Below are 115343 nucleotides of genomic sequence, written 5' to 3' on the forward strand. Positions count from 1 at the left end.
TATTCAATCCTGCTCGGCTCCACATCACTCTCCGCCGAAGACTGGCCCGCCTTTCGTGGCCCCCGCGGAAATGGGATCTCTCTGGAGACCGAGGTCCCCCTCAAATGGAGTCAAACAGAGAACATCGTCTGGAAAGTCCGGCTGCCTACCTCCGGAAACAGCAGTCCGATTGTTTCCAACGGACGCGTGTTTGTGACCTGTGCCGAAAACGAAGGACGCCAGCGCAGCCTTTACTGTTTTGACAGAAAGAACGGTCAGAAACTCTGGGTCCGTACCGTAAACTTCGACAGAGTCATGCCCACACATAAAACCAACAACTACTGCGGTTCCACTCCCGTTGCTGACGGAGAGCGCATCGTTGTCTGGCATTCATCGGCTGGTTTATTCTGCTATGACTTCGCCGGTAAAGAACTCTGGAACCGAAATCTGGGAGAGTTTGAACACATCTGGGGTTATGGTGTCTCACCCATCCTGCACGACGGCAAAATCATTTTGCACAGTGGCCCGGGAAAACGGGTCTTCATGACGGCGATTGACCTCGCGAACGGGAAAACGATCTGGGAAACTGATGAACCGGTTGAAACAGACGGCCAATACAACAACGACCGAAAGTACATGGGCTCCTGGAGCACGCCCGTTCTCGCAAAGATGAGCGGACGGGAACTGATCGTCTGCAGTATGCCACTCCGTGTGAATGCCTATGATCCCGAAACGGGGCAGATCGTCTGGAGCTGCGACGGTCTGCGAGGTAAAAAAGGAGACCTCGTCTATACGTCCCCGGTCCTGGCGAATGACATCTGCGTGGCGTTGGGCGGCTACAACGGACCCGCGATTGGCTTACGGATGCAGGGAACGGGAGACATCACAGCCACAGAACGATTATGGCGCGAGGAACCGAACCCCCAACGTATTTCGACCGGGGTTTTCACGAAGGACCATCTTTTCATGGCGAACGCCGGTCCCAACATTTTTCAGTGTTTAAATCCCAGTACAGGAAAAATCGTCTGGCAGGAACGCTCAGGAGGCGCCGCCTGCTGGGGCTCATTGATTCTGGCAAATGACCACCTTTACGTCACCGATCAGAACGGCACGACCCACGTGTTTAAACCGAACGCAACACGCTTCGAGAAGGTCGCGCAGAATGAACTGAAAGAACGGAGCAACTCGACGCCCGCTTTTTCCGACGAGCAGATTTTTCTGCGCACCTTCCAGCACGTTTACTGTATCGGAGACTGACAGGGTACTCTGCTTACCAGAGCTCAATTTCCAACTCAAGGTCGACGCCGAATTTTTCCGAAACCGAATTCTGCGCCAGATTGATCAGATCCAGCACATTTTCCGTCGTTGCATTTTCATCGTTGACAATGAAGTTCGCGTGCCGGTCGCTGATTTCAGCACCACCAATGCGTGTCCCTTTGAGTCCGGCCTGTTCGATTAAAGCCCCCGCGTGCATGCCACGTGGATTTTTAAAGATGCAACCGGCTGACTGGTGAGTCAAAGGCTGATTGGCCTTCTTCATGATCCAGTTCTTTTTCATCCGGTTGGTTACCTCTTCTGAATCATCCTGCTTTAACTCAAAAGTCGCTTCCAGAATTGCCAGCTCGTTGATACTGCTTTCCCGGTAACTGAAGCTCAGTTCGTCCGCCGTCCGTACGAATCTTTCTCCACGGGACGTCAATACAGTGACCGAAGTCGCGTATTGGCCGATATCGCCATTATGGCCCCCCGTGTTTCCATGCAGTGCACCGCCAACAGTTCCGGGGATCCCAACCAGACCTTCCAGCCCGGCCAGACCCGCTTTCACTGACTGGGAAACGAGATTCGACAGCAACGCCCCCGCTCCCGCGGTTACCGTGGTACCGTCGATTTGAATCGTTCCAAATTCTTCGTCGTGAATCCGGATCACAGCACCCTGAACGCCGGAATCTTTAATCAGAATATTTGAAGCCCCGCCGAACACGCGCACGGGGATTTCATTTTCAATACAACACTGAACGACTGCCTGCAGTTCGTCCGCATTGCGTGGTTCCAGAAAGAACTGAGCCGGTCCCCCTATTTTGAAATAGGAATACTTGGCCAATGGTTCAGACTGCTTGAGTATCTCTTTGAAGTCTTCGATTGAGCTCATGATGGATCCGATTTATCTCGCCCGCTCCCATAGTAATGATGATATCACCAGATTGAGCCTCAGTCTCTAAAGTTGAGAGCATCTGGTCAAGGGAACTGCTGAATCTAGCCGAATCATTATGACGAAGAATTCGATTTACAAGCTCTTTTGACGTATCAACGGGCTCTTCTCCCAGTTTTTCCCGGGCTGCATAGACGGGTGCTATCAGAATCTTGTCTGCCAAAGTGAAACTGCGGGCATAATAATCCATCAATGCCTGCGTCCGCGAAACCTGATGCGGTTCATATAAACACCACACCCGTCGATCCGGATATTCCTGTCTCAGCATTTTGAGCGTTGACTGAATGGCCGTCGGGTGATGGGCGTAATCGTCGAATAAAGCGATCCCTTTATAAGAGCCCATTCGCTCATAACGGCGATGAATTCCGGGAAACTGGTAGATGCCTTCGCGAATTTCATCCGCATCGATGCCGGCAGTATGACACAGGATGGCAGCGACCATCGCATTGGAGACGTTATGCTTCCCCGTTTTCTGCAGGGAGATTTCGGAATAATACTCGCCTTGATGAAACAGCCGGAACCGCAAGCCATATGAGGTAGGTTTGATATCGGTGGCCCACCAGTCTGCACCGCGTTCCAGAGAAAATGTCGTCACTTTCGCTTTGCACGCTTCGCGTATTTTATGCAGCCCCAGACAGGTTGCCGGCAGCAATAAGGAACCACTGACCGGAATGCGAGAGACAAACTCGGCATAAGCGGTTGTCATATCGTCCTGGTTTTTGAAATAATCGAAGTGATCCGGCTCGATATTCGTAATTGCTGCATGGTAGGGGAATAGATTCAGGAAACTACGTTGATATTCGCAGCTTTCCGCCACAAACAACGGTCCTTCACCCGCCCAGCCATTCATATTTTGGTTGCATAATTCCGCACCAATTACCGCGGACGGCGAAACACCGGCGTTCTCAAGCACATACGCGGTCAAAGCAGTCGTCGTGCTTTTCCCATGGGTGCCTGCGATACAAACCCCTTTTTTCTGACGCATCAGACTGCCCAGCATCTGGGCATACGAAAACTGAGGAATTCCCATCCGCTGTGCAAAACGACGTTCTGGATTTGCCATGCCAATGGCTGGACTATAAATCAAAACATTCGTTCCCTCGGGAACAAATCGCTGATCATGCCCCTGATGAACTCGATAGCCGCCTGCCCGCAATGCTCCCTCTGTTGGAAGCGGCGGACTCATATCAGACCCCGTCACACGGCAGCCGGCACTTGCCAGGTATTCTGCCAGCGCTTTCATCCCGGATCCACAAATACCAACCAGATGGGCAGAGGCAGGCAACATGGCCGCATCCAGATGGAATTCTTTGGATGACAGACTTTGCTGATTAATGTTCGCTTTTGACAGGATCATAGTCGCCTTAATGTCTATCTGAAGTTCCCGATGATTGGTCTTGCTAAGGGAAGTGTTCCCCCGACAAGTATTGATTTCGACTGGATCGTTTCGAAATCCCTCGTCTCTAACTATCGGGAATCTACGCGTTCTGAATCCATTGGTTATGACATTTGTTTCGACTGGATAAACATTATCGAATAAAAAGATCCTATTGCATCAAGCCGGTAGTCTGGTGAAAGCTAATAAGATAGACAAATACAATTGAGTTTTCCTCGAAGTCGTTTGACTCCTTAGACTTCCTTTGGTTTTTTCAAAGTTCTTATAATTCTTCACCGGCTTCGATACAATGCATTATGACTCGAAATGGAATCTGTCTGAAGAGCAATTTTTTCGAGCTCCCTTATCAAGAGATACTGTTCAACAGAATCGTCCCTGAAGGAGTAGTCGTATGCAGTCCCCCACATTTGATGTTCAAGCAGCCCATCGCCATTTCGCCGCTGCCTGTTTCAATCAAACCTGGAACTATCTGGAGAAAAAAGACCGGACACCAGCGGAAAATCTCGTGATGATTTCCACCTGCCACGCGTCACTCTGGCACTGGACACAATTCGAGAAACACACGCCGGAAAACATTTCCGTCGCCTATTGGCAGCTCTCACGGGTTTATGCGATCACAAATCAACCCAGTAACGCACTCAGCTTTGGCACGCTCTGCCTGAATATGACCCGGGAACATCAATTGAGCCCTTTTTATCTGGCTTATGCCTACGAAGCGCTGGCGCGGGCTGCCTCAGTCGCGAACAAATCGGAAGAGGTCGCATCGTTCCTGGAACAGGCAAAAAAAATCACAGAAACCGATCTGGAAGGAGATGAAAAACAGCAATTGCTGACCGATCTGGCTACAATATAAGCATCTATTGCCCTGTCTGTTCTGCTTCAGGGGCTCTGTGATTCAAAAAGCCATACATTAGCGCATTTTTATGGATTATCTGAAACAACTTCTGGAATCCTACTTCGATATCCCACCGGCGGGTCCGGGACAGGGATCTGCGTGGAATTTCCAGTGGCACACTCCCTGGCCGGCCTGGCTTCCGGATTGGTGCGTGCTCCTGTTGGGTGTCGGAATTCTGTTTCTGCTGATCTATGCCTACCTTAAAGACACGGCTCATTTAGATCCCCCTAAACGTGCCGTCTTACTCAGTCTTCGATTAGTGCTCTTTATGATCGTCTTATTGTTTCTTACCAAATTTACGCTGACGATTCACAGAACCGGTTTGCCGTTCGTCGCATTGCTCATCGATGATTCCGCCAGTATGGGCCTGGAAGATGACTATTCTCAATCTGCGTCGTCAGCAATCAGTCAGGCAGCCAAACAGCAGGCCGATGGAAAAAATCGGCTCGACCTGGTGAAAGACCTGTTACTCCAGGATAACGCCCGGTTTTTGTCCGAACTGCAAAAAAAACATAAGCTGCGACTCTATCATTTTTCAGAAGAATGCATCCCACTGGGACAACCAGGCCTGCTCGACAAAACGGACGCCGAACAAACACAGGAACTGCTCAAGCAAATTGAACCACTGGGAACAGAAACACGGCTGTTTCACGCCGTGCAAAAAGTACTCAATGATTTTCGTGGAACGCCGCCAACAGCCATCATTGTGCTCAGTGACGGAATCTCCAGCACCGGTGAGATCGATCTCTTATCGCGTGCCGCTTCTCTGGCCAAGTCAAAGCTGGTCCCCATCTTTCCTGTCGGCGTCGGCAGCGAACAACCGGTCCGCGATCTGCAACTTTATGATCTGCTCGTCGATGACGTTGCCTTCGTCAATGATCCCATCAATCTGACAGCGAAAGTAAAAAGCTTTGGCATCAATTCTGGTTCGATTTCCGTGGCCCTCAAGGACGCGAAAACAGGAGCGTCCCTCGTCACCCGGCAGATTCCTGTAAACCCGAAAAAAGAATTCCAGAAGATCGAACTTACTTTCACTCCCAACAAACCGGGACTGTTTGAGTATCTGTTTGAAATCGAGCCAGTCAAAGGTGAGGTGAATCAAAAGAATAATCAGCAGAGCGGTCAGGTCTCTGTGCTCGATCAGAAAATTCGCGTCTTACTGGTGGATTCTGTCCCTCGCTATGAATATCGCTACCTGAAACACCTGCTGGAGCGAGATAAAACCATCGAACTACGAAGCATCTTACAGGAATCGGATCTGGAATATTCTTCCGAAGATACCACGGCCCTCGATTATTTCCCTGTCAAAAAAGAAGACCTGTATCAATACGACGTTGTGATTCTAGGCGATGCGGACCCCGCTTACTTTAGCCAGGCCGTTCTGGAGAACCTGGATCAGTTCGTCCGGGAAAAAGGAGGCGGACTGATCGTCGTCGCCGGCCCCCGTTTTGCACCGCACGCCTATACCAATACCGTGCTGGAAGCATTGCTGCCGATTGAAATTTCCAAAGAGAAGCAGTCCGCTGAGCAAGCACCCATCGTAAATGGCTTCCAGCCGGAATTAACAACGGAAGGGCAATATAGCACTTCAATCTTTCGCTTCGCCGACAATGCAGAAGAGAGCCGGGCCATCTGGAACAATCTGCCGGAACTCTATTGGTATTATGAGGCAGACAATGTCAAACCGGGGGCGTCCGTATTTGCTATCCATCCCACGCAAAAGGGAAAAGACGGACAGCAAATCCCAATCATCGCCACGCAGCGTGTCGGCGCAGGAAAAGTCATCTTCAATGCCACCGATGATCTCTGGCGCTGGCGGGATCTCGTGGGAGATCTGTATTACTCCCGTTACTGGGTTCAGGCAATCCGCTACTTGAGCCGCTCAAAGTTACTGAACCAGGAACAGGCTGTCGAACTTACTTTGGATCGGAAAACCTATCAACAAGGCGACACAGTTCAGTTTCGTGTCAAATTCCTCGATGAGCGATTGATTCCCACAGACACAGAAAACGTGACCGTGATGCTGGAACGTCAGGGAGAAGTCTCTCGGCCTGTTAAATTAACTCCGCTCGGAAAATCGCCCAGTATCTTTGAAGGTACCTTCTCCAATATTGTAGAAGGAGCCTACCATACCTGGGTATCTCAACCCATTCTGCAGGGAACGCCGCCCGCGGAAGATTTTCGGGTCGAAGTCTCGCAACGTGAGTTATTGAACCGGGATATGAATCAGTCAGACATGCAGAAAACGGCCAAAGAAACACGTGGACAATATTTTCAAATCTTTGCTGCTGACCAGCTTCCCCAGGCCATCCCGGCAGGACATCCGGTTCCACTCGAAAATGAAGAACCCATCCCGCTCTGGAATCGCTGGGAATTTCTAATTCTGTTCACTTTGCTGATCTCTATAGAATGGCTGTTAAGAAAACGGTTTCGCTTAGTATAATTAAACCAGTGATGTTCCTGTTGTTTTACTGATATCTGATCTATGCCACATTCAATTCGAGCACAACTTGAGCAACTGCACCGCAAGATTCATCAGCTGATCTGGCTGAATGGGCTTTGCTGGGGGTTGTCTATGTTGTTGATGCTGGCACTGCTGGTCATTAGCTTCGACTGGACCCTGAATATTTCCGATCCTGTCATTCGATTAATCCTCGGACTGAGCGCCGGTGGTCTTGTGGTCTGGACGCTCTGGCGGAATCTCGTGATCCCCCTGAAAACGCCTCTGACTGATTTAGATCTGGCGTTGAAAATTGAACGTCAATATCCCGATCTCAAAGACAGTTTTTCCAGCAGTATTCAATTTGAAAATCAACCCGCGACTCACTTCACAGGCTCGTCACAACTGCGTCAGGCCGTGATTGAAGATGCCTACCGCAAAGCATCTCGCATTAATTTCCAGGAATTGATCGATACCCACCCGATCCGCAAAATCATGTTCTCTGCGGCGTTCCTCAGTCTGATGGTCGCTTCGATTTCTCTCATCTATCCACAGCAGGCAGGTCTGGGAATTCAGCGATTGATGCGCCCCTTCTCCGCCCCCGCGTGGCCGCAAACCGTCGAATTACAAATTCTGGATGAGAATCTCATCCCCATTGAAACCGGCCCCAAAAATCCTTATCAGGTTGTGGAAGGGCAGAATTTTCAGTTCTTTGTAGAAAACCGAAAAGGGGCTCCCCCAGAAGATCTGCAAATTGAATATCAGACCATTCAAGATCCGCAAGCACGCGGCAAATTATATTCGGAACCGCTGCGCATTGTCTCAGTCCCCGATCCCGCAGGCATCAGCCGCGATCTGGGAACCGGCTCCTTAGTCATCTCCAATAAATCGATTAAGTTGAGGGGCACCGGCGGAGACGACCGTTCCATGAACTGGTTGACCATCGTCTCAGTCCCACCGACCACACTAGAACTCCAGGAAGTCACGCTCACCCCACCTGCGTACTCACAACGGCCAAAGAAAACATTACCGACGGGTATCGGAAACTTTAAAGCGTTAGTGGGAACCCGAGTAAATATTAAAGCCAGTTCCAACAAACTCTTAAAAGTGGTGGATTTACGAATCAAAGACCAGGAACCGATATCGATTAAGCTCGATCCGGATCGAAAACATTTTTCCGTACAGTTCATCGTGCAAGAGCCGGGCACTTATTCCTATTGGTTCGATCTCGAAAACGATCAGGGCTTCAGGCCCCCCACTCCTCAACGGTTTGAAATCACCGCCATCGCCGATTCCGTTCCAGAAGTCTTCCTGGAAGATCCGCAAACAGACCTGCAGGTCACACCAGCGGCACAAATTCCGTTAACGGTCTCCATTCAAGATGATTTAAAAGTCGCCAGCGCTCTGATTCGCTATCAAAAATCATCGCGGGGAGAAACACTCTCGCGTGCCCTCCGCACAGACCGCGAGACGCAAACCTTCCCCCTGCCGTTCAATTCTCAGTCTTCCAGTGAGCAGTTAATTCTCAATCATATCTGGAATTTGGCCGACCTGTCGCTGGCGGAAGGCGATCGCATCATCTTCCGGGCAGAAGCAACCGACGATTATCAACCAGCCACGCCTAAGATCGGAGAGAATTCACCTGAAGAAACGCGCGTGGGCACCAGCATTTCACGTGTGTTAACAATCGTCACCCCGCAATATAAAACCAACGAACTGGCCAACCGCCAGGCGCATCTACTGGAAGAGCTCGCGCGAGTTTTAAAAGATCAACGCCTTTTGAATTCCGAAGTCAAAGATGTCCAACACCAGCTCCAACGCGTCGGCCGCGCACGATCCGAAGAAGTCGACACCATTAAACAGGTGGAAATGGATCAGAAACGAGTTGCTTCCCAGTTATTCAGCCCGCGTACCGGCTTAGAACAACGCTCAAAGGAATTGATGCAGGAACTGGAATGGAATCGTATTGACGACCCTGCAATGAAGCAAAGGCTCGCAGAACTCAACACAGAACTATCACAACTGAACCAAAAGGTCTTTCCGCAAATCCAGGAACAGATTACCCAAGCCAGAAAAAAGCTGCAGTCAAATGTCGATTCATCCTCATCCAAAAAGAAATCGACGAAACCATCTGAGAAATCCTCACCTGAGAAACAGACACCCGATAAGAAAGCGGCAACAAAACAGCCCGCTTCCGATTCAAGCCCGCTGACCGCACTCAACATTGTTGAAAACGGTCAACAACGCGTGATCGATCGATTAGACAGCGTTTTGAAATCGCTCTCGCAATGGCAAAAAACACGTGATCTTGTTTCTGAATTGGACGAGCAGATTCAGCAACAGGCGGAAATTCAAAACCAGACTGAAAAGCTGGCCAAAAGGACCATTACCAAATCCTTCAATAACTTAAAGGTTCAAGAACAGGCAGATTTGGAAAAGCTCGCGACGCGGCAGGAACAACAGGCAGAAAACTTTAAAGCATTTCGTAATCTACTTGACACACTCAATTCTCAGTCTCAGGCGACCTCACAGTCTGAGCAATTGAAAAACCAGGAAGCCAAAGACTTTCTACGGAAAAAATCCATTCCTGAAGAGATGCGGCAGACGGCAGAGAAATTAAAACAGAACCAGGTCGGGCAGGCGCTGCAGGAACAACAGCAGATTCAGCAGTCGATGGAAATGCTGAAAAACATTTTCGAAAACCAGTCTGCCGATTCGACCGATCAGATGTTAAAAAAGCTGAAACAGTCTGAGCAGGAATTAAGTCTACTCAAACAACGGCAACAGGAAATCTTAAAAAAGCTGCAATCGGCCAATGCGTCCACAAATCAGGCAGAGCTGAAAAAGCAACTTCAGAAACTGGCAAAGCAGGAACAGGAACTTCAGAAGAAACTGAAACAATTTGAACAACAGCTACAACGCCTGAGCCTGCAGCAAGCTTCGCAATCGGTGCAGCGAGCCGGTAACCGGCTCTCAAAATCCGATGAGGCACTCCAACAGGGACAGACGCAGCAGGCAGAACAAGAAATCCGAGAATCACTTGATGACCTGGAACAGGCACAACGTGAAATTGCGGCCCGCCGACAGGAAATCGAAGCATCGCTGGCGTTCGAAGAATTCGCGAAATTAGAATCTGAAATCAAAAACCTGATTGAACGACAGGATGCCGTCATCCAGGAAACCATTCGTCTTGAAAAAGAACGCATTTCCCGCGGACGCTGGTCGCGTGGTCAATTAAAGTCCTTGAAACAACTGTTCGAAACAGAACAGGACCTGCAACAGGAAACAGAAGCAGTCGCACAGAAATTAGCCGCGGCCCCTGTATTTGTACTCGCGATGGAGAAAGTCATTGACCAGCTCACGATCACCGTCGAGCGACTGGATCAGCGTTTGACTGATCAGAAAACCCTGACCGCAGAGCAAACCGCCAAATCACAACTGACTGCGTTACTGCAAATTCTCGAAGAGAAAGCGGCACTCGACAAAGCGGAACCCGATCAGAACCAAAATCAGAATTCGCCTGGCTCGCAGGCCCCCCCCACAAATCAGATCGCCTTACTGTCGCAACTCAAACTGCTCAAACTCATGCAAGAAGATATTTTGAATCGAACCAGATCATTCAACAACTCGATCAGTCAGGAAAAAACACTGACACCAGAACAAATCGAGAAACGCAAAAAGCTCTCGACAGAACAGACGGATCTGGCAGACCTTTCGATGGAACTACTGCTAAAACTGGACCAGGCATTTTCCAATGACCCGGACTCCGAACCTGAGGTTCAACAATGAATATGAAACGAATCAGGCATAATGGGATCTTTTTTCTTTTACTGGTCGGCCTCGGCCTCACGCAGTCTCTGCAATCGCTACCGGTCCGTGCAGACGATCAGCTACAAAAAAAATTCGCTGCCGAAAAGGAAAAATCACCTAAAGAGAATGCCCCGGATCTGGAGACTGAGAAACGGAAAACAATCGATCTCAAAAAGAAAGCCCTCAATGAAAAGCTTCCTGTAGAGCCGATTATTGAAGAGATGAAACGTGCCGGAAAACTGATCGAAAACCAACAGACGGGAAAAGAGACTCAGCAGGTCCAGCAGCAGGTCATTCAAAACCTGGAATCATTAATTCGTCTGGTTGAGTCCACCCCCAAAAAGTCAACGCAACGCTCCAGCCAAAAAAACGACCAGAAACCGGACAGCAAACAAAAATCAGGACAACAAAAAGGTGGCACGGGAAAACAGAACCAGCAGCAGGCCTCTCAGGGGCCCGCTCGCAAATCCAGCGAACGGAAAGAACCAGGGCAGGTCACTTCTGGCGATCTCGCAGGCAGGCAGGCCTACATCAAAGATGCCTGGGGACACTTGCCCCCTGCAATGCGACAAAAACTGTTAAACATCTATACCGAGAAATTTCTGCCGCAGTATGACGATCAGGTGCGCCGCTATTACGAAGCGCTGGCCGAGAAGAAAAAACGCACTCCCTGACCAAAGCTAAAACGGAATCTGCCGGAATCTTTTTGACAGATACGCTGTGTCAGGGGGAAACAACATCAAACGTATCGCTTCGCAAAATGGTTGTATCATAGCCGCTGCCATTATACATGCGAACGTAGTTCCAGCGTCGCGCACCTTTTAATGCGAATCCAGGCGTGGTTGCCAGTTGAGGAAGCCGATAAGCAGAACGGCTCTCTGGCCGGGGATAGCGGGCTGCAACTTCAGGCGGTAACTCGTGGCTGTAATAAGAGCGGTTAAACATCCAGCTCTCTGCTTCAGCACGGTAGCCACCAAAGCCTAAACCTACAGTCCCTGTCAAGAGCGAGAGGAAGATTGATCGTGTGACAAGTCTTCTGACTTTTGTTAAACGATTGACTTTCATAAGGCTTACCTCTTCAGAAGTGGATCAAAATGTTGCGAAAAATCAACACCTTGAACCGGCTTTGAAACAAATGTTGCGGTAATGCAACATTTTCTCTTCAATTAAGTGGATGAAGAGGTAATACGCAGATCATATGCCAAATAGATAAGCTCGAATCAGTCCAGCGGAATGCCCGCTTCTTTATACAGCTGCGCTTTTTTCTTGTTATCCTGCAAAACCAGAATATTTCCGGTCTCAGCATCATAGCCATACATTTTGTAAGGAGGGAGTTGAGCAAACTCAATCCGGTTCTCCTTCATCATCTTCATATATTCGTCGTAGGTTGGAAATTGATCATTCAATGCCTTATGCACTTTAATCGCCTGCTGCATCCCCAGAGTACTCACCCGCGATGCCATCGAAACATAAGCACTGCCTGCCTGGGAATAGGGATCGACGCCCTTAATCTTGCCATCGACAACAACAAAATCCGGGTTCTTCAATGCTTTTTTCGCATCCAGCACAACAGCCGTTGTTCTCTGCAGAATGCTTTTTTTACCAGCATTCTTTTTCTCAATCGCGGCTGCTTCCTGCGGTATTTCCGGTACCGCCTGCTGAGCGGGTGCGGCCTGATCCTGTGGCTGATTTCCGTGAATCGCGTCCTGCTCTTTGGCGATTTCACTCGGGTCCTGGCAACCCGAGACTCCCAATATTGTCATACAACAAATGAGAACCAGCTTCAAACCACTAGTATTTTTGTCCACTGATAACTTCATCGGCGACACTCTCTTAGAAATGATAAAACAAGTCCACACAAGTCAGTCCGAATAGATTACCAAATCCATGAATCCGTTTCATCCATTAAATGGCGAATCCCTGAATGTACCACGTTTTACTGAGCATACACACAATAAATAAACGGCTTTAAATATAAATCTTATTAAGAATCCATGAATTTGAAAAATACGACATTAGGTCTCAGAGAGTTCGGAACAATTCATAAGTAGGCCTCTGATGTATTTTTATTGGCCAAAACTATCCCTTATGTATTGTTTATGACAAGAGATTAGGTCAGGATTTCCGTTCTTTGTGAAAGTTGTCACTATTTAATTTTAATGACCGTTTTTGGTCACTATATTAGATAGCTGGCAGGCTTTGCTGATTCACCGAACGGAGCGCCCCGACACTATGTCGACATCCACCTCTTCTTCTGATCATAATTCCAGAGGGATGTTTACGTCGTTATTGAACCAGGAACGATTACGCATTTTCGGATATGTCCGTGCACTCGTCCCCAACAATTCCGATGCGGAAGACGTATATCAACATGTGAGCTTAACACTGTGGAATAAATTTAGTGAGTTCGATCAAGAACGGGATTTTTTTTCCTGGGCTTGTGGAATTGCTTTTTTTACTGTTTGTAATTTTCGCAGAAGCGTTCAGCGTGACCGTCACTTTTTCAATCAGGAGTTAATTGAAACCATGTCTATGGAGCGGATGCAACATCTCAGCAACCACAACATTCGACTTGAACTCCTGCGTGACTGCTTTGATCGCCTGGGCTCTGACGACCAGGAATTACTTTTACAGGCAACATTCGAAAAACAATCAATCAAAGATTTTGCGGAAAAGGCAGGGAAAACCGTCCAGACACTTTATAACCGCCTGAGTGCTCTAAGGCGTGAGTTAGCGCAATGTATTATGCGCAAACTGAAAAGCGAGGGACAATCATGACAGTCCAGGACCTTCCTCCCCAATTCAATCAATTGTTAAATCAGCTCATCGACAACCAGTTGTCTGATGTGGAATTTGAAGAACTCGAACAATGCCTCTCTGAAAATCCAGAGGCAAGACAGATTTATTTTGATTATCTCGATATCAACTCGGGAATCCAGGAAAACAATGTCGACAGGTTAAAACAACTCGATCAGATCGTCACTGCTAACTCCACGCAAAACATTTCAGTTTCTCAACAGGCAGAGGGGAAACGCAGAGGAAACCAGTCTCCGCTGTTCGGATACTTCTCCGCAGCTGCCGCTTCCGTCGCTCTGCTGATATCGGCACACTGGTTTTTGACGGGGCACATGATCGGAATTGAACCTCCGCAACCACAACCAGAACAGATTATCGTTGAAGTACCGGTTGAAGTGTCTGCTAAGAATATACCGTATGTCGCGACTCTCTCACGAGCAACAGATTGTAAATGGGGCGGGGAGAATCCCCCCCAATTCTCCGGGCAGCGACTACTTTCCAAAGAGCTCTTTCTTGAACGGGGAGTCGCCGAATTCCGCTTTGACAACGGTGTTCGTCTTGTGCTGGAAGGTCCGACGAAAATCAATATTGAATCTGCCAACTGTGCCACGATTGCCTCAGGGTCAGTCGTCCTGCATGGTTATGAATCATCGCCGGAATTTGAACTGATCACACCTCAAGCCAGTTTCTTTGATATCGGCACAGAATACGGTACGAAAGTTGAAGAAGACGGCAGCACAGAATTACATGTTTTCCAGGGCGCCGTTCGAGTCGAGCCGGAAATGAAACTTGTCGAGATTTCAGCACCGTTAATCGTGGGTGAAGGAAAAGCCCGTCACATCAATCAGAAAGTGAATGAAGAAATTGAGCTGAAATCGGATGACTTCAAACATGAAGTTCCCGGAAAACCCAAAGAACTGAGAGTCGTTCGCGATGAAGTAATCGCCTACGATAGCTTTCACCCTCTCACAATCAGCGATCCGAAAGAATTTTCTGAATGGCGCCGGTCAGGATTTGGCTGGACAACACACTGGCGCAATCGAGTCGATAGTTTAAAACCAGCGAGCGGAAATAGTATCCCTGAGGAAACGCTGCTACCCGACCTGCTTTCTCCCAACCAGATGGGTTGTGTTGAACTCGAACGTGGAAAAATCGCCTGGCGCACATTGGAAAAGCCACTTCGGCTTGATACAGACGCCATCTACTATATCAGTTTTTTCATTCAGAAATCCGTCAAGCAACAGTCCTCATCCCATCAATACGGCAATCTTTCACTGATGTCAGAGGGGCAACCTGAAAACGAAAATCGAATTCTGTTTGGCATCAATTCAAATAGCTATCCCACATTACAGCTCAAAGGTCAAAACGAAGAAATCGCACCTGCACTGCTGCATGACCAACCCTATTTCTTTGTTGGTAAAATTGTGGCCAGCGAAAATTCTTCTGATCAGGTCTTCTTGCGTGCCTTTTCTAAAGAGGAAACGATTCCGAATCAGGAACCATTAGTTTGGACTTGTCGTTCAACTCCTTTCGATGAATCCACCACTTATGACCTCATTCGAATCCATGCCGGCAAAAGTAGTCAATACCGTTTTGACGAACTTCGTATCGGCACTTCCTGGGAATCTGTTGTCGACTTCCATGATCCCGATGATATGGGCGAAGAATAAAAGCGTGCCAAGTCATATCCCCTATCTTTGATCTGAAACGTCGGCTCATAAGTCCCTTTGACTCTCTCTGATTCTGAACGCCAGAGAAGCCCCACTTGGCAACTATTTTTTGCGCCGGAATATCCGCAAAATCCATCACATATGAAGCGATTCAGCCTAGCCCCTAAAAACATTTGTGATATTTCCATGATTCATTCTTTTTTTCGAGTAAGAATACCATCTCGCAAGACAATTTCTTGATAGCAGGCAATTATTCATATGTCATTGTAGTATTTTTTTCTTACTACCTCGCTAGTCCCTGAACGGTAGGGGGGTCATGAATCTTTTTTCATGGCCCCCTTCTTCATTTTTGATATCAACAATCAAACAGAACCACAACCACGTCTTTGATCATCGTGATTATTTCATCCTGGTTGGTATTCCTTGCTCTACAATATGTAACACTCTCCCGTTTCCGCTGTCTTCGAATCTGTGATACTGCGACTCCACATTTCAAATGAATCTGGCTTGAGCCTTGATTGACCTTCGCGAACTTGATTGAATGACATAAATCATTCATCAGCTTATGCTCCAGCAGAGAGTGCGAAACCGCATCAGGGAACGGAACATGCAACAGAAATTTCCCAGTGAATTGGAACTGTTTGAACGCCAGTTAAAACACTTTGTGCCCCCCAACAGCTTCGATGCACACGCGCATCTTTACCAGCACGATGATGCCATCACGGGCTTTCCTGAATCGGCAGAAAATGAGCAAGGCGATTCCGGCTGGCACGAATATTGTCAGAATCTGGAACTCTGGATGGGCCAGCGAAGACCTTCTGCCGGTCTCTTCTTCGCTGTCCCCAAACCAACCCTCAATCGGCCGGTCGCCAATCAATTTATCCTCAATCAACTCAAAGACCAGCCCGGATCAAGAGCACTGCTGCTCGTCACACCCCAGGATGACCCTGCCGAAATCGAAGCACAGATCGAATCCGGCGGCTATGTCGGCTTCAAAGTCTACCACGTCTATGCAGACAGGGAAGAAACATTTCAGGCGGAACCTCACGAATATATTCCTGAATGGATCTGGGAAATCTCAAACCAGCGTAGCCTGTCCATCATGCTGCATATCGTCAGACCACGGGCGATCGCTGATCCCGTAAACCAGACTTATATCCAGCAGCACTGTCTCCAATATCCCCATGCCAAATTGATCCTCGCGCATGCAGCCAGAGGGTTTTGTGGAAACCACACCGTCGAAGGCATCGCCTCGCTCAGAAGCCTGGATAATGTATTCTTCGACACGTCTGCCGTCTGCGAACCACAGGCCTTTGAAGCCATTTTTCGCGAATTTGGGACCAGCCGCCTGATGTTTGGTACCGACTTTTCCGTCAGCGAAATCAAAGGCCGCTGCGTGAGTATCGGCGATGGTTTTCTCTGGCTCGGAGAACAAAACGTCAACTGGGACACATCCACCTTCGCCTCCCCTGTCCGTGTTGGTCTGGAATCCCTGCTCGCACTCAAACAAGCCTGTCATACCATGCGTTTGATCGATACTGACGTCGAGCGAATTTTCTGCAGCAATGCCCGCACGTTATTGGAAATTGACTCGCCGACCAAAACGAATCTCACCCAGGAAACATACCAGCGTGCGAAACAATTAATCCCCGGCGGAACACAACTCTTAAGCAAACGCCCCGAGATGTTTGCTCCAGATCAATGGCCCGCTTATTACCGTGAAGCCAACGGCTGTGAAGTCATCGACCTTGATGGAAAAGTCTATCACGATCTCGCCACCTCAGGCATTGGCTCCTGCCTGCTGGGTTACCGTGACCCCGATGTCACCGACGCTGTCATCCGCCGCGTACAACTCGGCTCCATGAGTTCCCTGAATTCCCCTGAAGAAGTCGAACTCGCCGAACTGTTAACATCGCTGCACCCCTGGTCCGATCAGGCACGTTTTTGTCGCACCGGCGGGGAATCAATGTCGATCGCCGTCCGCATCGCCCGCGCACGCACGGGCCGCGATGAAATCGCCTTGTGCGGCTATCATGGTTGGAGCGACTGGTATCTGGCGACCAACCTGCCCCGCAAATCGGTCGAAACAGGAACCACTCTCGACAAACATCTTCTGCCGGGGTTAAGCCCCGCGGGAGTTCCGCTCGGCCTTTCCGAAACCACACACCCTTTCACATTCAATGACATCGACGGACTGCGTCAAATCATCAAACAACGCGGCCCTCATCTGGCGGCAATCGTCATGGAACCGACTCGCTACATCGATCCTGAACCCGGATTTCTCGAAGCGGTCCGCGAACTCTGTGACGAATGCGGAGCCGTATTTGTGATTGATGAAATCACCACCGGCTGGCGGCTTGCTCTGGGTGGCGCCCATTTGCACTACGGCATCGAGCCCGATATCGCGGTCTTCGCCAAAGCTCTGGGAAATGGACATCCCGTCGCCGCCATTATCGGCAAACGATCGGTCATGGATGCAGCAGAAACGTCATTCATATCCAGTACCTACTGGACCGAAGGCGTCGGCTCGACAGCCGCGCTGGCAACGATTAAAAAAATGCAAACCGTCAATGTCCGCGAACACATTCAACGGATCGGCGAAGCATTCCGCGCTGGCTGGCTCGATCTGGGTCAACGTCATCATCTTCCTGTGAAAGCAGTCGGTCATTCCGTTCTGCTACATCATCAGTTCGATCACCTGCAGGCGGCAGAGCTAGGTACACTGTTTACGATTCGTATGTTGGAACAAGGCTTTCTGACGGGAAGCGGCTTTTACCCCACACTCGCTCACGAACAGAAACACATCAACGCCTACTTCGACGCCGCCGATGCCGTCTTTGCAGAACTGGCGGAATCCCTGAACAAAGGCGATCTTGCCTCACGCCTCAAAACTCCCGTTCGCCATTCCGGTTTTGCTCGACTAACTCCCAGTCCCAAATCGTAACCTCATCATTCAATCAACAGCTTAACCATGCGCACTTCCGGTATTCACCACAGGTTGCGTATGTCGATCGCTACACAACACGACCAGCAAATTTGAAACCAGCGATGCCCGATGGCTACTATCCAGTTCCACCACTTTCCGTTCCGCCAGATGATCCAACGCCATTTCGACCATCCCCACAGCTCCCTCCACAATTTTCGTACGAGCGGCGACCACGGCCTGTGCCTGCTGTCGCTGCAACATGGCGGCGGCGATTTCCGGTGAGTATGCCAGATGGCTGATTCGGGCTTCAATCACTTCCACGCCCGCTTTATCCAGGCGTTCCTGAATATCAATCTTTAACTGGTCGCAGACTGCCGTGGTATTGCCGCGTAAAGAAACCTCATGGTCTTCGCTGTCATAAGGGTGACGGCTGGCAAGGTTCCTTAGTGCGGCTTCACTTTGAACCGCGACGAAATCTTCATAGTCATCCACTTCAAACATGGATTCTGCTGTATTCACCACACGCCAGACCACCACCGTAGAAATATCAATCGGATTTCCATCCCGGTCATTCACTTTAGATGGTTTTCCTGTAGAACGACTTTTTGCGTGAGTCACATTTCCAGCAGCATCCTTCTGCTCCGGAGTAGTAACTGATCCTGTTTCAAAATTACGAATCCGTAACGAAATTTTCTTTTTAGAGAAGAAGGGATTGACCCAGAAAAACCCGGATTGCTTCACCGAGCCCTTATACTCACCAAATAACAGCAGCACCCGCGCCTGATTCGGGGCAATCGCCATGCAGCCAAACAGGCCGATAAAACTGGCGGGGATCAGCGGCAGTCCCAACAGGATCGCGACAGCACTTTCAGTAAACGCCCCGATCATAAATAGCAGACCCCCGAACAATATTCCCCCCAGACAGGCAGCCAGGGGAAACCAACCCGGCATCGGATGATACATCTTCTCGTCTGTCATTATTATTTTTCTCCGTATTTCTCTCCGTGATTCCTACATTGACTTCATATCGACACTGAATAAAACGAAACCCTGATTAGCTTAGATCAAATAATTTCAGAAATTCTAATAATGGCTGTCATAATAAACACTGCTCCCCAAACTAAGGCTTGTTATAAAACCTCAGAACAAAAACGTGATTGACAAAGTCATGTCTCTTCAAATCCCCTAAAAAACAGCGTTTTTCTCAGGCTTGACCTGCAGCCGCACATTTTTAAGATCTAGGGTCTGTGTCGCGCGCGAGTCAGGCTCCTCGTTCAGATGAATTGATCCTCCCCTGCGGATTTCTGCACCATCGCAAACCCCTATTATTGACGAATAAAACAGCCGCGTCCAATTTTCTTCTCCTGCCATGGCCCCAAATAGTTCACTTGTATCGCAGCGTTTCATAGACACTTCACAAGCGATGGCTAAGGTATCACTGGGCATCATTCTACTTTCACATGCCGTTCGCATGTCGTTTTTTTGTTGACTCTTTCACGCCATTCCAGATGATGTTCCTCAGCCATGCACACCACAGCGAGAAGAACTTGTCAGGAGAGCCCGCCGCCACAGCATGCTTTGCACTGCTTCCCAATCTGCAGAAGCACAGCGACGGAACCTCGATCTGGTAGATTCTACCCGATAGCAACGGCTACCAAAGCGCCAATTCAGTGCAACGGTCATTGCGAGAGAAAAAAGCAAGCCGCTTGCCTGGAACTACTTCGGGCTATTCAGCTGATCCAGCGAAACAAAATTGGGAGTCTTCGCTGCTCCGGTATCACAACCCGAGCAAGATCCACAACCTGAACGCTGCTTAAAAAAACCGAGAACGCGACGAGCCAGAAAATAGACCGCCGCAGCAACACAAAGCAGGGTTGCAATAAATTGCCAATCAACCTGATTCATCACACGGCCTCATTATGAAAAGGAAACACTTAAATCTCTGTGTCAGAATTCTTACGAAATCAGAGTTCGTTTCACTAAATAAATAACATGCCCACCTGATAGGAAATCAAAGCCCCCACGTAAGCCAGCGTCGTCATATAAGTAAACGAAACCACCGGCCAGAACCAGCTGTTCGTTTCACGTCGCATCACCATTAACGTCGCCGCACATTGGGCACACAACGCAAAGAACACCATGATCGAGATCGCCACCGGAATATTGAATACTTTCCTGCCATCAGGCCAGGTTGACGCGCGAATCGAACCGATCAGGCCTTCATCTTCTTCCCCGACATCACCGCCCAGACTATAAATCGTACCCAACGTCGAAATGATCACTTCCCGAGCCGGAAACGAGGCTATCACGCCCACGCCAATTTTCCAGTCCCAGCCTAACGGCTTCACAGCCGGTTCAATCCAGTGCCCCGCCCGTCCCAGAAAACTGGATTCGACCAACTGGCCGCTGACGAGGTTTTCCTGTTCCACCAACACAGCCTGCTCTGCAGCCAAGACTTCCTGCTGCCCCTCTAACCCTTTAATCGCCGCCGGCGTCTCTTTGTCCGCTGCAGCAATCTGCTCGTCGATCTCGGCCAGAGAAGCATCGATCGCCTCGACCTTGTTCTGAATCTGAAACTGCTCACTGTGATCGCCGGGGAAATAACCGGCGGCCCAGATAAGAATTGATGTCGCGAAAATCAATGTCCCCGCTTTCACCACGAACGACTTGGCGCGATGATAAACGCGATAGATCACATTTCGTGGCGAAGGCCATTTATAACCCGGCAGCTCCATCACAAAGGGTGCCACATCTCCCTTAAAGCAAACCCGCTTCAGGAACCAGGCGATAGGAATCGCAACCAACGCGCCAATCGATGACATCGCAAACAAGACCATCCCCTGCAATGTCACCAGGGGACTGCCCGCGATCGTGAAATACGCAATGTTCGGAATGAAGGCGGCGATAAACAGCGTATAAACCGGCCAGCGGGCCGAGCAACTCATTAAGGGGGCAACCAGAATCGTCGTCAATCGTTCGTGGCGGTTCTCAATCACACGCGTCGCCATAATCCCAGGCACCGCACAGGCAAAAGAGGACATCAAAGGAATGAATGATTTTCCGCTCAGCCCCAGACTCCGCATCAGGCGATCCATAATAAACGCCGCCCGTGCCATATAGCCGCTATCTTCCAGAACGGCGATAAAGAAATACAGAATCACAATCTGAGGCAGAAAGATCAGCACGCCACCCACGCCGGCGATCACTCCATCAACGATCAGGCTCCGCAAAGGGCCGGGCGCAATAACAGACTCGACAGCCCCGTCAATCAATCCCTGTCCCGTTTCAATCAGATCCATCGCAGGCCCCGCCCACGTAAAGACCGACTGAAAGACAAAAAACATCAGCATAAAGAAGAACAGAAATCCAAATATGCGGTGTGTTAACCAGCGATCAATTTTATCAGAAGACGTCTCCCGCTGATCGGTCGGATGCTGTACCACATCCTGCAATAACTCCCGGGCCCAGCCATACCGCATGCGGGCTTCCATCGCCGGAACGGCATAACCCGCCTCTTTCAATCGCGAGCGTGACTGATGGAGATCATCCATCAAACCATTGTGAGTCTTGTGCTCGAAATACGATTCCACATATCCGCCCACATCAAGCAATAACCGATCCACCAGAAAATCGGGCGGACTGTTTTCCTGATTGGCCTGTATCTTCGCGCGAATCAATTTCCGCTCGGCATAAAAGGCGTCCGGAAACAGTGCCAACGGTTGATGTGAAGAGCCTATCCCAATTTCCAAAATGGCGGCTTTCAGCTCTTTCAGACCTACCGCATGATGAGCTTCTGTGCAAACAACAGGCACATTCAATTTTTGGGATAAGGCCTGCGAATCGATCTCAATGCCGCGTGACCGCGCCATATCACACATGTTAAGAACCAGCACGACCGGAATCGACAGATCCAGAACCTGACTAAACAGATACAGATTGCGTTCCAGATTCGATGCATCCGCGATGCAGATAATCGCATCAGGCTGCGGGACCTCTTTTTGCCGGCCCAGTAACACATCGACCGCCAGCATTTCATCGATGGATCGCGGCGCCAGACTATATGTTCCCGGCAAATCGACCAGATCAATCTGACGGCCTTCCCATGTCACACTGCCCACTTTCTTTTCCACGGTCACTCCGGGAAAGTTCCCGATGTGCGCATGCCCGCCGGAAAGCTGATTAAACAGGGTACTCTTCCCGGTATTCGGGTTGCCAATAATGGCAATCGTCATTTTTTTTTGTTGCACGGGATTTTGTGACACGGCGGGAGTGTTGATCATGGAATTAGAAATCTGAAAGCAGCGCTTTCATTCGGAAGGTAAACCAGGTTGCTTCTCTCGTTCAGAGGAAACAGGCGTTAGACAACTTCAACTTCAACACACTTCGCTTCATTCAGTCGCAACGATAAGCGGTAACCTCGGATTGCAAATTCCAGTGGGTCACCTAAAGGAGCTTTTCCCAGCAATTGAATCTGTTCTCCGTCAATCAGCCCCATTTCCATCAACCGGATGGAAATGGCATCTTCACCATTGATTTGTGTAATCCGCGCTACCTGGCCTTTTACAATCTGGTTCAACGTCATGACTTAAACGATCTCAACACAAAAGAAATCTAGCGGCGTGTATTTCACTCTCTCAGCTAAACAACACATTATAGGGAAATTGAGACTCAGTTTCAACTCATTCCTTGCGTCGTTTCGAGAGCACCCGATTAAGGTAACCCATTAACCCTAAAAATGAAAAGTAAGCCCGTAGAACGCCTCTGAAATCCAGCATCACAGGTTTTGCTTAGTAAACCTAAACCCTTGCACCCCTTCGATGAAGATTCCATGCGAATCAATAAACGGGACGAATGGTTTCAGCCGGAATTCAACTTGGACTCTTCCATTATCAAATGACGTACCACACACAATACCACCATTTCCTCACTACGTTATGCACTTAACAGCAAAGTAACACTAACTACACAACCACACCAAAACACTTAGACACTTCTGTTCACAACAATCGTCATAAACAATTACTACATAAGTACATAAATATTTTTTACATCTTAATAATAGTCAACGATCTTATTGCTTCACATAGAATTAATTTTTAAAATAATAACACAATACTAACATTGTCTATGCAGGTGTTTTTACCGATCAAAACACATGTTTCTATGAACGAGATTCCTTTTTCAATAAAGACATGTCTTAAGCAGACAACGCAAATTCATTTCATTGTCAAAACTGATTTTTTCTGACCGGGCCTGCGAGCAATTCGTAATCCCCAGATCCACTTCTATCAAATGTTCTTCACATTACATTTTCTGTTTGATTTCTTTTTTCAGGAGTTCAAGTTATGGAAAAAATGCTGCTCAAGAGAAAGCGTGGATTCACGCTGATCGAACTACTCGTTGTGATTGCTATCATTGCCATTTTAATTGCTTTATTATTGCCAGCCGTTCAACAGGCACGCGAAGCCGCTCGCCGATCTCAGTGTAAAAACAATCTCAAGCAGATTGGTCTGGCTTTGCACAACTACCATGATAACTTCAGAGCATTTCCCCCTGGAGACGTCAGAAGAACCTATGGATCCGGAGTCCAATCTTGGGTTACTAGCCAGCTGGGTTGGATCCCTCGTATTTTGCCTTTCCTGGATCAGGCCCCACTCTACAATCAAATCAACTTTGAAATGGAACATGGCGTCAGTGCCGCCCCGAACAGTAATCTTCGTAGAGAAAAGCTGACCGTCGTACGCTGCCCCAGTGATTCATCACGCCAACCAGATGGTAACTATGGCCCCACCAACTATATGGCCTGTCGAGGTCTTGGTGTCACAGCAGATGCGCGTACAACAACTGCCACTGGTTCGACAACCGATATCAATTCGGTATTCATGATGAATGGTATTGTCAGAATCCGTGATCTTGAAGATGGTACGACCAATACCATGATGGTCTCGGAATCTTTTGCCAGTGCCCCTATGTGTAGCGAAGTCCCATCCAGTAACAGCTGTTCCGCTGTTTGCGGTACTGTTTACGGCGGTAACACAACCGGCGCACAGCAGGGTTATTCCTGGATGTGGGCACAACAATATCAATCACATTATTATTGTACGATTTATACACCCAACTCAAAAATTCCTGACTGTGGTGCCGGCTCAAGCTCCACGAATGCACTCCTGTCTGCCCGCAGTAAGCATGTGGGGGGAGTTCATACTCTGTTGGGTGACGGGTCAGTCCGGTTCGCTTCGGAGAATGTTGACCTCACCATCTGGCGGAATCTGGGTAATTACAATGATGGTAATGTCCTGGGTGAATGGTAAGATTCATTCATGATTTTAAAATGCTAATGAATTTCCTCGCTACTTGTGATTCGACTCAAGTGGCGAGGTTTTTTAGCACTACTGGGTAATTAAACTGTGATTCTATGTTGTGGTTGCATTCAAACACGATCACCTTAACTACAACTCCCCCTCAACTCCCCCTCTGAATAATAGGAAGAACACGCTATGACCAGATTCTTTTGTTCTATTCTGCTTGTCACCTGTATGACCCCCTTTCAATTCGGCTGTGGAGATTCAGCCCCCTTGACACCGGAAACTGAGTCTAACCCAGTCGAAGAGCTTGATCCCGCCACAGAAGCTGAGGCACAAAAAAAAGCACTTAAAAACCAATAATCCGTAAATATAATTTCAGCCAGGATCCTTTCGTCGAAACGCTTAAGGAATCCTGGCTGTTTTATTTTCCCCTGCCCCACTCTCACGTTCTATAATCCATCCCCCTCTGTTCTTTACACCTGATTTCATTCGCAAAAAAACAGAACCCTCTCTTTTCAGCCAATCTCTGATCGTGATTCCCTGTTTCATTGATACTTCCTGGCTATCTAGTGGAGTGTCATTTTTAAATATTGGGTTGAAGGATATCACGAGAGTGCGACAACGGAGCACGTAAACAACACCCACAACCCTCAATTCCTAGCTTGACAAAGCACTAGTCTCGCATTGCTTCACTAATACTATTTGGTATTTTCGCAATCCATGCACAATTCACTACCAATGAGTGCTTTACCTCAACAAGGCACCTACACTCATATAGTTAATTTTTCGCATCTCATTTTTAAAAATCGTACTGGAAATAATTGAATACTCGACTATAGTAAACTCACTTGAGCCACTGGTGATTCCATGTACTCCACATTTGATATTCATCTAACCTAACGGTAGTTTTATATATCCTATATTTGAAATTTATCTGGTTTTGTCTTCGCAACAGATTCGATCTTTTTGTGGTCACACACAAACTGAAACCAGAACCAATACAACTCTGAAAATCCAATTTAACAAATAATCCAATCTATACAGTCCGAGAAATTTTCTCCGGCTATGTATTTCTATATTAATTGTCCGGTTGTTTCATTTTCTTATTTTCAGGAGTTCAAGTAATGGGAAAAATGCTGCTCAAAAGGAAACGTGGCTTCACTCTAATCGAACTGCTGGTAGTGATTGCGATCATCGCTATCTTAATTGCCTTACTATTGCCGGCAGTTCAGCAGGCACGCGAAGCCGCCCGCCGTACGCAGTGCAAAAATAATCTCAAGCAAATTGGCTTGGCTTTGCACAATTACCACGATAATTTTCAGACGTTCCCACCTGGTGATATCCGAGATTTTTATAGTGGTCTTGATTCATGGTCCACCAGTCAAATTACCTGGATGGCCCGAATCCTCCCCTTAATTGATCAGGCGCCGCTTTACAATCAGATTAACTTTGAAAGGGCTCCCGGTACTGGTGGCTCGAATACCAGCGTCAGACAAGAGAAAATCCCGGCATACCGCTGCCCCAGTGATTCTTCTCGTCAGCCTATTGGTGGGTATGGTCCGACTAACTACCTGGCCTGCCGTGGTACTGATTGGCATTCAGGAAGAGACGAAACAGAATCCATGTTCAGCGTCAATAGCCGAATGAAAATTCGTGATGTAGAAGATGGCACTTCAAACACAATGATGGTCTCTGAAACATTTGCCAAGGCTCCCTTCTGTGACGATCAACCGCTTCAAGATCCTTCTACTAGCCCTTCTGAAGACATTGGCATGTGCCCTGCCAGTTGTCTGACGAAAGCACCATATTTAGCGAGCTATCAGCAAGGTTATTCGTGGTTCTATGGGCAAAAATACGAGTCTCATTATTACGGAACGATTTATAATCCGAATAATAAAGGCATGCCCGACTGCGGTGCCGGCTCAAGCACTACGGGAGCCCTGCTGGCAGCACGAAGTAAACACACAGGTGGGGTTCATGTTCTCGTTGCCGATGGTGCAATCCGATTTGCATCCGATAGCATTGACAATCAGATCTGGAGAAATCTGGGCCACCCGCAGGACGGCAATGTTCTGGGTGAATGGTAGGCTTGTATCACTTGTCACATGAAGAGATCCTCGTCACTTGTTTCAAGTGGCGAGCTTCTCTCTGTTCGCCTTATCTATTTCTTAGGCCACGACTGCGATAGATCAGACTTATAAGAAACTTCGCAGCGAAACTCATCAGAGGATTAGAAGCTCGCTATGCACCGATACTTATTTTCAATCTTGTTTATGCTCTGCCTGGCTCCGTTCCAATTTGGTTGTGGGGGAGAAGCACCACCACTTCACCAAGAAGAGGAAGTGGATTCTCAGATTGATCCAGAACAAGAGGCTGAAGACATGAAAAACTTCAAAGAGTGAGTCTAAGTTACACTTCAAACGTCGTCTTACTCACTCAACGGAGCAAGCCCCAGTCGCGCACGGCAGTCTTCCAGAATGCTCTGTGTGGCACTCGCGCCCACGCGGCTGACGCCTATCGCGCGGACTTCCAGGAGTTTGTCGAGCGTTCGAACTCCGCCCGCTGCTTTCACCTGCACTTCGGGGGGACTTTCTGCCCGCATCAGCTTCAAGTCTTCCATCGTCGCGCCGCCGGTGCCATAGCCCGTTGATGTTTTGACCCAGTCGACACCCAACTCCCCGCAGATCCGGCAGAGTTCGATTTTGTGTTCATCAGCCAGATAACAGTTTTCAAAGATGACTTTGATCTTCTGTCCCGCCTGATGCGCGATCTTCGTGACTCCTTCGATCTCGTCAGCCACATACTTCCATTCGCCACTTAAGACACGCGAAAGATTGACAACCATATCCAGCTCTTCGCAGCCATCGGCAACCGCCAGCTCGGCTTCAATCTGTTTGACATACTTCGTATGGCCGCCATGCGGAAAGCCGATCGTGGTACTGGCTTTGACGGAAGATACACGCAAAAGCTCTGCACACCGTTTGAGATAAAAGGGCATGATACACACGCTGGCTACATCATAGGTCAGCGCCAGTTGGCAGCCTGCTTCTAATTCTTCTGTTGTCAGCGTCGGCTTCAATAACGAGTGATCTATCATCTTCGCGATATCGTGATAGTTGAATTCCATGGCTGTTATTTTCTTTCTGGAATAAAATTCCTCAAGTAAGTATGACACTGCCGCAAAGCGGACAGACAAGATTCGGTCGAATCTTCGTAGGCCCGGTCTTCCACTTCCACGCAGACAGGCCCCTGATAGCCGATCTCATTCAATTGAGAGAAAAAGCTGCCCCATTCCACCTGCCCCAGTCCGGGTAGTTTGGGAGTGTGATATTCCAGTGGATGTGCCAGAATTCCCACCTGATCCAGCCGATGCTGATCAACCCGCACATCCTTGGCATGCACATGAAATATTCGATCGGCAAAATCACGGATCGGCGCCAGATAATCCATCTGCATCCACACCAGATGCGACGGATCATAATTCAACCCGAAATACGCACTGGGAATGTCGGCATACATCCGCTTCCAGATCGCCGGGCTAATGGCCAGATTCTTTCCCCCCGGCCATTCATCACTGGAAAAAGACATCGGACAATTCTCTATCCCCACTCGCACCTGTTGCTGTTCTGCAAATTGGATAATCTCTGGCCAGGTTTGCAGAAAACGAGGCCAGTTCTCATCGACCGATTTCTTCCAGTCGCGACCAATAAACGTATTCATGCGGTTGATGCCCAGCTTATTCGCTGCAGCAATTATCTTCTGGATATGTTCCACATACTTCTGTGATTCTTCCAAATCGGGAGTGAGCGGATTCGGATAATACCCCAGCGCACTGATCGAAATACCGAACTCGTCAGCCATTTGCTGAATTGTGGTGACGTCGGAATCGGAAAAGTCCTCAACAGAGATATGAGTTATTCCGGCATAGCGGCGAGCATCTTTCCCTTGAGGCCAGCACATGACTTCCACACAGTCATAACCAATTTCCGCAGCCGTCTGAAATACCTGTCGCAGCTCGTAGTCAGGTAATATTGCCGTCACAAACCCCAGTTGCATCGCATCGCTCTCCGTTTCTGAATCAGTCAAAGCGGTTTTCAAGCACACTATCCGTCTCAAATCGCATGATAATCGAGATGCTAGAATAGATCTACGTTAGAGCAGCACATCAACGGGAAACAGAGAAAATGCCATCTGAGAGAACACAAAGATGACGAGGCCCGTTTCTCCAAATTGACTGGAGCAGCAAGAGAAGTGAAACTGAACAGACGCGATTACCAGATTTCTTTTAAATCGGATTCATATGCTTTAACGCGGCGGCCCGGTTCAAATTCTTCCGGAGATTCCGCCAGCACGCGCACCCAGACTTGATGTCCTTTATAGGTGGCTTCAATGGAAACATGAGGTCCCAATTGGTCATCATAATCGACAGGTAATGCCTGCCAGTGCATCGCCTGGACTTCCTCAAAGATTTCTCCCACTTTGAGGATATCAAAACAGAATTTGGAAGGTGCCAGAACACCATCCCATTCGCCGCCAACGATCTCGGTATTCGAAGCAAACAGAGTCACTTCCCACTCGTTGCGACTGTTATTGAAAAAGAAGTGACAACCAATGGGCGACAGGACATCGACATCATACATCAGAGATGCCACGTGGTTTGCCATCGTATTCAGCCATGAGGGAGGGGCAGGCATCGGGATTATTCAATCTAAAATACTGGATACGAAGTTTCGTTGGTTACCTGACATACAGTCTATCAATTTCCAGCAAACCAGATTGATGCACCAGTCAGACTGATCGTCTAAACGTGTTTTACAATTTGATGAAATTGACACAAAAGATTATAGCGCCTTGCCAGAAGGTTGCTTGATTCTCAAGCTTCCCGAATGTCGCTTTGCAAGACAACAATCCCAAGGATGATTTCAGAAGCGTACCACTTTTCTGAGGTGTACTCTCTCCCACTTAATCATCCGATTCCAGAAAGATTGTCGCAAAATAAATGCCAAAATCATTTCTACGACAGGATTAACGAATCAAGCAGGAATAAATCAGTAAAACGAACAAATACCCGACATTCGCAGCCAATATTTATGATTCCTGCAAAGGATCTTGATTAGAACCATAGGTCGTATTCAGAATGAACCGAGAGACTGTAAAGAAAATAAAACACCTTTGATCACAAAACTGATCAAAGGTGTTTACATTTTGGTAACGGAAAGGAAATCGAAATCTTGATTCTTTGATTAGCTTGATAGCAAACCGTTAATCATCATGATCGCAGCTGGTCCTACCAGCACGACGAAAATTCCGGGAAAGATGAACAGTACCAGTGGAAAGATCATTTTCACTGCCGTCATCGCGGCCTGCTCTTCTGCCATCTGGCTCCGTTTGACGCGCATACTGTCAGACTGCACACGGAGCGCCTGCGCAATTGAAGAACCGAATTTATCTGCTTGAATCAGAATTGCAGCCAGCGCGCGCATGTCATCGACGCCACTCCGTATTCCCAGATCATGCAACACCTCACGCCGTTGACGTCCCATCTGTAGTTGCAGGTTACACAAGGCAAATTCACTACAGACATCAGGTGCGGTTTCTTCCAATTCTTCCGAGACACGCCGCATCGCTGCATCGAGCCCCAGACCTGCTTCCACACACACAACCAATAAGTCTAATGCATCCGGCAAGGAAAGGAAAATTCGAGAAATGCGTCCTTTGCACAAAAAAGCCAACACAATGGAAGGCAGATAAAAACCAATGCCGCCGGCAATGATCATCGAAGTCCAGCCATTTTGTGTCAGCCCATATTTATAAAATCCGACACCAGAACCGAGGACCACACCCAACACTCCGATCGCAACTTTCAACGAAAGAAAGATGGACGGCGCATTTTCACTATTATACCCGGCGTTGGCCAGCCGCACTTTGAGCTTGTTTTCTTCCAGTTCAGACGTCGGTGCCAGCGCTTTGGAAAGCGTCGGTGCTGCCTTCTCCAGAAGTGTGCTGGCGGTCTGAGCTTCCTCAGGATTGTTTCGCAAATGGGGATTACGCAGCTCATCCAGACGCGCCGATGTCCGGGATTGATCGGAACTGAGCTTGCTGATCAAAGCAATCACACCCACAATCACCATCCCAAAGATAGCCCACGGTAATAATTGAACGAAATCCATAATTTACTCTCCCACATTCAGCCAATCGAACCGGCTATAAAACTTTCAAATACGAATACGCGATCAAATGTTTGAAATGGTTAGATACTCAGATTTTGATATTGACGATTTTCTTGATCCATAGAGCACCGAGAACCTGCAGCACGAGCCCACCAGCGATCATTTTTCGTCCCAGTTCATCCGTAAACAGCAACATCACATAATCGGGGTTCAGATAGTAGACCGCAAAAAACAGCGCAATCGGCAGAGCCATCAACACGACCCCACTGATACGACCTTCCCCCGTCAAAGCCTGAACCTGTCCCATAATCTTGAACCGCTCACGGATAATGTGACCAATTTTGTCCAGAATCTCGGCAAGGTCCCCCCCTGCTTGTCTCTGAATGACCACCGCTGTCACGAAAAACTTCAAGTCCAGGTTTGGCATCCGCTTCAGCATGCTCTTCAAGGACTCTTCGATGGGAACACCCAGATTCTGTTCCTCATACGCCAAGGCAAATTCTGTGGAAATTGGTGCCGGCATCTCCTGCACCACAACACTCAATCCCGACGCCAGACTGTGCCCGGAACGCAAAGCACGCCCCACCAGTTCCAATGCATCCGGAAGTTGGTGCGCAAACTTCTTAAACCGTCGATTCCGGCAAAACAACAACCACATAAACGGAAGTGATCCTGTGCCTAAAGCGGCAACCGGACAGAAAGGTACAGGCGCATTCGTAAACCACGCCAGCGCAAAACCTGCCGCAGCAGAAACTGCGGTCATTAATAAAAACGTGTCTGCTTTAAACGGCGCCTCGGCCTGTTCCAGTAGCAGCTTGATATTTCCAAACTTCTCAAAAAAGTGAGCAACCTGGTCCGAAAGGCTGTTCAAGCCCCCCTTGACAAATTCCTCTTTCAAGAGCGATGCCGATTCCTCGTTTGCCTTTTTTTTCCCCGTAATTACCGCCAGACGATCTTCGGCTTTACTCGACGAAAAGTCCTTGAAGACAAATATAATGGTCCCCACGAGCGCCATCACACCGAAAAATGCAGCGATTGAGATGATGAGTGTTTGATCCATCTCTGATTACCTTTATCGTTTAAAAATCAATTTCTTTTTTGATTCATTGGTTTTAATTCAATGGAATTTCTTATCCCTGCAAGACCCGATTGGCAAACAGGTTCGATGGCAGTCGCACGCCCGAGGCTTCCAGACGATCCATGAAAGCAGGACGCACACCGGTCGCTTCAAAGTGACCGTAGGCTCGGCCGTCTGCATCAATTCCATCCTGAACAAACAGGAAAATATCCTGCATAATTACGGTATCCTGCTCCATATTCAGCACCTCTGTGATATGTGTCACTTTACGAGGCCCACCCTGTAAACGGTTCACCTGAATAATCAAATCGACGGCGGAAGCGAACTGCTGTCTCAACGCTTTCAGAGGCAATTCAACCCCACCCATTGTGATCATCGTTTCCAGACGGGAAACAGCGTCGCGCGGTGAGTTGGCGTGAATTGTGGTCAACGAACCTTCGTGACCAGTATTCATCGCCTGTAACATGTCTAATGACTCGCCACCACGACATTCCCCGATGATGATTCGGTCAGGCCGCATACGCAACGCGTTCTTCACCAGGTCGGTAGCGTTAACCGCCCCCTTCCCTTCAATGTTCGGCGGTCGCGTTTCCAAGCGCAGTACGTGATCTTGCTGCAACTGCAATTCTGCAGCGTCTTCAATCGTGATCACGCGATGATCACTTTGAATGAAGCCGGAAAGTGTATTTAAAAGGGTTGTTTTACCAGAACCGGTACCACCACTGATAATTGTGTTAATGCGTGCCTTGATCGTGCCTTCCAGCAACATCGCAATTTCTGGTGTAAACGCACCAAACCGCAGCAGATCTTCCAGTCCTAGTGGATTCGAACCAAATTTACGAATGGTTAACGAAGGCCCGTCCAGAGCCAGAGGCGGAATGACCGCATTCAAACGTGAACCATCGGGCAAGCGGGCGTCAACCAGCGGAGAAGTTTCATCGACACGACGCCCCACCTTGGAAACAATCCGGTCAAGAATCTGCAGCAAATGCGCATTGTCTCGAAAGACTACATTCGAACGTTCAATCCGCCCGTTTTTTTCGACAAACACATGCTTGGGTCCGTTGATCATAATATCGGCGACATCCTGATCCTTCAGCAACAGCTCTAAAGGTCCGAAGCCGAAGGTCTCATCCAGAATCTCCTCGATCAAGCGCTCACGTTCCGAGCGGTTCAGCAGAGGGTTTTCCGTATCACACAAATGCTCAATCACCAAACGGATTTCACGCCGGAGTGAATCGCCTTCCAAGTCACCCACCCGGGACAAATCCAGTTTTTCAACCAGCTTGCCATGAATGAGTCGCTTCAGGTCATCAAATGCCATATTGGGATCGGTATTGGAAAGGCCAGGACCAGCCATGTGCTCATAACTCCTTCAACTTGTTGTATGAAAATGAAAACCTGTCGTGCCCGTCTTGAAATTCACTCCAGACGGATCGCTTTTCTTCCAGAAATCCGAACCAGGTTTTCTCACTATAAATCTAGTTCACAAATCAGCCGCAAGTCGCCCGAAGAGTGAAAATGATGCGAAAAAACAGCATTGAGAATCCAGAGGAACCCGAAACATCGCACCGGTCATGACGAATCTGCGGATCCTTACCATTCTGCCGAAATCAATGATTGAACGTGTCACCATCCCCAGCCTGTCCTGGAATGACAAAAACGATTGTTTCTTAACACAGTACAGTGGATTTTGAGTAAGCCGAGAGTGGAAAATCGATCTCACCTCACCTGAACCACGCCTCCTCTGAAAAGCAGTAGCAGAGGCTCCAGATCGAATAACCGTTACAAGCCTGAAAAGTCAGAACATTGCCGCAATTATCGATTATTGTTCCCACTTATTGTGAAGCCGAAAATCTAAAGAACCTGATCCCCCGCATCAGTCAGGTTCTAAAGGACTCTGACATCGTGGCTGAAATCATCGTTGTCGATGACAACAGCCCGGATGAAACGATTGCTGTCTGCCAGACACTGGCCGAATCATTTCCGATTCAGTTAATCACCCGCAAACAGGAACGGGGGCTCTCCACCGCAGTCATCGCCGGCATCGATGCAGCGGCTGGTGAATTTCTCTTGGTGATGGACGCCGATCTGTCGCATCCCCCGGAAGCCATTCCCGATCTGTACGCTGCCTTACAAAATCAAGGAGTCGATTTCGTCATCGGCAGTCGCTACGTCAACGGTGGATCGACCGAAGAAAACTGGGGCTGGTTTCGAAAGCTGAATTCTCGCATCGCCACCTGGCTGGCACGTCCTTTCACCAACGCCAAAGATCCCATGGCTGGATTCTTTGCGATCTCGCGTCACCATTTTTTGAAAGTACGCGAAATCCTCAATCCCGTCGGATACAAAATCGGCCTGGAACTGCTGGTGAAGTGCCGCTGTCGTAATGTCGTGGAAGTCCCCATTCATTTTGCCGACCGGACTCTGGGAACCAGCAAGCTCTCGTTCAAAGAACAATTGAGTTATTTGAGACACCTGAAGCGGCTAGCGGAATTTAAATACCAAAACTACGCGTATTTCGTTCAATTCGCCATCATCGGCCTCACGGGAGTCTTTGTTAATCTGGCAGCACTTTCGATATTGTTACACTGGTTGATTCGGCCAGTGGCGATTGCCGTCGCAATTTGGATCTCCATGAGCACCAACTTCCTGCTCAATCGAAATATCACGTTTTCATACGCACGTCACGCCCCCATTTTGAAGCAATATCTTACTTATTGCGGAAGCTGCCTGACAGGCGCAGTCTTCAACTGGCTGACCGCAGAAACGCTCTGCCGTTCCTTCGCTTATTTTGAACAAAATACGTTGCTGGCCGCGTTTATCGGAATCCTGACAGGTATGGCCTTTAACTTTATTCTCTGCCGCTATCTTGTTTTCGCAAAACAAAACACGGTTCGCGATGAAGGGTAATCCACTTCAATTCTGAATGAAGTTCAACGCGAAGTCATCCCGCCTCTGGACTTCGAAACAAACACACCGCTAAAATAGATCGGTCTTGTGTCACACTCTGAATCAGACTCAAGCCTGTTCGCTGGTAGTAGCTCTCTCACCTTCATTCCATGACAGGATTCTCATATGACGATTGCCGAATCAATCATCCCCGAATTTGAAATTGAAATGGCAGGTACCCGCAAAGTCCTCGAACGCATTCCGGATGACAAACTGAATTGGAAAGCACACCCCAAGTCGAATACGATCGGCTGGGTTGGTGCGCATCTCGCAGAAATTCCGGGCTGGGTCGAAGGCACTCTCACACAGGATGTATGGGACATCAACCCGGTAGGTGGTGAACCTTATCAGACACCGCAACTCAATACGAAACAAGAAATCGTGGATCTCTTCGATAAACATGTTGCTGCTGCCAAGCAAATACTTCAGCAGACTCCCGATGAGGAATTCGGCAAATCCTGGTCACTCCTCTCTGCAGGGAACCCCATCATCACGATGCCCAAACTGGGAGTGATTCGCACCTGGGTCCTCAACCACACGATCCACCACCGGGCACATCTCTGTGTCTACCTGCGGCTCAACGACATCCCCGTTCCAGGACTTTATGGACCTTCCGGCGACGAGCAACAGGTATAATTTTTGAGCCAGGCCGATTAGAACAGGGGCTTATAAATTGCCCGGCTGATCACCCTGTTGTGGTGGCTGACGTTTTTGCTGCTGTGCCACTTTACGCTGAAACTGCTCAAACGAATGAGACAACGAATCCAGCAGACGGGGAATATTCGGGGCAGCCATGTGCACGCGTGCGGAAACGCAGGATCGCGGAAAAAACGTGGTGATGAAATCAAACGAAAATTCGGTCGCTGAATGCCCGATCCGAACCGCATTCGCATAATTCCCACATAGCATTTCGTCGGGCAGTTTCAATTCGTCATACAGTTCTTCCGCGGAAGGCGGCTTCTGCCCCGCTTCCACAGATTTATTGACGGTTTCCGGGATTGCTTTTTGATCATCAGCATCCGATTCCGGCGTCATCGTTTCTCCAATCGCTCCAGCGCTCCCTGCTGAGGAAGCCCCTGAGATCACATCAGAAACCGACGGCGTTGGCTCCTCTGAAGCGGGTGTTTCCATCCCGGGCCCCACGTTAATCGATTCTGCAGAACCGGTGACCTGCGGAGGCAGCGGTGTCGGAATCGTCGGCGTCCCGAACCGTTTTTCATAATTATTCAAATTGTCTCTCAGAGCACGAATCATCTGGGGCACAACGCCAATCGGCAGAACCACACGTGCCACGACCTGCTGAGGTGTCGAAATTCTTAACAGGAAATCCAGAATGAACTCGTGACCTCCCTGTAACACAACAGCCCCAGTACTAAAGACCCCACGCGAGACTCCCTCCGGAACACGCGCACTGACTTGAGAGTGTCTGATTTCCTGTGTATGCCGCTCATGATTATTTTCATCGGAACTGCCATCATTATTCTCTGCTGGTGTCAAATCATCGCTCATGTCGGCTGTTTCATTTCTATCAGGATTCTCAAGTCACTTCACATTCACAGCCGATTTCGACCATGATTCACATCATCTGCATTATGTACATCATCAGGGCTCTACGTAAACCTTAGCAAAACATTCCTACTAAAGAGAAGCCAACTATTATTTTGACTGCAGTATCCGCAATTCTTTGGGAAGCGGAAAGCGAACCGACTCTTTACGAATCACCGCGTTCTCGACTTCTGCCTGATACTGATCTTTCAGAAATTGAATCAGTTCCTGTACGACGACTTCGGGCGCGCTCGCACCTGCGGTAATCAGGATCGTCTCACTTTTTTCAAGCCATTCCGGCAACACCTCATCGACGCCGTCAATCAGATAAGAGGGCTTCTCAGCCGACTTCCCAATCTCCATCAGACGCTTACTGTTGGAACTGTTCTGACTGCCCAGTACCAGAACCAAATCTGCCTGTAGCACAAGTTCGGAAACCGCTTCCTGGCGATTCGTCGTTGCATAACAGATATCTTCCTTGGGAGGGCTTTCAATATGAGGATACTTTTCTTTGAGACTTCGAATCACCTGCCCTGCTTCTTCCACACTCAATGTCGTTTGCGTCAGATAGGCCAGCTTCGCATCCTCCGGAAACTCCAGCGCCGCGACTTCCTCGGGAGTCTCAATCAATGTGATACTTTCCGGCGCTTCCCCCATCGTGCCAATCACTTCATCGTGCCCTTCATGGCCGATCAAAATGATATTGTATCCCGCCTCTGCATATTTGATGGCTTCGGTATGCACTTTGGTCACCAGCGGGCACGTCGCATCGATCGTGCGAATATTTCGATCGCGAGCCTGCTGACGAATTTGTGGTGAAACACCATGCGCACTGAAGACCAGAATCGAGCTTTCCGGAACTTCACTTACCTCATCAACAAACGTGACTCCCATCTCCGTAAAGCGATTGACCACATATTTGTTATGCACAATTTCGTGGTACACATAAATGGAACTGCCAAAAATTTGAATGACTTCCTCAAGACATTCAATTGCCATATTCACACCCGCACAAAAACCGCGGGGATTTGCCAGAATTACTTTCATTTGATCATTTCCAGTTCAACAGAAACAAAATCATCTGTTTCTGCCGTGGTGATGCATCAGGAGAACCTGATGTTTTAAGATATCGAATCAGAGACGCCCGACTTGCGCGCAAATCGCCACAAGTATTGCCTCAGAAAGTATTCTATGCCGAACGCGGAAGTAAACCAAAGTCGGAAAGTTCAATTTTCCGACTTTCCGTCAAGGAACGCCCAGATTTCGAGACTTTTTTCGTATTCCGCTACGATTTATGAGAAATCAATGAATCAGGCCCGTCCAGTAAAATCGGTGAGGCACCACAATACGCCAGCGAGAAATTCTCTTGCCGCAACTATTCGACCGTCACACTCTTCGCCAGATTGCGAGGACGATCCACGTTACAGCCCCGTTGAACGGCGATGTGATACGAAAGCAGCTGCAGCGGAATGGCTGTTACCAGAGGCTGCAGAAAATCAGGCACATCAGGTACATAAATCACATCATCGGCGATATCCGCAATTTTTCCGTCCCCTTCACAGGCAATCGCGATCACCGGCCCTTTGCGTGCTTTGACCTCTTCCAGATTACTCATCACTTTGGGATAGATCTGGCCACGGGGAACTACAAACACACTCGGCGTCTGTTCATCGACCAGCGCGATCGGACCATGTTTCATCTCGGCTGCCGGATAACCTTCCGCATGAATATAGCTGATCTCTTTCAGCTTCAACGCACCTTCCAGAGCAGCCGGAAAATTATAGAGCCGCCCCAGATAAAGAAAGTTATTGAAATTGCAATACTTCATCGCAATATCTTTGACCAGATCATTGCACTCAAGACACTTACGGATCTGGTCCGGAATTTTTTGCAGTGAATCAATAATCCGTCGCCCTGCCGGATAAGACAGATGACGCATACGTCCCAGAAACAGCGCGAGTTGAATCAACACCATCACCTGCGATGTGAATGCTTTTGTCGAAGCAACTCCGACTTCCGGCCCGGCGTGCAGATAAATTCCACCATCCGCTTCACGGGCAATCGTGGAACCCACCACATTACAAATCGCCAGCGTGGGATGCCCTTTTCGTTTGCATTCCCGCATCGCCGCCAGCGTATCTGCCGTCTCACCACTCTGGGTAATCGCAAAGATCATCGTACTGTTGGAAATCGGCGGGTTCCGATAACGCAGTTCGCTGGCATACTCCACTTCCGTGGGAATCCGCGCGAATTCTTCCAGCAGATACTCACCCACCAGACCCGAATGCCAACTGGTACCGCAGGCCGTGAGAACGACACGGTCAATTTTCCGAAGCTGCTGTGCCGATAGATTCAATCCGCCAAATTTTGCCGTCGCTTCGTCTTCATCGATCCGGCCGCGCATCGCATTTTCCAGCGCCTGAGGCTGCTCGAAGATTTCTTTCAGCATGTAATGTTCGTATTCACCCAGATCGGAATCAACACTGACCTGATCCAGAGTTTGAATCGAGAGCTTCTGCTGACCTTCATCCCGATGAAATATCTCGACTTCTTCGCGCGTGAGAACTGCCAGTTCATGATCTGAAAGATAGATCACCTCATCCGTATATCCCACCAGGGGAGTTGCATCGCTGGCGATAAACTGTTCGCCTTTTCCAACGCCAATCACCAGTGGACTTCCCAAACGGGCCGCGATCAACACATCAGGCAGATCCTGAAACAGAATCACCAGCCCATAGGTCCCCTTTAATTTGGAGAGCGTATTTTCGATCGCTTTCAGATACGTTGGAAGTTCTCCGGGTTCAGACCCCAGTTTGATCTGTTCTTCCAAATGATGCGACAACAGGTGCGCAATGGTTTCGGTATCCGTCGTCGTGCGAAACACATAACCCAGCCCCTGCAGTTGTGCGCGAAGCGAGCTATAGTTTTCAATTACTCCATTGTGCACGAGTACCACATCGCCATTGCCGCCCACATGGGGATGGGAATTCTGATCGTTGGTTTCCCCGTGCGTCGCCCACCGCGTATGGCCGATTCCGATTGTTCCCGCAATGGGGTTTGACTTATACAGCGCCGCCATTTCAGCGACGCGGCCTCTTTTCTTACGAATTTGAATCGACGATCCATCATGAATGGCGACCCCGGCACTGTCGTAACCACGGTATTCCAGTTTCTGCAGACCTTTGATCAACAACGGCCCGGCTTCACGATGTCCGATATATCCGACAATTCCACACATATTTTCGCGCTCCGTCGCTGAATGAGGGAAGTAATTATAATTGTATTTTGTAGTCTAAGCCCCAAAAGAAATTGGGACGCCCTTCCTCCTTGAAGTCAGGGGCAGACATTGAAATTGCTGAGGGGGGGAAAGGGGGTGGGCTCAAATCGTACGCCCATCATTGCTCACAGGTTGGGGAACATACCACAAGTATGAAAAATGAGTCAACCACTCTTAGCGGAAATTCATGTGAACACAGTGCTGATAAACACACCGAACAAAATCGCGTAAGTCAATATGTTTATATCACTTACTAACCTAATACAATGTCACAGATGTAGTGAATTCATACCGGAGAAACTCCTCTGGAGCGTCAAAATCGAATCCGTTCTGCCGCAAGTCGTGCTACGGCGTACGCACACGCAGATTCGGAAATCGCCCCATCAAAGATTTCTGCGACATTCGTCAGAGCGGTCTGACTCAATTTCGGGTGTGACTGAACTACTTTCTCCGCCAGAAAAACAGCACTTCCACTGATCAAAACCCCCGTCGGCAAAGCGGCCATACGATCCAGAACCTGATCAATGGCCTGCGAAATCTGATTCTGCTGCTTGTTCGCCAGAAACTCAGCGATGGCAACGGCTTCCTCTTCTGTCATTTCTGTTGTATCACAACAGACGGAGCGGGCAATCCGGTCATAAGCATCGACCCGCATCGCAGGCTTCCCATTGGCGGTATCCACATCAGTGGGGTTCTCGTCCCGTTCTTTCAGCAGGAGATACAAATCCAGGGACGTCGCAAAACTCTCCGCTGCCAACGGACACGCTTGCCCGCGGAGAGGAACGCGTTGTTCAATCATCGCTAACGGCGTCCGCCGTCCCCCCGTATAAACCAGTTCGCCCGAGAGTAACCGTTCGGCATCGGTCAGCCCTTCCGGAACTGGAAATCCATTTTCCAGCGGAATGATATCTGTTGTCGTCGACCCGATATCGATCAGAATCCCATTTTGCTCCGGAATCATCCGCCCCAGCCACGTCGCCAGTGCATGCCAGTTCGCAGCGGCCACCAGTAATGGAAACTCACACGCAAGATCTGTCGTCAAGAATTCGGCGCCTGTCTGCCAGACCACAACCGGTGCCGGAGCAACCGCCTGTTGCACGGCCGCCAGTATCTGTTCCACACCAACCGCCTTGGTGGGAAAACAGTCTGCCAGTTCACCCGTCATCGTTACCGCCACCAGATCTGGACTCTGATACACAGTCAGCAACTCCTGTACTGCCTGCGCTAACAGTTCCGGCGTCTTCCAGAGTTCAAATGCAACGGCGTTCGCACGCCCATCGCAGTCCGCTGACTTGAGATTTGCACCACCAATATCCAGACCAATCACATACATGTTTAATTTTTCTTTTCTTCCAGACTTCGCGACTGGTTCAGAAATAGGCTGCCATCCGGTTGAAACCGAACTTCCTGTTCCAGATTCCACTTAAGTGAAGGAAATCCGGTATTCCCTTTCACAATCCGCTCCGCCAGATTATCCGGCGTCAAGTGACGGTAGCCCACATAGCTGGTCGTCATACGTGGATTAATTTCCACAATCAACGGTTTCATCGGATCAGTGTCAGGTAACAGAATATCAAAGCCCACATAACCCACAAGTCCCGGCAGCAGATCACAGACGCGAGAAATCAGTTCGTGAATCGAATGTATTACTTCGGGTTCCACTTTTGCCGGCATCACGCCCCCCTGGTATTCAAAATCCGATTTCCAACTGATCTGCTGTTCGCCAATGGGAAATATTTCACTCCGATGAGAGTCTGCCAGAACGACCGTGGAAAGTGCTCTGCCAGTCAGAAAAGGCTGCATGATGAAATCAGAACGCTGTTCCTCATAATCAGCGCGTCTCTGTCGCCAGTCCTCAGCTCCCGCCAGAGACTGCAAACCCAAACCCCCTGCACCAAACCGATGTTTGATCAGACAGGGAAAAGAAGCTTCAGACACTGTCTGTTCATCCTTCAGTAACAATGTCGGAATCGTAGGTAGCGACCGTTCATTCAGAAACTCAAACAGTCGCCACTTGTCGGCGGTCAGTTGAATTGTATGCAAATCGGGACCAACGACATGTGCGCCAGATTGCAGTGCCCACTCGGTTCGCGAAACGAGAAGCCCATCGAATTCCGGTGCAATCACCCAAACCACATCGGCCTGCTGACAGGCACGTTCAAAAAGTGCTTGTTCCTCGTCCGGCGTTTTCACGCGCTGGATCTGTAGACGCGGCGAACGCTCTGCCTGTTGTAATACTTTATTTACAAATGGCAGTTGTACCTGCACACTCGTCGTCACCGTACAGTCTGGAATCGCCAGCAAATCGGTCACGACGGCTTCCAGCATTGCGGTCCCTTCAGTTAACAGGGACGCATCCGCTGGAGAGACTTCACAGGCACCACTACAAAGATATTCCGTTACAAATATGTTCAACTTCGTACCTTGTTCATCGCATTTTCAGAACCGAATCGGTCTCAGCAGACGCAAAGACGAGTGTTACATTCGGAAGGACCATCGTACCCCAGACAATGATTTCAGACTCCTCAGTCTAGAGACTCCCCTGCCGTTTGTTAATTGCTACAACACCACAACTCACTGAATTCGGCACGTTTTCTCTGCTTGTTCCGTTTGAACAAAACAGAATCGATTATTCCAGAGATTCAGTCACTTCGATCGAACCATATCGTTCGTCCCTTACACAATATCTAACACGAATGAACGTGCGCTTTGAATCCAGTTTGCCGCTCTTACTATTTAAAATTTCATCTGTTTCTTTCCCTGTAACACTCATGTTTGCGTGATAAGCTTTAAAGAGAGTTTATTTCTTTTTTACGATAGAGGATGATTCATGCCGGGCTCTGGGATTCGGCCATATTCGAGATCTGTTTCAGGAATGTTGTTGCTGCTCACACTGGCAGTCACGGCCTGCTCTGCTCTTGCGCCCAATTCACGCTCGTCCTGGAAACTGACCAATCCACCACCGCTTGATCCTCAGAATCAATCGTCACAGAGCCCTACGGGCACACAGTCTCCTCTATCAAAATCGCGTGAAACGCAACGAGTCACTCCACAGACCATTCAGAAAAGACAACCCGCGACGTCGCGGCCTCAAGAAGATCTGTTTGCCGTCCCGGAATCGGCTGATCGCAGGCAACCACTGCAACCGCAAGATCTGCCCGATGAGATCAAACCACAACCGCGATTGAAGGTGCCCGATCTACAAAGTCGCATTGAGCCGAAGTCGGTCCCGAAACAGTCATCCGGCCCCATGATGACAGCGCCCTCTGCGTCCGGCCCGCTGGAAATGTCCGTCGAAGTCATTCCCAAACGACAACTGGGCAGCGGCGCCACGTTTTATCTGATCATTAAAAACGTCAGTGACCGTTCTGTCAGAAACGTGCTCATGGAATGTGAATTCGATGCCGCCCTGCTCTTTCCCGGCAGACGCGAAAAGAAAATTGGTCAGCGACTGGGAACGTTGCAGCCAGGCGAGTCCAAGGAAATTTCCCTCACGCTCTACAGTGATGCACTCGGCAGTCATTGTTGCCGGTTCCGCGCCATCGCAGACGGGGAAGAGCTGGTCTGGAAATCGGTCTGTGTCGAATATGAAAAGAAACAACTGGACCTGTCTGTCATTGGCCCCTCTGCAAGAACGATCGGCAGCCGCGCCGAATTTATCGTCAAATTATCCAACGTCTCCGATATCGACTTGAATGACATCCAGGTCGACATTTCCTACGATCCTGTTCTGATTCCGCGTGAAGCCTCTATCGGCTCGGAACGCGAAACGGGCCATTTGAAATGGAACCTGGATACCGTCCGCAAAGGGGAAGGAGTTCAGCTACAGGTCGAATTCGAATGCGAAGTCGCCGCCGAACATGCCTGCTTAAGGGTGAATGTCACCAGCCCCGAACTTCCCAACGAACTGGTTTCCGCCTGTTTAAAAGTCACTCCCGCCACAGGCGTCCTGGATGTGCAGGTCCGCGATACGAAAGACCCCATCGCCCGCGGCGAAGAGACCACCTACGAAGTCAGCATCGAAAACCGGGGACTGCAACCCGCGAAAGACATCTCATTCACGGCCAAGATTCCCCGCATGTTCCGTGTCGTCTCTGTCGAAGCCCATCAGGGAAACCAGAAGCTCAATTTGCGACCGCAAGTGACTCAGAATATCTTAACCGTCTCCTCCATCCAAGAGCTGCCAGCAGACGCTTTCCTGCGTTACACCATTCTGGTCAAAGCCATCGGCTCAGGTGATGGAGAATTTGAAGTCACCATCAGTGGTGCCGACGCAGAGAAACTGGATACACGCGTCACCGAAATCACCACCGTCAACCGCTGACACGTGTCTAAAAGAATCAGGGTAAGCCCGAATGAAATTCGGGCCGAGCGCAGCGAGCAGGAAATTTCAGGAAAACGGTACAACCTACGTTGAACTTACCTCACCAGCATGAGGAGCATGAATCGTATAAAAAAACGATCCCGCACTACTTATTCACATGCTCCGGAAAATCACGCTCATACCGTTTCACCAGCGCGTCCATATCCGCGGGCACAATATAAATCTTGCCCCGAATCGTTTTCGTTTCCCCCGGCTGCAAACCACCGAGTCGAAAATCGGCATGCAGACAACGAATTACACCTTGAAACAGTTCCTGGTACGGCTCAAAAGCAGTCGCGAAGATCAAGCTGTCATCCGCGTTATAACAGCCAATCAAACCATTACTGGGAACTTCCCTGCTCAGCGGTCTCGGGTTCACATCCGTTCGGGGAACACCAATCGGGCACCAGACCTGCCCCGGTATGTAGCGTGCTTTGGTCGCCCAGTTCCGGGTCGGCATCATCGCCGGTTTCCCATCCAGAAAGATGAATGACTTTTTAATATAAGCGTATTTGTCATCCGTCGTCGCCTGCCCCAATCCGGCGAAATCGCCCACACGAATACAAGGCTGCGCCCAATGGACCTCGGAACGTCGCTTGGTGGGATTGTGAGTCACGAGTTGAAAATCAACCTCATCCCCTTTCGCCGTAATCGTATGATGTACGGTGATCCCATCCGCGACAGTACACTTCAGCTTTAACACCGTCTGATCGTCGTTCATGGAAAGCGTCTGCGTTTCGTGTTTGACGACCGTATGTTTGCCCCAGTCGGCATCGGTCGAATTCGCACGGCAGTAAGCTTCCAGATAATAGATCGGAATTTTTCCGCCGGGAATGTGATCGCCGTGAATATTGAGCATGTTCTTTTCACGCGAGAGCGTCAGTTTCGGCTTCGCCGTCTGGTTCTCTACTGATTTTTCATCTGCCCACAGACGAGAATCCGATTGTTTCAAACAAACACCGATCACGACTCCCAGCAGCAAAAGCGAATAAGCGAGCGACTTCATCACTTCCTCCGATTCAAATAAAGGTTGATTTGCAGCGACTGAAATCAATGATGTTCTATAATCCAAAGAAAAACAACCGGCATGCATGACACACACCGGTTGTTTGATTGATTCAATCGTTTTGATTTCAAAGACCGCTTACACAAACGGGGTGATGCCGGGCATCGCTACTTTGGGTTCCGGCAGAGACATCGCCATATCGTATTTCTCGGGAGAGAGATCTTCTTTCGAATTCATCGCCTGTTCCCAGGTTAGTGTCTTACCCGTATAAGCCGACATGCGGGCGATAATTCCCATCATTGAACTGTTTGCCATGTATTCGCCGTTGTTAATGACGTCTCCATTTCGCAGAGCTTTATACATTTCGTTGTGTTCCAGCTGATGCATATTGGCACGACGGCGGGCACCCTTCCAGGGATTCTTCCCTTCGATTTGGTATTTCATCAAAGTCGCTGTGCCTTCAGTTCCGGAAACCGTATCAACAAACATGGAACTACAGCCCAGCTGATGCCGCGTGGACGCCAGGAACTTGGTACCGTTCGCATATTCATAGACGGTGCTGAAATGATCATAAATCTGACCATAATCGGGATCAATTCGTGTTTGACGACCGCCAGTACTGTAACAGCGAACGGGATATTCGCCCATGACCCACGATTGTTTATCCAGTTCATGCACGAACTGTTCTGTGTTGAAATCGCCGGAGAGCCAAGTGTGGTAATACCAGTTACGCATCTGATATTCCATGTCCGACCATTCCGGTTTACGTTTGACCATTTTAGCAACGCCACCCAGGTAGCGAATGCTCTGCATTGAAATAATATCGCCGATGCCGCCTGTATGAATTTTTTCGACCATCTGCTGCATACCAGGTTCATACCGCCAGCATAAACCAGAAACGATCGTCAGATTCTTCTGTTTGGCTTCTTTCGTCGTTTTCAGAACGGAACGAATTCCGGGACCATCCACGGCGACCGGTTTTTCACAAAAGACATGCTTGCCGGCATCAATACAGGCTTTCAACTGTTGTGGACGGAAATGAGGAGGCGTCGCCAGAATGACCAGATCCACGCCGGAATCGATCAGTTTTTGATAGGCATCAAAACCAACAAACTTATGTTCGGCATCGACCTTCACCCGATCCTGAACTTCGGTCTTCTTCAGATTCTGATAGCTCCGTTCGAGTTGATCACCAAACGCATCTGCCAGCGCGACCAGCTCAACGTTGGGATCGGCCCGCAATGTTTGAGCGGCGGCTCCCGTGCCTCGTCCGCCACAACCCACCAACCCAACCTTAATCAATTCGTTACTAGCGGCGAACGCGCCTGATGTTAAAGCAGGATTCACAACGAGCCCGGAAGTCGCGAGCGTCGCCAGAGATTGTTTCATAAATTTACGGCGTCCTTGAGACGGCTGTTGTTCAGAGGCGTTTTCGGGCATGGGAAACCTTTCATTCAGAATTATTCAAAGTTTATGTTTCTGGATCAGGAGAGCTTGTTCAATAAAACTCACTACAGGTAGGATGTTTGAGGACAATCATCAAAAGCACTCGCTTCTTAACGATCTTAATTTATTATCAACGCTGCTTCAGGCAAGATCAAGCGCACGATCCATGCGTTCCGAGATATCCTGTAATCTTTGACGATCGCCTCCTTTGACTTCGGCCGTCGCCCAGCCTTGCGTATAACCAATGTCCTGTAACGCCTTTCGCACTGCGGGCCAGTTGCAATCGCCTTCATTGATCTCGACCTGAAAGCCTTTCCACAGGCCTTCTTCCTTCTGTTTTTTGCGGCTGTATTCTTTGATATCCAGCTTCACAATCCGCGGCCCCAGAATGCGAACCCATTGATCAGGCCAGCCAAAACGAACCACATTTCCGACATCAAAATAAACGCCCGCCGCCGGGCTCTCCAGTTCATCAATAAACCGCGCCATCTCAAGCGGGCTCAACAGAAAATTGTTCCACACATTTTCGACCAAAAGCTTGATCCCCTGCTGCTCTGCATAAGGGAGATTTTTCCGCAGCTTGGCCTGCTGCTGCTGATAGACGACATCATACGGATTGTCCTGATCTACGCGGCCCGCGACCACCAGCACACTGGTGCCGCCATAATATTTCGCCTGATCAATCGAATCTTTCAATTCATCGCGGCTGCTGTTTAAAAAGCCATGTACTTGCACGCCCGTCGCATCAATGGCCTTACGCACTTCTTTTGGATTGACCTTCGTGCGATAATGAATTTCCGTACCGGCGAAGCCTGCGTCTTTCAGCATTTTAAATTTATCAAGCACCGATACCTTTTCCGTAATCATCTGGTACTTGACCGCTTTTTTAATTCCGGCAAGCGGCTTGGCGTTAGATGTTTCTGATGCCTTCACAGTCAGCGGGGAGAGTAGACTGCCTGCCACCAGAGACGCAGACGCCTGTTTCAAAAATGTTCTGCGTGAACTCTGATCCTGTAAATCAATGAATCTCCGACCTTGATCCAGCATGTCGCTGCTCCTAAATTTGATTCGTACGGGCCTTTGATCAATGTTTGTTTCGCAATTTAGAACACTCTGATTCCGACGCCAATGCAATTCGTTCTATTTTTCTGAACCCGTTGGCGCTGCTGGATTCTGTTTTTGAGTTATTTTGACTGTCACTTGTCCGGTATTGTCTGCCAGTTCGTCCCACGCATCATTCAACCGGAAATAAAGGGTGCCCGTTACCGGTGCCATCCAGGTCGCGTTGGCCCCCAGCGGATATTCCTGCAAAAATGGACGCATATCGGCCGCATCCTCAGCCGGCTTAATCAACATCAATAGCCGCCCCAGAGGTTGCCCCTTAAAATAACGAAAGCTGATTCCGTCCGCGGTACTCTCCCAAGGCTTTGGCTGCTGTGCCAAAGTAAACTGGCCGTCTGCCGTCACTTCATACGTGTTCCCCTGCTCGACTTCTATTCCACTCGACTGCCAGCCACGATTACTCTGAATCGTCGCGTCCAGAGACAAATCCGGGACCAGCGGTAAGCCGGGTGCAATGGTCAGCGTCGCGCGTTCAAAATCGTAACCATGCTGCAGATTTTTGGCGAACAGTAACCAGGCCGCGTTCAGATCGGAATAGTTACCTTTGATCATGCGGGTAACCCTGCTGGAAAAAGCGGGCCCCTGTAGATGCCGGGCTAGTTCACGAAATGACTTTGCATACTCCGGATGCTTGTCAAAGAACTGGCAGAACGCCCAAGACCACGCATACGCGGTATTATTGCCGACAAAATCATTGGACGTGAACTGCATCACCTCCCGCATTGATTTCGGTGGTGCAGCAAGCACCGCTTCTTCAAGCAGTGAAATCCGCCCTAAACCGCCAAAGTCATTTTTGTCATCAGGCATTACATTGAACTGGATCTTGCCATCCTTGCCAATCGAATGCGTGGCCACCGATTCCGCGATTCCTTCCAGATACCAGACCGGCGCACCGATATTTTCCATAATCATGCTATAGCAGTGCGTGTATTCGTGTAGCATTAAATGCCGCAAATAATAATTTTCACTCTGCGCATCCATCCAGAACTGCGCTCTCAGATGGCGGCCGTTTACGATCTCGGGTAACGCGTCTAAAATCACGCCCGCTTTTTTAAACAGCTCCCGATTCTGCATGATGTAACCGGTCACCTGAAACTCAGTCCCTTCACGATCCGGAGGCAAGGGACCAAAATATTTGACCAGCGACAGATACGCCTGATCGACAATCGCCGGCAGTTGTTTCGCGATTTCGGGATCAATGTCCGTATACAGTTTCAGCCGTGGAGACTCATAACAGTGAATCCCCAATAGCGCTAGCCGTTGATTATTGTGAATCGGCCTGGCATCACTGGGACGATAGATCGTTTCCGGAGCTTTCACAGCAGTCGGCTTCGCCGTTTTTGCTTTGGGATGCGAAGCGGTACCCGCCACTGGCTCTGCTTTTGAAGTCGCCTGCTTCACGGCAGGTTTTTGAGATGCCTTTGTTGAACCGGTCTTCACAGGCGCGGACTCACTGCTGATGACTACCTCTGATTCCACAGGAGCCTGTGGCGCAGAGGAATCAGAACCACAGCCCGTCACCAGGAAACTGATTCCAGCCAACCAGCAAATTATTCGATGCTGACAACAGTCAATCATAGGGAACATATTCTTGTATTGAAGTCTGCGTTTTCGGAACTCGCATGATGTTGAATTCAGGCAATATCATGTATCCTTATTGTGACCGATTTGCCATACAGAGTCGAGTAACCTGATGCGATTCGCGACTGAGTTGATCATTGCCGCCATTTATCGCAAAATGTTTAAAGCAGCATCCTGAAGACGATCGCTGATGAATGTCTGACCAGAAAAACATCCTGCTTCTACTCTTACGCCATAATCAACCTGAATCTATGACTGATTCTGCTCCTTTTTCCTCTGAGGGATCATCTCCATGAGTTCGTTTCGTTACAGCTTGAATGCCAGTACAATTCGTACAACTCCTCTGCTTGACAAAATCCGAATCGCAGCCGAAGCCGGCTATGAGGGAATCGAACTTTGGTTTGATGAAATCGAAGCATTTTTGGCTGAGGGGGGCGAATTAGAAACCGTTTCCGCAGCCATTCAGGAATCAGGCCTGGCGATTCCGACCATGATTATGCTCCGCGACTGGTGGTCTGCCTCGCCTGAAGAATATCCGGCAGTCTTCAATACTTGCCTGGATCGAATCAAACTGGCTGCAAAACTGGGAGCCGAATTTGTGATCTGCTGCCCGCATTTTAAAAAGCCGGATTATGATCTCGGCGCTTTGCGTTATCGAGAACTACTGGAGGCCGGCATCGAAGCGGGTGCGAAACCAGCGGTAGAATTTTTGGGATTCGTCGAAGCGGTCACTAAAATTGAAGATGCACTGCAGATTGTCGAGAAATCGGGTCACCCTGAAGCGACTCTAGTACTTGATCCGTTTCATGTGTTTCGTGGCGGCGGTTCGATGGAAAGCATCGCGCAACTTAAGCCCGAACAGATTGCCATTTCACACTTCAATGACGCCGTGAATACGATCCCCCGTGAAACACAAAAGGACCCCGACCGCGTAATGCCCGGCGATGGTCACATCGATCTGGCGCACTATTGCCAACTCTTAAAACAGATCGGCTATCACAGCTGGCTCTCGATCGAATTATTCCGCGAAGATCTCTGGCAGCAGGATCCACTGGAAGTCGCCAAACGGGGACTCGAACGTATGCAGACCATCGCAGAAAATGCGTGAGTGCTAGATTCAGTCGCGTTGATGGGCGGCGACGAAATCAGCCAGATTCGTCAAGTTATGTATAAAAACACGCGTGTCAATCACGGGAACATTCTCCCGCTTTGCGGTGCGAATGTCTCCCTGTTTGATCCAGGCTCCGCGTGCATTCAACGAATCAATTGCAGATGTCGCTTTTGCCGTTAACGACGGTGTCAACCGCACGCGGCGTGTGGGAAACCGCATTGATGCCAGTCGTTCGGGAGACGCTTTCAACAGACTCCGATAGCGACTATCCAGAGAATCGATACTCGATTTGACAATGAAGCTGTAGTGCGTCGGCATGTCATCCGACTTAAAAGTCAACTGATAATGTTTCGTGAAGTACAACGGGCGATTCGTTTTCAACTCATAAAACCGCGCCAGTCTTCCATCAGGCAATTCAGATTTCTTTAAATAGGCGAGTGCAGATGGAATCGGTTCCAGATACTTTTTCTCTCCCGAATAAATATAAATCTGCATCAACGTCTTAATGATTCCCTGTGACTCACCGCCCGTCACCGCCGGTGGTTCAAATTTGCGTGCCCAGTCTGGTTGCATCTTTTGATTGTACTGTTGAGACCAGGCAGGCTGTGGTTCCGGCATTTGCGCCAGAATAATAAAGTCTCCTGCCTTCAACGCGGCGTCACGATAACGGGAATCACCGTACACATGATGTGCCAGAAACATCAGATCGACCAAGTCCGCAATCGCGTTGTCGTTGAAGGTGTAATAATTCTGATACTTCTTTTTAGGAAACGTGCGCGACCAACTCTCCGGATAGTTGGCTTTCAACACGGGAAATTCTTTTGGATCAGGAAAGCGGGAATAACGTTGAGGCCAACCTCCATTTGGGAATTGTGCCTTCAGAAAAGCATCCAACGCGTACGTCACGGCGCCATGAATCGTTTGATCCTGGAATTTGAGCTCCTGATCCAGCAATATCAAATACCGCAGTGCGGCTTGAGACGTATTATCATCAAAGGTCGTTGTATTCCGCGCCCGCGGCCCCCCGCCATCAATGCGATACTGGGTATTCATCCGATCCTGAAAATCAATATAGTAGGTCCAGCCTCCCGATTTCAATTGTCCCTTAACCAATGCACTCGCTGCGGCTTTGGCTGCTTCCAGCAAGTACGGCTCTCGGGTTTTCTGATACGCGGTCAAAAAGGCTTCGCCCACCGTCGGCGTCCCCGGAGGTTGAACCCAGATTCTCGAATCGGACGCACGCTCTTCACCTTCGCGCTGTGATAAATCTTCACTATATCGCCAGAGATAACCACCATTGGTAGAAACTTCACTGGTGAAAAAGTGAGTGGCTTTTTTCATCGCCTGCTTGGCATCAGTGGGTGTGATCTCTGCTGACTGGCATTGTTCAGAGGTTCCCCAAAAGCAAGTTAAACACAGAATAATCAGGAAACGCATTCTTAGACGAGCAAAAGAAGCAGTCATTGCCGAAAATTCCTTATCAACAGGAAAAGTAGAGGAAGCAAAACCACTCTATCCTACAAAAAGGAGGCATTCAGCGAAAGCAACTATTACTTAATCTCGTTCATAATAGGAGAAGGCACTTTTTCTATCAGGCATTCGCTTGCGTCGAGAGCAAATCTATGTAATGCTCATATCCACCTGAGATATTCCTCTAAGATTATTCCGGAGCAGCGCTTATGTTGGAAGACTATCCTTTTTTGATTTTGGGCATCGGCATCGCCGTTGTCATCGGCATGATTATCTTTCTGAAGATCAATGCGTTTTTGGCGTTGATCACAGCAGCGATGGCCGTCAGCCTGCTGGGTCCCGAATCAGCGGATGGCATTAATCGCATCAAACGCGTTGCCATTGCTTTCGGGGATTCCGTTTCTGGTATTGGAATAGTAATCGCGCTGGCTGCCATTATCGGAAAATGTATGATGGATAGTGGAGCCGCCGACCGGATTGTCAGAACGTTCCTGAATGCGCTCGGTGAAAAAAATGCATCTCTGGCGTTGATGGGAAGTGGGTTTGTTCTCGCCGTTCCTGTCTTCTTTGATACCGTCTTCTACCTGTTAATCCCACTGGCACGTTCGCTGTATCGCAGCACCAAACGCAACTACCTGATGTATATCATGGCGATTGCTGCGGGGGGGGCGATCACGCATACCCTGGTTCCTCCCACGCCGGGCCCTCTGTCGATGGCCGACAATCTCGGAGTCGATTTGGGAAAAATGATTTTCGTCGGCGTACTGGTGGCGTTACCGGCTGCATTTGCTGGCATCTTGTATGCGATGTTTGCCAATCGTATGATGAATATTCCCATGCGAGAGATCGCCGAACATAAAGATCCCGATCCCCTCGAAGAACATGAACTGCCTTCGCTTGCCGTTTCGCTTAGTCCCATCGTCTTACCAGTGTTGATGATCACCGCCAACACACTGGTGAATTCCATGCTCGCCAGTGGTGTCGGCCCGCAAAGTCTGCTGGAAAAGATCAGCCCGTTCACATCCGTCATCGGTGACGCCAACTTTGCACTGTTAGTAGCGACGGCAATCGCGCTCGTGATTCTCTTCCGTCAGCGAAATTTAACTCTGCTCAAATTAGGGGCCACTGTTGAAAATGCGCTGATGAGTGGTGGTGTGATTATTTTGATCACCGCCGGCGGTGGTGCGTTCGGAAAAATGCTGACGGTGGCTCAAATCGGCCCTGCCATTCAGGCTAAGTTTGGCAGTGCGGAAGGGGACGCAACCGGACTCAGTTTTCTGTTTCTGGGATTTGGAATCGCCTCCCTGCTGAAAATCGCGCAGGGTTCCAGTACGGTCGCCATGATCACCACATCCGCCATGCTGGCGTCAATGAACGTGAGTACCGAGATGCTCGGATTTGATCCGGTGTATCTAGCTACGGCAATTGGCGCTGGCTCCTTAGTCGGTTCCTGGATGAATGACAGTGGCTTCTGGATATTCTGTAAGATGAGTGGTCTCACCGAAGAAGAAGCGCTCAAATCATGGACGCCTCTCTTGATTGTGCTCGGTTTTACCAGTCTGGGAACCACCGTACTGCTCTCCATCGTCTGGCCGATGACGTAATTCTTCTTCTCCAGACTAAAACTTTACACTGCCTGCAGTAGTACGTAGTCTGGAGTGAGTGTTTCGTCATCCGTGCCTCACAGTTCCGAACACAGGGAAACCTGATATGAGTCAACTCTTTCCTGCCTATGAAATCATTCCCCTGCCTGACTCTCAATTTTCGTTTCGCGTGCAAGGTAAAGAACGGCTCCGCTGGCACCATGATCCCCAATACTCGCGGCCCTTCTTTTACCCTTTGACTGGCCCCTCCGGGATTCCTTTAACACGCATCGGACACCCGGGCGCTCCCAATCACGATCATCACCGTTCCGTCTGGTTTGCCCATCATCAGGTGCTGGGCATCAATTTCTGGGCGGAAAACACTGACGCTAAAATCATTCAGAAACAGTGGCTTGCGATAGATGAACGCGAAGACGAAGCCATTCTGGCTGTGGAACTGGAATGGTTTGACGGCCATGATCCCCAACCGTTACTACGACAGGAATCGATTTCCGCCATCAGAACCAACGACAAAGACGAACTGTTTCTAGAATTGCAATCAACATTTTATCCGACTTCAGAATCACTCGAATTTCAGAAAACCAATTTTGGATTTCTGGCAGTCAGAGTCGCTAAATCGATTTCGAGTTATTTCGGAGCGGGAACCATCACCAACAGCCATCAACAGGTCGGCGAGAAAAACATCTTCGGGAAGCCGGCAGAGTGGATGGACTATTCAGGGCCCGTCGCCCCCGATGTGAAAGAAGGCATCACCTACTTTTTTCATCCATCCAATCCTGTTGCAGGATCTGGAGATGTCGTCTCGTGGCATGTGCGAGAAGATGGTTGGATGGGAGCCTCACCTTGTATGCATGGACCGCTTGAGACAACCCGCAAAGCCCCACTCACGTTTCGCTTCCTGTTGCAGGCACACGCGGGAGAAATCAATCACGATCAGGCTGAGAAGGTCTTCAAAGATTTTTCTCAGAGTCAGCGATTTCAAATCAAGAAGCCGCTCCAGCGACACACCAGTGCCACGGTGACGAGAGGCGCATAAAACTTGGCTTAGTTTACCAGACCAGTTCAATACCGGCCGTCACACCATCGGCTGAGAATTTTGAATTTTCCTGACGGACTTTCGTTCCTACCGCAGGGTTTGCTGCCGTACGGTCTTCATTGTAATCAATGATATTGAAGGCACGTGAGATCTGCCCGATAAACAGGTAATCGTAACCGACAAAGCAACGCAGGTGCTCAGTCACATTCACTTTCGCATACAGAGTAAGCTGGAATGTTGGTGAAAATTCATTGTTTTTCTGAACAGAAACGAACCGTGGATCTGTGGCCTCAAACAATTGCTCTGTCGCGACCTGATTGGTATTTCGGTTGAAACCAAATGTAAATTTAGGCTCTGCTCCGAGTGAGAATCGACTGTGTTTGAATTCTGCACGAGCACCGATACTGGGACCAAATACGCGATTCTCAGATTTAGAATAGATCGTTGTCGTACGAGGTGTTCCAATTCCACCACCGGAATCAACTCCGATCTGGTTCATTGTTTCTCGCAAACTGATGACACGGAAACCGAATAAAGGTTGCATATGAAACCCTTCACCCGGCAGGAATGGGTCTAAAACATAGTTCACTCCCGTGCCCACCATTTCCGTATTTAAATCTACGGTGTAACTGGTGTCATACACGTTTGTATTTGAGGCCAGTGCCCCATTTACATTAAAATTTGTCACGACGACCAGGTCGTCTGCAATTACTCCATTGTCTTGTGTGGCAAAGATTCTGTCCGTGGGACGATGCGACTCATTCTTGAACAGTCCCCACACATTCCATTCCAGGCTACCATCCGGTAATGGAAATTCGAGTACACCTCGCATACCATTTGTATCCATGGAACGATCATTATAATCCAAGGCGACACCATTACCTCTTCCAATACCAGTTGAGCGATCAAAAACGGGTTCAGGTTCAGTGGGATCTGAAACTCCCAGAATCGGTGCACTCAATAAAACATCATCGGGGCCGTTCATGGACCAGTGAAGATAATCAATGCGTAATCTGGATGTTTGAAAAATATTCTTGATCGATTTGTCAATCGGTGAATCGTAAGTCCACCCGCGATCCGCAGGCAATTGACGAACGAGCGATCTAGAATATGTGTTGACTCCAGAGAGAAACCCCGCGTCATCCACAACTTCTTCGCCCATCATATCTGCATCACCATGCATGATATATTCCGTCGTGCCATCATCGGCTGCTGCTGATTTTTTCTGCCCCACCGGCAATACGGTGAAACTCAGCAACACCAGTAGTGCACTTAGTCTGAATGGAGTAATCAACATTACTTTCCAGGATGTGCGACTCATCGATTAAAACCTTGAAATATTTGGATCAAAACACACTAGAGTGTTATTTAAAACGAGACATTCTCTTTTATCGTTACGGTAGCAGGAAGCCATTCAGACTGATCTGACCATCAAAGGAGCCTCCGCCAGGATTAAACAGGAGGAAAGTGTTGTTATTGCCAACGCTGGTCACGAACACAATATTATTGACACCAGTCCCCAATGTCAGCGGACCATTGATCATCGCATTGAAACCAACTGCAGTTTCGACATCATCAACACCAGCATCGAACAATGAGATCAGGTTGTTATCGATGGTTACTGAAGAGTCTGTCGCGTCAATCAAGTCAAAGAAGATTGCGTCACCGGCAAGCCCTGACATATTGATAATATTGGTATCAATGATCACGTTCGAGTTTGCTGCTAAATCCACAAACCGAAGTCCCGTTGAACCTTCTCCAGCCATCACAAAGCCCTGATCGATATTATTCGAAATCAAGATATTCGAGGGGCCTTCCGTTTCAATTTGAATTCCTTCACTATTCGTACCTGTAATTGTGAAGTTGTTATTATTGAAGACTTGTAATGTCATCAGGTCCGTCAGCTCATTGCTGGTGGCATTGATGTTGATTCCCTGATTATTGGTAACCCCGGTCCCAATAAAGTTGTTTGCATTGGCAACCGTAATATTCATGGGGCCTTCCCACATCACGTCCAGGCCTGCAGAGTTAGAAGAACTAGTTGTAATCGTGTTTCCTGTTAACAAGACGTCTAGCAGTGAATCATCCAGCAAACCGCCCGATTGAATATGAATGGCATCAGCACTATCATCCGTGATTATGTTGTTTTGCAATGTAATGTTAAAGGCATCGTCGTCTGTATTATCCAGCTCGATATTTGCCGTAAATTCCAGAGAATGTTCTGTTCCATCAGTACCGTTACCCAGTAATTCCGAATCGGTCATCGAGAACGTACGACCGTTGACAATTCTGATACCATCCCCGGCGGAATCTTCTACTCGTACTCGTGCCAGTGTCACATTTGTTTCTTCGTCAACAGTGGTTTCATGCCATTCGATACCGGAAACTGTGGGAACTAGAATTTCCAGTCCGTCGAGAGTAACCCGATCGATGTCTTCCAGCCACACCCCATGAGTGGTCGCTTGAATGGTTCCCCCGGAATCGATCGTGGTACCATCTCCGGTAATCGAAAACAATCCTGGAGTTCTTACCAATCGAATACCAGCACTATTTGAATAGAAATCGTTCGTTGTATTTAAGTCAATACCAGTGGACGGGCCGGCATTCACAGTTGTGAGAACCATCGAAATATTCGAGTCTTGAATATCGATGGCTGCAGCCCCCGTCACATCGATGACACCGCTGGTTGAACTGAGTGTTCCCGTATTTGCATTTGCAATGAAGCCCAGGTTATCTGTGGCGGTGATATTCAAATCGCCGAAGTTCACGTTGCCGGGGTTATTTTCGACAAAGACGGCAGCTCCGACTTGTGGGGGAACCTGCGTTATAAATGAGATACTGTTAGCCGTAACACCAAGTGAAGAAAAATCGACAATGGGAGTCGTATTCAAAATGTGAACAGTTGGTACTGTCGCCCCTGTCGTGCCCGTCACTGTTGTATTGCCAAACGTCACCGAACCGGCAGTACCACCTTGTCCTGCATTATCGATCAACAATACCGAACTTGTCGTACTGTTATTAGACAAAACCATATTTCCCATGCGGATGACCGGACTGTCATCCATCACAATGAATGCTTCAAGTGCAGTCCCGGAAACCGTCGTAGTGCCTGCTACATTAAACGAACCGGTATTTCCGCCAGCATTAAACGAGATACCTTCGCCCGTACTCCCGATGACATCAAGGGTGCCTGAAAAGGCGATGTTCCCGCTCGTATTATTAACGTCGACACCATGATCTGTTATCAGGGAAACACCATTCGCGATCGAAGCATTACCAACAACGGCCATATTTCCTGACAGGTTTTCGACCAGAAGACCAGCACCATTACGATTTAGAATACTGATATCCTGCATCTGGAATACACCCTGGAAATCTTCTACGAAAATACTCGCGTCTGTCGCACCATCGACCACCGTGGCAGCCTGTGCGGTATTTCTAAATGTCACAATCGCATTAGCAGTACCACCGGTGACATGAACCCCTTCATTTGTGCTGCCTGTAATAGTCACATTATCCAGAACGGCACCACCACCAGCATTGCTGATTAAAACCCCTTGGCTGTTTGTATCAACAATCCTCGAACCTGTCATATTAACAGAGCTTCCGGTTGTATTCTGGATCAACACAGCACGACCTGCACCAGTGTTGGTGATAGTACCTCCATCAAATCTGACGAGTGGATCACCACCATCAACAACAAATGCATCACCGGCCGTGTTGGTGACATTGGTTGTATCAAAGGACAGACTGCCTGTCGTACTGCTCAGGAATATGCCTTCACCGACGGCGTTGTTCACATCAACATAGTTGACTTCGGTACCGGAAACACCAACACCAACGACACCACGACCTGAGGGGGTATTGAGAATAAAGCCAGAAAACTCACTGCCAGATGCAAGAATCACCCCATCGCCCACGGTGTTATTAAAGGTAGGACGCACGAGGCTGTTTGGTCGGAGCGGATCTCCGTATGACGGCGAGTTCGGCAGTAATCGGGAACCGAATCCCTGTATATCGATATAGTGTGGGACTCCTTGACCTTCACCAAGCACAACATCGCCGGCAGCAAGTGTGATTGGAGGTCCGTTATTAAATTCGCTTCCCGCGTGAGTAAAGATGATGTCAGCATCAGGTCCTGCCTGCGCATCGGCGATGGTTTGGAAGGGATCCAGTACCATACCATCACCGCCCGGTGCAGCCAGTGAATCAACGTGTGAGATGTACCAGGGTAGCCCGGTTGCCGGGTTGATGGCTGTCAGCCCAGAATCAACCACTTTGCGTTGTTCGACTACAACATTGTATTTTTTTCTGACCCGTTCAGACATACGATGCATCTGAGTCGATTTTTCCATCTTGTTCCACTCTGGACGTCCGGAGAAGGTCCAGGTGACATTGAAGAAGACATTCGTGTTAAAGGTGGCATCATTAGTGACGCTCAACTCTGTCAACACATTGGGTAATGCATTGGCCTGAATACGACCACTCCAGCCCCAGACATCTTCGCTGCCCGTTGCTGCAAAATGATAGGCTCCTGCATAAATTCGTGCTTCATGCTTTTGTGCCAGCTGACCCCAAATCGGAACTCCGAATTCTGCATCAAAACCACGCATCGCCGTTCCCAGTGTTCGTGTTTGATCATACAGAACATTATTTCCCGAGAATCGCTGACTGCCTTCGTTGAATTCCAGATTTAACTCTTTCTGACGTGTGCCGAATGGCAGATAGAAGTTCCCGTTCGCGTCCCAATAACGCCCCATTGTTTCTACATTCAGAACCAATTGCTGGAAAATTTTTGTTGAAGAGTCATCACGACCATAATAAACACTCGTTCCGAAGATCCGGTCTGTGTCGTAATTGAAGAAGCGGTAACCCAAACCGGCACTGCCACCAAGGTGACCACGATTCGTTCGGAACAACTGAAAGTTTCCAAACAACATACCAGCGTCGTCTTGATTTTTCGTCCATGTAAACAGGTAAGGCATCGCCTCCAGATAGGAAATCGATTCATCTAAGCCAACGGTTTTTCCTGCTTGGTGTCCAGCGCGAAACAAAGTCCCCATTCCATTTCCTGGAATGACTGATGAAATACCCCCAAGGGTATCGCCTGGCTCGGTCCCATCTGCAATGATTGTTGAAAATTCTTCTTCTTGGGCTAATAACGTTCCTGACATGGCGGATATCGCCAGAACGATTACGCCGGCGATCAGGCGAAATGCAATTTTCATAAACCGTCCAGAATAGCTTGATGTCAACACAGGCATCTGTTTCACCTCGGAAATGCACGCTGAGTGCAATTTGGTGTTATCGTCCCGCTCTGTTGTATTTTGTTCTGCCATGAAATTGTTTTTATCTATGACAATATTTTCAGGAAAATTCATGAGATAATCTCAACAAGTAATCTTCTGAATTCAGGAACAAGCCACGGAAAAAGCTCCATAGACTTGAACTATCAAGTTGTTTTTACGCAACACGCAAGCACTCAATCACAGACAATTCCACCAATGGCAGAAAGCAGTCCCTTTAACAGGGACATGTCTGTTTTGAATGTCTTGAAAAAATCAATTGTTTACTGGAATTGTTTCAGCGCGACCGGCTGGTAATCATCAGGAGAGAGGTTGTACTTGATCATTACACTTCTATCGAAAGATAGAAACTGGTCGGACCTATAAGATATGTTGTGACACGGACCGGGAAAAATGAGATTTTTGACGGAAACGTGCTACTGGTATTTGATTAGTTAACTGGTTGTTTTTAATGTGAATTGTGACTCGGAAGAATCATGAGACTGCCTTGAGGTAAGGCTGACTCGGTTTTGAACTGAACAGGAAAGGAATTCCGAATGGTTTACGTTCTTGACAGTTCTGAGAGAGATTGATTCTTTGAGTTTAAGAGATGATGGGCGGGAACATATTCTAATTTCAAATCCGACGAAAGACGAATTTGACCTTTCGATTGAGAATTTCTTGACAATTTTCAAAATAGTCGGCGAAAACAACTGTTTCACCTCCTTTCTGACCCCTTTAAGAAAAGGGGAAATGGCATACAATCCCTATGAGTAATGAACCTTATTTAGTGAATCTGGCCCTGAAATTAGCGGACGGTCTCGAAAAACGGTCTCCGGAATCGCTGGAAAAACATCGCTCATTTATTCTGGCACAACAGCAGCCAGATGGTGGTTTTACCGGCAGAGAAGGAGACTCGGACCTCTATTACACCGGGTTTGCTGTTCGCAGCCTGGGTATCTTAGGTGGCGTTGAAAAGCAAGAAGCGGCTGCCATCAGCCAGTTCCTCAGACAATTCCAGCTGGAAACACTGTCGACCATCGACCTGCTCAGCTGGCTATATTGTGCACTCATCGTTCAAGCATCAGGCGGCGAAGATCTGTTAGCCACGGCCCCTGAAAACTGGAATGCCCGAATTTTGCAAAATCTAGAACGCCTGAGAACCACCGACGGCGGCTATGCCAAGTCGGAACAAGGTGCTCTGGGAAGTACTTACCATAGTTTCCTGGTGGTATTAATCTACCAGTTAATTGGCTTGGACGTCCCTGCACCGAATGATTTGATTCAGTTTCTCTATGACAGGCAACGGGATGATGGCGGTTTCGTCGAAATTTCCCCAATGAAACGCAGTGGCACGAATCCGACGGCAGCCGCTGTTGCAACACTGAATATACTGAATTCTATGGATGAAGAGCTGAAAGGCGATGTATACGACTTTCTCAAGCAGGTCAAAAGCACGGAAGGTGGCTTTCAGGCAAACACGCGGATTCCCTTTGCCGATGGGTTATCCACGTTTACCGGGCTATTGACGGCGAGAGACCTGGGGTTGTCTTCACTGATTGATCCCGAGCAGATTCTGAAATTCATGACGGAATGGCTGGAGTTTCCCACTGGAGGCTTTCGGGGAGCCAGTTGGGACGAACAGGCCGATGTGGAATACACCTTTTATGGACTGGGAGTCCTGGCTTTACTCGCAACTTGGCCTGACAGTTAATCCTGCGTTATAATGGAAGATCTTCCATATACAGCAAGCGTCCACACGACTTACAGAAAACCAGCCGCCCGGAATTCAGCTCCACACGCAATTGCGGTTCAATCATCACGTTACAGGCAGAACAAAATCTCCCCTCGACAACCGCCAGTGCGCCTGCACCGTGTGATCGCACGAGCCGTGCAAACATGACTTTTAGATTCTCAGGAATAATCTGCTCCGCATCAGAAATCGTTGCTTTACACTCTTTGATTTCTTCATTTAAGCGACTGCGGGCTGACTCAAAATCCAGTGCTGTTTTTTTCGCTTCCGCGTGCGCGGCGTCTTTTTGCCGGACCCAGGACTGAACTTCTTCTTCCGTCTTGTCAATTTTTTCCATCAATTCCAGAATTTCATCTTCCAGAACACTATTGGCCATTTCGTCGGCTGCAATTTGACCTTTGATGATGTCAAATTCTTTATTCGACGAAGCGGCATTCAGCTTTCCCTTTAAATCAAGGATTTTAGCTTCGTTGGAATGTAAATCCAGATTCTTCTGCTGCACCTGTTTTTTTAACTGCAGTACCTGATCCTTAACCGCATTCAGCTTTTCATCCTGCAGTAAAGCGAACTGCTCTTTCAGCTTAATTCGCTTGGGACCCTGCTCTAATTTCTGGTCCACATCATATAATCTCAGATATAAATGATGTAAAGCTTTTAAACTTGATGCAGTCGTCGACATGTTAAAGAACTCCAGAAACGCTTATTTTTTATGAGGCGCTATGCGGCGGGCCTCAGTGCACTTGCTTTGTTATAAAGTTTTTTCCGACAAATAGCCAGACTCACGCAGGAAATCTGGCAGATCTTCCCGGCAGCGCTGGAATTAGCGACAATGAACATCTCTCTATTATTAATAAAAAAAACGCCGATCAATAATGACCGGCGTTTGAATCTTAAATACTGGCAGAAGCCGTGGCATCCACCACTTCTTCTTCGGTGGACTCCGCCTGTCCCCAATCCGGGGCTAAGCCTTCAATAAAGCCCTGTAGTTGCTTACTGCGTACAGGATGCTGTAACTTCCTGACCGCCTTGGCTTCAATCTGCCGCACACGCTCACGCGTGACTTTGAAAATCCGACCGACTTCTTCCAGTGTATAAGTATATCCATCACCTAAACCGAATCGCAGCTTGATAATCTCACGCTCACGGTAGGTCAATGTTTTCAATACATGATCAATTTTATCCTTCAACATTTCCTGGCTGGCTGTGTTGACAGGACTATCTGAATCAGAGTCCTCAATGAAATCACCGAAGTAACTGTCTTCACTTTCACCCACGGGCCGATCCAGGCTGATGGGATGTCGGGAAATCTTCAGTACGCGTCGCGTTTCTTCCAGACTGATACCGGCGACATCGGCTGTTTCTTCCATAGTCGGTTCGCGACCGTTTTCCTGCAACAGTTGTTTACTGACCTTCCGCAATTTGGACATGGTCTCGATCATGTGAACCGGAATTCGAATCGTACGTGCCTGATCGGCAATCGCGCGGGTGATGGCCTGCCTGATCCACCAGGTCGCATAGGTCGAGAATTTATAGCCGCGACGGTATTCATACTTATCGACAGCACGCATCAAGCCGGTGTTTCCTTCCTGAATCAGGTCCAGGAAGCTCAATCCGCGATTCCGATATTTCTTGGCAATCGAAACCACCAAACGCAGGTTACCGCCTGAAAGCTCCCGCATGGCAGTTTCATAGTCGAGATACCGTTGCTTGACGGCTTTGACTCGCTCGCGAAGCGTTTCAGGAGTCTCCATCGTCATCGAAACCAGATCCTGTAATTCCCGATCCAGGTTGGCACGGTTATCTTTGGAATCCTTTGCTCTCAGTTCATTCATGTCACGAATCTGGTCTTCCAGCTCCGTCATCCGCTGAGAAATCTGCTCCAGACGCTTCATGCCAATTTGAAGACGCTGCGTTCGCAGGCTCAATTCTTCAATCAAAGTCGCCATTTTCCGACGACGCTTCTGCAGCGAAGCGTGGGATGCACGGCGTTCCGACTTGGTCAATTCAGGATTGACAAATCGCTCAAAGTCGGCGGCATTTTTGTTACTGAGAAACTCCAGTGTCTTTAGATTATGGGGCATCCGGCCGAGAATCTGGTTCTTTTCCAGTCCTTCGGTGACGGAAACTTTAATTGTTCTGTCAAAGGGCAGTTCGGATTTATGAACTTTGTCCAGAATCTCAATCGCCTGTCGCATGGCGTAATCACTGCACAGCAATTCGCGGCGGAAACGGCGACGGGTGATTTCGATCTTTTTGGCAAGACGAATTTCTTCTTCGCGGGTCAGAAGCGGAATTTCGCCCATCTGCGTCAGATACATACGAACGGGGTCATCAATCCGGCGTGCGGTATCATCAATCGAGCGCGACCGGCCACCTTTTGGCTTCTCTGGCTGTAATATGGTGATGACCTGATCGGGGATGATATCTAATTCGATCTCCTCAATGGTCAGCAGGAGGTTGTCCAGCTTTTCAGGGTTAACGGCTTCATCGGGAAGATAAGCGCTAACCTGATTATAAGTCAGATATCCCTGCTTCTTACCATTTTCAATCAGTTCATTCAATCGGGCGTCGAGTCGGTGCACGTTGCTTCTCCCAATCTAGCAAGTTAATGGGCTCAAGTGAGTTTTTGATTTCGTTTCTGGTGGAACTCTGATGCTTTTTTCAACATCGCTTTCGCATCGGAATTCAGAGTTTGTGCCTGGGCCTTCTGAAACAGAAGTCCCTTGGATCGTTCGTGGTGTTCTCGTTCTTCCCGCCATTTCAGATTCTTGATGGAATGCTTCAAAAAATGAGGAATTCCCTCAAGCGAGGCCGGGCTGATATGAAGTTTAGAATGAATCGCTTTTTCGTGAGCATTGGCGTCAATTTTGACGACCAGCTGCTTTAACTCTGGATCTTCAATCCGATCCAGAATTCGATTCAGTTCCGGTACAACTCCCTCCTCAGTTAAATCAATACTTAACTGATAGAGAAACCGTAACTGGGGATTCTTCAAGTTGGCAGGGGAAATATGTTGATGAATTTGGGTGACGCATTCCGGATATACAAAGATAATTTCAAGAAGTTCGCTCTCAAGTTGATTGTCTTTCGTTGGATTGTCTGTTTTCTGGATATCACCAGAAGAGAATGTATTCGGAATAGAGTGGGAATTGTTAGAGGAGAGACTCGAATTAAAACCTGGACCTTTATTTTGTTTGACTTCACTCAGTCGTTTTCGGACAACTGCTTCGTGTAAACCCAGTCGATCTGCCAACTTTCTTAATATGATGTCTTCACGAATTTTACCGGTTAGGTTGGGACTTGCCGCCAAAAGCTCTAACATTTCTTCTAAAATTCGGTGCTGGCCATCAATTGACTCCAGTCCAAATTTCTTAACACAAACATTCAATTTAAAATTCCAGGCTTCAGGAGCTTGCTCTATCAACAGCTTCAAACTCTCAGCCCCCTGCTCTTCCAGAAAATCAGCAGGATCTTTCCCCACTGGCAACGTTAATATTTTTAAATCGACTTCTTGAGAAATGAATTTCGTTAAAGATCGTTCCGCCGCCTGTTGACCTGCGTTGTCACCGTCAAACACCAGAACCACTTTACGAGCCAGTCGCTTTAGATAGGAAACGTGCGTTTCGGTCAGTGCTGTCCCCAGAGTTGCCACCACATTCTTCACGCCAAACTGATGTGCTGTGATGCAATCTGTGTACCCTTCCACCACAACAACGGTTTCTGTCTCGCGAATTCTCTGTCTTGCTTCGTCCAAACCGAATAGCAGCTTACTCTTAGTAAAAATAATACTCTCTGGACTGTTGAAATACTTCGCCAGTCCTTCGGAGCTGCTTCCCGGCAGAATACGTCCCCCAAAAGCAACAACGCGTTTCCGTTCGTCGCGAACCGGAAACATCACCCGATTAACGAAATAATCGGAATAGCGAGTATGATTCTCTTTTTTGAAGATTAATCTGGCTTCTACCAATAAAGGAGTCGCAATTTTGCCTTGCGCCCGATTCACCAGCCATTGCCAGTTGTCAGGATGAAAGCCCAGATTAAACTGTTTGATCGTTTCTTCTGTGTACCCTCGTTCTTCGATCAGATAGCGACGGGCAAATTCCCCTTCGGGTGTCTCCATCAGACAATGGTGAAACTGCGTCTCTGCCCACTTCATTACATCAAATAAGGATGTTTTTTCAACTTGATTTGACCGCGCTGCCTGATTCGCCCCCGGTGTCAGTTGGGGAACTTCCAGATGGGCTTTCTCTGCCAGAATCTTGAGTGCTTCAAAGAAACTGACATCATCGTATTTTTCCACCCAGGAGAAACAGTCTCCCCCTGTATCACAGACCCAGCAACGCCAGGTACCACGGTCAGGGTAGACCACCATCGAGGGATTATGGTCATTATGAAAGGGGCAGATGCCTTTGAAATCGTGACCGCTCTGAATCAGCTGCACCGACTCAGAAACCAGTTCTACGATGCTCGTTCTCTGGCGGACCAGTTCTTTGAAATTTTGATCAAACCCTGGCGACACCAGTTTCTCCTGAACAGTTTAACAAGCAGCCCCCCGTCCGCCTTTTCGTCAAACATTGAAAAGTGGACACATGTTACTCAACCAAGAGTGCTTCCCTGCTCAGTGTTGTGTACTTCAATTTTACACCATACTTTGGGTTGGTCAAGAAAATCCATTACAAGATTCCCAAACCAGTACGTTGCTTAAGCTCAAATTTTGTATAATGTTACAAAAATACCTAAGCCTTCAAGTACAAGTAAAACCAAATACAAAACCCTACTTGTGCTGCTTGCTTAATCAGAAATGTCAGCGCAATCCGGAGCATGCCATCTCAACAAACTAGACAGTTGGTTTATGTGAATTATAGGCTTTCTAACGGCAGATACAATGGCTGCCAGCAATCTGTAAATGAATCGAGGCTGCTTCACTGATTATCATCGCTGAAGGCCGCTTTCCCGCGGGGACATTCGATGATTATTCTGCAGACGGCTCTTCCGCAGGAGCTTCTATGGCTTTCACTATCTGCCACAAAGAGATGGTGCCGAATTTTTCATTGCATTTGGGGCATTTCGCTTTGGCAATCCCTTTACCGGCTTTGCCACCAATCTGCTCTTTCTTTCGTGAATCTTCACTCACGATTAGCTGGCACCCCTGGCACTGTCTTCCGACAAGCGTTAATTCGATCTCGGGGTCCGCTTCATAAAATTCAAGACTCTCATTATCAAGCGTCTCAAATGCTTCTTCGCTGTAGTGACAGGCTACCGTATTAATCTGATCGGCCATCGGAATTCCCGAATCCTGCCCCAGATTATCGATGCTATAGAGCTCAGAAAGTGCCTCAGCAAACTTTCGATACTCGGTCAGCGAGAAGGTCAGATATTGATTTTCTTTTGAGTTTTCCTGTTTCGGCAAGGCCACCGCAATCCGCCCTTTACCAAACACGGGTACACCCGCAAAGACCGACTCATGGTCATACATCGTAGGAAAGGTCACGCGCAAGATCGGCATCTGATCGCTGTTAACGGTTTGCACACTGAATGCGGGAATTTCCGCGTCGTCTTTCTCTTCACGCAAATGTTGTGCGATCTCGGTCCGTGCCTGTTCCTGCTTAATCTTGGCCCCTTTTCCCAGTCGACCGGATTTGAGCAGTCCCAGTACCAGCATTTTTTCCGGAGAAATGACCAGATCAACGATCGTAAACGCCTTTTCCAGACTGTTGGGCTTCAGCTTCAGCTTAGTCGGATCGACGGCATGCAACTTGATGTCCTTGAACCAGCTGAGATAAGCGCCGGCATTCAAACCTTCTGAACCTTCGGCTTCAGCAGCAGCCTCATCAGGTGTTCCCTGCTCTTGATCTTCTTCTTTTTTCGCTGCTAACGGGACAAGATACATTACATTGCAAGCAGGACATTTCCCGGCAGAACCCCGATACTCTTCACGCACGCGAATCCGATGGCCATTGGGGCAATAAACAACGATACCCCCTTCGGTTTTGCCAGCGCGGCGGCGTCTGCGACGACCGCCCCCTTTGCGTCGCTTTTTCTCTTCTCGTTCTTCCTCCAGCGCCACATTCAACAACACATCTCCGCCTGTCGCGACGGAATGGTCTTCTGCAGGAACTTCGGGTGCAGGAGCTTCGGGAACTTTTTTTTCTGCTGATTCTTCAGTTGCAGAGGCAGCTTTTTCATCACTGGCTGCTGAACTCTGCTTTGCTTCCTCGGCAGATTCTTCTCTTGCCAGAGGAATCGTTGATTGATCCTCATCTCCCGACTCCATCTCGCCGGTCAGCTGAAAATCGTCATCCGATGCTTCATACTCAGTCACCGCGATACTTTGATCCAATTCGAAATCATCATCATCACGATTCGACGTCGAAGTCATCGTCGCCGTCAACAGTTGTGAATCACCTTCGGCTGAATCTTCGGTTTCATCTGGTAGCTGGCTGAAGATCATGGGTGCCGGATTTTCCTGCATCTTGCGATACGCTTCGGCAATATCTTCACGCATGAATGAACCACAGTTCCAGCAACGAACTAAGCCGATACGCACCATTTCATTACACAGCGGGCACGGCACCTCGGTTGGACTTGTATTGTTCTCATCCGGAGTTATGTCATTTGACATAATAAATCCCTGTAATTGGATAAATAATGACGTTGATGATAGTCAGATATAAAAATCATAAATGCTTCTGCAAAATGAATTAAACTCAGTATTTGCACTTAGATGGAAACAGAAGCATTTTTGTATGGGAATCGAATATTAGAATCTTCAATATACGCAACCGCGCTTAGCCAGACTAACACAGCAACTGGGCAAAAGCAGCAGCGTTTTTCGCTTTTATCAATTTTTGATTATCAGGATTTTCCACTACCTCTTGATAAACAAAAAGGCAATCGAACCTGTTTTATTATATGATAAACCTACTCTCTGCTATTTTTAAAGCAAGTTTAAGATTTTGATTATTCTCTACTACTGAACTTCCTAGATTATCTAAGACAAGCGAAATGTTCAAGAGTATAGACTATGATCGCTACCAAGACACAAAAAACGTTATAATCGAACCTGAGGAATCTGAAAATCAGAATTGAAAAACAGGAATGATTCCCCAACGCGATCCTGTTATAGTGGGCGTTTCATGAGGAGAGGAGATCATGACTGATGACCAATGTAGAACAATATCTCAAACCTGAAGTGATACAGACAGTTGCACGCCTTGACTTAAGGGCCAAATTCATCGTCGAAGGCTTCCTGAGTGGCCTGCATACCAGTCCCTATCAGGGGTTTAGCGTCGAATTCAGCGAACACCGACGTTATTCCCAGGGAGATGACCCGCGAGATATCGACTGGCAGGTCTACGCGAAGACTGACCGCTTCTATATCAAAAAGTATCAGGCAGAAACCAATCTGACAGGCTATCTCGTTGTGGACTTATCCGAGAGCATGGCTTACACCTACCGTCAGAAGCTTTCCAAATTTGATTACGGAATTTGTCTGGCTGCCTCACTAGCCTATATGATGATTCATCAACAGGACCCCGTTGGCTTGATTACGTTCGGCGACCGCATCAAAAACTTTCTCCCAGCGCGCAGCAAACGCGGCCAACTGGGAAATATCTTGGCAATGCTGGCAAATTCACAGCCCAGTGGGACAACAGAAATCTCACAAAATATTCATCAGATTGCTTCGATGATCAAACATCGTAGCCTGTTGATGATCTTCTCCGACTTATTAACCGATCAAAAAAGTGTTCTGGACAGTCTGCAGCGATTGCGCTATGCAGGCCACGATGTCATCTTGTTTCATATTCTGGACGAAGCTGAAGTCTATTTCCCCTTCGAAGGCATGGTCGATTTGAAAGAGCCCGAACTTGGTGACTCAATGGTTCTGGACGCCGAGGGCATGAAAGCTGACTACCTCGAAGCCGTTAAGGAATTAAGAGACACCTATCAGGAAAAATTACAGGCGATGGGCGTCGATTATGTCCCCCTCGATACCAGTATGCCCTTCGACAAAGCGTTGATCGAATATTTATCTCAGAGAAAAGCCCGCTTCTAACTATTCGAATGAACACAAATCGTTGTCATTTGTTTCTACTCTTCTGGAACTCAGGTTAAGTTATAAGGATTCGACACTGTATTCAGGTTCTAGGGACAGCGTTCTTGAAATCTTAATGCAGTAAGCCACTCTATTAGCTTGCAAGAGCCGTCTATCAATTTTAGAGTGTTAATCACTTTGGATCATTGTACTTTAAGAATGGATTCCTAAGTTTCGGGCCCCTGAAATGGATGCTGGCCAGTCGATGATCTGCTGCATGCTCTGTTTTTTTGATTTCCTGAGCCGGAAATTGAAATTTTTACCAACAGAGTTTTGTCACACATCGTAGTAAACCCGCAGATATTCTAGCGTTAGTTTAGTTGGTTCTTTTTTAGGACTAAGAAACTGTTCTTATTACTGGTCATAATCTAACTAACAGTGGAGTGAAGAACCCCCAATGGACAACGAGTCAGTCATCCAGGTGAGCAACCTGACTAAGATCTATCGTGATTTCTGGGGCCGCAAAAAAGTGCGTGCTCTCAACTCATTGAGCCTTGAAGTGAAAAAAGGGGAGATCTTTGGTCTTCTGGGCCCCAACGGTTCTGGAAAAACCACGACTCTGAAACTACTGTTGGGTTTGCTGTTTCCTTCCGAAGGAGAAATCAAAGTCCTCGGACAACCGGCAACCAATGTGGAAAAGAACGAACGCATCGGCTACCTGCCTGAAGAATCATATCTGTATCGCTTTTTGAATGCAGAAGAAACACTCGATTTTTATGGACGACTCTTCAAAATGTCGGCCAAAGAACGTCGCGAACGATCTGCTGAGCTGATTGAAAAAGTCGGCCTGGGTCACGCCAAACGACGTCAGCTCAAAGAATACTCAAAAGGGATGACCCGCCGGATTGGTCTGGCACAGGCGCTCATCAATAATCCTGACCTGGTCCTGCTCGACGAGCCCACCAGTGGTCTCGACCCGCTCGGTACCGATGACATGAAACGCATGATTCTGGAACTGAAGGCGCAAGGCAAAACAGTTTTGATGTGTAGCCACCTGCTGGCAGACGTTCAGGATGTCTGCGACCGGATCGCCATTCTGTATGGCGGTGAATTGAAAGTCATGGGACGCGTTGAGGACCTGTTGAAAGAAAAAGAAGAAACACAAATCCTCACATCACGTTTGAGTCCGGAAGCAATCAAAGAAATTGAGCAGGTCGTTGCCAAACACAATGGCAAAGTCGATTCTGTCGACCATCCCACAGCGACACTCGAATCACTGTTCCTGAAAACAGTACAGGAAAGTAAAGAGCGCCCAGGGCAACGATTCGTTCCCGAATCGGAAGAGAAAAAAGCTTCAGAGTAAACTCCATTTTTTTATATTCAAGATCATTGACTCTGGCACTGGCTGACTGAAGTCAGAGCATCATTTCCGATGAGATGTTATTCACAGAAGTAAATCATTATGTCCTTTGATCCGATAGCCTATGACCCGCTTGATGCCCTGATCCACTTTCTGATCGTGTTCGGGAGCTCAATGTTCATTGCCCTTTTTGTCTGTTTATTTGTGGGTGTGATCACTCGCGGGACCAAGGGGTTTGCCGATGTTTTTTGGGGCGTCCTGGACTTTTTCGTTCAGATCGTCCACGTCTCCTGCCGCCGCATCTGGTCGCTTACCCTGTTGACGATCCGTGAGTCGTTACGGCAGAAAATCCTGTTTGTCTTCATTATTTTTGCCGTCCTGTTCATGTTCGCCGGCTGGTTCCTTTCCGGTTCGGCCGATCGACCTGATCTGCAGGTCCAGTCCTATATCGATTTCGTTTTGAAAGCCATCAGCTGGCTTGTCATTCCCATTATGCTGCTGCTGGCCTGCTGGTCCCTGCCTGAAGATATTCGTCTCAGGACAATTCACACCGTTGTCACAAAGCCCGCCTACCGAATTGAAATCGTCATGGGTAGAATGCTGGGATTCACGTTGCTGGGAACCGCGATTCTGGTTGTAATGGGGGGCATCGGATACATCTGGATCACGCGGCAGGTTCCCGAATCTGCCCGGGACAATCTGGTTTCCAAAGTCCCCGTTTATGGTGATATCACGTTCACAAACCGTGAAGGGGCTCCTACTGAATCCGGCATCAATGTCGGAGACATCTGGATGTACCGCAGCTATATCGAAGGCGCAACCAAAGCCAGCGCCATCTACAAATTCGAAAACATCGACGAAAGTGATGCCATCGATGACGAATTGAACCTGCAGTCTTCGTTCGAAGCATTTCGAACCCATAAAGGCAATATGGAAAAAGGGGGAATCCTCTATCAGTTCACTTTTGTAAACCCAGATAAAAATCTGCGTGTCAATACCGCACCGATGATCAATAAGGAATATTCCGATAACAGACTGAAAATCAATCGTAAAATCGTGCAGAAAAGTAACGATGGCAAAGAAGCGGTTGAGGTCGATATTTTTGACGATCTGGTTGATAAAGATGGCAACTTGACCGTTGAAGTCAGGTGTCTGGAAGCAGGTCAGTTACTCGGCATGGCTCGTCCTGACCTCTTCGTTCGTACGCCAGACCGTGCCTTCCTGGTGGGATATTCCAAAGCCGTCCTCGGAATCTGGCTGCCGATGGTGCTGGTGATTATGCTCGGCGTGACTATCAGTTGCTTTGTCAAAGGCCCTGTTGCCATTCTCACGACATTGACCATCGTCATAGTCGGATTCATGTCCAAAGAATATATGAATGAAATTTTGAGCGGTCAAATGCAAGCCTCAGGCGCCATCGAAGCCTGGTATCGCTTAATAACTCATATGAATTCTCAAACAGAATTACCTGCTGGTCCCGTAAGTATAATCATCCAAGGGGTTGATGATCTCATCAAAAACTTCCTCTGGCTCTGCCAGCAGGTGATCCCCAACTTTGCAATATTCTCTAACATGCGAGAATATGTGATCAAAGGGTTTGATGTTTCCTGGAGTGCCGCTCTGCTGCCTGGAATCGTCACTACTGCGGCCTATATTCTTCCTTGCTTACTTATTTCATTCTATAGCTTGAAACTTCGCGAATTGGAGGCGAAATGAACAAACTCACTTCCAAACATCGTAAGCTCGCTTATGTCATTGCCATTATCGTACTGCTGATCCCTGTGATCTGGCTCGGTATGCCTTCCACTGGGGAAGAAGGCTCTGGCGGCGAACTTGCCAAACTACGTGTCAAACATGAGCTCGGGGAAAGTACCCTGGGTGATGTGGACCCGTCCAGCGCGTCAATGAACTTCGTTCTGCTGGGACTCCGCGGCATTGCTACAAACATGCTCTGGTTAGATGCCAAAGACTATCAGGAAAAGAAAGAATGGGCCAAACTGCGGTCCACCGTTGATTCGATCATTCTCCTGCAGCCACACTATATGAAAGTCTGGGACTTCCAGGGCTGGAACCTCGCTTATAATGTGTCCGCAGAATGGGACGCCGTCGAAGACCGCTACTTCTGGGTCAAAGAAGGCATCAAATTCCTGAATGAAGGTGTCACACGCAACGAGCGATTTCCTGAACTCGACTGGAAGGTCGGAAACCTGCACGGCCAAAAAGTCGGTCGTTCTGATGAATGGAAACTCTTCCGTAAATTTTATAAGGTCGACCCCGATACCGAACGCTTTAAAGACGGCCCTGATCCGGAAATCAATCCCGAACGGCTGGATAACTATCAGGTCGCCAAGGAACAATTCCTGATTGCGAACGAAAAAGAACTGAAGCATAAACAACATTTGCAAATGAGAATGCTGTTTCGTGGTTCTCCCTGGCACGCTCAATTCGATTATGCCAACGCCATGCAACGCGAAGGGAAATTCGGAAAGCAACGTACGGACGCCTGGGCACAAGGCTTTAAAGACTGGACCACCATTTTCGGCCGGGAAGAGTTCATCACTCCCAAAGGTCCGATCGTTCTGGAATGGACCGAGGACGATATCAAAAACCTCGCCGCTCGTGACGATAACATCACAGAAGCTGATGTAAGACATTGGATCAACCGCTATCAGGATACGTCCAACTATCGCTTCTGGCGAACACGTGCCCTTTCCGAATCGGAAACAGACACCATTGATGCCCACAAGGCAATCTACGATGGTGAGCAAGACTTCCGCGAAGCCAAGTTTGATGAAGCCAAAGCGCAGCTCGAAAAAGGGATGGCGTTGTATGCGAAAGTCTTAAATAAATATCCCAGTCTGATGTCCGAAGATCTGGCCATCGAAGAAGGACTGAAAGCAGTCATCCTCTGGCGATATATCCATGAGCTTAAAGGATTGCCGCTGCCAGAAAGTTTCCCGTTAAAACCACTCTGGCTCAAAGAACAAGGTCGTGTGCCTGAGCTACAAAACGATCTGCGGCGAGATCTGGGAGTTCAGTAACTCACTCTGACTGCATAAGAAACCTCAAGAGCCATCCGACATTTCGGATGGCTCTTTTTTTGTGGCTTGATCAAGGTAAGAAAACCGTCTCCCAAAAACACGAGGTTAGTCCGAATGCAACACCGCCGTTCAATCGGCACTTCCCTGGTAGCGTTTCTGAATCTCTTCCGCAGTCAAGGCACGCCGATAGAGTTTCACGTCTTTCATTTTTCCGTTGAAATAATCGTGTGCCCCAAATCCGATCTGCAGCGGCTTAGCATTCGTCAGATTGTACTCGGTCGGATCGAATCGTGAGGACGTCGCCACCAGTTTTCCATCGACATAAAGCTTTAGACGATCGTTCTCTTTAACCGCCACGATCTGCCGCCACCCCGGTTTGAGTGCGGTATCGTAAGTCGCACTCTTGCCGGCTTCGATGGAATGCACGCGGCCTGCCGGTAATGTTCCTGCAAACAACCGCCCCTGATAAACGGCCATCGACCAGACGCGACGGTAACGCACATCAGGCGTCATGTCGAGACGACCAGTATTCTTCCAATCAATGCCGCCGTCATAGCGATAGACTTCCGCCAGCGGAAGCGAGCCAGCATACATCTTGCCATTATACACAGCCAGCGGCATACTCTCTTTCTCATCACCCAGCCGCCCCGCCAGCTTCCACTCATTCTTACCCGCATAGCGATAGACCTCCGCGTGTGGCCACTCACTCACATAGAGATTGCCTTCATAAACCGTGAAACCATAAGTCTGAGTCGACTCGCCCACCTTACCCGCAGATGACCACTGCTTCCCGTCATAGCGAAAAACAGCGCCGGCATCATAGCTGGTTGCATAAAGATCACCATTATAGACGGCCATCGATTCAACACGCTTTCCCTCTGGAACACCACATGAAGTCCAACGTGTTCCCCCGTCATAGCGAAAAAACGCAGCCGGCGCATACATTGAAGAGGCATACAGTTTTCCCTTATAAACCACCATTCCGTTGATCGCTTCCACTCCCGGCAGCGTACCACAATGAGTCCACTTCCCGTCTCCTTCATACCGGTATACGTTGCCGCCGAAATGCGGGTTGTCTGATTCCGACAGTGAAGAGCCTTTCAAACGATACTTGCCCGTCCCCGCATACAGTTTACCATTAAATACCGCCAGGGAATTCACCGCGTTACATACATCTGGCGCGCCACAATCAATCCACTTCTTCCCGCCACCAAATCGAAAGACCCGGCCAGCGGCCTTTTCTCCCGGAACACAGGTGCCGGCAAACAGTTGCCCGTCATAAACAGCCATACTGTAAACCAGAACGGCATTCCCCAGTTGACCATGGTCCGTCCACTGTGCATCAATTTTTCCATTATCAATTCCAAACTGCAAATGACGATCATTCGATTGACTGCTGGTCACGCCAGCATGATTTTTAATGCTGAGCTGAAAACCCCGGCGCGTTTTCGCATCATACTTGCTAAGCAAACTGCCAATCACATCATCCAGATCGGCGCTCGTGTTCACCGTCATCGCAATCGAGAAATCGCCGGTCCCCAAATGCAAAGACTCTGAATCGGGAACTTCAATCCACGCCGTCCCCCCGTCAAACTTCGCGGGCTGCCCCGGCGTAAGTATCACCCCCCGATTCACACCACGATTTTGAAAACGGCTCCGATCCCGGACATCACCCTTTAATCGCCAGTCGCCAATCAATGCCTCGTCTTCCGCTCTGACAACAGACGCATCAAAGCCTGTCACACTCCAGACAGTCAACAACAGCAGGTATATCAAGTTTCGCATTGGATTTTTCTTTCTCTAAATGAAGATCAAGCGCCGTAATTGACCTTAACATTCATTAGGTTTCCTTACAAATTAAACGGACCCAAAAATCACTCATTAATTACAATGAGAAATTGAGCCGACTTTAATCGACGTAAATAAATTCGCTCGTATTCAGGATCGCCAGACAGAGATCTGTCAAAGCAGCGCCTGCGTAAAGATCGCGAATTTCTGCCTGGGCAATAGGGAACAATAGTTTTTGGGTGGGCCGTTGTTCGGTGGAAAGCATATTACGTTGTGAGTTCAGGAAAGCAACCAGTTCTGTCTGTTCCGCTTGAGAGGGAACACGTCCCAGCGCACGCCGGATGAGTAAAGTCACTTGCTGTTCAGAATCGGAACCAACCTGATCCCAGATAAAACCGGCCAGTTCTCGAGCAGACTTGATCGAACTTTCTGAATTCAACATCAATAGCGACTGCGGCGCCGTGGTGGAAATGCCGCGGCGGGAACAACTGGTGTTCGCATCGGGACGATCAAAAACATCAAACAGCGGGTATCGCAAATTGCGTCGCGCGAACACATAAATGCTGCGCCGATAATGATCGTCTACATTAGGGCTCGTCTTCCATTGATTTTTGAGCAGCGTTGCTCGCAACTCACGCGGCAAGGGAGGCATCACGCCTCGGCCTCCGGTTTTGCGGGAAAGCTTACCGCTGATCGACAACATCGCATCCCGAATCACTTCTGCTTCCAGACGTTGACGTGGGTACCGTGAAAGTAAAGTGGCCTCCGGATCGGCTTTCAGGGACTGCTTCCACTCTTTGTCATTGGCCGATGAATTCAGTGCTGGCTTGCCAGCTTGACGGTAGACGCTGGAAGTCAGAATTAAACGATGTAGTGATTTCATTTTCCAGCCGGAAGCAATCACTTCTGCTGACAGCCAGTCCAGCAACTCGGGATGCGAAGGCAGTTCGCCCATCGTTCCAAAATCACTGGGCGACGTTGAAAGCCCGCGACCAAAATGATGCTGCCAGATCCGGTTGACAATCACGCGCGACGTCAGAGGATGCTCGTCCTGAGTGAGCCAGCGGGCAAACGCCAACCGCTGCTGTTTGTCATCGTTTGACTTGACATTCAAATCTTTTAAATTGGCCACGCGTAAAAACGCCGGCTGGACTTTTGGTCCCGGCTGTCGCCAGTCGCCCCGAATCATCACATGGCTCGACTGACCCGGAGTTCCCGTCGAAGCCAGCATCAATACCGATTGATTCCGCACCGGCTTGACCGCAGGTTCAAAAAAAGCACGCATGCGATAAAAGTCAATCGTGCTGATCGGATCATATTTGTGATCATGGCACTGCGCGCAACCCATCTGTAACGCCATAAACACCGAGCCGACAGTCGATGTCATCTCATTCAATAATGTGTGTTTGCGTTCTTCCTGTGAATTGATGTCAGGCATATCGGGCCCGGAAAGACAAAAGGCCGTCGCGATTTTCGCATCCGGATTCTTGGGTGCAATCACATCCCCCGCCAGTTGCCAGCGGACAAATTGATCATAAGGCATATCAGCATTCAGCGCTTTGATGACCCAGTCCCGATACTTCCAGGCATGGGGACGGATTTTATCATGTTCATAACCGTCCGTCTCGGCGAAGCGCGCCAAGTCCAGCCAATGCTGTGCCCAGCGCTCGCCGTAATACTGTGAAGCCAGCAAACGATCTACCAGTCGCTCGTAAGCATCTGCAGACTGATCCGCCAGAAACCGGTCGACTTCCTCAGGCGTTGGAGGCAGACCGATCACATCAAAATACAAGCGGCGAATGAGAGTCGTCCGATCAGCGGCATGCGCGGGCTGCAAATTTTCGGATTCCAGCTTCGCCAGAATAAACCGATCGACGGGAGTCCGTGACCACTCTGAATTTTTAACGGCTGGAAGACCTGGCCTTTTGATCGGCTGAAATGACCAGTGATCCCGGTCTGCCTCAGTAATCGGCTCCTCTTTCAGTTTAAACCGCTCATGCGCCGAGACGGTATGCACACAAGACAACAAACAGCAAGCCACCGCGAACAGCCAGTGAAATCGAAATACACGCATCATGTGAGAAGTCCCTTCACCACTTCGACCTCTGCAGGTCCCGTCAGACGTTCATCCAGGCCGTTATGAAAGTAAGTCAGGGTTTCATGATCCAGGCCCATCAGATTCAACAGCGTCGCATGAAACTGATTCACATGCACTTTCTTCTCTACAGCACGCAAGCCGATCGCATCGGTCGCACCATAGGCACGGCCCCCCGTCACTCCAGCACCAGCCAACCAGCCGGAATATCCCCAGGGATTATGATCGCGGCCTTTGCCCTGCTCACTCATCGGCATCCGACCAAACTCACCACACCAGACCACCAGTGTATCTTCCAGTAAACCGCGGCGCTTGAGATCTTTGAGCAGCGCCGCTACTGGCTGATCCGTTTTGCGACAATATTCTGTATGATTTTTTGTGACATCGCTATGTGCATCCCAGCCGACGGTATCACCGGAATAGAGTTGCACAAACCGCACTCCTCGTTCGATCATGCGTCGCGCCAGCAGACACCGCTCACCAAAATCCCGAGTCTGTGGATCATTCAGACCATACATCGAATGTGTTTCTTTCGTCTCCTGAGTCAAATCAACCAGTTCGGGAGCCGCCGTCTGCATCCGAAACGCCAGCTCATAAGCCGAGATTCGCGCAGACAGTTCATCATCCCGATCTCGATTTTCATAATGCCGCCGGTTCATGGATTGAATTAAATCAAGCGTCGCGCGTTGCTGACGCGATGAAATTGACGCGGGAGGTTTCAGGTTTAAAATCGGCGTTTGTCCCGCCCGCATAGTGGTTCCCTGAAACGTAGCCGGCAGATATCCACTTCCCCAGGCAGGTGGGCCCCCTTTGATTCCACCACCAGGATCCGGCATGACAACAAACGCGGGCATGTCGGCATTTTCCGAACCGAGTCCATACGCGACCCAGCTTCCCACACTGGGATGCCCCATCAGAACACTGCCGGTATTCATCTGATAGACCGATTGCGGATGATTCACACTGTCGCCATGCAACGAACGCACGACACACAAATCATCGACCAGCTCTCCCGTATGCGGCAGGAAATCACTGACTTCCAGACCTGATTCCCCACGTTTACGAAACGGCTTAATCGGCGCCAGTAACGGATTCTTCGCGACCTTGCGTCGCGTCATGACTTCGCCAAAACTGTCAGGCAGTGGCTGTCCGGAATATTTGACAAGGTCCGACTTCGGGTCCCACAGATCAACGTGACTTGGCCCGCCATGCATAAATAGCCAGATCATGCGTTTCGCACGTGGCTGAAAATCGGAGGCTTTCGGCTTGAGAGAACTGGATTCTGACGCAGCATGAGCAACACCGTCCGCTTTGAACAGAGACTCCAAAGCCATTAACCCGATCCCGCCACCAGCGGTTCTCAACAACTCCCGCCGATTTAATAATCCGGGCATATCGAACGAGGTAGATCGATCCGCGAGCGATTGTTTCAACGTCATACCAGAGGCTCCCTGATGGTTGCTGAGATTTCTATTCCTACTATATCAGGGAACAGGCGACAACTCGACTAGATTCATCAACGTTTTTTGATTTGAGTCAAATTTCGGCAGCCGCCTGATGCAGTAGCCTTCACCTGATGCAGTAGCCTTCAATTGACAAGAAGTCTCATATCAATACCACCACAGCGTCAGTACGTGTGATCTATCTACACAATACAAGCAGTTGGCGTAATGAATAGAAACCGTCGAAATGATTCTGAAATCTGTTGTGTTGAGAGACATATAAATCAACAAACAGAAATGAAGGACGCAGAAGATGTCTGACTCAATCGTGAGTCTGAAACGCGTTCCTCTTTGATGATACAAATCGAACACTCTGTCCCCGGTTTCGTTTCGAAATATTTTCGGAATTATTCTGAAGTGAATCATCGTTTCTTAAAATATTTCTCTGTTTCCTGAAACCCGCTTCGACAGCCTCGAGTATTCATCACGCGGGACAAACAACATGGTTTTGAGAGAAGCCATGTGATGTTTATTTTTGGCAACATGTTGTCTTTGATCATCGTTTTAAAGGTATTGGAATGCTGACTGCAGGGTAGTTCATGGAAATCTTCGTTTTTGTAAAATCCGTTTCCAACCGCTCCAGAAAACTAAGCTATATCAATACTGACCAGGCGCAACAAACGGTTGTAAAACATCAGAGAAGGCAAGATGTGAATCAAGACACAATTATTCACAACACCAGAAAAGAGATGGGAAAACCAATGACATCAGCATCACAGAGTTACTTCAAAGGATTGCTTGCCATCACAGCCGGAGTCTGTTTAATGATTCAACCCGAAGTCGTCAGCGCACAACAACCCGGGGCCATCATGCAACAGAAAACATTATCACCACGGGCGATTGAAAGTCTGGTCACGGGCATCGCCTTCTATCCGGATGACCTGGTCGAAACCATTCTGCAAGCGTCACAACATCCGCTCGCCATTCGACAAGCAACCAGAACAAACGGAGTTCAAATCGGCGGCGGTCGCTTTGCACAACGCGTGCAACAATTCAAAAAAGTAGCCGACCCCAACGTAGAGAAACTCAAACAATATCCGGAGATCCTGGCTCAACTAGGCGACAACATCGCCACAACAACTCTGCTGGGACGCGCCTTTAAAACACAACCCGATGATGTCTGGCGGGCAATCGACAAACTGCGGGCAGAAGTCGATACGGCTCTGAAAGAAGAACCCCAACAATTCGTCGATGCCAGCGGTGCACCGTTAACAGGTCAAGCTGCCTACGTCGCAGCCGCTGGCTATATCGCCGGTCGCTATTTCGTACCCGCTACCGTTTCCGAACTGTATACGGCTTACGCCCATCCTAATCAGACCACAACCACCGCAACGTATCACGGCGAAAACGTCAACGGTTCCGCAACACAAACTTCAACGACAGGCCCCTATGGTCATGCCACTGGATCTACAGGCAGCAGTTCCACAACCTACACAGGGCCCAAAGGCAACACTGTTACCGGAGCCACACAAGGGGGAAGTGTCGGTTATCAGAACGGTCCCACCACTGTCGGAGCTGGAGCGGTTAATACAACAGTCACTGGTCCTCAGGGAAATTCCGCGACAGCCACCGGAGCGGGTGTGGCAGGCAAGACCACAATCAACGGCACGACCTATTTCGGTGCCGCCGGCGGGGGAACCGTGAACACATCCAACGGACTGTCCGCGACCGGAGCAGGACAGGCCACCGGTTCGGTAACACAAACACAAACAGGAGCCAACTACAACACCCAGGCCAGCGGCTCTGTCGCCACCAACACCGGCGTGAATGCCTATGGTAACCGCAGCACCAACGGCAGCGTGAACCAGAATGCCGACGGTTCAGTGAGTGGCGTTCGCTCGTCATCCACTTCCGTGCAAGGCAATAAAGGTTATGCGGACGTGCAACATAACAGTTCGGGCACTGCGACCGGCAACGGAAACGGCACCTATAACGGGTCAACCAGCATCGATTCCAGCAAAGGTTCGGCTGCCGTCAACACCACAGCAGCCGACGGACAAGTCAGTTCCACTCTAACCACGGAGAATGGTACTAAAACCGGCACACTGGGCGACGGACAGGTTGGCCAGAGTTCTTCCACAGCCAGCAGCCGTAAATCGAATCGCAGCCAACAGGCGGCACGTTCTTCGAATCCTCGCAACAACCAAAGTGCATCATCTCGTTCCAGCCGTAAATCCTCTTCTGCGAACTCGCGTTACAGCAAATCATCGAGTCAGCAGATTTCGTCCGGCTTAAAGAGCATGCAGAAAAACTGGGGACAACTCAACCAGCAGATGAATCGTTCGTCTCAAGGTACTGCGTCACGAAACGGAAGACAGTCGAACTCACAACAGCGATCCACGTCCGGTTATTCACGCGGTTCACAAAATCGCTCACACTACTCGAACGGCGTTCCCACATTTTCAGGAAACAGTTCGTCATATTCCCGAGGCAGTTCGTCCCGTAGCGGCAGCAGCCGCGGATCTTCGGGCCGTTCAAGCGGAGGTCGCGGCGGACGCAGATAAGCAATTTTGAATTCGTAAAACAAAATCGAACACGCCCCTTTTCTTAATTGAGAAGGGGCGTTTTTTATTTCCTATTCCTGTTCAGATTCAGTTTATTTTCTTTCCCTTTTTTGAAATGGCCACTAGGATAGAAAAGTAGGCGCATCTCATTTTCTCGTACCTATCTGCGTTCGAGCCTGGAATCAAAGTCAGAACGGCGTCATGAAAATCACGAAGAACACCTCGCTCAGTTCCATCGAAATCCTGGTCGTTCTAACGATTTTCGCCATCCTCGCCGCACTACTGGTCCCGGAAGTCCAGCAGGGAACTTCCAATTCACGCCGCCAACATTTTAAAAACCAGATGAAATACATTGCCCTGGCACTGCATGAATATCAGAATGAACATGGCTGTCTGCCTCCCGCTGTGATCAAAGACGAACAAGGCAACCCTATGCACAGCTGGCGGGCAACCCTGCTCCCTTACTTAAAGGCAACTCCCGTTTTCGAAGACTGTCAACTCGATTACCGATTTGACGAACCCTGGAACAGCCCGCACAACCAGCAGATCGCAGAGAAAAACCATACGCTATTTCGCGGAGACTGGAAGCTTTCCCAATCAGATCAAACAAGAAACTCAAAACTAGTAGCCGTCATCGATGACAGTACCTACTGGTCCGAGAATCAGTCTCGTCAACTTGGGATAGACAGAATTCTTCTGCTGGAAGTTCCAGAATTAAGCGGATTATGGAACGAGCCCACAGACCTGACCCTGGATGAGCTGATCGGCTTAACCCAAACCGATCGTTTTGCGCCCCACGGTGCTTACGTCTTATTTGACGATGGATCTGTTCGCTGGCTTATAAGAGAGGAATTCAACCCCGGCTTTATGAGACATCTGCTTCAGACGCCCTGAGCGTCATCCCCTTACGCTGTTTCATAAAATAAATAACACCCCGTTGACTTAGTGTCTTGTCGACACTATTATAATCCTGACTCAAGTTGACACTGATCTGGAATCAGAGGAGGGACCATGATGACAACCTTGATACAAATCAATCAGACAGCTCAGATTACGCCGCATGCAAAACGTCTGCCATCACGATTTCATGTCACAGTCCTCTCCAATTTTGCGCGTGGTTATGATAAATACAGCCACGAATATTCCAAGGCGCGCATTCCGGAAAGCAAGTTTTCTGACAAATTTCATCTGCTGGAAATCGATCAGTTAAACATCGGCATCAATAAAAACAACCGGCTGTTAGCCAAACTGAATCTGCCCGAAAATGAATTACTCGTCCTGGAAACAGAGGTCGACGAAGATCGGCTGTTTGTAACGGAACACACGGGCCTGGGCCATTTTATCGAAGGCACATCGATTCGTATTCAACGCGTCTACCTGCTGAATCCGGATGCGACGCTGCGTGAAATCTCTATCGAGGAAGCGATGGCCCGTTCGCTCTCTGTTCTACAACAAAATCTGCCACAGTATAGCGAGTTAACACCCCGCTCCATTTCTCTACTGCCCGTCGCCATCGGCTGTCAGGCTAAATGTTCGTTCTGTTTTTCCAAATCCTCTGCGTCAGTGGAACAGGACAAAGGAACGTTATCACTGGAACACATCGCAACATTGATGCAGGCGGCGAAATTACGTGGTGCACAGCGGGCCGTGATCACAGGCGGAGGCGAACCAACGCTTTATCCCCGTCCCAAATTACTGGAACTGATTCGCCTTGCTGCCAACTATTTCTCGCAAAAAGTGGTTTTGATCACAAATGGTTTTATTCTAACGGAAATGTCCGCTGCAGAACGATTCGCTTTTTTGGAGGAACTTCAAACCGCCGGCCTGACCACACTCGCCATCTCCCATCATCATCACGATCCTGATGTGAATCGGCGGATTATGAGTCTGAATATTGACGTAACCCGCATTGCAAAAAGCCTTGCGCAAAACCTGGATCGATTTCCCACACTTTCCATGCGTCTGATCTGTGTGCTGCAGAAAGGGGGCGTGGAAGATGCAGGCGCTATCCAAAATTTTCTCAACTGGGCCGCGTCATTGAACGTCCAGGAAGTCTGCTTCAAGGAATTGTATGTTTCCACAAGCGTGGAGTCCGAGTATTACTCCCGGCCCGCCAACGAGTGGAGCGAAGCACATCAGGTGCCGCTGAGACTCCTGCTGGATTTCCTTCAAGCGGAAGACTGGAACCAGATGGGAGAACTTCCCTGGGGTGCGCCAATTTATGAAAACAACATCAACGGCGTCCCGATGAAAGTCGCCGCCTACACGGAACCCAGCCTGCTCTGGGAACTGAGTCAGGGATTGTGTCGCAGCTGGAACATCATGGCCGACGGTCGCTGTTTAACTTCACTGGAAGATCGCAGGAGTGAAATACATTTATCATGAATTTTCAGGAATACCGGGCCGCTAAAGAAACGTATCTAAAATCAGACCCGCTCCGGCTCGATTGTATGAATACGCAGAAAGCATTGAGTCACCTTGCCCCCCCAGTAAGCGCAACGGGGCAGGAATCATCACTGCAGGAAGCGCTCTCCGTCTGGCAGAAAGTGACCGGATTTAATCTCAATCAACTGCACGCCATCCCCGGAATCGGCGTCCGTGATCTGCTCACCCAACTTGTGAAGCAGCTCAAACAGCAACAAGCTTCGTTCATCTTCCCCCGGGATGTCTATCCGGTTTATCATCAGATATTGGATGGTTATCCCTGCCGAACATATCGCACACTGCCCGATTGGGAGTTTGACTTTTTAATCGAAACGCCTGACCAGCGGCAAGTCCTGCTGCTAACACAACCGGCGGTCCCCGTCGGACGTTATCTGAATCTGCAGGAAACCACGTCCCTCGTCCACTGGTTAGCCGCCGACCCAAGTCGCCTGCTGATCATCGATGCCGCTTATGCCTACGAACCCGATCACAGCATCTACGCGCAACTTCTCCGCACGAGTCAGTGCATCTGCCTGTTCTCTTTGTCGAAACCCTGGCTGATGCCCGAACAGTGGGGCATTGCAGTCGGCCCCAAAGAACTGCTGGAAAGCCATCTGCAATCGCAAGATGACATCACCTGCAACTGGGTCGAGGTCATCCGGCAACACGCCGCTCTGCCAGCCCAGCTTCGATCAGCTTTTTTAGACGAATGGAGCCGACTAACACCCGCGATTCATTACTTCGCCCCCCACTGGCAGCCACCACAAGCCGGCTATTATTCCACCGTCAACATCCCCTTCGCGCAACTTCTGCGGGAACAGAATGTCCTGGGAGTCCCCGCCAGCGTCTTCGGCTCCGACCGGGAGGATGTGACAGTGATCTCATGCCTGTTCGCGATTCAACAACGGAGCCTCTTACGAGTTTGAAAACATCGACCAGCAGCTCAAGTTATTGAAATCACATGCACACTCGTCGCCCCTTCCTGTTATACTATCTAAATGTACTCAATTCAGGTAGACGGGGGAGATTACTATGAAATTCTCGCGAATATGCAAATGGTTGCTGATTCCAGTATTAGCCGCCTTTGTGCTCTGGGTCGTAATGTACTCTGAACACCAAAAGATCGAATTCGCCAAACAACGACTTCGTTCCCAAGGAGTTGTTGTCACAGAAGTCTATCGCTTTAATCCCATCCGCGAGTCAACCTTCAAACTGGAATACGTATTTGACACAGAAGAGCTCAGGATTTCACATGTCAATCCTTTTACTTTTCACAGGGCATCTGATTTTATTCAGGATTTAAAAATACTGGCGCCGTCTATCAGAGGTGTAGAAATCGATGGTGCCGTCTTCACTGATCAGGATGCAATCGTCCTGAGTCAAATGCCAAAGTTGCGCTACCTGAGTCTGAACGGTGCTGAATTGACAGAATCGGGAATCGCGGCTTTATCGAATCTCAAACAACTTGGATCGCTTACCATTTATGAGCTTCGATTAGCAGACAGCAAGATCGTCTGGTTGCAGAACTACCCAGAATTGTGGACACTGAATCTCGCCAAATCTGAACTCAGTCCTGAAACGTACCAGCAGTTCGCAGCGCTGAAACAACTCGAGAAGCTGAATCTGCTCAATTCAAACATGAAATCCTCTGACCTGCAAGTTCTGGCGCATCTTCCCAAATTAAGTGAGCTCAATCTTCAAGGAACACGGGTAGATGACCGGGCGGCTCCTCACCTGAAAAAGATGAAAGCACTACAACGACTGGATCTCAGTAAAACGAACGTCGGAGACGAAGTCTGTAACCAGATTTCGAAAATCAACTTAAAAGAGCTCATACTTGAACGGACACAGCTAGACGACCGGTCGGCACCCTACCTGAAGAATATGAAAACGATACAACGATTGAATCTCAGCAGAACGAACGTCGGAGACGAAGTCTGCCGTCAGCTTTCGAAAATCAACAGTTTGCAGATCTTAGATCTAAGTCAGACCCCCATTACGGACAGCGGCGTTCAGGCACTTCTTGAGGGATGTCCCAGCGTGAAAGGAATTAATCTCGAACGATGCCCGATTTCCAAAACCGCTTTTACGGCATCAAAGCAGTGGCCGGCCAACCTGGTTGGCCTGAATCTCAAAGGCACCGGGCTGTCTGGGCCAGAGTTTCTGAAAATCTATCGCGATCATGATTCCTTAATCTGGACCTCGTTCGACTGGAAAGACCATACTGGTCCGACCTATCAAAAGTTTCTCGATATTGAAAAACCACGCATGTTGATCGCCAGTCAAAAAACAAAATGAAAATATCTATCCAAGGTATCTCACAAGATTCAATCAAACCTGCGGTGATTCCTTAGATTCCTACTCTACCGACTGCTCGGTGAAGAACTCCATCTCGCTACTTTTCACATTGTAGAGCGCACCGACCACCTCATCTTGCCGGCGTCATCTTGTTCGCGGATCACATTGCTTCGCGCGGTCATCTCATGCCTGTTCGCGATTCAATAACGGAGCTTTGCGTCTCACTAAAGCTCCGAATCGCTTACCTGAAAACAACAGATGTCAATAAGCGACTTTTTCCGTGTTTTTCCAGAGATTAAACGCATCCAGCGAATTGTCTGTTGTCGCCTGAAAAACGCGGAACCCGTCACGCTTCCGTTCCCCATAAGGCGTTTCCAGTTCCTGATAGAGATCAAGATCAGAAAAATCGACGCCCGGCTCAGCCGCATCAAAACGTGTGGCTGAAAAGACAATCGTATCAATGCGTGACCAACGAATGGCGGCATAACACATCGGGCATGGCTCACAGCTACTGTAAATCTCACAATGCGATGTTTCGCCCGGCTGAGATAACTTGAGTCGAGAATCATCACTGTGAATATGGCCTAAGTTAAATACTCCCAAATCTCTGGCAACGGTGCGAACCGCAGTCACTTCGGCATGCGCGGTGGGATCGACTTTCCTCGTCACCTGATTGCGACACCGCCAATAGCGGATCACGCGATTTGATTCATCATCAATTTGAACGATGACAGCTCCAAACGGCCCGCCTCCCTCTTTGACAGATTGATGCGCTTCATCACAGGCCATGTGAATCCAGCGATTGCTTCCGACCTCGACACCCTTGTATTTGTCATGCTGCTTAATGTTATGTTGCTGACATGGATAGGGGTGACTCACAGCAGAGTTGGCTGTAGAACAATGGGAGCAATATTTTTTCACCACCGGCATCAACTGATTTTGTTTGACCAGCGGGGGAACGCCCTCGTAGTTCGCATCATCAATTACTTGAATGTATGATTTCGGCTGAGGTGTGAAAGCCGTTTGAGAACCAGGTTCTTCCGCGATCCAGAAAAAGGCGGCAATGGCGATAGCAGCCCCCAGCGAAATAGTGGTGATTAATTGTGTCATGATTTTTTACTTCTTGTCATACCATACATTTGTTATCATATAAACCAACGAGGGTCTCAGAAAAAGTACCTTGCTAGATAGAGCGGGACACGATTTTCAAATCGAGGTAAGCCACATTTTGCCCAACTCCCCTGATTATGACGATTACCCTGGTTGTATTCTTCGTTTTGCCAAAGGGAGACGACAGCATGATATTCCCGATACTTCGATCCCGAAATTGTCAAATTGATTGATTCGATCAGAGAAGCAAGATTCCAGCAAAGTTTGTGTGGCAGATAACTAACAAACAGGCCAATCTGTAATAGCTGGTGGATTAAAACGATGACATCTTTTGCCCTGACGTGGAGGCCAGCAAGCTCAGAAGAGATCTGGCACCAGTTTGCGTTCTGTCTCCTCGGAGCAGATTGCTCACAACTGATTCTGGAACAGGACGTCCGTCTAACTACAGACATCGAGGTGATGTTTGACAAACTGCTAATCGCAGATTTCGACCATGTTCCCATCTTTGACTACTGGTCTGTCCCACGCCCCACTCTTGAGCAAGAAGAGGACATCAAAACCGTCAATGAACTATGTAACTTTATTGCACAAACGGCAAAGATGTTAATCATCCCAACACCTTAATTTGAAAACGGTCAAGCGATTTTCCTGACTCTAAAGCAACTTCTACTGGAGAATCAAACCGATTCCACTAAAATGCCGATCACGCCAGAGTGCAGACTCGATCAATTGAATTGCAATGTGCTACACAAAGTATTAAGCATCATCCATCGCTCACTGCAAATCCAAGGTAATTTTGGAATTGAAGCTAGATACAGTTATACCAGAACGGGGAAAGTCCTGCTTTATATCTATCCCTGCTTAGTTTTATTCGGATTTAGTCCGCCTTTTTTTCTGCCAGGCTGGAAAGGTTACTCGTTGACTGGGTTCAGTTTATTCCTATCGATGTGCATTGCTTTATCGATTCGAACGGAACTTAAATCAGTCACAATCAATCATGTCGAAACCCTGGGAGACCTGGCCCATAAAATTGAAGCTCAGATTCAGGCGAGAGAATAAGGTCAAGCTCGATCAAACCTGCGGCGAGTCCTCAGCTTCCTGCTCCGCTGACTGCTCCGTGAAAAAATCCATTTTGCCGCTTTTCACGTCGTACAGCGCCCCGACTACCATCACCTGGTCGGCTTCGATTAACTTCTGAATCACTTCACTGCGTTCGACAATTTCATGTACACTGCGGAGCACGTTTTTCCGGGCGACTTCGTCCATGAAGGCTTCCTGCTCTTCGAGGCTCATCTCGTGCAAAGTTTTACAGACTTCCTGATCGACGCAATGTTCGACTTCAGAAATAATCGAATCCAGGTGAGGACAAGCGGCTATTTGTTCAATCTGATTACTGCGTCCCAGAAGCTGAACGGTCGACTGGATCGCACCACAGCGCGTGTGCCCCAGCACTAACACCAGTTTGACTCCCGCTACCGCGACGCCGTATTCAATGCTGCCTAGCGATTTATTCCCGATCACATTCCCGGCAACGCGGACACTCAAAACATCTCCGATCCCCAGGTCCAGGACCAGTTCCGCCGGCACACGCGAATCGATACAGCTCAGCACCACCGCTAAGGGGTTCTGTTCTCCTGCCGTCGCATTCACCTGATGACCCAGATCGCGCGAGAGTCGATTGCCCGTGTAGAAACGCCGATTCCCTTCTCGCAATATTTCCAGTACCTGCTCTGCCGTCACACGATCCTGTAATTCACGCGTCGAAAAATCGGCAAATTGAATCTCATCATTCAGTTGGTATTTCTTGCGGAACCCGCGCAGACTGACTTTGACACCACGCGCAGGACCGATTTGATTCTTGAATTCCTGGATCAGACTCAGAATATCGGGATCGATATAATCCGTATCGCTGGCATCAATCAGCATGTTTGTGCCTGATTCTGCTTCGTTAAACAGTTGGTCCAATGCCGCCCGATTCAGAAAGCTGACCTGATTCGCCAATTCAATATGCAGGATGTCTCCCCCCAGATGCGTTTCGACAATCCGCCGAATCGGCTGTCTCAAGCTACTGTTTAGAATAAACAGCACACTCACGCCCAGTCCAATCAGAATCCCCGTCAGTAAGTCGGTAAACACGATCGACAACAGCGTGATTAGAAAGGGTGCAAACTGATACCGGCCTTCCTTCCACATCTGGCGAAACAGAGCCGGACTGGCCAGCTTAAATCCGGTGACGAACAGAATCGCCGCCAAAGCAGAAAGGGGAATCAAGTTCAAATAGACGGGAAATAACCCCACACAAATCAGCAGTAACACGCCATGAAAGATGCAGGAGACTTTCGTTTTCGCTCCTGCGTTGACATTCACTGAACCACGGACAATCACCGAAGTCACGGGCAGGCCGCCAACCAGGCCGGAAACCATATTGCCCACTCCCTGTGCCACCAGTTCACGACTAGGAGGCGAATTTCGATTCTCGGGATCGAGTTTGTCAACCGCTTCCAGATTCAATAACGTTTCCAGCGAAGCGACGATGGCAATTGTCACCCCTGCCAGATAAATCGCAGGATTCGCCCACTGGGAAAAATCGGGGAATTTCAGAAACGTCAATAAATCATTGGCAGATTCCGCGACCGGAATCTGCACCATGTGGCTGGCTTCAATCGCCAAGGGACCACCGAGCCGCTGAAACAGAAGATGCAGACTTACCCCCAGCAGCACTACCACCAACGGTCCAGGAATAACCGAATTTTTAAGCAGTTTGACGCGGCCCCAAGCCAAGAGCAACACAATCGACATCACTCCCACCGCCGCGGCTCCAAAGTGAATATCTCCCTCAAACAGGGTCATGATCTCGGAAAACGTATTCTGCTTATCGGGCTGCGTAAATGACATTTCCCCTTCCGGGTCAGTATCGTGCCCCAAGAGATGCGGAATCTGTTTGAGAATCAGAATCACTCCAATAGCCGCCAGCAATCCTTTAATGACGCTGGACGGGAAAAACGAAGACAGTGACCCCGCGCGGACAATTCCCAGACCAATCTGAATGACACCACCAATCATCACCGCCAGCAGAAATGCTTCGAAGGAGCCCAGTGATGCAATTTGGGCGATGACGATTGCCGTCAGACCGGCAGCCGGCCCACTGACACTGGTGCTCGAGCCACTGATCGAACCCACCACAATTCCGCCAATAATGCCGGCCAGCAATCCGGAAAATAGCGGCGCGCCGGAAGCCAATGCGATCCCCAGACACAGCGGGAGCGCCACCAGAAATACGACCAGCCCCGATGTCAAATCACGCGGCAGATAAGAAAGCGGGTAGTTTGAGAGACGGGCATCATCCATATTGATTCACTCAGACAAATAACTTAGTTGGCGGGTTTTAGATCAGAGTCAGAATGTAGAGTTAAATTTCTGAATAGAAACGTAATTGATTATTGATAGTGTAAAAACGTATCGACCGTTTTTAGCGAAAAATACAGGATCAGTCCATCCCTACCGAATTGATATCGCATCAACTCCTGCTCATAAAAGCAAATCCAGCCTGAATTATAAGCGTAGCAAATGCCCCTCTCTGCAGGTTCGCTCCCCTATTATACGCAGTAACCTCTTTTTACAAATGGCTTTTACCTCATTCTGAAATTTTCATATTCCTGCCAGCATTTTCCACTTTAAAAAACGATTCGCTGGCTATAACAACATAAGGCGGCATTGTTCTCCCAATGAAAAACAGAGCTGCATTACCGTTTCGAAGCTCTCGAAGGAAGTCTTATGTACCAGCCAATCATTGCTCTTGCCTTCTATTTCGGCTTGTTTACCGCCCTTCCCTCCACTGCATTGGCAGGAGACGAACCGGCGTCGCAAACATGGTCACAATGGCGTGGCCCAAATCGCGACGGATCTGTCACCTCGCTCAAGCTGCCCGACAGCCTTGAAGAAGATCGCCTGAAACAAATCTGGCGTGTCGCGTTAAGCCCCAGTTACTCAGGCCCGATCGTCAGCAAGGATCGCGTTTTTGTCACCGAAACGGTAGATCAAAAAACAGAAGTCGTGCGTGCTCTGGATCGCAAGACTGGTAAGGAGTTATGGAAACAGAGCTGGTCGGGCTCTTTGAGCGTCCCCTTCTTTGCCAAAGCCAACGGCGACTGGATTCGTGCCACCCCTACGCTGGACGGCGACCGACTGTTTGTAGCCGGCATTCGCGATGTCCTGGTGTGTCTCGATGCCAACTCCGGCAAAGAACTCTGGCGCATCGACTTCGTCAAACAAACAAAAGCGAATCCCCCCGCGTTCGGATTTGCTTCCTCTCCGCTGGTCGTCGGCGATGCCGTGTTTGTTCAAGCGGGTGGAGGATTCTGTAAGGTCGATCAACAAACCGGAAAAATTGTCTGGCGCATTCTCGATGACGGAGGCGGCATGTCGGGCAGTGCTTTTTCTTCCCCGTTTTACACCACTCTAAACGGCGTGCCTCAAATTATCGTGCAGACCCGCACCACCCTGGCCGGCGTCGATCCCGAACAGGGAACCGTATACTGGAAAAAAGAAATCCCTGCATTCCGCGGCATGAATATCTTGACCCCCGCTGTGATTGATGATTTCATCTTCACCAGCAGCTATGGTGGTGGCTCCTTTCTATTCACGACAGCGAAAAACGAATCCGGGTGGAACCTCAATCAGAAATGGACCAGTAAGACACAAGCTTATATGTCTTCACCGAATATCATCGACGGGCATCTTTATCTGCACCTGCGAAATCAACGGTTTACCTGCCTCGACCTGGAGACCGGCGTAGTACGCTGGACGACAACTCCCTTCGGCAAATACTGGAGCACTGTTACCGATGGTCAAAAGATTCTGGCCCTTGATCAAAAAGGAGACCTGCTGTTAATTCGCGCCAATCCTGAAAAGTTCGATCTTATCGACCGCCGCAAAGTCGCCGACGATTCCTGGGCTCATATCGCAGTGAGTGGGAATGAAATATTCATTCGCGACTTAAACCATCTGACAGCTTATCGCTGGAATGACGCTGCATCAAATAACGGTCCAACACCATGAACGTCCCGGAAATTCGCATACGACAACTCAATCTGGCGTCTCTGAAAGGAGACGGCGACTACGTTTTATATTGGATGATTGCCAATCGTCGCACCCGTTTTAACTACAGTTTACAGCGGGCCGTCGAACTCAGTCAGGCATTAAATAAACCACTGCTGGTCTTTGAGGCCTTGCGCTGCGACTACGAATGGGCTAGTGACCGCCTGCATCAGTTTGTTCTGCAGGGTATGGCCGCGAATCAAAAGAGCCTCCAAGATTCGTCCGTCACGTATTACTCTTATGTAGAACCCGAACCCGGCCATGGCGCTGGTCTGTTGGATGCACTGGCGGCGGATGCGTGTGCCATCGTCACAGATGATTTTCCCTGCTTCTTCATCCCCCGTATGCTGCAGCAGGTTGCGCAGCGAATCCCGGTGAGTCTGGAAGCCGTTGATTCTAACGGCCTGTTACCAATGCGGGCGGCCTCGCAAATTTACCCGACCGCTTACGCGTTTCGCCGATTCCTGCACAAGAATTTGCCCGCCCATTTACTTGAGAGACCACAGGCCAATCCCCTCGCCCGCATCAAGCTGCCCCAACTCAAACAGATTTCGCCCGACATCCTCGAACGCTGGCCGCAGGCGTCTGAGAAAACTCTGCAGGCGACGCCGGACATCCTTGCTGACTTACCCATTGATCATCGGGTCGGCCCCTCAGTCTTCAAAGGAGGCATGGACGCTGCCAAATCCAGGTTAAAGCAGTTTCTCGACAAACGTTTCGACCGCTATCTTGATGAACGAAATCTGCCTGAAGAGGACGTCACCAGCGGCTTCTCACCTTATCTCCACTTCGGCCACCTTTCAGCGCATGAGATTTTCGACCGGCTGATCAACCGCGAACACTGGTCGGTAGAAAAAGTACTCGACCAGAAGGCAACTGGGAAACGGGCCGGCTGGTGGAACATGAGCGAAACCGCCGAAGCCTTTCTCGATCAACTGATTACCTGGCGCGAGCTGGGTTATAACATGTGCTGGCAGCGCGATGACTATGACCAGTATAAATCACTGCCCGACTGGGCGCAAATCACACTCGAAGCACACGCCCACGATCCGCGTGATCCCTGTTACTCTCTAGAAGAGTTCGAACAGGCTCAGACGCACGATGAGTTATGGAACGCCGCCCAGACTCAACTGGTGACGGAAGGCCGCCTGCATAACTACATGCGGATGGTCTGGGGCAAAAAAATTCTGCACTGGTCCGCCTCTCCACAAGCAGCACTGCAGACGATGATTCAGCTCAACAACAAATACGCGGTCGATGGTCGCAATCCGAATTCTTATAGCGGCATCTTCTGGTGCCTCGGCCGCTATGATCGAGCTTGGGGACCGGAACGCCCCATCTTCGGAAAGATCCGCTATATGTGCAGCAAAAATACGGCCCGTAAATTCAGCGTGTCCGGCTATCTCGAGCGCTACGGCAATGAAACGCGTCAGCGACAGTGATTCGATTGATCTCTGGTTCGCAGTCACTACACTGTCTTTAACACAAAGATTGTCGTCTGTGATTTTACTCGCCGAGATGCCTTACGCGGAGCCCCGTTGTGTCCAATGACCTTTTTCGAGGGTCCGTCCCTTATTACTCACGCTACCGTGTTCCTTACCCGGAACCACTGTTAACGCAGATCCTTAAACGGACCGACGTTTCCGGTCAGGGACGTCTGCTGGACCTGGGCTGCGGAACCGGAGAACTCGCACTGAGGCTGGCTCCTTCGTTTCGTGAGATCATCGCAGTTGACCCGAACCAGGAAATGTTAGCCGCTGCAAAACAAAAGGCAGATGACCTGAGTATTGAAACGGTTCAATGGCGCAACCAGAGTGCCGAACAGTTTTCCGCAGACGCTGATTCATTTGAGCTGGTGACAATCGGCGCTGCTTTCCATTGGATGGATCGCTCCACCATCGCAGAGCGTGTGCGTGATTGGCTGCTGCCAGGAAAACCTCTAGTCGTACTAGGTTATACCAGCATTTGGAGTGGTACCGCCGACTGGTTACCCCTTGTGCGCAACGTGATTCAGAAATGGCTGGGAGAAAAACGCCGTGCCGGTTCGGGAGAATATCCTGACGCCCTCGATCCACACGAACTGGTGCTGATCAACGTCGGCTATGAACTGGATGAGATCGAACACCGGCACCCGCACACCTGGACGCTCGACGAACTGATCGGCAATCTGTATTCGACCTCCTTCACCTCTCCAACTGTCCTCGGGGACAAACAACCCGCGTTCGAAACCGACCTGCGGAAGACACTACTCGAATATGATCGTAGCGGAATCTATCAGGAAGAGATGACATTCTACGCGCTCTTGGCGTACCCGGATTAAAAATGGATGGACCCGAATACAATTCGGTCCGAGCGCAGCGAGCAGGAGGTTCCAGAAAAACGTTCCGAACACCACACGCTGATCTCAGGTTAGTCCGGTCACTTAGTCGTAGGGGCGGTACCTGTGTGTCCGCCCGCCTGGCGAGGCTCAATGTTTTATAGCATTACCAATGGAACCAGTAAAAACATGCATACGTTGATTTCGGTCCCCCCCTGCCCCTGCGGGCGGCCACATAGGGTCGCGCCCTACTACATCAAGACGACTTTGAAGCGTTCCCCTGGTATCGAACCAGCACCGTCGGACAAGCCGATCGGTGGCACACGGAAGTCGGAGATACCTACGGAGTCAACCGTACTCAGTCGCTGCTACGGGCAGGCACATGTGCCGACTCCTACGATGATTTGGTCGTTATGTTGCTCTGAAATCTGCCGCATCCCCTGACAGTTTCCTGTTGTCTCCGCCAAACACCACAGATAGTTTTCGTGTAATTTCGTGCTTTTCGTGGTAGAAATAAAAGCTGTTGTGTGGCACTGTTGGCTTGCCAACAGTGAAACGAAAAACGCAGCATATTCAAATTGAAAACCACAAATTCCCGTACTAATTCAATCGTAGATCATCGCTCCGCCGTATAACAATGGGTGGCTCTTACCCTGATCAAGTTGTCGGTATAAACCCGGTAAGGAGACCTGCCACCTCAATTCGAGTCGGCGATGTTTGGAATCAGTCGCTGCTTCGCGCACCATTTGCGGAAAGGGAATCGTTTGATTGAGAAAGACCTGCGTGGGGGAATGATACTGTATCTTCTGGCTCGTGACCGTGGGAAGTGTCAGTATTTGTTTTCTAATAGCCGGTTCAGGATCCCAGGCTTGAACCACAGATTCATAGCGAAGTCCTTGATCAGCATGATTCAAAGCATCGATTTGGTAAACAGAGTGCTGCTTGTCATCTGCGATCACAGATGATAACGCACAACAAAGACAGACCAATCCCACAAACAGTGTTTTCATCTCAGGCCTCCTGAACACATCGGGCTCGAATAAAAGAACGCGTTTAAGAACCGTGAAATAACAGAAACACCAGATGCTGTCGAGAGCATTTGTCCCCTATACAATATTTCGCCAGTCCCTAATAAATGGGCCAGATGCCGGGGGTGGCGAGTTCGAGGACGTGGTTGTCGGGATCGCGGAAGTAGAGGCTTTCGCCGCCACGAGGCCAGCTGACGCGGCTTTCGATTTCCACGCCGTCTGAAACGAGCCGTTCTTCCCACTCTTGGAGATCATCGCGTTCAATCGCAAAGGCGAAATGTACGGGCCCCGATCCATCGTGTGGCGGAATCACGCCCCCTTCCAGATGGGCCGCCGTGTGCGTCGCGCCTCGTTTGAAGATCAAAAACACGCTCCGGTCGCCGGCATTCATGGCGCAAAACCGCTGGTCTTCTGCCATGATCTCAAATTCAAACAGCCGCCGATAGAAGTCGACCGCCAGTTGTAGGTCATCCACATAAATGGCTGTTTCCAGAACGCCGTGCACTTTCACTGTTTCTACTCCCTCTCAGGCTGCCTGACTTTGCGATTCGACTTCATAACACAGAATATCACCGGGCTGACATTCCAGAAACTCACAGATTTTTTCCAGAGTCGCAAACCGAATCCCCTTCACTTTTCCCGACTTCAGCAGTGAAAGATTCTGCTCGGTAATTCCCACATGCCGGGCCAGATCGCGCGACGTGACTTTGCGTCGGGCCAGCATCACATCGAGGGTAATACAAATTCGCATGATGTCCTTATCAAATCAGCAAGAGGTTTTCCGTTCTGGCCTTGTACTATAACGAAAATAAACAAGTTCGACCAGCGGCTTAAATGATCTGCGCATTTTCGTCCGCGATCAAACTCGCCCGCTTGAGTAAATTCGCCAGCACAAACAGTAAGCCACCGACTGCCGCCAAAGTAATCTGATTCGAGCTGATGCCAATCGCCAGCATTTTCTTACCAGGCGGATTATGCATTGTCAGCAGTACGCTCAACACAGCACCTGAAATCGGCGAGAGTAACGCCGTTCCGATGAGGCCGAATGCAAAGCGTTTCAGGAACCGGCTGTTCTGCGTGCTCAGATAATCCTCGGCACAACAGGCTTTCAAAAAGCGACGCAATGCGAACAAGCCCCAATACGTGGGCGACACTACAATTGCCGTCAACAAAACCATGAAACATTTCGTAGATACAGGCAGCGGAAATATTATTGCCTTCACTGGTACAAAACCATTTGTCGCCGCAATCTGATCTGCATAAAACCAGACCACCACCAACAAAGCGGGGATCGCTACCAGCGCAAGCACACTCAGATAATACAGAAACTGACACACGAGACGTGTACGATCTTTTTGAGCCATCTTAATGGATTCCTTTCCAAAAGGGTTTATTGCAAGACGGCGAATTTTTATCGTTTTACAATAAACTCCACAACCCCAGTTTTTGAGAAAATGGACGCCGATTAACTCCCTTTCGATAACCAGCCACCGGGTTGCAGCGTGGCGGTCGATTGCGTGTCGCGGTACCAGTCCTTGAGCTGTTTGAGCATTTTCGCGGCCTGCTCTGGTTCCTGCTTGAGCAGATTGTTCTTTTCACTCGGATCCTGATCGAGCCGATAGAGTTCGAGTTTTTCGTTTTCAAACGTGCCCGGCTTGGCGCGAGGATGCAGGACAACCAATTTCCAAGGCCCCTGCCGCATCGCTTCTGATCGCGTTCCTCGATTCGAAAGAGAAGCCCAAAATAAGGGACGCTCTGTCACGGTTTGCTGCTCAAATAATACCGGTGCTAAATCCACGCCATCCAAGGGGCGATCCTTGGGCTGCTTCACACCTGCGATTCCGAGTAAGGTCGGCATGACATCAATGCTGATCGCCGGCACATCTGAAACCGTACCCGCTTCAATTTTTCCCGGCCACCAGGCAATCGCTGGCACACGGTGGCCGCCTTCATAGACGGAACCTTTGCCGCCGCGCCATTTCGGGCTACCACTCGGAAAGTCACGCGAGGGTCCATTGTCTGAGAAGAATAAAACAAACGTGTTTTTATCGAGCCCGGACTTCTCCAGAAATTCGCGAATCTGTCCGACTCCTTTATCAACGGGCAGCGTCATTCCCCGATACTTTTCAATCCGTTCTTCTTTGTTCGCAGGCTTCCAGCGTTTCCAACCCTCTGCTTCGCTGCGACGAACCGGATCGCCGGGCACCTGTACGGGGTTGTGGATGGATTCATGCGCCACATACAGACAGAAGGGCTGATCCTGATTGTCTTTGATAAACTGCATCGCGTATTGATTGATGAGATGGGTGGAATAGCCATCTTCCCGTGTTTCCTTCCGGCCGTGCCACCAGTCGTGTTTGACGTGATCTCCCACGTGACTGATGAAATCGATATTGCCGCTGTGGTAACCGACAAACGTATCGAAGCCATGATTGTCCGGATGAAACTCGGCTGAGTTATGCGGATACCCCTGATGCCATTTCCCGATCAACCCAGTGCGATAGCCGGCCTGTCGTAATAGTTCGGCGAACGTATTCTCCGTTTTTCTTAAGCCTGTACGATGTTCGGGATGATCGCTGACCGGATGAATCACGGCTTCAATGCCCGCACGCTGCTGGTAGCGACCCGTCAACAGACCGGCACGTGTGGGAGAACAGACCGTGCCGGAAGAATGAAAGTCGGTCAGCTTCAAACCTTCTTTGGCCAGCCGATCAATCTCGGGGGTTTTGAAATAGGGATTGCCAAAGCAGCTCACCCCCGCGTAGCCCATGTCATCAACCATGATCACAATCAGGTTCGGCCGCTCTCCCGGCACACGGTCCGCTGCGTGCGCGGTGAATTGAAAACAGAATAGACACACAGCCGTAAGAAGTGTCTGAATTGCCGGATGATAATTTCTTCGGCATTGCACGACGGAGTCCTTTTGTTCTTGCCAGAATGATTGTCGACTACATCAAAAGGTAGCAAAACATTATATCAGAGAAGTATTCAAATACACGGAACTAAATCGTAAAGCGCATCAACGAGAGCGGGACAACAGACGAAAACCTATAAACAACGATTTTCTACTTGCGATTCTCTACAAAAAACAACATGATTTTAAATTAGAACTCTTCCTGTCAAATTCATACCCAATTCTCATGCAAATTAAAGGGCTTCCCGATGATCAAAGTTGAGTGTGATTCATGTTTTCAGGAATATAAAGTACGCGATGAACGGGCCGGTCAGACTCTGAAATGCAAGTCGTGCGGTCATAAAATGCGTGTGCCCTCAGGCGATGAGGACCTGCTAGACGACGTGTATCACGACTTCGAAGATCCCGCACGCCCTGCCAGAAACAGGAAATCATCGGGCACATCAAACAATGCTTCTAAAAAGAACAAGAAATCCGAGAAGAAAACGAACGGTCCGATCGGTACCATTGTGGGGGTAGTCTGCTTTGCAGTCGCGTTTTATGTGTCTTACACATTTGTCGGCGGACTATTCGGGAAAAAGAAAAACGAGGAAGCAGCAGTCCCCCCGGCCATTGTCCAAAATGAAGCTGAAAATCCCTCAACCGCACCGGCTGTAAATTCCCCTGCCGCTGCAAGTCCGCAGCAAACTGTCACGGAAACGAAACCTTCTGAACCGCTTCCCACTGATCCAGCTGCGCGCAAGAAGGAGATCGATCGTCTTTTAAAAGAAACGAAAGGCTATGCGGATGCATTCAAAAAAGCGACCAACCATCAAGAGCGAAAAACGATTTATGAAAAAACGAAAATCGCCCAGGCACGCTTAAAGACTCTACAGAAACAACGGAAATCTGAAAACGATGCTAAACTCGCTCTGAATTCCAAATCATCCGCATCGAAAAAGAGCCTCGTTGCTCAAAAATGGTCTTCTTTAGTGGACCCTCCTCTCGTCGTCACGAAATGGCCGGACTCTTCTAAGATCTCAATTGACATGCAGAATCGAGAAGAGAATCCCATCCTGCCTCATTCCTACAGCCCATTTATCGCACTGCGACACAGTGGAGGAAGTCCTTACAAAATTGATGTCTGGAATTTGGCAACGGAAGAAAAAGTAGGGCTGGTCACGATTCCGGTCCCAGACAACCAGATGGTGATAAAACCGAATCCCTGTTTAAGTGTGGATGGGAAATATCTCATGATGTCTTATCTAACCAGCGACACGAAAATCCCGTTGCTTGCCTGCTGGGATGTGGCAACAGGAAAGAAAGTCGCAGAATGGGAAGCTGACCTGGCCAATTCGATCAACACGGTTTTTGAGATCTGTGGAACAGATCGGGCTTTTGCCAAAATCCTCCGCAAAGACGGAAACCGGTTTAAATCGATTCTGAAACTATGGGATCTGACTACCGGGAAATTATTGAATGAAAAAGAACTCGACGGTGGTCAGATTACAGCATCGAATTACAAGATCAGCCCGGGTGGGAAATTCCTGATCGCTAATAATTACAGCAACTTGAATATCTATGATCTGAACTCACTGGAGCAGATTTATGTCATCAAATTCAGTAAAGTCCTGCCAGCGGATTTTCATTTTGTCACCGTCAATGCAATAGAATTCTCTGCGAATGGTAAAGAGCTTGGCTTACTCATTGCAGGATCTCGTACCACTTCGGTCTGGGTCCTTGATCTATCCGACAATGAATTTAAGCTGGGCTATCAAGTTTCCGGTAACCTGGGAGACATACTCAGTACGCCGCGATATGAAGGTAACCATTTGACTTGGAATCCCACCGGCAACAGCTGGCTACTGTATGGTGCCTGGCTTGTGGATCGCCAGAGTCAACGGGTCGTCTGGACCTTAAAGCCTGTTCCCAATGTCATCATGCGTGACGAAGTTTTCTTAACGCCGAACTACTTGCTGGCGGAAACGGCAACGGCGTTATCAGATGCGAACGGTCGTATTCTACTGAATCGAAAGCCCAAACTGGTATCACTGCCACTTTCAGAATCGAAAATCGCGGAGAGTCTCGCCGCTTATGCCAGTCAGAGCGAGGCCATTTTAGGAACCGGACAAAAAGTCAGCGTTGATGTGAATATTGGTGATGTCAAATTTAGCAATGCCGATGAAGTCAAAACCATTCTCAATGACGTCATTCAACAGAGATTGGAATCCGAGGGCTTTCAGGTCGTGCCAGACCAGCCCATTGTCTTCAGAATTGAATATCAGGAACAGGATGGTCACAAACTGCAATTGACCAAACGCGACAAGTCAGTCCCCGGAAACCCTCTGAGACGAAAAGCGACTGGAAAAACACTGCAATCAACGGCCGCGACTTTTAAACTTTCCTGGGTCGACAAACCTTCAAATAAAATACTCTGGTCCAATCAAGCGCTCGTTAACCCCCGCTTTCTGATTTTACGAGGGGCGGCGACTGCAGAAGCAGCCCGTAAAAAGATGTTCGAGGAATTACAAAATCGACTGATGGCGGAATCCATTCCCTATTTTATTCCCAAACAGAAAACGCTTTCCATGTTGCCGGGTGAAACTCAGTTGCCTGACTAAGAGATCCATCTCAGACGTGATTCTTGAACTCTCAAAAACAGCATTCCGTATTTCTCAATGCAACACGAAAACCTGGATTGCTATACTCAGCGAAAATCCTTTACAATAGAGGATATTGACATCCTATTGTCGATCTTAAGAACTGATTCTTCCACCATCTGCTAATAGAGATTAAGGACACACTCATGCGTAAAACGATCTGCTTCTTGATTTGCGGTGCTCTACTTTTAGGATTCTGGGGCGGGACTGAAAAATCACAGTTTGCCCACGCCGTGGATCCCGACAAATGTGAATGTGAGTCAAAAGAAAAAGACGATGACAGTAACGGCGAGAAAAAACTCAGCAAATTCATGCGCGAGAAGCTCACCAGTTCACAACTCGTTCTGGAAGGGCTCATGGTCGAAGACTATGACATGATGCAAAAAGGAGCCCAAAAAATGATCGAAATGAGTAATGCCACTGAATGGCAGGTGATCGAAGGCCCCGTTTTCGCACGCCAAAGCGAGGAGTTCCGCTCCGCCGCCAAACAGGTAATCAAGTTCGCCAAAGAAAAGAATCTCGATGGTGCCTCGCTTAGTTACCTGCACTTAACCATGACCTGCATTGCTTGTCACAAAAAAGTCAACAAAGTACTGATCTCCCAGCGATAAATCTACACTTGCTGCGATCCATCAATAAAACAGGGGAATGCGAAATCGATTCGCATTCCCCTGTTCTCATTATCAGCTAGCTGATGCGCTTACTTTTCTGTCACTTCCGTGGCAGCCGTTTCTTTAGCAGGCAGCACACGAATCACGCGGCCGCTTTGCAGCTTGTCGCCATCCAGTTCCACCGTACGAATCCGTAACAGATGCGTTCCCGGTTTCAACCCTGCGGGCAACTTCGCATGCCAGAGATGCGTCGAATTTTTCGCTTTTGGCAAATTACGATACTTCTTGTCTTTCACACCATTTTCTGACTCAGACAGTTTTTTGAAGCTGGGATCAATGCCCAATTGATGCTGCATGGGAACCCAGGTTCCTGTTTTGCCAATCATCATTTCAACCTTCGATCGTTCCGATCCGTTGAAAATATTGACCAGAACTTCAGTCTCGGCCAACTGATCGGCGGTGACTTGTTCGGGAGCCATAATATTCATCTGATACTTTGCTGACCGTCCTGCGGCCCGAAAGTCCAGATTGTATTCTTTCCCGTCAAAGGTGATGATCGAATAACCGTTGGGGGCGCCATCGGCCATTACCGTGTGGGGAATGCCTCGTTCATCAGGAGCCCCTGACCACCAGCTGCCACTCACTGTGACGTTGATGATGTGATGGTGCGGCTTCGGCCCACGCCAGCCATCAGCTTTGGTAATGAAACGATGTTCATGGTGATGTGTATGACCGGAAATCGACATGCAGAAAGGACGTTTTTCAATCAACCGATACAACTCCTGTCGATCTTCCACATCCACCAGAGGAATGTGCATCATCAGCACGACCAGTTGATCTTCGGGAATCTGCTTGAGATCGTTCTTGATAAACGCCATCTGCTCTTTACCAAGCCCACCTTGATATTTGCCCTTCTTTTTCCCTTCAGAAACGACCCACTCAACATCATCTACTGCGATGAAATGCACCGTCCCGTAATCGAATGAATAATAAGCCGGGCCGAAGGCACGCTCAAATGTCTCATCACTCAGTTTATCGTTGGGAGCGTCATAGTTAATGTCATGATTGCCGATGATGTTGTACCAGGGAACCCCCAACAGCGCGATACCACGTGCCTGCGATTCGAACAGGGATAAATCATCAAACAGAATATCCCCCAGAGTCACGCCAAATGAAGCATCGGTTCCGACCAGTTCTTCAATCACATCATGCGCGATATAATCAATTTCCTTCTGATCGCGTGGCTGCGGGTCACCAAAGAAAATCGCCCGGAACTGGCTGGGCTCTTTCTGAGGATACAGCGGAAAATCGACCGAAGCGGGCAGAGGTCCAGTTGGCTTAACGCCCGCGTACTTTGTTTTGGGTGAGCCGTTCGGCTTGTGAATATAATAAAATTCCGGTGTCAGATTCTTACTCAGTGGCGTCCGCCAGCCTTGTGGTTTGATCACAAACAGAATCGTATCCTCAGTGACCGGCAGCTGATACTGGCCGCATTCATCGGTGCTGACAATATCAACGCCATTCGACACACGAACCCCCGACAGAACTTTTTCCCCGGCGTCCCGTTTGCGATTGTTGTTTGCATCGTGAAACACATAACCGGTGGCCGTCTGCTGTGCTTTCGATTCTGCCTGCCCGATTTCTTGATAAGAAATGATCAGAAGTAACGTTAGACCAAATTTCATAAGTGATGATCGACTCATTTATTTTCCCTCTGTTAATAAACCAGATTAATTGTCTCTGTTTATGTTACGCTGCACACCGTCGTCGCAAAACCCATAGACCAGATTTTATATGAAGTTGACATAAACGAAGTTGATATAAACACTGTGCAATTGCATACAAAACCAGGGGAACGATCAAATTCATTCCCCTGGCTTAATGTAATACAGACAATCAGATACTTCGTAAAAGACCTGACGCTTTAGAATTCGCCAATCACTTCCCCACCGATCCGTGTCCCTAACGCTTTCCAGATTTCTGCACTGATATTTTCAGAAATAAAGCGTCCCGAACCATCAGCGAAACAAACCTGCACGCCACCCACATGAAAACTTCTCGCAGCAGCGATTTGAGTACCATCAATTGCGGTTGAACAAGGCAGCTCTGTAGAATTGCTGCAACTATCGAGGATATCTGGAATCACACTGTTTGGATTGCGGCCAGTACTGAAAGCGGACCCGCCCATTCCAGAATAGACCCAGGCACCACGCGAATCAGTTCTTACGCTATCGCGATATTGGACCTCACTAACCAATACGGTATTGCTGCTTCCGTCTTTAATATCCGTCATTCGGATTGAAGAATTAATCGTAAATATGCCCCCGTTCTGGCTGGTATAGGAATCCAGCAAATCACCAGACCCATAATTTGCGGCATAGTTTCCACGAGACATATTTTCTAACGCACGAAAACCAACATCCTTTCGGCGATCCACCGGATGACTCGGACATCGAAAGGCGACCGGAGTGAAATGCCCAAATTTATTATTCATATAATCCAGTGGATCTCTTGCACTCAGAATGGGAGCTGCGATGTCCCAAAGACCGGTTTGTTCCATCTGTGGCAAAACGTAGAGTAACCAGTTTCCCCCCAGACTCTGTCCGCCTGCGCAATCTTGAATGCCTGAAAGATTGACTGGAGGATTTCCGGCACAAGGGCCAATCACTCCTCCGGGAGGAAAGACACTGTGTGTCTCCTGATAGTTTTGCAGTGCCAGTCCCAACTGCTTGAGATTATTTTTACAGCTGCTGCGGCGAGCTGCTTCACGTGCCTGTTGCACGGCAGGTAACAGAAGCGCAATCAGAATTGCGATAATGGCAATCACCACCAGCAATTCAATCAGAGTAAATCCACGAGAACGACGTACGGATTTGTCAACACGCGCAACAGCACGCGAAAAACGAAGAAGCATCAATAAACTCCTCAAAAGAAAAATAGAAATTAAATTGTTTTCGTATTTCAAGGCATTTGATGCCGGGATCGGTCTTATATGACCAGTTATCGGAAGGAAGGATCGTTCGCTCTCCGAAGCTGGGCAGATCGTACTGTCAGATTATGAAGATTACGTGACCGAAAAATGAATACTTGCTTGAATCCATGTCGAACCATTTTCGAACGAGACTTCACACTCTTCCTGTCAGACGCACAACCACGATTTCGTTTCAAAAATTATCTTGATTCACAGCACGGCAAAATATTAATTACCTGTTATGGAACCATGGATGAGTTGACAGTAGGTGTCATCCGAATACAATGTTTTGTTCACGTATTCGTTTTTTTAATTGATCAACTGCAGACGCTCCAACAAATATTGTTTTCATCGAGGCTCCCTCAAATGCATCCCAGATATCTACTTGAAAACTGGCAATCCGTTCTGTTTGGTTTGATCCTGATCGGCCTTGGGGTGGCATCTCTGATGTATCCCGATGCCATGGTTGATGCTGAAGCCAGGGGCAGAAGAGGCCTGATTAAAATGATCATCATCTGGGCCTGGGGTTGGCCACTCGGTATCGCCGGACCACTGCTCGGTGGGCTTTGCCTCTGGGGAAGTTTAACGCCTTCCGAGGATGACGAATAAGACATTCCGCTCAGAGGTAGATCAGAATCGGCACACCTTCTCCCGCTTTGAATCGCCCTGAGACGTGAATGAATTCAGACCGTTTATGGTACGCTTAATGCCTGCGTATTCAGAAATTTACGATCCCGACTCCTGAATGCTCGTAAATCGGCTGCACTCTACGCAGCCGGTTTTGTGCGAGGAAACCCACCTCTTGGATTGACGCCAGTAAACGGTTCTCTCATAGTAAAAGTAGAAGCTTACCGCTCTGTCTTCCCTGGAGAGAGCATAACGGCAACCAGACTTTTTCGCCCAGGAGCCAACTACCATGCAGAAACGTTGTCTATTCAATCTGAGTTTTCTGTCTCGCGCACTGCCATGGGCGAGTGCTCTCTGCTTCCTCTGTTTGTCTTCTCCCAACGTAGAGAGTGCGGAAAAAGCAGATACGCTTCGCGTCTTGTGCTACAACATCCACTACGGTCAGGGCACCGATGGAAAATATGACGTCGCTCGTCTGGCCAAAGTAATTGAACGAACGAAACCAGATCTCGTCGCACTACAGGAAGTCGACGTCGGCGTCAAACGCTCCGGCCGCGTGCATGAAGCACAGCGTCTTGCCGAACTGACCGGCATGGAAGTCCGCTTTGGTCCCACACAACACTACGAAGGGGGACTGTTCGGCAACGCAGTGCTCACACGGCTACCGATTCTTGATGTGATGATTCAACCGCTGCCCTATACCGAAAGTACACCGCAGCTGGTGACCTATCCACGCGGTGCTATCGTCGTCACGGTGAAAGGACCGGGCGACAAACCACTGCGTTTTATCAGCACTCACTTTCAACACAATCTGCCTGAAGATCGCGTGGCAGAAGCCAAAGCCATCAACAAACATTTCGCATCCAACGATGGCGTTCCCACAATTCTCGCAGGCGACATGAACGCCCAGCCGGATACCGATCCTATCAAAATTTTACTCAAACAATGGACCAACGCCATTGATGACGACGCCACACCGACGGCTCCTTCCACCAAACCAAGATCCCGCATCGATTATATTTTCTATCGACCGGCTACAAGATTCGAAATGGTGGAATCGAAAGTCATCGACGAACCGCTGGCCTCCGATCATCGCCCCGTCTTTGCGATTCTGAAATTAATACAGCAGTGATGACGGCCACAAGCTTATCAGCCTATTTCATCTACCTGACATACTTGATTCAAGAACCTGGATAAACTGAGATGAGAAACTTGAAATGGATTGCTGTCGCGTGCATTTTACTCTGTTTTGGATCGCTCAGTCAGGGCACCGCTGAAGAGTTCCAGGCGACGCCCGTCGGTTCCATTCGCGTGCAGCCCGGCTTTCGGGTCGAGCTAATCCGTTCCGCACAGAAAGGGGAAAGCTCGTGGATCAGTATGACGTTCGACGATCAGGGACGACTGATTCTGGGGCTCGACGATGTGGGCCTCGGACGACTCACGCTCAACGACGATCCGAAACAGATCCCATTCGAAAAAATCGACAACACGCTCAAACATTGTCGCGGCGTCTTGTATGCGCACAACAGTCTGTATATCAGTGAGACCAACGGCAAAGGCCTGCATCGCTTTAAAGACACCAACGGCGATGGTCAGTTTGATCAACGTCAACTCTTGAAAAAACTGGAGTATGGCAGCCGCTTCGGGCATGGCAGCAATCAAATTGTCCTCGGCCCTGATCAGAACATCTATCTGGTGGTCGGCAACGATGTCGCGTTCCCCGCAGGCGTTTCACCCAATTCTCCTTACCGTGATCCGCACAACGATCACCTGCTGCCGAATCCCCACGACGCCGGTCAGGATGATCGTGTGGGTTATATACTGAAAACGGACCCCGATGGGAAAACCTGGGAGATTCTGGCAGGCGGATTTCGTAATCAGGTCGATATGGCCTTCAATTCGGAAGGGGAAATGTTTACCTATGACGCCGACATGGAATGGGATGTAGGACAACCCTGGTATCGCCCGACACGCGTGAACCATATTATCCAGGGAGGAGAATACGGCTGGCGCTGGGGCACCGGCAAATGGCCCGAATATTACGCCGACAGCCTCCCCAGTACACTCGATACCGGCCTGAGTTCTCCTACCGGCATAATCTTTGGCACAGACAGCAAGTTTCCCGAACGCTTTAAAAACTCGCTGTATATTGCCGACTGGCAGAATGGTCGTATCCTGCTCGTCGATCTGATTCCCGCTGGCGCCAGCTTTACCTGCCAATACGAGGTCTTTTTGGAAGGGGGGCCACTGAATGTCTGTGATATGCAGTTCGGCCCCGATGGTGCCCTCTATTTCATCACCGGCGGCCGCGGTTCGCAATCGGGGCTGTACCGTGTGACGCCGACGGCAAATCAAAAGACAAATTCGACGGCCCCCAAGATTGACAAGAAAACGGAAGCCCTGGCATTGGCGGCACGAAAACTGAGACAGCAGCTCGAACAGTATCAGACGAAACCAGTCACCGATATCAACTTACTCTGGCCTCACCTGAGCAGCCCAGATCGCTGGCTCCGCTTCACCACACGACGGGCGATTGAAAACCAGGACGTTTCCAGGTGGCGTGCACGGGTCCTTACAGAAATAAATCCCACCGCCGCCATCGCCGGCCTGATTGCTCTGTGCCACAAGGGAACTGCTGAGGACAAAGACCCGGTCCTCACCGCACTGAACCGCATTGACCTGAAGCAATTAAAACAGCAACAGCTGCTCGCCCTGTTGCGTGCTTACGAGCTCTGTTTCATTCGACTCGACGCACCAACGGCAGCACAGGCCAACGCACTCAAGCAACGTCTGCAGCCGCTGTATCCCCATGCCACAAGCAGTGCCAATCACCTGCTCTGCGACTTGCTGGTCTATTTAAAAGACGAGACCGTCGTCCCCCAAACAGTCAATCTACTCACCGACACATCCACACAGGAAGAACAGATTCGGGCAGCCCGTACTCTGACGTTCGCCCGACAGGGTTGGAATAAAGAGCAGCAACATAATTTCCTCACCTGGCTGGCACACGCCCGCACCTTTTCCGGCGGCAAACAGCTGACCGAACGTTTGCGTGATATCCGCGTCGACTTCTTAGAGATGCTCACCGAACAGCAACGTCAGCAGTTCAGCAAAGAAATTGCTGCCCTCGATAAACCGCTGGTGGAAGAAGAAATCGTCCCCACCCGTCCCATGGTGCAGGACTGGAAACTTGACGATCTCGAACCACATCTGGCAGCCGTCACGACCAACCGCTCCTTTAAAAGTGGGCGGCAGGCTTTGCTGGCTGCCAGTTGTCTGAAATGCCATCGCATCGGTTCTACAGGCGCCCAAGTCGGCCCTGATCTGACCAACGTGGGCAAACGCTTCGACAGCCGCGCCATTCTGGAATCGATCATCACGCCATCCAAAGTGATGGACGAAAAATACCTTTACACGGTTTATATCCTTGACAGCGGAAAGGTCGTAACAGGACGCCCCGTCGGCGTCAACAAGACAACCATCACCGTCGAAACCGATCCGATCAAACAGACGACTGTGCCCGTCGCCCGGGACGAGATCGAAGAGTCTATTCTCTCCAAAACATCACCGATGCCCGCCAGCCTGATCAATGTTCTCACCAAAGAGGAAATTCTCGATCTGCTGGCCTATCTCAAAGCAGGCGGCAATCCCCAGGCGGATGCGTTTCTGAAGCAGAAATAACTTTAAACGGGAACAACCTGTAACATGTCAGTACGGAATTGTGTGAACTATCTGGGACTCGCGCTGTTATTGTTCTGCAACACCATTCAGAGCTCGGCAGCAGAACCGGTCAATCTCAACAGTCTCCCGTCCGACCTCAAGGTCCCAGAAGTCACACATGAAAAACCGCAGGCCGGCAAACGGGTCTGGCAGACGAACCCCGGCTTTGAACAAACCGAAATCGCGCACGCCCTCTATCTCCCTCCCGACTGGAAACCGGGAATAAAGTATCCCGTGATCATGGAATATCCCGGAAACGGCGGCTTTAAGAATGCCCTCAATGATCGCAGCCGGGGCCGTGTGCAGGATTGCAAACTGGGCTATGGCTTATCGGACGGCGCAGGCATGATCTGGGTCAGTCTGCCCTTCGTCGATTCAAAAATCGGCAAGCACGCTCTCAAATGGTGGGGCAATCCGGATGCCACTGCCGACTACTGCAAACAGACGGTCGCCCGGATCTGTCGGGAATTTGGCGGCGATCCCGAGAATGTAATCCTCACTGGTTTCTCACGCGGCGCCATCGCCTGCAACTATATCGGCCTGCGCGACGATGAAATCGCAGCGATCTGGAAAGCGATGCTGCCTCACAGTCATTATGATGGCGTGCGCAAATGGAACTACCCCGACAGCGACATCGCTTCCGCCCACAAACGACTGAAGCGTCTGGGCACCCGCCCGCAATTCATCAGCCACGAACGGAGCACCCGCGCAACGGAGAACTTTCTGCAGGCGTCAAAATCTAAAGGTCAGTTCACCTTCATGTCCCTCCCCTACCCCAATCATTCCGACGAATGGGTATTGAAAGACATTCCCGAACGAACCCGAGCGAGAGAGTGGCTCACGGAAATTCTGAATACCAATTCAACTGATTGAGCCCTTTTTTTCCAGTTACGAGACAATCAAATGCCCAGAAAACAAATGACCAGAAACACAAAGTGGACTTTATTCATATTAACTTGCCTGCTCCTGGTTCAAAAATCCCCCATCCAGTCAGCAGAGCCACAACCACGGCCGCATACTAAAGTTCGTGGCATCTATGGCGGTGCGCCCACACAACTACTGGAACAGAACAAAACGCTTCCTGAACTGGGCGTGAATGCGATCTTCATGGGATCGGGCAGCTTGACCGACAAACGCATCGCACAATTGAAACAACAGGGCGCAAAAGTCTTTGCCGAATTCAATACCATGCACGTCGCCAATTATCTCAAAGAACATCCCGACGCTGCCCCGATTGGTGTCGACGGAAAAGTCTGCCCGGCGCCACAGGGTTGGCAGGGGATCTGTCCGACGCATCCTGACTATCGCAAATTTCGGATGGATGAGTTCCGTAGAGTACTCAAGAAATATGAAATCGACGGCATCTGGCTCGATTATCATCACAGTCACGCCAGCTGGGAACGCGCGGTTCCCGACATGCCAGATACCTGTTTTTGTGATCGCTGTCTGAAACAGTTTCAGCGAGATACCAAAGTTTCGCTGCCTGATGCTCCCACATCTAAACTATCCCAACAACTGCTGGAAAAACAGAAAGCGGCCTGGGTCCAGTGGCGCTGCGATGTCTTTACCGACTGGGTCCGCGAATTCCGTTCGATCATCAAGGAAACACGACCCAAGGCGCTATTGGGAACATTTCACTGCCCGTGGTCTAGCACCGATTTCAACGGCGCGCTCAAAAACAAACTCGCCATCGATCTTAAAGCACAGGCAAAGTATGTCGATGTCTTCAGTATCATGCCTTATCACGCCCGTTTCAATCATCCAGACGACCCCGCCTGGATCTCCCGTCAGACTGCCTGGCTGGGCAAACATCTGGGCATCAAAGGCGAACCGGGAGAACGACTCAAAATCTGGCCGATCGTTCAACTCTCGGATTGGGGCGAACCAGTATCTGTCGCACAGGTCAAACCGGTCCTTGATCACGGCACCCGTCTGCCGGCGACCGGGGTAATGGTCTTCCGCTGGGGATCACTGCATCCACAAACGGACAAAGTGAACGCGATGATCGAATACTATCGCGCGATCAAACCGTAGACGACTCCATTTTCAGTTTGTTGACAATCCGACACGCGCGATCTATAACCAAGGCGGATACAAACCAACCCGCAGAAGGACGGATCGCGACCATGTTAACGGTACTCTCTCCCGCTAAATCTCTGAATCTGGAACCGCAAACGCAGACATCGAAATTCTCGACGCCCGAATTTCTGGATCAAGCTGAGACGCTCGCCAAAAAGCTGAAGCGGATGTCCAAAAAATCATTGAGCGAGTTAATGGGCATCAGTAATGACTTGGCCGAGCTTAATCATGGCCGCTTCAATCAATGGTCGCGGCCCTTTTCCACAGACAATGCCAAACAAGCGCTCCTGATATTTAATGGTGACGTCTATCAGGGACTTGATGCCAAACGATTCAAAGCCCGTGATCTCGCCTTCGCGCAAGATCACCTGCGAATTCTTTCCGGCTTGTACGGCGTATTGCGCCCACTGGATCTGATGCAGGCCTATCGTCTGGAAATGGGAACCAGTCTCATCACACGCAGCGGTAAATCGCTGTATGACTTCTGGGGAGATAAAATCACCGAGTCTCTCAATCATGACCTGGCAAAACACAAACAGAAAGCACTCGTCAATCTGGCCTCCAATGAATACTTTAAGAGTGTCAGACCCCGTGGACTCGTCGGTCCCGTGATCACGCCGGTCTTTAAGGAAATCAAAGACGGCAAATCACGCACGATTGCCTTGTTCGCCAAGCAGGCCCGGGGGCGAATGGCGGCCTGGATGATTCAAAACCGGATTGATGCTCCAGAACAACTGACCGAGTTCAACTTGAATGGATACGAATATCAGGCCGATGAATCGTCGGCTGATAAATTGACATTTTCTCGTCCGCAGCCACCGCCGGTCGGAAAGAAATAACAACTCCTTATTTAGAGAAACAAAGTCCCATGACTGAGACCGCTTCCCACCAGCAACTCGATCAGATGATTACCGGCTACTGGTCGTCGCAAGCCATTTACGCTGCCGCCAGTCTGGGGATTGCCGACCTGTTGGTCTCAGGGCCGCAAACGGCCGAGCAGCTGGCTGCCGCCACAGATACCAATGCGGGGGCACTCTATCGTCTGCTACGTGCTCTGGCGAGTGTAGGGATATTTATCGAAAATGAGCAACAGAAATTCGGCTTAACCCCTTTAGCGGAATTCTTGCGCAGCGATGTTCCGGGTTCCAAAAGGGCGCTGGCCATGATGACAGGCGACGAACATTTTCAGGCATGGGGCGAAATTCTCTATAGCATCCGAACCGGCAAAACTTCATTCGATAAAGTATTTGAAAAACCGTTCTTCGAGTACCTGCCAGAGCATCCTGACAAGGCACAGGTTTTTGACCAGGCGATGACCGGCATTCATGGCAGAGAGACTGGCGAGATCCTGGAGTCGTACGATTTTTCGGAAATGAAAACATTGCTGGATATCGGCGGCGGAAACGGATCTAACATATCCAGCATTCTGCAGAAGTACCCGGAGATGAAAGGCATTTTGTTCGACCTGCCGCATGTTGTCGAACGGGCTCAAGCTCATATCAAGCAGGCAGGATTAAGTGACCGCTGTGACCTGATTGAGGGTAGCTTTTTTGCATCCGTTCCCGAGGGAGCGGACGCCTATTTTATGCGTCACATTATTCATGACTGGGACGATGAAAAATCGCTCACTATTCTTCGCCAATGCCATGCCGCCATGCCGAAAAACAGCAAACTGCTGGTCGTTGAAAGTATCATTCCTGAAGGGAACGAACAATTCGCCGGCAAGTTTCTCGATCTGGTAATGCTGTTAATTCCCGGCGGTAAGGAACGCACGGTAGAGGAATACCGGTCCCTGTTCAAACAGGCAGGTTTCGAACTGGAACGCATTATCTCGACGGAGTCCGAACTCAGCATCCTGGAATGCGTCAAGTGTTAGCAGATTCAAGCCGACGTCGGCACTGATATCGAGCTGCAGATTCATATTGATCAGATAGGTGAATCCGCTGTCTGATCCAAAGTTTTCCCCAACAGGCTCTGCTGAATCTTTCATCTCATGGTCAACGAAACGACTAGAGTAATGCCCGCCTGCCACCATCAATTGATCTTCCAGCAGCGAGCGACTGTCACTCACCTTGAGATGTAGGAAGCTGATCTTCTGCCAGTGCTGCCCGGTAGTCTGCCTGTTCTTTGAAATACTGCAGTTTCGCATCGACGGCTTTTTCTGCAGACTCAACTGCATATTGTTCTCGCAAAGTTACTTTCAACAGATCCGACAACCCTTCTTCGAAGTTGCGACGTTCGCGACGTGCCAGGTCTTCTGCATAGCCAACGGCCAGCTCCGCCTGTTGAGCCTGTTTGTAAGCTCCGGTCAACCCGGCGTAGGCATACTCGACTTCAGCAATAATTTTCTCTTCGGTTAATTTGCGTTTGGCAGTCAGCTGCGAGATCTTGCCGCCCACCGACTGAATTTTCCCGCGGGCTTTGCGACGTTCAAGGGGAACTTCTACATACAGCATTGCATCGAGTTGAAAAGGGCCTTTATCATTCTTGGGATCGGTTCGATAACCAATATCCTGAGCGGCTGCCATCACTAAATCCACCTCTGGCAGAGTATCATTCATGGCCTCAGAGTGATCAATGTCCAACTGGCGCCGTAATAATTCGAGTGCGAAAATTTCCGGCCGCCGTTCCAGTGCTAATCTAGCATCGTATTCAACCCGTTCCGCATCAATCTTCATCAATTCTGGAAAAACGGGGATCTGATCAGGCCCCGGAATCAGCGGTTCACCACTGGCATCACGATAAAACAATGAAAGTTTGACCGCCGTCTGTTGAAGTTTTCGTTCGGCAAAGGCCCGCTTTCCTGAACGCTCAGCAACCAATCGCAAGTTATCGGTTAATTCCGGTGGATCGAGAAATCCATTTTCAACCTGACTACGAATACGATCAGTCCGCGATTCAGCCAGCTTGAGAATTTGATCTGCGATGACAAGCTTGGCGCCTGCTGCTACCCAATCCCAATAAGCGTAGGTGCCTTCCTGAACGAAACCGATGAGTTGTGCCTGGATATCCGGCTCAACAGCATCTACGCCAAATGTCGTACGCCATAACGCAGCCCGTCGTGCATCAATGTCTCGATTTCGGGCGAGTGGTACCGAAAAACCTGCTTTAAACTCCCCCGCTTCATTTGTCTGCCTTTCCTTATACCAAGGCTGGAAATTTCCACGACCCATTTTATAACCGGCAAAGAGTTCCCCCCCCTGATACAAGGGCTTCACCAGACCGATATTTTGGCGATACGTTTTATAATATCCCATCGGCCCATTTTCAGTAGCTGCTTTGAATTTACGGTCAAATTCTCCTAAGGTTTGCAAACGCTCACCGGAAGCAACTTCGCGTGAATAAATCGCGGCATCCAACAATGGGTAGCTTTGATAAACCGAGTTAATCACGTCTTCCAAAACCAGCCCATTCCGGCTGGGCTCCAAGTTTTCACCTGGCAAAGGAGGAATGTTGGGAATGGCAAACGCTTCTTCATTAATCATTTCAGCCGAAACAAGTGACACTTGCTGAGAAGACAGTGCTGGCTCAGCTGGCGCTTTGTCTGTAGGCGTTTGGTCTGTGGGCGGTTCTTCCTGGTCGCGCTGAGGATTCAGTTGAATTTGTGCCGCATCAACTGGATCGGGCGAAGCCGCCTCAACCGTGATCCGTGCAATAGCAGAAGGCGTTTCAGACTGTGACACATTCTGTTGTGTGCCAGCACATCCGACTGCCATTGTTGCGGAGAGAAACGGTACAAAAGTTCTAAACATCGCGGAATCACTCTACTGGTCTGCTTCACCAGCAACCTGAATTACTAATACAGTTACTATAATCCGTACAAAGCGCTCTGTTTTAGAATTCGGCATAAGTGGACGGGGGCATTGACAGAGAGTAAGAACACTCTAAGCGTTATCACAGAAAATCTCTATTTTTCCGCAACAAACAACGAAGTCCGCAAACACAACCCAGCACCCCT

83 protein-coding genes (1 of these 83 cut by a window edge) are annotated in these 115343 nt (G+C 49.2%); 40 read left to right on the forward strand and 43 right to left on the reverse strand.

Annotation, left to right across the window (positions count from 1 at the left end):
* On the forward strand, positions 1–1236 hold the 3' portion of the coding sequence (locus AAC022_RS01490) for a PQQ-binding-like beta-propeller repeat protein (protein ID WP_339727293.1). The gene continues 39 nt to the left of window position 1, outside the view; the window shows 1236 of its 1275 coding nt (coding positions 40–1275); its start codon lies off the left edge, out of view; its stop codon occupies positions 1234–1236.
* A gap of 13 nt (positions 1237–1249) precedes the next feature.
* On the opposite strand, the gene murB is transcribed toward AAC022_RS01490, so the two are convergent.
* Together murB and murC are read right to left on the reverse strand one after the other, a co-directional pair.
* Positions 1250–2128, reverse strand: a complete 879-nt coding sequence (gene murB / locus AAC022_RS01495; RefSeq protein WP_339727295.1) for a UDP-N-acetylmuramate dehydrogenase — start codon at positions 2126–2128, stop codon at positions 1250–1252.
* On the reverse strand, positions 2085–3545 hold the full coding sequence (gene murC, locus AAC022_RS01500; protein ID WP_339727296.1) for a UDP-N-acetylmuramate--L-alanine ligase: 1461 nt from the start codon (positions 3543–3545) through the stop codon (positions 2085–2087). Before murC ends, murB begins: the two co-directional genes overlap by 44 nt.
* A 430-nt stretch (positions 3546–3975) precedes the next feature.
* On the opposite strand from murC, the gene AAC022_RS01505 reads away from it, so the two are divergent.
* The 4 genes from AAC022_RS01505 (at position 3976) to AAC022_RS01520 (ending at position 11403) form a co-directional block, all read left to right on the forward strand.
* Complete coding sequence (locus tag AAC022_RS01505) at positions 3976–4437, forward strand: hypothetical protein (protein ID WP_339727298.1); 462 nt, start codon at positions 3976–3978, stop codon at positions 4435–4437.
* 70 nt (positions 4438–4507) lie between these two features.
* Positions 4508–6922, forward strand: coding sequence for a hypothetical protein (locus AAC022_RS01510; RefSeq protein WP_339727299.1), 2415 nt, complete (start codon positions 4508–4510; stop codon positions 6920–6922).
* A gap of 42 nt (positions 6923–6964) precedes the next feature.
* Positions 6965–10708, forward strand: a complete 3744-nt coding sequence (locus AAC022_RS01515) for a hypothetical protein (protein ID WP_339727300.1) — start codon at positions 6965–6967, stop codon at positions 10706–10708.
* Positions 10705–11403: a hypothetical protein gene (locus AAC022_RS01520; protein WP_339727302.1), complete on the forward strand. Its 699-nt coding sequence runs from the start codon at positions 10705–10707 to the stop codon at positions 11401–11403. Before AAC022_RS01515 ends, AAC022_RS01520 begins: the two co-directional genes overlap by 4 nt.
* Positions 11404–11452: 49 nt before the next feature.
* Here the strand turns inward: AAC022_RS01520 and AAC022_RS01525 are convergent, their stop codons facing one another.
* Positions 11453–11794, reverse strand: a complete 342-nt coding sequence (locus AAC022_RS01525; protein WP_339727304.1) for a hypothetical protein — start codon at positions 11792–11794, stop codon at positions 11453–11455.
* A 155-nt stretch (positions 11795–11949) separates the two neighbouring features.
* Entirely contained in the window at positions 11950–12549 is a 600-nt protein-coding gene (locus AAC022_RS01530; protein ID WP_339727306.1) for a hypothetical protein, read from the reverse strand.
* A 412-nt stretch (positions 12550–12961) separates the two neighbouring features.
* On the opposite strand from AAC022_RS01530, the gene AAC022_RS01535 reads away from it, so the two are divergent.
* The 3 genes from AAC022_RS01535 to AAC022_RS01545 all read left to right on the forward strand — a co-directional run bounded on the left by AAC022_RS01535 (position 12962) and on the right by AAC022_RS01545 (position 18139).
* A complete protein-coding gene (locus AAC022_RS01535; RefSeq protein WP_339727307.1) occupies positions 12962–13507 on the forward strand; it encodes a sigma-70 family RNA polymerase sigma factor in 546 nt (181 codons plus the stop codon).
* On the forward strand, positions 13504–15195 hold the full coding sequence (locus AAC022_RS01540; protein ID WP_339727308.1) for a hypothetical protein: 1692 nt from the start codon (positions 13504–13506) through the stop codon (positions 15193–15195). Before AAC022_RS01535 ends, AAC022_RS01540 begins: the two co-directional genes overlap by 4 nt.
* Before the next feature lie 607 nt (positions 15196–15802).
* Positions 15803–18139 carry an aminotransferase class III-fold pyridoxal phosphate-dependent enzyme gene (locus tag AAC022_RS01545; RefSeq protein ID WP_339727309.1) on the forward strand — a complete coding sequence of 779 codons (2337 nt, stop codon included), beginning with the start codon at positions 15803–15805 and terminating at the stop codon, positions 18137–18139.
* A 21-nt stretch (positions 18140–18160) separates the two neighbouring features.
* Here AAC022_RS01545 and AAC022_RS01550 read toward each other — a convergent pair whose 3' ends face one another.
* From AAC022_RS01550 to AAC022_RS01565, 4 genes are all read right to left on the reverse strand, one after another.
* Positions 18161–19099 (reverse strand): SPFH domain-containing protein, encoded by a 939-nt coding sequence (locus AAC022_RS01550; RefSeq protein ID WP_339727311.1) that lies wholly within the window; start codon positions 19097–19099, stop codon positions 18161–18163.
* A 738-nt stretch (positions 19100–19837) separates the two neighbouring features.
* The gene (locus AAC022_RS01555; protein ID WP_339727313.1) at positions 19838–20026 is read right to left on the reverse strand and encodes a hypothetical protein; all 189 of its coding nucleotides are present in this window, start codon (positions 20024–20026) and stop codon (positions 19838–19840) included.
* A gap of 74 nt (positions 20027–20100) precedes the next feature.
* Positions 20101–22401: a ferrous iron transport protein B gene (feoB, locus tag AAC022_RS01560; RefSeq protein WP_339727315.1), complete on the reverse strand. Its 2301-nt coding sequence runs from the start codon at positions 22399–22401 to the stop codon at positions 20101–20103.
* A gap of 77 nt (positions 22402–22478) precedes the next feature.
* Positions 22479–22703, reverse strand: coding sequence for a ferrous iron transport protein A (locus AAC022_RS01565; protein ID WP_339727317.1), 225 nt, complete (start codon positions 22701–22703; stop codon positions 22479–22481).
* A gap of 763 nt (positions 22704–23466) precedes the next feature.
* Between AAC022_RS01565 and AAC022_RS01570 the strand changes: the two genes are divergently transcribed.
* Together AAC022_RS01570 and AAC022_RS01575 are read left to right on the forward strand one after the other, a co-directional pair.
* The gene (locus tag AAC022_RS01570) at positions 23467–24432 is read left to right on the forward strand and encodes a DUF1559 domain-containing protein (protein WP_339727318.1); all 966 of its coding nucleotides are present in this window, start codon (positions 23467–23469) and stop codon (positions 24430–24432) included.
* A 1118-nt stretch (positions 24433–25550) separates the two neighbouring features.
* The gene (locus AAC022_RS01575) at positions 25551–26513 is read left to right on the forward strand and encodes a DUF1559 domain-containing protein (RefSeq protein WP_339727319.1); all 963 of its coding nucleotides are present in this window, start codon (positions 25551–25553) and stop codon (positions 26511–26513) included.
* Positions 26514–26854: 341 nt separating this feature from the next.
* Here the strand turns inward: AAC022_RS01575 and deoC are convergent, their stop codons facing one another.
* The 6 genes from deoC to AAC022_RS01605 all read right to left on the reverse strand — a co-directional run bounded on the left by deoC (position 26855) and on the right by AAC022_RS01605 (position 33034).
* The gene (deoC, locus tag AAC022_RS01580) at positions 26855–27553 is read right to left on the reverse strand and encodes a deoxyribose-phosphate aldolase (protein ID WP_339727321.1); all 699 of its coding nucleotides are present in this window, start codon (positions 27551–27553) and stop codon (positions 26855–26857) included.
* Positions 27554–27558: 5 nt separating this feature from the next.
* Complete coding sequence (locus tag AAC022_RS01585; protein ID WP_339727322.1) at positions 27559–28524, reverse strand: sugar phosphate isomerase/epimerase family protein; 966 nt, start codon at positions 28522–28524, stop codon at positions 27559–27561.
* A 173-nt stretch (positions 28525–28697) separates the two neighbouring features.
* On the reverse strand, positions 28698–29120 hold the full coding sequence (locus AAC022_RS01590; protein WP_339727324.1) for a hypothetical protein: 423 nt from the start codon (positions 29118–29120) through the stop codon (positions 28698–28700).
* Positions 29121–29669: 549 nt separating this feature from the next.
* On the reverse strand, positions 29670–30596 hold the full coding sequence (locus AAC022_RS01595) for a type II secretion system F family protein (RefSeq protein ID WP_339727326.1): 927 nt from the start codon (positions 30594–30596) through the stop codon (positions 29670–29672).
* Between the two features lie 88 nt (positions 30597–30684).
* A complete protein-coding gene (locus AAC022_RS01600) occupies positions 30685–31656 on the reverse strand; it encodes a type II secretion system F family protein (RefSeq protein ID WP_339727328.1) in 972 nt (323 codons plus the stop codon).
* 70 nt (positions 31657–31726) lie between these two features.
* Entirely contained in the window at positions 31727–33034 is a 1308-nt protein-coding gene (locus tag AAC022_RS01605; RefSeq protein WP_339727330.1) for a CpaF family protein, read from the reverse strand.
* A 449-nt stretch (positions 33035–33483) separates the two neighbouring features.
* Between AAC022_RS01605 and AAC022_RS01610 the strand changes: the two genes are divergently transcribed.
* Positions 33484–34587 (forward strand): glycosyltransferase family 2 protein, encoded by a 1104-nt coding sequence (locus AAC022_RS01610; protein ID WP_339727332.1) that lies wholly within the window; start codon positions 33484–33486, stop codon positions 34585–34587.
* A 165-nt stretch (positions 34588–34752) separates the two neighbouring features.
* Positions 34753–35262 (forward strand): DinB family protein, encoded by a 510-nt coding sequence (locus AAC022_RS01615; RefSeq protein WP_339727334.1) that lies wholly within the window; start codon positions 34753–34755, stop codon positions 35260–35262.
* A 30-nt stretch (positions 35263–35292) separates the two neighbouring features.
* On the opposite strand, the gene AAC022_RS01620 is transcribed toward AAC022_RS01615, so the two are convergent.
* The 5 genes from AAC022_RS01620 to AAC022_RS01640 form a co-directional block, all read right to left on the reverse strand.
* Positions 35293–36135: a DUF3467 domain-containing protein gene (locus tag AAC022_RS01620; RefSeq protein WP_339727336.1), complete on the reverse strand. Its 843-nt coding sequence runs from the start codon at positions 36133–36135 to the stop codon at positions 35293–35295.
* 147 nt (positions 36136–36282) lie between these two features.
* Positions 36283–37218: a 4-hydroxy-3-methylbut-2-enyl diphosphate reductase gene (gene ispH, locus AAC022_RS01625; RefSeq protein ID WP_339727339.1), complete on the reverse strand. Its 936-nt coding sequence runs from the start codon at positions 37216–37218 to the stop codon at positions 36283–36285.
* A 328-nt stretch (positions 37219–37546) separates the two neighbouring features.
* Positions 37547–39409, reverse strand: coding sequence for a glutamine--fructose-6-phosphate transaminase (isomerizing) (gene glmS / locus AAC022_RS01630; protein ID WP_339727341.1), 1863 nt, complete (start codon positions 39407–39409; stop codon positions 37547–37549).
* A gap of 352 nt (positions 39410–39761) precedes the next feature.
* Positions 39762–40781, reverse strand: a complete 1020-nt coding sequence (locus AAC022_RS01635) for a hydantoinase/oxoprolinase family protein (protein ID WP_339727343.1) — start codon at positions 40779–40781, stop codon at positions 39762–39764.
* A 2-nt stretch (positions 40782–40783) separates the two neighbouring features.
* Positions 40784–41863 carry an ATP-grasp domain-containing protein gene (locus AAC022_RS01640; protein ID WP_339727345.1) on the reverse strand — a complete coding sequence of 360 codons (1080 nt, stop codon included), beginning with the start codon at positions 41861–41863 and terminating at the stop codon, positions 40784–40786.
* 460 nt (positions 41864–42323) lie between these two features.
* On the opposite strand from AAC022_RS01640, the gene AAC022_RS01645 reads away from it, so the two are divergent.
* The gene (locus AAC022_RS01645; RefSeq protein ID WP_339727346.1) at positions 42324–43772 is read left to right on the forward strand and encodes a hypothetical protein; all 1449 of its coding nucleotides are present in this window, start codon (positions 42324–42326) and stop codon (positions 43770–43772) included.
* Between the two features lie 145 nt (positions 43773–43917).
* Here AAC022_RS01645 and AAC022_RS01650 read toward each other — a convergent pair whose 3' ends face one another.
* The 4 genes from AAC022_RS01650 to AAC022_RS01665 form a co-directional block, all read right to left on the reverse strand.
* The gene (locus tag AAC022_RS01650) at positions 43918–44817 is read right to left on the reverse strand and encodes a hypothetical protein (protein WP_339727347.1); all 900 of its coding nucleotides are present in this window, start codon (positions 44815–44817) and stop codon (positions 43918–43920) included.
* A 138-nt stretch (positions 44818–44955) separates the two neighbouring features.
* Positions 44956–46257, reverse strand: coding sequence for a Gfo/Idh/MocA family oxidoreductase (locus AAC022_RS01655; protein ID WP_339727349.1), 1302 nt, complete (start codon positions 46255–46257; stop codon positions 44956–44958).
* Positions 46258–46404: 147 nt separating this feature from the next.
* On the reverse strand, positions 46405–47310 hold the full coding sequence (locus tag AAC022_RS01660) for a sugar phosphate isomerase/epimerase family protein (RefSeq protein ID WP_339727351.1): 906 nt from the start codon (positions 47308–47310) through the stop codon (positions 46405–46407).
* Positions 47311–47403: 93 nt separating this feature from the next.
* A complete protein-coding gene (locus AAC022_RS01665; RefSeq protein WP_339727353.1) occupies positions 47404–48963 on the reverse strand; it encodes a hypothetical protein in 1560 nt (519 codons plus the stop codon).
* A gap of 295 nt (positions 48964–49258) precedes the next feature.
* Between AAC022_RS01665 and AAC022_RS01670 the strand changes: the two genes are divergently transcribed.
* Positions 49259–50074 (forward strand): sugar phosphate isomerase/epimerase family protein, encoded by an 816-nt coding sequence (locus AAC022_RS01670; protein WP_339727355.1) that lies wholly within the window; start codon positions 49259–49261, stop codon positions 50072–50074.
* A gap of 9 nt (positions 50075–50083) precedes the next feature.
* On the opposite strand, the gene AAC022_RS01675 is transcribed toward AAC022_RS01670, so the two are convergent.
* Positions 50084–51541 (reverse strand): pectate lyase, encoded by a 1458-nt coding sequence (locus AAC022_RS01675; protein ID WP_339727357.1) that lies wholly within the window; start codon positions 51539–51541, stop codon positions 50084–50086.
* 215 nt (positions 51542–51756) lie between these two features.
* Here AAC022_RS01675 and AAC022_RS01680 point away from each other — a divergent pair, with 215 nt between their 5' ends.
* Positions 51757–53151 (forward strand): SLC13 family permease, encoded by a 1395-nt coding sequence (locus AAC022_RS01680; RefSeq protein ID WP_339727359.1) that lies wholly within the window; start codon positions 51757–51759, stop codon positions 53149–53151.
* Positions 53152–53257: 106 nt separating this feature from the next.
* Entirely contained in the window at positions 53258–54187 is a 930-nt protein-coding gene (locus tag AAC022_RS01685) for a PmoA family protein (RefSeq protein ID WP_339727361.1), read from the forward strand.
* 13 nt (positions 54188–54200) lie between these two features.
* On the opposite strand, the gene AAC022_RS01690 is transcribed toward AAC022_RS01685, so the two are convergent.
* Positions 54201–55508, reverse strand: coding sequence for a BBP7 family outer membrane beta-barrel protein (locus AAC022_RS01690; RefSeq protein ID WP_339727362.1), 1308 nt, complete (start codon positions 55506–55508; stop codon positions 54201–54203).
* A gap of 73 nt (positions 55509–55581) precedes the next feature.
* Positions 55582–59415 (reverse strand): hypothetical protein, encoded by a 3834-nt coding sequence (locus tag AAC022_RS01695; protein WP_339727363.1) that lies wholly within the window; start codon positions 59413–59415, stop codon positions 55582–55584.
* A gap of 826 nt (positions 59416–60241) precedes the next feature.
* Here AAC022_RS01695 and AAC022_RS01700 point away from each other — a divergent pair.
* Entirely contained in the window at positions 60242–61186 is a 945-nt protein-coding gene (locus AAC022_RS01700; RefSeq protein ID WP_339727364.1) for a prenyltransferase/squalene oxidase repeat-containing protein, read from the forward strand.
* A 7-nt stretch (positions 61187–61193) separates the two neighbouring features.
* On the opposite strand, the gene AAC022_RS01705 is transcribed toward AAC022_RS01700, so the two are convergent.
* From AAC022_RS01705 to AAC022_RS01720, 4 genes are all read right to left on the reverse strand, one after another.
* Complete coding sequence (locus tag AAC022_RS01705; protein WP_339727365.1) at positions 61194–61904, reverse strand: C4-type zinc ribbon domain-containing protein; 711 nt, start codon at positions 61902–61904, stop codon at positions 61194–61196.
* A gap of 211 nt (positions 61905–62115) precedes the next feature.
* Entirely contained in the window at positions 62116–63807 is a 1692-nt protein-coding gene (gene rpoD, locus AAC022_RS01710) for an RNA polymerase sigma factor RpoD (RefSeq protein ID WP_339727368.1), read from the reverse strand.
* A 32-nt stretch (positions 63808–63839) separates the two neighbouring features.
* Positions 63840–65744 carry a DNA primase gene (dnaG, locus tag AAC022_RS01715; RefSeq protein ID WP_339727371.1) on the reverse strand — a complete coding sequence of 635 codons (1905 nt, stop codon included), beginning with the start codon at positions 65742–65744 and terminating at the stop codon, positions 63840–63842.
* Positions 65745–66197: 453 nt separating this feature from the next.
* A complete protein-coding gene (locus AAC022_RS01720; protein ID WP_339727373.1) occupies positions 66198–67847 on the reverse strand; it encodes a hypothetical protein in 1650 nt (549 codons plus the stop codon).
* A 537-nt stretch (positions 67848–68384) separates the two neighbouring features.
* Between AAC022_RS01720 and AAC022_RS01725 the strand changes: the two genes are divergently transcribed.
* The 4 genes from AAC022_RS01725 (at position 68385) to AAC022_RS01740 (ending at position 73661) form a co-directional block, all read left to right on the forward strand.
* The gene (locus tag AAC022_RS01725) at positions 68385–69281 is read left to right on the forward strand and encodes a DUF58 domain-containing protein (protein WP_339727376.1); all 897 of its coding nucleotides are present in this window, start codon (positions 68385–68387) and stop codon (positions 69279–69281) included.
* Positions 69282–69717: 436 nt separating this feature from the next.
* The gene (locus tag AAC022_RS01730) at positions 69718–70623 is read left to right on the forward strand and encodes an ABC transporter ATP-binding protein (protein ID WP_339727379.1); all 906 of its coding nucleotides are present in this window, start codon (positions 69718–69720) and stop codon (positions 70621–70623) included.
* A 99-nt stretch (positions 70624–70722) separates the two neighbouring features.
* Positions 70723–72336: a hypothetical protein gene (locus AAC022_RS01735; RefSeq protein WP_339727381.1), complete on the forward strand. Its 1614-nt coding sequence runs from the start codon at positions 70723–70725 to the stop codon at positions 72334–72336.
* Positions 72333–73661 carry a hypothetical protein gene (locus AAC022_RS01740; protein ID WP_339727384.1) on the forward strand — a complete coding sequence of 443 codons (1329 nt, stop codon included), beginning with the start codon at positions 72333–72335 and terminating at the stop codon, positions 73659–73661. The genes AAC022_RS01735 and AAC022_RS01740 overlap by 4 nt, the downstream gene beginning before the upstream one ends.
* A 129-nt stretch (positions 73662–73790) precedes the next feature.
* Here the strand turns inward: AAC022_RS01740 and AAC022_RS01745 are convergent, their stop codons facing one another.
* The 3 genes from AAC022_RS01745 to AAC022_RS01755 all read right to left on the reverse strand — a co-directional run bounded on the left by AAC022_RS01745 (position 73791) and on the right by AAC022_RS01755 (position 78983).
* Positions 73791–75446: a LamG-like jellyroll fold domain-containing protein gene (locus AAC022_RS01745; RefSeq protein WP_339727386.1), complete on the reverse strand. Its 1656-nt coding sequence runs from the start codon at positions 75444–75446 to the stop codon at positions 73791–73793.
* A 124-nt stretch (positions 75447–75570) separates the two neighbouring features.
* Positions 75571–77526 (reverse strand): DUF1549 and DUF1553 domain-containing protein, encoded by a 1956-nt coding sequence (locus AAC022_RS01750; RefSeq protein WP_339727388.1) that lies wholly within the window; start codon positions 77524–77526, stop codon positions 75571–75573.
* Positions 77523–78983, reverse strand: a complete 1461-nt coding sequence (locus AAC022_RS01755) for a DUF1501 domain-containing protein (protein ID WP_339727391.1) — start codon at positions 78981–78983, stop codon at positions 77523–77525. Before AAC022_RS01755 ends, AAC022_RS01750 begins: the two co-directional genes overlap by 4 nt.
* Before the next feature lie 713 nt (positions 78984–79696).
* Between AAC022_RS01755 and AAC022_RS01760 the strand changes: the two genes are divergently transcribed.
* The 5 genes from AAC022_RS01760 to AAC022_RS01780 all read left to right on the forward strand — a co-directional run bounded on the left by AAC022_RS01760 (position 79697) and on the right by AAC022_RS01780 (position 86272).
* On the forward strand, positions 79697–81550 hold the full coding sequence (locus tag AAC022_RS01760) for a DUF3300 domain-containing protein (protein ID WP_339727394.1): 1854 nt from the start codon (positions 79697–79699) through the stop codon (positions 81548–81550).
* 201 nt (positions 81551–81751) lie between these two features.
* Entirely contained in the window at positions 81752–82444 is a 693-nt protein-coding gene (locus AAC022_RS01765; protein ID WP_339727398.1) for a DUF1559 domain-containing protein, read from the forward strand.
* Between the two features lie 117 nt (positions 82445–82561).
* Complete coding sequence (locus tag AAC022_RS01770; RefSeq protein ID WP_339727400.1) at positions 82562–83935, forward strand: radical SAM protein; 1374 nt, start codon at positions 82562–82564, stop codon at positions 83933–83935.
* Positions 83932–84900, forward strand: a complete 969-nt coding sequence (locus tag AAC022_RS01775) for a hypothetical protein (protein WP_339727403.1) — start codon at positions 83932–83934, stop codon at positions 84898–84900. The genes AAC022_RS01770 and AAC022_RS01775 overlap by 4 nt, the downstream gene beginning before the upstream one ends.
* 106 nt (positions 84901–85006) lie before the next feature.
* A complete protein-coding gene (locus tag AAC022_RS01780; RefSeq protein WP_339727405.1) occupies positions 85007–86272 on the forward strand; it encodes a hypothetical protein in 1266 nt (421 codons plus the stop codon).
* Positions 86273–86533: 261 nt separating this feature from the next.
* On the opposite strand, the gene AAC022_RS01785 is transcribed toward AAC022_RS01780, so the two are convergent.
* Positions 86534–87382, reverse strand: a complete 849-nt coding sequence (locus tag AAC022_RS01785; protein WP_339727407.1) for a nucleoside deaminase — start codon at positions 87380–87382, stop codon at positions 86534–86536.
* A gap of 321 nt (positions 87383–87703) precedes the next feature.
* Between AAC022_RS01785 and AAC022_RS01790 the strand changes: the two genes are divergently transcribed.
* On the forward strand, positions 87704–88006 hold the full coding sequence (locus AAC022_RS01790) for a hypothetical protein (protein ID WP_339727408.1): 303 nt from the start codon (positions 87704–87706) through the stop codon (positions 88004–88006).
* Between the two features lie 447 nt (positions 88007–88453).
* Here the strand turns inward: AAC022_RS01790 and AAC022_RS01795 are convergent, their stop codons facing one another.
* A complete protein-coding gene (locus AAC022_RS01795) occupies positions 88454–90730 on the reverse strand; it encodes a SulP family inorganic anion transporter (protein ID WP_339727410.1) in 2277 nt (758 codons plus the stop codon).
* A 426-nt stretch (positions 90731–91156) separates the two neighbouring features.
* Between AAC022_RS01795 and AAC022_RS01800 the strand changes: the two genes are divergently transcribed.
* The 4 genes from AAC022_RS01800 (at position 91157) to AAC022_RS01815 (ending at position 95240) form a co-directional block, all read left to right on the forward strand.
* On the forward strand, positions 91157–92440 hold the full coding sequence (locus tag AAC022_RS01800; RefSeq protein WP_339727412.1) for a PQQ-binding-like beta-propeller repeat protein: 1284 nt from the start codon (positions 91157–91159) through the stop codon (positions 92438–92440).
* Positions 92437–93921 carry a deoxyribodipyrimidine photolyase gene (locus tag AAC022_RS01805; protein ID WP_339727413.1) on the forward strand — a complete coding sequence of 495 codons (1485 nt, stop codon included), beginning with the start codon at positions 92437–92439 and terminating at the stop codon, positions 93919–93921. The genes AAC022_RS01800 and AAC022_RS01805 overlap by 4 nt, the downstream gene beginning before the upstream one ends.
* A 98-nt stretch (positions 93922–94019) precedes the next feature.
* The gene (locus tag AAC022_RS01810) at positions 94020–94799 is read left to right on the forward strand and encodes a methyltransferase domain-containing protein (RefSeq protein ID WP_339727415.1); all 780 of its coding nucleotides are present in this window, start codon (positions 94020–94022) and stop codon (positions 94797–94799) included.
* A 150-nt stretch (positions 94800–94949) separates the two neighbouring features.
* Positions 94950–95240 carry a hypothetical protein gene (locus AAC022_RS01815; RefSeq protein WP_339727417.1) on the forward strand — a complete coding sequence of 97 codons (291 nt, stop codon included), beginning with the start codon at positions 94950–94952 and terminating at the stop codon, positions 95238–95240.
* A gap of 161 nt (positions 95241–95401) precedes the next feature.
* Here the strand turns inward: AAC022_RS01815 and AAC022_RS01820 are convergent, their stop codons facing one another.
* The 5 genes from AAC022_RS01820 to AAC022_RS01840 all read right to left on the reverse strand — a co-directional run bounded on the left by AAC022_RS01820 (position 95402) and on the right by AAC022_RS01840 (position 98735).
* Positions 95402–95806: a hypothetical protein gene (locus tag AAC022_RS01820; protein ID WP_339727418.1), complete on the reverse strand. Its 405-nt coding sequence runs from the start codon at positions 95804–95806 to the stop codon at positions 95402–95404.
* A 118-nt stretch (positions 95807–95924) separates the two neighbouring features.
* On the reverse strand, positions 95925–96335 hold the full coding sequence (locus AAC022_RS01825; protein WP_339727420.1) for a VOC family protein: 411 nt from the start codon (positions 96333–96335) through the stop codon (positions 95925–95927).
* Positions 96336–96350: 15 nt separating this feature from the next.
* Complete coding sequence (locus AAC022_RS01830; protein ID WP_339727422.1) at positions 96351–96575, reverse strand: helix-turn-helix transcriptional regulator; 225 nt, start codon at positions 96573–96575, stop codon at positions 96351–96353.
* A gap of 79 nt (positions 96576–96654) precedes the next feature.
* The gene (locus AAC022_RS01835; RefSeq protein ID WP_339727423.1) at positions 96655–97188 is read right to left on the reverse strand and encodes a DUF2975 domain-containing protein; all 534 of its coding nucleotides are present in this window, start codon (positions 97186–97188) and stop codon (positions 96655–96657) included.
* Positions 97189–97289: 101 nt separating this feature from the next.
* Positions 97290–98735, reverse strand: a complete 1446-nt coding sequence (locus AAC022_RS01840; RefSeq protein ID WP_339727425.1) for a sulfatase-like hydrolase/transferase — start codon at positions 98733–98735, stop codon at positions 97290–97292.
* 251 nt (positions 98736–98986) lie between these two features.
* Between AAC022_RS01840 and AAC022_RS01845 the strand changes: the two genes are divergently transcribed.
* Entirely contained in the window at positions 98987–101338 is a 2352-nt protein-coding gene (locus tag AAC022_RS01845) for a hypothetical protein (protein ID WP_339727427.1), read from the forward strand.
* 185 nt (positions 101339–101523) lie between these two features.
* Positions 101524–101988 carry a hypothetical protein gene (locus tag AAC022_RS01850; protein ID WP_339727429.1) on the forward strand — a complete coding sequence of 155 codons (465 nt, stop codon included), beginning with the start codon at positions 101524–101526 and terminating at the stop codon, positions 101986–101988.
* Positions 101989–102077: 89 nt separating this feature from the next.
* On the opposite strand, the gene AAC022_RS01855 is transcribed toward AAC022_RS01850, so the two are convergent.
* Entirely contained in the window at positions 102078–103691 is a 1614-nt protein-coding gene (locus AAC022_RS01855; RefSeq protein ID WP_339727430.1) for a calcineurin-like phosphoesterase family protein, read from the reverse strand.
* A gap of 221 nt (positions 103692–103912) precedes the next feature.
* On the reverse strand, positions 103913–104902 hold the full coding sequence (locus tag AAC022_RS01860) for a DUF1559 domain-containing protein (protein WP_339727431.1): 990 nt from the start codon (positions 104900–104902) through the stop codon (positions 103913–103915).
* Between the two features lie 423 nt (positions 104903–105325).
* Between AAC022_RS01860 and AAC022_RS01865 the strand changes: the two genes are divergently transcribed.
* From AAC022_RS01865 to AAC022_RS01895, 7 genes are all read left to right on the forward strand, one after another.
* The gene (locus AAC022_RS01865; RefSeq protein ID WP_339727432.1) at positions 105326–105568 is read left to right on the forward strand and encodes a hypothetical protein; all 243 of its coding nucleotides are present in this window, start codon (positions 105326–105328) and stop codon (positions 105566–105568) included.
* Between the two features lie 307 nt (positions 105569–105875).
* A complete protein-coding gene (locus AAC022_RS01870; protein WP_339727434.1) occupies positions 105876–106718 on the forward strand; it encodes an endonuclease/exonuclease/phosphatase family protein in 843 nt (280 codons plus the stop codon).
* A gap of 71 nt (positions 106719–106789) precedes the next feature.
* Positions 106790–109267, forward strand: coding sequence for a heme-binding protein (locus tag AAC022_RS01875; RefSeq protein WP_339727436.1), 2478 nt, complete (start codon positions 106790–106792; stop codon positions 109265–109267).
* 24 nt (positions 109268–109291) lie between these two features.
* The gene (locus AAC022_RS01880; RefSeq protein WP_339727437.1) at positions 109292–110179 is read left to right on the forward strand and encodes a hypothetical protein; all 888 of its coding nucleotides are present in this window, start codon (positions 109292–109294) and stop codon (positions 110177–110179) included.
* 45 nt (positions 110180–110224) lie between these two features.
* Positions 110225–111340: a family 10 glycosylhydrolase gene (locus AAC022_RS01885; RefSeq protein WP_339727438.1), complete on the forward strand. Its 1116-nt coding sequence runs from the start codon at positions 110225–110227 to the stop codon at positions 111338–111340.
* Positions 111341–111432: 92 nt separating this feature from the next.
* Positions 111433–112224 (forward strand): peroxide stress protein YaaA, encoded by a 792-nt coding sequence (gene yaaA, locus AAC022_RS01890; protein ID WP_339727440.1) that lies wholly within the window; start codon positions 111433–111435, stop codon positions 112222–112224.
* Between the two features lie 29 nt (positions 112225–112253).
* Positions 112254–113261, forward strand: coding sequence for a methyltransferase (locus AAC022_RS01895; protein WP_339727441.1), 1008 nt, complete (start codon positions 112254–112256; stop codon positions 113259–113261).
* 187 nt (positions 113262–113448) lie between these two features.
* Here AAC022_RS01895 and AAC022_RS01900 read toward each other — a convergent pair whose 3' ends face one another.
* A complete protein-coding gene (locus AAC022_RS01900) occupies positions 113449–115137 on the reverse strand; it encodes a TolC family protein (RefSeq protein ID WP_339727442.1) in 1689 nt (562 codons plus the stop codon).
* Positions 115138–115343 lie beyond the last annotated feature (206 nt).

It is taken from the genome of uncultured Gimesia sp., from assembly GCF_963976445.1.
Lineage (GTDB): Bacteria > Planctomycetota > Planctomycetia > Planctomycetales > Planctomycetaceae > Gimesia.

Excerpts from the sequence above, each read along its gene's own strand:
- murB (WP_339727295.1), bottom strand. The coding sequence starts at position 2,128 with ATGAGCTCAATCGAAGACTTCAAAGAGATACTCAAGCAGTCTGAACCA.
- murC (WP_339727296.1), bottom strand. The coding sequence starts at position 3,545 with ATGATCCTGTCAAAAGCGAACATTAATCAGCAAAGTCTGTCATCCAAA.
- AAC022_RS01505 (WP_339727298.1), top strand. The coding sequence starts at position 3,976 with ATGCAGTCCCCCACATTTGATGTTCAAGCAGCCCATCGCCATTTCGCC.
- AAC022_RS01510 (WP_339727299.1), top strand. The coding sequence starts at position 4,508 with ATGGATTATCTGAAACAACTTCTGGAATCCTACTTCGATATCCCACCG.
- AAC022_RS01515 (WP_339727300.1), top strand. The coding sequence starts at position 6,965 with ATGCCACATTCAATTCGAGCACAACTTGAGCAACTGCACCGCAAGATT.
- AAC022_RS01520 (WP_339727302.1), top strand. The coding sequence starts at position 10,705 with ATGAATATGAAACGAATCAGGCATAATGGGATCTTTTTTCTTTTACTG.
- AAC022_RS01525 (WP_339727304.1), bottom strand. The coding sequence starts at position 11,794 with ATGAAAGTCAATCGTTTAACAAAAGTCAGAAGACTTGTCACACGATCA.
- AAC022_RS01530 (WP_339727306.1), bottom strand. The coding sequence starts at position 12,549 with ATGAAGTTATCAGTGGACAAAAATACTAGTGGTTTGAAGCTGGTTCTC.
- AAC022_RS01535 (WP_339727307.1), top strand. The coding sequence starts at position 12,962 with ATGTCGACATCCACCTCTTCTTCTGATCATAATTCCAGAGGGATGTTT.
- AAC022_RS01540 (WP_339727308.1), top strand. The coding sequence starts at position 13,504 with ATGACAGTCCAGGACCTTCCTCCCCAATTCAATCAATTGTTAAATCAG.
- AAC022_RS01545 (WP_339727309.1), top strand. The coding sequence starts at position 15,803 with ATGCAACAGAAATTTCCCAGTGAATTGGAACTGTTTGAACGCCAGTTA.
- AAC022_RS01550 (WP_339727311.1), bottom strand. The coding sequence starts at position 19,099 with ATGACAGACGAGAAGATGTATCATCCGATGCCGGGTTGGTTTCCCCTG.
- AAC022_RS01555 (WP_339727313.1), bottom strand. The coding sequence starts at position 20,026 with ATGAATCAGGTTGATTGGCAATTTATTGCAACCCTGCTTTGTGTTGCT.
- feoB (WP_339727315.1), bottom strand. The coding sequence starts at position 22,401 with ATGATCAACACTCCCGCCGTGTCACAAAATCCCGTGCAACAAAAAAAA.
- AAC022_RS01565 (WP_339727317.1), bottom strand. The coding sequence starts at position 22,703 with ATGACGTTGAACCAGATTGTAAAAGGCCAGGTAGCGCGGATTACACAA.
- AAC022_RS01570 (WP_339727318.1), top strand. The coding sequence starts at position 23,467 with ATGGAAAAAATGCTGCTCAAGAGAAAGCGTGGATTCACGCTGATCGAA.
- AAC022_RS01575 (WP_339727319.1), top strand. The coding sequence starts at position 25,551 with ATGGGAAAAATGCTGCTCAAAAGGAAACGTGGCTTCACTCTAATCGAA.
- deoC (WP_339727321.1), bottom strand. The coding sequence starts at position 27,553 with ATGGAATTCAACTATCACGATATCGCGAAGATGATAGATCACTCGTTA.
- AAC022_RS01590 (WP_339727324.1), bottom strand. The coding sequence starts at position 29,120 with ATGCCTGCCCCTCCCTCATGGCTGAATACGATGGCAAACCACGTGGCA.
- AAC022_RS01595 (WP_339727326.1), bottom strand. The coding sequence starts at position 30,596 with ATGGATTTCGTTCAATTATTACCGTGGGCTATCTTTGGGATGGTGATT.
- AAC022_RS01600 (WP_339727328.1), bottom strand. The coding sequence starts at position 31,656 with ATGGATCAAACACTCATCATCTCAATCGCTGCATTTTTCGGTGTGATG.
- AAC022_RS01605 (WP_339727330.1), bottom strand. The coding sequence starts at position 33,034 with ATGGCTGGTCCTGGCCTTTCCAATACCGATCCCAATATGGCATTTGAT.
- AAC022_RS01615 (WP_339727334.1), top strand. The coding sequence starts at position 34,753 with ATGACGATTGCCGAATCAATCATCCCCGAATTTGAAATTGAAATGGCA.
- AAC022_RS01620 (WP_339727336.1), bottom strand. The coding sequence starts at position 36,135 with ATGAGCGATGATTTGACACCAGCAGAGAATAATGATGGCAGTTCCGAT.
- ispH (WP_339727339.1), bottom strand. The coding sequence starts at position 37,218 with ATGAAAGTAATTCTGGCAAATCCCCGCGGTTTTTGTGCGGGTGTGAAT.
- glmS (WP_339727341.1), bottom strand. The coding sequence starts at position 39,409 with ATGTGTGGAATTGTCGGATATATCGGACATCGTGAAGCCGGGCCGTTG.
- AAC022_RS01635 (WP_339727343.1), bottom strand. The coding sequence starts at position 40,781 with ATGTATGTGATTGGTCTGGATATTGGTGGTGCAAATCTCAAGTCAGCG.
- AAC022_RS01645 (WP_339727346.1), top strand. The coding sequence starts at position 42,324 with ATGTTGTTGCTGCTCACACTGGCAGTCACGGCCTGCTCTGCTCTTGCG.
- AAC022_RS01650 (WP_339727347.1), bottom strand. The coding sequence starts at position 44,817 with ATGAAGTCGCTCGCTTATTCGCTTTTGCTGCTGGGAGTCGTGATCGGT.
- AAC022_RS01655 (WP_339727349.1), bottom strand. The coding sequence starts at position 46,257 with ATGCCCGAAAACGCCTCTGAACAACAGCCGTCTCAAGGACGCCGTAAA.
- AAC022_RS01660 (WP_339727351.1), bottom strand. The coding sequence starts at position 47,310 with ATGCTGGATCAAGGTCGGAGATTCATTGATTTACAGGATCAGAGTTCA.
- AAC022_RS01665 (WP_339727353.1), bottom strand. The coding sequence starts at position 48,963 with ATGATTGACTGTTGTCAGCATCGAATAATTTGCTGGTTGGCTGGAATC.
- AAC022_RS01670 (WP_339727355.1), top strand. The coding sequence starts at position 49,259 with ATGAGTTCGTTTCGTTACAGCTTGAATGCCAGTACAATTCGTACAACT.
- AAC022_RS01675 (WP_339727357.1), bottom strand. The coding sequence starts at position 51,541 with ATGACTGCTTCTTTTGCTCGTCTAAGAATGCGTTTCCTGATTATTCTG.
- AAC022_RS01680 (WP_339727359.1), top strand. The coding sequence starts at position 51,757 with ATGTTGGAAGACTATCCTTTTTTGATTTTGGGCATCGGCATCGCCGTT.
- AAC022_RS01685 (WP_339727361.1), top strand. The coding sequence starts at position 53,258 with ATGAGTCAACTCTTTCCTGCCTATGAAATCATTCCCCTGCCTGACTCT.
- AAC022_RS01690 (WP_339727362.1), bottom strand. The coding sequence starts at position 55,508 with ATGAGTCGCACATCCTGGAAAGTAATGTTGATTACTCCATTCAGACTA.
- AAC022_RS01695 (WP_339727363.1), bottom strand. The coding sequence starts at position 59,415 with ATGAAAATTGCATTTCGCCTGATCGCCGGCGTAATCGTTCTGGCGATA.
- AAC022_RS01700 (WP_339727364.1), top strand. The coding sequence starts at position 60,242 with ATGAGTAATGAACCTTATTTAGTGAATCTGGCCCTGAAATTAGCGGAC.
- AAC022_RS01705 (WP_339727365.1), bottom strand. The coding sequence starts at position 61,904 with ATGTCGACGACTGCATCAAGTTTAAAAGCTTTACATCATTTATATCTG.
- AAC022_RS01720 (WP_339727373.1), bottom strand. The coding sequence starts at position 67,847 with ATGTCAAATGACATAACTCCGGATGAGAACAATACAAGTCCAACCGAG.
- AAC022_RS01725 (WP_339727376.1), top strand. The coding sequence starts at position 68,385 with ATGACCAATGTAGAACAATATCTCAAACCTGAAGTGATACAGACAGTT.
- AAC022_RS01730 (WP_339727379.1), top strand. The coding sequence starts at position 69,718 with ATGGACAACGAGTCAGTCATCCAGGTGAGCAACCTGACTAAGATCTAT.
- AAC022_RS01735 (WP_339727381.1), top strand. The coding sequence starts at position 70,723 with ATGTCCTTTGATCCGATAGCCTATGACCCGCTTGATGCCCTGATCCAC.
- AAC022_RS01740 (WP_339727384.1), top strand. The coding sequence starts at position 72,333 with ATGAACAAACTCACTTCCAAACATCGTAAGCTCGCTTATGTCATTGCC.
- AAC022_RS01745 (WP_339727386.1), bottom strand. The coding sequence starts at position 75,446 with ATGCGAAACTTGATATACCTGCTGTTGTTGACTGTCTGGAGTGTGACA.
- AAC022_RS01750 (WP_339727388.1), bottom strand. The coding sequence starts at position 77,526 with ATGATGCGTGTATTTCGATTTCACTGGCTGTTCGCGGTGGCTTGCTGT.
- AAC022_RS01755 (WP_339727391.1), bottom strand. The coding sequence starts at position 78,983 with ATGACGTTGAAACAATCGCTCGCGGATCGATCTACCTCGTTCGATATG.
- AAC022_RS01765 (WP_339727398.1), top strand. The coding sequence starts at position 81,752 with ATGAAAATCACGAAGAACACCTCGCTCAGTTCCATCGAAATCCTGGTC.
- AAC022_RS01770 (WP_339727400.1), top strand. The coding sequence starts at position 82,562 with ATGATGACAACCTTGATACAAATCAATCAGACAGCTCAGATTACGCCG.
- AAC022_RS01775 (WP_339727403.1), top strand. The coding sequence starts at position 83,932 with ATGAATTTTCAGGAATACCGGGCCGCTAAAGAAACGTATCTAAAATCA.
- AAC022_RS01780 (WP_339727405.1), top strand. The coding sequence starts at position 85,007 with ATGAAATTCTCGCGAATATGCAAATGGTTGCTGATTCCAGTATTAGCC.
- AAC022_RS01785 (WP_339727407.1), bottom strand. The coding sequence starts at position 87,382 with ATGACACAATTAATCACCACTATTTCGCTGGGGGCTGCTATCGCCATT.
- AAC022_RS01790 (WP_339727408.1), top strand. The coding sequence starts at position 87,704 with ATGACATCTTTTGCCCTGACGTGGAGGCCAGCAAGCTCAGAAGAGATC.
- AAC022_RS01795 (WP_339727410.1), bottom strand. The coding sequence starts at position 90,730 with ATGGATGATGCCCGTCTCTCAAACTACCCGCTTTCTTATCTGCCGCGT.
- AAC022_RS01800 (WP_339727412.1), top strand. The coding sequence starts at position 91,157 with ATGTACCAGCCAATCATTGCTCTTGCCTTCTATTTCGGCTTGTTTACC.
- AAC022_RS01805 (WP_339727413.1), top strand. The coding sequence starts at position 92,437 with ATGAACGTCCCGGAAATTCGCATACGACAACTCAATCTGGCGTCTCTG.
- AAC022_RS01815 (WP_339727417.1), top strand. The coding sequence starts at position 94,950 with ATGTTTTATAGCATTACCAATGGAACCAGTAAAAACATGCATACGTTG.
- AAC022_RS01820 (WP_339727418.1), bottom strand. The coding sequence starts at position 95,806 with ATGAAAACACTGTTTGTGGGATTGGTCTGTCTTTGTTGTGCGTTATCA.
- AAC022_RS01830 (WP_339727422.1), bottom strand. The coding sequence starts at position 96,575 with ATGCGAATTTGTATTACCCTCGATGTGATGCTGGCCCGACGCAAAGTC.
- AAC022_RS01835 (WP_339727423.1), bottom strand. The coding sequence starts at position 97,188 with ATGGCTCAAAAAGATCGTACACGTCTCGTGTGTCAGTTTCTGTATTAT.
- AAC022_RS01845 (WP_339727427.1), top strand. The coding sequence starts at position 98,987 with ATGATCAAAGTTGAGTGTGATTCATGTTTTCAGGAATATAAAGTACGC.
- AAC022_RS01850 (WP_339727429.1), top strand. The coding sequence starts at position 101,524 with ATGCGTAAAACGATCTGCTTCTTGATTTGCGGTGCTCTACTTTTAGGA.
- AAC022_RS01855 (WP_339727430.1), bottom strand. The coding sequence starts at position 103,691 with ATGAGTCGATCATCACTTATGAAATTTGGTCTAACGTTACTTCTGATC.
- AAC022_RS01860 (WP_339727431.1), bottom strand. The coding sequence starts at position 104,902 with ATGCTTCTTCGTTTTTCGCGTGCTGTTGCGCGTGTTGACAAATCCGTA.
- AAC022_RS01865 (WP_339727432.1), top strand. The coding sequence starts at position 105,326 with ATGCATCCCAGATATCTACTTGAAAACTGGCAATCCGTTCTGTTTGGT.
- AAC022_RS01870 (WP_339727434.1), top strand. The coding sequence starts at position 105,876 with ATGCAGAAACGTTGTCTATTCAATCTGAGTTTTCTGTCTCGCGCACTG.
- AAC022_RS01875 (WP_339727436.1), top strand. The coding sequence starts at position 106,790 with ATGAGAAACTTGAAATGGATTGCTGTCGCGTGCATTTTACTCTGTTTT.
- AAC022_RS01880 (WP_339727437.1), top strand. The coding sequence starts at position 109,292 with ATGTCAGTACGGAATTGTGTGAACTATCTGGGACTCGCGCTGTTATTG.
- AAC022_RS01885 (WP_339727438.1), top strand. The coding sequence starts at position 110,225 with ATGACCAGAAACACAAAGTGGACTTTATTCATATTAACTTGCCTGCTC.
- yaaA (WP_339727440.1), top strand. The coding sequence starts at position 111,433 with ATGTTAACGGTACTCTCTCCCGCTAAATCTCTGAATCTGGAACCGCAA.
- AAC022_RS01895 (WP_339727441.1), top strand. The coding sequence starts at position 112,254 with ATGACTGAGACCGCTTCCCACCAGCAACTCGATCAGATGATTACCGGC.
- AAC022_RS01900 (WP_339727442.1), bottom strand. The coding sequence starts at position 115,137 with ATGTTTAGAACTTTTGTACCGTTTCTCTCCGCAACAATGGCAGTCGGA.